The organism is Streptomyces sp. NPDC020422 (genome assembly GCF_044386705.1).
GTDB lineage: Bacteria > Actinomycetota > Actinomycetes > Streptomycetales > Streptomycetaceae > Streptomyces.
In genome coordinates this window covers 225,344-340,686 of the sequence record NZ_JBIRVJ010000006.1, presented here as the reverse complement: position 1 = coordinate 340,686, position 115,343 = coordinate 225,344, and the positions used below count along the sequence as shown (strand labels likewise).

Sequence of the window (115,343 nt, the reverse complement as noted above, 5' to 3'; positions counted from 1 at the left end):
CGCGCACGGTGGGGGACTCCGAGTAGAACGGCTGGCCGGGCTCCGCCTCCGTGACCCGGCAGCGCAGCCAGCCCGCGCGGGTCCCGCCGATCACCGACGCGGTGTGCCCGGCGGGGACGTACACGACGACCTCGCCCGGCCTGTTGAGCCCGCCGGTGCTGTCGGATCCCGTCTCGCAGCGCTGCCAGCGCCCGCCGTCCCACGCCTCCCACACCAGCGGCGGCTGGCGCGGGTCGACACCGACGCCCTGTACCCGGCTGTCCAGGCGCACGGCGACCACACAGCGCGGCACCGCGGTCGGCAGCCCGAACAGCAGGGAGTCACCCGGCTCCGGCACCGCCTGGAAGCACGGGATGTCCCGCCCCTCGGCGAGCGCCGCGGTCCTGTCGGTCTGCCCGCCGCTGCGGGGCGCGCTCACCAGGCGCGTCAACTCGCTGGGCACGATGCGCAGATGGTCGACCGTCGCGAAGACCACCCCCTCGTCGGGGTCGTCGGGCTCCCCGGCCGCGGTCGTCACCTCGGTCCCGGCGGGCAGCGTCACCGTGTCGGGCTGCGGGGCCGAGAGCCAGAAGTCGACCTCCGCGACGGCGGCGGAGGGCGGGAACAGCCGGATGCCCAACAGGTCGAGAAAGGCGAGGTAGTTCTTGTCCGGGACCCGGTTCAGCCGGTAGAGCAGCTGGTCCACGAGATACGCGAAGGTCTCGATCAGAGTGACGCCCGGGTCGGACACGTTGTGGTCGGTCCACTCCGGGGCGCGCTGCTGCACGTACCGCTTCGCCTCGTCGACGAGCTGCTGGAACCGTCGGTCGTCCAGGTTCGGGGAGGGCAGGGCCATCAGTCCGTGACCATTTTCCCGACCCCCTCCTCGGAGGGGATCGTGTAGAAGGGGAAGACCAGATTGCGCCGGTCGTTGGTGGTCCGCACGGTGTAGTGCACGTCGATGTAGAGGGTGCCCGCGTCCACGGAGTCGAAGGCCACGACGACCTCGTCCACCACGATCCGCGGCTCCCACCGTTCCAGCGCCTCGCGCACCTGCTGCGCGACCCGGCCGGCGGTGTCGCCGTCGCCCGGAGCGAACACGTACTCGTGGATGCCGCAGCCGAACTCGGGCCGCATCGGCCGCTCGCCGGGCGCGGTCCCCAGGACCAGCCGGATGGCCTCCTCCAGTTCCCGTTCCCGCTCGACCATGGCGATGCCGCCGGTGGGCCCGACCCGCAGGGGGAAGGCCCAGCCGCGCCCGATGAACCGCTCGCTCATCAGACGCCCCCGATCAGGACGTTCGGGGCGCCGGTGAGGATCATCGCGCCGCAGGTCGTCTGGTCGCGGGCGCGCGCGGCGGGCAGTCCGCCGATGAGAACGGGGCCGGAGACGGCGGCGGCCGGATTGGGCAGCAGCACGTTGCCCGGGCCGAGCGCCGCGTGCGGCGGCACCACGCACACGTGCAGGCTGCCGGTGACGGCGGCGGGCCGGCCGCCGATCAGCACCGTCGCCACGCTCCGGGCGGCGGCGGGCGGCGGCGTGCCGATCGCGCCGCCGTGGTTGGTGGGGTCGCCGATACGGGCGGCGGCTGGCATCAGGAGCTCCTGGAGGTCGGGGCGAGGGAGGCGGCGGGGATGACGGGGGCGGCGGGGATGACGGGGGCGCCGGGGGCGACGGGGGCGACGGGGGCGACGGGGGCGACGGGGAGGCCGGGGGCGACAGAAAGAACATGACCGCGGCCTCAGTTGATCCGGATGAGCCGGGCCTTCAGGACGGCCAGCAGACCGCCGTCGACGGTGACGTCCGCGGTGCCGTTCACGCGGACCGTCCGCCCGCCGACGCTCACCCCCGCCGTACCGTCGATGTCCACCTGGCGGCCCGTCACCTTCACCGTGCCCTTCCCGGCGTCGAGCGTGATGCCGTCGCGGTCGAGCAGGACGGAGCTCAGCGGACGGTTGCGCCCGGCGTACACCGTGAGCTCGATCCGGTCACGACGGTCGTCCATGCGCACCTCCAGGCGCTCGTCCCCGGTCACCAGGCGCAGCCCCGACGGGCCGGGCGCCGGCGCGTCGAGCAGCTCCACGCGATGACCCGAACGCGACACCACCGAACGCCGGTTGACCTTGCCGCTGGTCCGGTCGATCAGCGGCACGTCGTGCGGCGAGGGCTGGTCCACACCGTTGTAGAGACCGCCGATGACGTACGGACTGTCCAGCAGCCCCTGCTCGAAGCCGACGAGCACCTCGTCGTTCACCTCGGGGCTCACCACGCCACCACCGCCCTTGCCGCCCCACTGGACCGTGCGCACCCAGTCGGTCACATAGGTGTCGTCCAGCCACGGGAACCTCAGGCGCACCGCTCCGCGCTGTGAGCCGTCCGGCTCCCGTACGTCCGTGACCACGCCGATCGCGAGGCCGGGGATGCGAGGGCCGCGCCCGGGCGCGTTGGCGCCCGTCACCAGGCCGGTGAGGGAGCGGTCCGGGCTGGCACTGACCCACACCGTGGTCCGGTAGCCGCCGTGCGGCTCCAGGACGTGCTGCACGGCCGACGCCGTGTACCGGCCGGAGAACGCGGGGCCCACATTGCCCAGGGCCACCGCCTTGCCCGCCCGCAACAGCGGATTGCCCTCGGCCACCGCCTCCAGCTCGCCGAAACCGGCACTGATCTGAGCCGCCGTCGCACCCGCCACCGCCGTCGTCTCGGCCTGGGTACGGTACGGCGTGTCGGTGACCGTCACGGTCGCCGCCCCGAACCGCGCGGCGGCCCCCGGGCCCAGTCCCGGGACCACCGTGTCGCTGACCACGGCCGGCCGCTCGGCGACCAGCGGCCGCTTGGTGGTCACGTCCCAGCCGCGCACCCGCACCTTCGCCGCGCCGTCGGCGGCCGACAGCGCCGCCCGCAGGGCCAGCAGGTTGCGCCCGTACTCCAGCACCATCGGGTCCCGGGTCGCCGACGTCGACGGGGCGGGCGCGCCCGACGCCTTCACCGGCCGGACGAACTGGAGGATCCCCTTGTCGTCCACCCGCACCTGCGCGCCGCTCTCAGCGGCGAGGAACTGCAGGAAGTCCCAGTCGGAGACGTTCGCCTGGGACAGCTGCGGGTACGTGACGGGCGCGGCCTCCACCTTTCCGACCGCCAGCCCCGCGCCGGCGGCCACCTTGCGGACGATGGCGGCGGCCGTCATGTTCCGGTACGCCACGACCCGGCGGCCGCGCTGGAGACGGTGGGCCTTGGAGTAGGCGCGTACGACCGTGAACGAACCGGTGCGGTCCCGGTCGATCTCCAGGGCCGTCACCTCGCCGTTGAACAGACGCTCCCGCGCCTGGCCCTTCACCGTGACCACCGACACCCGCAGCGGAGTGCCGATCGTGATGCCGGTGGCACGCAGGAACTCGTGGTCGGGGTCGCGATACGTGAGGACCGCCGTGTCGGGCAGCGCCACGTTCTCGTCGACCACGCAACTCACCAGCTGCGCGGCCCAGACCTGCGGCAGCTCCCCGGGCGCCTCCACGATGGGATCGGCCGCGAAGGACCGGCCCCCGGCATCGGACGTGCTCATCGCTCCTCCTCGTCGTCGGCCGCGTCCCGCAGGCCGGGCACCACGAGCTCGGTGCCGGGGACGAGCGCCATCGGATCGTCGATCCCGTTGGCCTCCGCGATGGCGCGCCAGGCCGTCGCGTCGCCGTACTCGTGCCAGGCCAGCATCGCCAGGCTGTCGCCCGCCACCACGGTGTGCGTGCTGCGTGCCATCCGCCCGCCGGACGTCGGGTTCTGGCCGGGCGGGTCGACGCTCGCCTCCTCGATCGACAGCGCGCAGGTCGCCCGCAGCGGCTTGCCGTCCACGTCGAAGAGCGTGTACGTCACCGACAGGCTGGAGAGCACCCCGTCGAACGACGTCGTCCGCGCGTTGCCCCACTCGAACCGCACCCACGGGCTCGCCGGCTTCTTGCGGCCCAGACTGGCCGGGGTCGGCACACACGCCTTCATCAGCTTCTCCACCGCCTGTTCCACCGAGTTGTCGTGCGTGGCGGTGGCGTCCAGGAAGATCTCCAGGCTCAGCGCGCGCGGGCCGCTGCCCACGAACTCGGGCAGCGCCGACTGCCCGGCCATCCGGGACGGCGAGCGCCGCCACTCCGTCGTCTTGCGCAGCTCCAGGGACGACGGGTTGAACTGGAGGTCGAGGCGGGCGATGGTCCCGCCGGGCTTGGCCCCGACCGAGGCGGGGGGCTCCTTCAGGGTGAGCTGGGCCCTGGCACGGCTGGTGCGGGCGGAGGCGGGCATGCGGCGAACTCCTTTCAGGAGGGCAGGATCCCCGCGTGGGCGATCTCCAGGGACTCCACCGCCGCCTGGGAGTCGGCGGGATCGAACGACGGCCCTTGCCAGCGCACGGGCACGATCCCGAAGACCTGCCAGCTGATGATCCGGCTCAGGTCCGGCCGCAGCGCCACGATCTCGCCGTCCTTGGGCTCGACCCTCCGCAACGTCTCGTCCAGCCACCGCCCGATCTTCGCCGTGTCGGCGGTGACCGGCCGGGTGAGGGTGATGTTCGACCACGTCACGCGGCCCGGCAGCTGCCAGGTGAAGCCGTTGTTGCCGCCCTCGGCGTAGCTCTCCATCTCGACCTCGGCACCCATGCCGGAGCACGTGTGGAACGCGCCCAGGTCGTTGCCGCCGATCGCCAGCCGGAAGAACACGCTGGTCGCGAAGATGCTGTCGGTCATCGGTTTCCGCCGTCTCTCTCTCGCCAGTTCGCCAGTTCGCTCGTTGGCCGGTTCGCTCGTTGGCCCGTTGGCCAGTTGGCCAGTTGGCCCGTTGGCCCGTGTCCTCAACGACGTCCGTCGAAGGGCCTGCCCGCGCGTTCCCGACCGCGCCGCAACTCGGTGCGCAGCAGCCGTGCGACCGGGTCGAGCAGCCGGCGGGCCAGATCGTCCAGCTCGTCGTCGGATCCGTGCGGTGTGGTGTCGCGCGCCCGGGGGGAGCTGCGCGACGGCGTGGCCGCTTGGACCGGTCGGGTGCCGCCGGGTGCGGGGCGTTGCTGGGGCGATGGCGGGCTCGGTGTCGGTGTCGGTGCCGGAGCCGGTGCCCGTGGCGGCTTTGTGGCACCGCGGGCGTTGGGGGCACCGGGGGCGCCGACCGCTGCCGGGGGCATCGCCGCCGGGCCCGGGCGGTCCGGGGCCGACGACTGGACGACGAGGGGCGGTGCCGTGGGACCGGCCACGGGGAGGGGCGTACCGTGCGGGCCGGGCTCCGGCCCCGTCGCCCGCGCGGGCGACGGTCGGTGGCCCGCGGCGGCGCCACCGGCGGAGACCGGCCTGACCGTTGCGCGCTGCACCTCCGGGGCCGCCGGCCAGCGCGCGGGGACCACGGGACGCCGTGCCGCGGCCGGGACTTCCGCCTCCACGACGTCCAGACCCAGGTCCAGCGGGCGGGCCGCCAGGAGCTGGAGGGCGGGGGAGGGGGCGGCCCCGCGGTGAGCCGGGCTGTCGGAGACGGGATCGGGGACGACGAGCGGAACGGGGAGGGAATCGCCGCTCGATGACGTCCCGCCGGCCCGCTGCACGAGCGGGGGACGCGGGGTTCGCGCGACGTTCCCCGCCCCCGACAGCGGTGCCGTGGGCGGCACTTGTACGGGAGCGGGTACGGGAGCGGCAGGGGGCGCGGGAGCGGGGGCACGGTGGACGGAGGCGGGCGACCCGGCACGCGCCGCGCTCGGCGGCAGCGCGGGCAAGGGGGCTCCGAGCCCGCTCCGTGCGCGCGGCCCGGTGGGGGAGTCCGTCGTGGCGGGCGCGGCCCGGTCCTTCCGCCGCGACTCGGACCGCGGGGACTCGGTCCCCCCGGACGTCTCCGGTCCGTCGGCCTGGCGCTGCACCACGGGCATCGACGGGCCGACGGTCACGGCCGCGGGCACCTGGGCGGTGGGCGGCAGCGCCGCCAGCGGAGCGCCGAGCGGTGCCTTCCCCGCCCGTTGCACCGAGGCGGGGGAGGTCGGGCCCGGGGCAGGCTCGCCCTGGCGCGAGGGCACGACGGCCACGTTGCGCCTGGGCATGAGGGGGATCCGCGCGACCGCCTGCGCACGCCCGACGGCACGAGGGCGGACCACGAAGCCCGCCGGTCCCTGCCCGCGGTCAGGGGAGCCGGCGCCGTCGGCAACGGCCCGCTGGGCGGACGGGGGAGAGGCGGGGGACGGACCGGCGCCGCGCCCGGCGGCCGTGCCCCTCGTCGGGGATCCGTCCACGGGGGTCTCGGGGACGACGGCGATACGACGAACCACCGGGAAGTCGGGCAGCACTTGATCGCGGGCCGGAGCGGTGCGGGCGCTCGACTCGGCCCGTTGAAGGGGGGCTCCGGGAGCGCGAGGAGCGAGGGGAGCCAGGAGCCCGCGGCTGCCGGCCTCGATGCCGGACTCGCTGCCGGGTTCGGCGCCGGGTTCGCCGCCGGGTTCGGTGGCCGGCGGGCGTGACGGCGTCGCCCGCACATCGGCGCGCCGCTGGGCGGCTGCGGGGGCGGGGGCCGAGGGCATTCCCTTCCGCCCCGGGGCGCTGCCGGGCTCGACCGCGCCCTCGACCGCACCCCCGCCCGGCCCCTCGCGCGTGCCCTTGACCGACTCGCCGCGCTGCGGGGCAGCTCCGGGGGTGGTGCTCGACCGGCGGCCAGGCCGCTCGGGCGCGGCGCCGGGTTCGCCCGCGCCGTGCGTCGACCCGGCGCGCTGCACGGCGGCAGGCCCGGAGGCGGCTTCCGAGGGGAGCCCCCTGCTGCCTGGGGCGCCGTGGGGCCCGGCGGTGTCACCGGTCGGCCGGGCGCGCTGCAGGGCAGCTCCGGGGGCGGAGCTCGACCGGCGGCCAGGCCGTTCCGGCGCGGCGCCGGAGTCACCCGTGCCGTGCGTCGACCCGGCCCGCGCCGCGGATGCTCCGGGGACCGTGGCCAAGGGGAGCCCTTGGCTGTCCGGGGGCGCGAGGGGCGCCCCGGCCGCGTCGTCGGCCGGCTCGGCACGGTGCGTGCCGGTTCCGAGGGCGGGGGGAGAGAGAAGGCCCCGGGTGTCCGGCGCGGGGCTCGTCGAGCCGGCCCGCTGCGCGGTCGCTTCGGGGACGGGGGGCGAGGGGACTCCGTGCCTTCCCGGCGCGCCGCCGGGATCGGCCGCTCCCCCTTCCGCCTCGGCCCGCTGGACGGCGGCGCCGGCAGCGGGGCGTGCGGAAGGCACCCGGCTCTCGCGCTGGCCCGCTCCCGACCCCCGCGGAGAAGGCCGTTCCGACGGTGTCCTCGCCGCGTCGCCCGCGGTCCGGCGCCTCTGCGTGTCCGGGCCCGCCTGGCCCGCGCCCGGCTCCTCACCCGGCGAGACGGCCCGCGCCACGACCGGGCCCGGAGGACCGTCGGTGCCGGGCGGCACGGCACTGGGCGTGGGTGTGACCGCGCCGGTGTCGCGAACCGGGCCGGGCCCGGGGACCGACACGTCCGCGCCGGACAACGGCGCCTCGGGCGCGGTGGCCGGTCGCCCACCGCCGGGCGCCGCGGGGGCGCGCTGTACGGAGCCGGGCTCCTGCCCCTCCGTCCCGGCGGACGCCTCCGCCTCGTCCAGGCGCATGGCCCGCAGCAGCAAGGGCCCGCCCCCGCCGTACGTCGCGGGCTCGGTGGCGGGGCGGGCCACCCCGCGGACGAGGCCGGGTGGGGCCGAGGGGACCACGGCGTGGGCGAGGCCGGCGTCGAAGGACGGGTTCTGCCAGGCGGCCAGGCCGGAGCGGAAGACGAGGCCGTCGCTGACGCCCAGCGGGGCCCGGGAGACGGTGAGGCGGGGTGCCGTCGTCATGCGCCAGCCGCCGTCCCAGTCCGCGGGCACGCCGAACTCCCCGGTGGCCGCGGCGTCCTGGGGCGCGGACGGCGTGGCCACGGGCGCCGGGGTCACGGGCGCTGCCGGGTCCGACCCCGCGGCGGCCCGTCGGCGCAGCCTGTCGCGCCACGTCATGCTCGACCGCCTTCGTTCACGCGGGTGTTGATACGGGCGATCTCGGCCACCCAGTCCTGGCGTTCGCCATGGGTCAGGTCGAGGATGTCGTCGCGCTGCCAGTGGAAGTGGTAGGCGATGTACGCGATCTCCTCCCGCAGCCGGGGGAGCGCGTACGTCACGATTCCCCCAGGCGCCCACCGGAGAGGTCGACCTCGAAGCCGCCCTCGCAGTGCGGGCAGGTGACGGCCGCGCGGGTGTGGCCCTCGCTGTTGACGCGGCGGTAGAAGTCCTGGAGGAACGCGACGTCGGTCGCGTACATCCGCTCCACGATCCCCGCGTGCACGTCGGTGAGCGTGCCGAGCCTGGTGATCACCTGGCTGAGCAGCACCACGCTCAGGTACGCGGGGTTCTCCTTGACCCGCAGGTCGATCTGGGGCCGCAGCTCGTCCCGCGCCGTGGCGAGCCGCATCGCACCGTGCCGGTGCAGGGTGCCGTCCTCGTCCACGTACCCGCGGGGCAGCTCGAACTCGAAATCGGTGCGCAGCCCGTGCTCCGCCCGCGGCGCCGGTGCGGCGGCGGGGGTGGGCTGCTCGGAGGCCGGGGCGGGCGCCGTGGCCTGGAGGATCTCCTCCAGGCTGCCCGCCGTCACCGTACGACGCCTCATTCGACGATGATCTCCTCGAACACGATGGTCACGGTCTCGGTGGCCCCGGACGACTCCCCGGCCTTCAGCGAGGGGCCCTCCCACTTGGACGCCCACCCCTGCATCAGCTGGATGCGCCGGACGGTCGCTCCCGTGCTGTCCTTGATCTCGATGGTGATGTTCTGCCGAGCGGCGTCGACGGCCCCGTTGTTGAGCGTCTCCTTGATCCACTTGGTGAACTCGCTGCTCTTGTCGAGCCCCCGGGTGATCGTGATCTCGCCGGCCTGCCGCGCGCCGGGCTGCTTGCGGATGATCTGCTTGCCCGTCGAGCTGACCTGGCGGACCTCGACGACCTCCTCCTCGACGCTCAGTCCGCTGATCTCCTGGATCGACTCGACCAGGTAGCCGCCCAGTTGCACGCCGAAGACATGGGTGGAAAGAGCATCGCCCTCTGCCATGACCGTCTACACCTTTCTCGCTGTCTCAGTCCGTCTCAGTCCGTCCGAGCCCGTCGGAGCCCGTCGAGCCCGCGCGCGTTCATCCGAGCCCGCCCGCGTTCATCCGTGTCCGTCCGCGGCTGCTTCGCTCGTCTCGGTCCGTCTCGGTCCGTCTCGGTCCGCCTTGGTCCGTCGCGGTCCGTCGCCGTCCGTCTCGGCCCCGCTCGGTCTCACTCGTCGATGAGGCTGGTGCTGTCCGAGAACTGGGCCAGCCGGAACACCACGAACTCGGCCGGCTTGACGGGCGCCACGCCGATCTCGCAGACCACACGGCCCTGGTCGATCGACTCCTGCGGGTTGTTGTCCCGGTCGCACTTCACGTAGAAGGCGTCCGCCGCCGTCCGGCCGAACAGCGCGCCCCGCCGCCACTCCTCGGTGAGGAACGCGGTGACGTTGCGCCGGATGCTGGACCAGAGCCGGTCGTCGTTCGGCTCGAAGACCACCCACTGGGTGCCCAGGAGAATGGACTCCTCCAGGTAGTTGAAGAGGCGGCGCACATTGAGATAGCGCCAGGCCGGGTCCGAGGAGAGGGTCCGGGCGCCCCAGATCCGGATGCCGCGTCCGGGGAAGGCGCGCACGCAGTTCACGCCGATCGGGTTCAGCAGGTCCTGCTCGCCCTTGCTGAGCCTCAGTTCGAGGTCCACGACGCCGCGGATGACCTCGTTGGCGGGGGCCTTGTGCACGCCGCGTTCGGCGTCGCTGCGCGCCCACACGCCGGCGACGTGGCCGCTCGGCGGGACGGTCGTGTTGCGCCCGGCGGCCGGATCGAAGACCCGCACCCAGGGGTAGTACAGGGTGGCGTAGCGCGAGTCGTAGCCCGCCTCCTCGTTGCGCCACTGGCGTACCTGCTGGGCGGAGAGCCCGGGCGGGGTGTCGAGGACGGCCACGCGGTCGCCCATCTGCTCGCAGTGCGAGATGACCGCGAGTTGCACGGTCCGCACCCCCTCGGCGTCGATGTCGCCGCGCTCGTAGGCGCTCATCAGGTCCGGCACCGCCACCATCGTGATCTCGTCGATCGTCTCCAGGCCGGCGAAGCCGGTGCGGGCGTCCGAGTCGCCGACGTACTCGGCCGGGTCGAGCCGGGTGGTGGCGCCGTGCGGGGCCGGGGTGGCGGCCGGGGCGTCGGGCAGGGCGACGGTCTGGGAGGGGGGCCGGTTCGGGGCGGCCTCGCGCTCGACGACCTCGATGAGCTTCGAGGCGCGGGTCTGGGTGACGAAGTAGCCCTTGACGCTCTTGCGGGTGGACACCTCGTAGGACTCCGCCACCTGGTCGCCCTGGCGGACCAGGACCCTGAAGCGGTCCTCGGGCGGGTTCTCGCCCTCCACGTCGGCGATCTCGACGGACACGCCGCTGACGCCGGGGCGGGCCGAGACCCGGAAGCCGCCGAGCTCGACCGGCTGGGCCGCGGGGAGCGCCTCGGCCCCGGCGGGAGATCCGGCCCCCGCACCGCCCTGTGCGCCCCGGCCCACCCGCACGATGTACGCGGCACCGCCGCCGTTGGCGAAGTAGCCGTAGACCGCCTGAGGCAGGTAGGCGCCCGTGGTGAAGCCGCCGAACAGCTGCGTGTACTGGTCCCAGCTGGTGACCAGGGTCGGCTCGTGGAAGGGCCCGTTCTGGGCGAACCCGAGGAACGCGGCGACGGCGGTGCCGACCCCTTCGATCGGGCGAGCACCGGACTGCACCTCCTCCACGTACACGCCCGGGGTGAGGTACGTCGGCATGCTCGCTCCTTCCTTCGGCCACGTGTGGCGCCACGCGGTGATCACGTACGTCCCAGCCTTTCCGGCGGGCGTCGGCGGCGGCAGGGGCACACGGACCTGGCCGGGGGCAGGCGCGCTGCCCTCCCCGGGCGTCAGACGTGGGCGACCCGGGCCAGGTAGGGACCGAACTCGCCCTCCAGGACCAGGCGGCCCAGCTTGCGGTACTCCTGGGCGACGGCCGTCACCAGCTGGACCATGGTCAGCGGCGTGCCGGACTCGGCGGCGGAATAGGCGGCGGTGACCGCGCAGGCGCGGATCGAACCGCCGGCCAGCTCGAACCGGTCCGCGCAGAAGCGGAGATCGAGGTCCTCGGCGCGGGGCAGCCGCTCGCCCAGACACCGTTCCCACAGGGCAAGACGCTGGGTGGCGTCGGGCACGGGGAAGTCCGCGACCACGTCCAGACGACGGGTGAACGCCTCGTCCAGGTTGGCGCGGAGGTTGGTCGTCAGCACGGCGATGCCGTCGAAGGACTCCATCCGCTGGAGCAGATAGGCCGACTCGATGTTGGCGTGCCGGTCGTGCGCGTCCTTCACCTCCGCTCGCTTGCCGAAGATCGCGTCGGCCTCGTCGAACAGCAGCACCGCGTTGACGGCCGCCGCCTCCGTGAAGATCCGCTCCAGGTTCTTCTCGGTCTCGCCGACGTACTTGTCGACGACCGTGGACAGGTCCACCACGTACAGGTCCATGCCCAGGTCCGCCGCCACGACCTCGGCGGACATGGTCTTGCCCGTACCGGACGGCCCGGCGAACAGCGCGATCACCCCGCGCCCGCGCCCGCCGCCGGGGCGCATCCCCCACCGCCCCAGCACCTGGTCGCGATGGCGCGCCCGCACCGCGAGCTCTCTGAGCTGCCGGTGCGTGGCGTCCGGCAGCACGAGGTCCTCCCATCCCACCGCGGGCTCCACCCGGCGGGCCAGGCGGGCGAGACCGGCACCGTTCTGGGCCCGTACGGCGGCGCGAAGGTCGTCCGGGGACACCGCACGGGCGTCGAGCGCGGCCGTCCGCACCGCGGCGCCGGCGGCGCGGCGGAGCTGCGCGGCGCCGAGACGGTGGGCGGCGACGGACCGGGCGAGGGCGGCGGTGTCGGGGGCGCCCCACCGCCCCGGCCCCTCGCTCTCCAGGGCGTGCCGCCAGCGGGCCGCCTGCCGGTCGGGCGAGGGCGCCGCCACCGCCAGGGTGACGGGAGTGTCGGCGGCCCAGGCGGGTTCCCACCCGCTCGTGCCGTAGGTGAACAGCGGGATGCCGCGCAGCTCCCCGCAGAACGTGCGCAGGACACGCGCCCGTTCGTCGGGTCGGTCGGGCAGTTCCTCCAGCGGGCCGAGCAGCACGCCCGCGCCCGCCAGCCGTGCCTCGCGGGCGACGGCCCGGGCGAGCGTGGTCACCGAACCGGCGTGGTGGCCCAGTGCCGCCGGGTCCAGCGGCAGGGCGTGCAGCCCGCCGGCGCGCAGCGAGGCGGCGGCGAGCCCCTCGGCATCGCCGCCGTTCGCGCGCAGGTGCACATGGCCGTGGCCGGCCGCGGCGACGGCCCGGTCCAGCTCGGCCGGATCGACCGCCGGGTCCTCGGGGGCCCGCCGGAGGACCTCGGTGAGCAGGGGGTCGGGTGAGGAGTCGCCGAGCAGATGCGCGGTGACCCGGTCCGGGACGACCAGGACGCGGGACAGCGGCGGCCGTTCGGGTTCGGTGACTTCGATGAGCCCGCCGGCGACGAGCGGCGCGGCGTGGGTGAGCCGGAACCGGGCAGCCGGCACGCCGGTGAGGCCGCACAGTTCGAGGGCGAGCCCGACGGTGGGCCGACGGCGCGTCAGATCGTCGTTGAGGTAGCCGTAGAGCCGCTCGAAGCGGGCGTCCAGGTCGGGCGCCAGGGCGACCAGGAGCAGGTCCAGGTCCCAGGGGGCCAGCGAGAAGCGGGCGGCCAGGACACCGAGCGGCGAATCGGGCGGCGGGGCCGCCGGGGCGAGCGCGGGAAGAGCCGGGTCGAACGGCGGGTCCAGGACGCGGGCGACCGCCTCGGGCGTGAGGAACTGCCCCCGGTAGGGGTCGTCCGGGTCGGGATCGACGGCGATCCGCAACGCCACGGCCCGCCGCACCCGCTCCTCGACGAGACCCAGACGACTCCACAGGTACGGGGGAGCGGCGGGCGGCTCCGGCGGGGGAGGCGGGCCGGGGGAGGGCGGTGTACCCGTGTCGGCCGGGGCGCTTTCGCCTGGCGCGCCTGCCCCACCTGGTACGGGGGCGCGTTCGGCGGCGAGTGCCCCGCCCGCGACGGCAGCGCGTTCGGCGCCGAGTGCCCCGCCCGCGACGGGAACACGTTCCGCGGCGAGTGCCGCATCCAGCCCGGTGGGGTGTTCCGCGGCGAGTGCCGCGTCCAGGCCGGTGGGGTGTTCCGCGGCGAGTGCCGAATCCGGGACGGGACCCGTACCCCGCGCGGATGCAACGCCCGAAGACGCACCCGGCCCCGAAGCGGGCTCCCTGCCCGGTGCGGGCACGCCCTCCGATGTGGGCCCGCCCCGCGGTGCGGTCACGCCCTGCGATGCGGTCACGCCCTGCGGTGCGGGCCCGCCCTGCGGTGCGGTCGGCGTCTCCGCCGCGGGCGCCGTCTCCACTACGGACACCGTCTCCGCCACGGATCCCGCCTCCGCCGTTCTCGTTGGTGAGGTGCTGCTCACGGTTGCCGTTCCCCCCGCCTCCGGCGGGCCGGAGTGGGGCGACGGTCTCTGGGGCCGCCGAAGCCCTCGTCCGGTCCGGGTTCGCCCACCCCGGTGTAGCGCAGGCGGCGCGCGGCCTCGTCGGCGCCCGGCCCGTCCTCCCCGTCGCGCCGCGGGGCCGACCGCACGACCAGACCCTCGGTCACCGGCGGGGCCGCGACCCGGCTGATGCCCGCCAGTGGCGCGCGGACCCTCAGCCCGATCGACGGCTTCAGCTCGCCGCCGAGTGCCGACCACACGTCGGAGGCCGAAGGGGCGTCGGGGCCGGTGGCTCCCGAGTCCAGGGGGACGAGCAGGCCGAGTTCGGCGAGCGTCCCGCCGAGCAGGCGCGAGGGGAGGTTGTCGACCGCCGCGAGGCAGACGAGCACCTGGGACAGCAGCCGGTGCTCGTCCTCGGGGCGGCCCGCCCACGCCGAGACCAGGTACGTCAGTTCGTACCACCGCGGCGGCGTCCGCCGCGCGACGACGAAGCCCTCCTCGTCGTACACCTCGCCCGCGCCGCTGCCGCGCCGGGTGTGGTCCTCGCGGATGTCGTACAGGAACACGCACACCGTCGGTGTGCTGCGCCGCGCCGCCCAGTCGCGCGTCGGGGCGTCGAAGACGACCTCGACTCCCGCCGCCTCGAGCCCGGACTCCGCGAGCAGTCGGCGCAGCGCCTCGTCCACCTCGTGGATCATCGGCGGGCCACCACGTCCGGCGGCTGGATCGTGCCGCTCACCACGAGGAAGTCGGTCCGCACGGGCGAGAAGCCGGGCCCGCCGGCGGTGATGACCCTCGGTCCGGTCTGGTCCTTGGCGAGGATCAGCAGCTGGCCGATGAAGGAGCCGTCCGCGCCGGGCACGGTCGGCGCCGCCGCCGCCGTGATGCCGGGCCGCCAGGTGAACCGCACGGGCACCCCGGGCGGGAAGTCCTTGCCGCGGACGGACGTGACGAAGCCGGGCTTGCCGATCGGCGGCACCGCGACGATGCGCGGCTGGAGCACCCGGATGCGCTGCCGGGCGGTGTTGTCGCGGAGGTCGGCGTCCGTGCCGCTGGTGGTGAGCCGGCCGGTGACCCGCGCGGTGAAGGCCCGGTCGGGGCTCAGGACGACCTGCAGGACCGTGCGGGCGCCCGGCGCCAGGTCCGGCAGCGCGCAGTTCCAGGCGCCGTCGCAGCCCGGCGGCGGCCCGTTGTGGGGGACGCCCGGGGGCAGCCCGATGCGCAGCCTCAGGCCCGTCGCCAGCGCGTTGCGGCCGTTGCGGACCGTGTACGTCAGGACGACCCGCCCGCCCACGTACCCCGGATTCGGCTGCGCGCTGATCCGCACACCGGGTCCGGCCTGGGGAGAAGGCGGCGCGGGGGGCGACGGCGAGGGGGGAGGCGTGGTCGGCGTCGAAGTGGGGGGCGACGTCGGGCTCGGCGTCGGCGTCGGTGTCGGCTGCACCTCCCGCACCGGCACCACCGTCCTGCCCGAGTTGTCGCTCGGCCGCGGGTCGAGCACCGCGCCCGTCACTGACCAGTCCACCGGCTGGTTCCCGGGGACGCTGCCGGTGAACGTCACGTCCACCGGGACCGTGGCACCGGGCGGCACGACCCCCAGCGCGCAGGTGAGCGCCGCCGCGTCGCACGTGGCGCCGGGCGCGCCGATCCCCGTGACGGTCAGGCCCAACGGCGGCGCGATGGTCAGCCGCGTGCCGGGCGACGCCGCCGGACCGTGGTTGACGACGTCCACGCGTACGGTTCCGGGCTCGCCGACGGTCGACGGCGGCACCGTGCCGGGCGCCACCACCGCCAGGTCGACGGACTGCTGTACGGCGGGCTCCTTCTGACGGCCCGGCAGGCCGGCCGTCAGCGGGGTGCGCGCGCCGGTGGCCACGTCCACCACGTACAGCTTCTCCGGGCTGTTCGCCGCCACTTCGGCACGGGCGCTGAGCACGAGGCTTGCGCCGTCCGGCGTCCACGCCGCGTCGCGGGGCTGGAAGGGCCCGGTGGCCGTGGTGTCGGGGAGCTCTCGGTGGCAGGCCCCGGGGACGTCGCGGGCGGCGTCGGGCAGCAGGACGCGGCAGCCGGCGTCGAACGCGCCGCCGGCCGGGGACGCGAGGAGGAGGCCGTTGCGTTCGTCGACGCGGCCGCCGCCGCTCTTGCGGTTGAAGGCGATGACGGTGCCGTCCGGCGAGAACGCGGGACTGTCGTCGATGACCTCGCAGCCGGCCGGGCACATGTCGGCGCTCAGGTCGTGCTGCCGGTCGAGGTGCTCGACGGGCACGGTCCAGATGTGCTTGTTGCCGCCGTTGCCGTTGATCACGTGGCTGCGGGTGAACGCCAGGGTCGTGCCGTCGGACGACCACGTGGGCTGGGCGTCGCCGCCCCGCGCCTGTCCGGCCGGCGGGACGATCTCCCCGCGCAGCGCCCCGGTCGAGGCGTCCGCGATGAGGATGCGGCCGGGGCCCGAGGCGTCGCCGACACCGCCGGGCGAGGTCCGGGTGAAGGCCAGGAACCTGCCGTCGGGGGAGTAGGTCGGGTCGGTGTCCCAGTCGCGGGGGCCCCGGCCGGCCAGCGGGAGGGCCGCCTCGTTCGTGCCGTCGGCGTCCGCCAGCAGGATCCGTTCGATCCGGCCGTCGGGTGAGTCCTCGAAGCGGGTCACCACGATCCTGCGCCCGTCGGGGGTGTAGTTCTGCCGCTCGGTCCACGGGTCGAAACCGGGAGCGGGGCGGAACAGCGGATCGTTCGCGGGATCGGTGGTGGTGTCGGCGGCCGGGTCCTCCTTGAGGAGGCGAAGCCCGAGGTCGCGGGGGTCGGAGCCGTCCGACCGGATGTCCTGGAGCGTCACCTCGTGCGGCCCCGGCGCCGAGGTCCGCTCGACCACCACGCCACCGCCGTCGAGCGGCCCCAGCCAGGTGGGCGGGCCGATCTCGCGGTCCTCGCTGAGCACGACCGCGGGCGGATCGGCCGAGTGCGCGGTCACCCGGAAGACGTGGTCCCAGTCGCCCTCGCAGTCGCAGGTGCGGTCGGGGCTGAGGAAGAGCAGCCCGTCCCCGTCGGGCAGCCAGGCTGCCCCGTGGGTGCGCCACTGCGCCTGTGTGCCGGAGAGCAGCGGTCCGCCCACGCCCGTACGCCCGTCGGCCCACCGCAGACGCGGCCCGCCGGGTCCGGTGGCGGTGTAGGCGATCACGTCCCGGTTCTCCGCGTCGTCCACCGGGTTCCACACGGGTTCGCCCGCGGTGCCCTGGGTGGGGTCGCTGACCAGGGTCGCGGCGCCGCCGTCCAGCGGGCGTACGTACACCTGCCGCCCGACGACGGGATCGGCGTCGCTCACGTACGCGAGCCGTCCGCCCTCCGGCGACACGGTGGGGTGCACCTCGTCGGCGGGGGTGTCGGTGAGGCGGGTGAGCGCGGACCCGTCCGTGGCCACCCGCCACAGGTCGCGGGGACCGCCGCCGGGCGGGGCGGAGTCGAACACCACCGTGCGCCCGTCGGGGGTCAGCCGCGGGTTCGCCGCGTCGAGGCCGTGGGTCAGCCGAGTCACCGTGCCGTCGGCGGCTCGCAGATAGACCTGGGGGGTCTTCTCGTCGCGGCGGCCGGCGAAGACCATGAGGTCGCCCGACGCGGCGGGCTGGACGTCGAGATGGGCCGGGCCGTCGCCGAACAGCGGGATGGTGGAGGTCTTGTCCGCCACCCTTCCGAGACTGCGGTGTCGCGTCCCGGCGTACGCGATCCGGACGTCGCCGGCGTCGGCGGCACGCGGTCCCGCCTCGGCCTCGTCGGGTGCGGAGGCCGCCGTCACCGCGAGCAGGGGGACGAGCAGCAGCAACGGTGCGCCGACCCTCCCCCAGCGGTGCCGCCGGCCGCCGGAGCCGCCCGTGCTCCTCACGGTCCACCTCACAGTCCGGTGCAGTTTCCTACGATCCGGCCACCCTGCCCGCCGCACGGCGCCGTCCGGCAGGGCCCCCGGGCCGCACCCGGGGGAAGCCACGGGTGCGCTTTGGGGCAGCGCCGGTGTGCCGGGGCGGCCGGGCCGGGCCCCCGGCACGTCAGATGAGGCCGTTGCGCAGGGCGTAGCCGACGGCGTGGGTGCGGTTGCGCAGCTCCAGGCGCGTGATGACCTCGTGCAGCACGTTCTTGACGGTCCGTTCCGAGTACGAGGTCTTGCGCGCGATCTCGGCGGTGTCCAGGCCCTCCGAGACGAGGCGCAGCATGTCCGCCTCGCGCGGGGTCAGCGTGGACAGCGAGGAGGCGTGCGGGTCGAGCGCCGAGCGCTGCAGGCTGCCGACATGGCTCAGCAGCTTGGCGAGCAGGTCGCCGGGAAGCACGCCCTCGCCGTTCGCCATCGCCAGGACCAGCCGCAACAGGCGGTCCTGGTCGGCCTCGGCGCGCCGCAGCACGGCCGTGACGCCGCACTCGATGGCCCGTTGCAGGGCGTCGCCGGAGTCGAAGGTGCCGACCACGAGACCGGTGCGGGTCCGGGGGTTGTGGCGTAATCGGCGGAGCAGCGCGGCGGCCTCGTCGTCCACGCGGTCCACGGTCACGAGCGAGACGTGGGCGTCGGCGGCCCGGTCCTCGTCGACCAGCTCGACCTCGGGGCGTTGCCGCAGCTGGTGGACGACCCCGACGTGCAGGACCGGGTCCGAGGCGTAGACGGCCACGGTGATCCGCCGGTCGGGGACCACGGTGGTTCGCTGGTCGGGGACCACCGTGGGCCGCCGTTCGGGGAGAGGAGAGGAGGTGACGGGTTCGCGGTGCTGGTCTCGGCTCATGGCCCCTGCCTGTTCGGTGTGACTGTGCGGAGAGAACGGGGTGAGCGGGGCGGCGCCGTCGGGAAGCCTGGTGAGGCACCACGGCTGCCCGGGGCGCTGCCCTCGCACACGTGGAGGCCCTCGGGCCTCCGGCATAGCGTCATCGGGGTGACGTCCTCAGCTGCTTCTTCCAGCCCTGGCGCGCCCGGTATCGACATCCCGCGGGTGTCGGTCGTACCCGGCGGCGCGGCGACCACCAGCCTCACCGTCCGCAACGACGGCGACATCGTCGAGGCGTACCGCCTGGAGGTCGTCGGCGACTGTGCCGCCTGGGCGACGGTGGAACCCGAGCGTGTCTCGCTCTATCCCGGCACCGCGGAGACGGTGACGATCCGGCTGGAGCCGCCGCGCTCGCCGCAGGTACGGGCCGGGGACGTGCCGCTCGCCGTGCGGGTGCTGCCCACCGAACACCCGGAGGCGGTACGGGTCCCGGAGACGGTCGTGCACGTCGAGGAGTTCCGGGAGCTGCGGACCGCCCTCGCCCCGCGCCGTCGGCGCGGCTGGCTGCGCGGCCGCTACCGGCTCGCCGTCCGCAACGAGGGCAACGCCCCCGTCCGGGTGGCCTTCTCGGCCGGGCAGGCCGGCGAGGAGCTGAAGTTCGCCTTCCAGCCCACCGCCCAGGAGCTGGAGCCCGGCGAGTCGGCGGAGGCGGGGCTCCGGGTGCGGGCCGGCCGGCCGGTGTGGTTCGGGACGCCCTCGTCCTGGCCCTTCACGGTGGCGGCGACGGAGGCCCGCGACGACGCGGAGGCGCCGGATCCGGCCCTCGTCCGGCCGCCGCTGGAGGGCGAGTTCGTCCAGATCCCGATCTTCCCGAGGTGGCTGCTCGCCGTGCTGGCGGCGCTGCTCGCGCTGCTGATCGCCTGGTTCACCCTGGTGCGCCCGGCCGTGCGCAGCACCGCGAGGGAGGCCGCCGACGAAGTGGTCCAGAAGCGACCGGCGCCCAGCGCGGACCCGAACGTCCGGCCGCCCGGCACCGGGGACGGCACGCGGCCGGGCGGATCGGGCGGCACCACCGCGCCCGGCTCGGGCGGGGACGGCAAGGGGACCGGGGCGGGCGGCGCGGGTGGCGGGCAGCAGGGCTCCGCCACCATCGACCTGGAGACCTCCGGCGGCCGGACGGCGACCGGCACGTACACCGTGCCCCCGGGCAAGGCCTTCGGGATCACGGACATCGTCGTGGCCAACTTCCAGGGCGACGAGGGCGTCATGACCATCGGCTTCGGCGACCGCAAGATCACGACCATCGCACTGGAGACGTTCCGCAACCAGGACTACCACTGGGTCACCCCCATCAGGATCACCGAGAGCCAGACCGTGACCATCCAGGTGACCTGCGCGAAGCCGGGCACCCCGGCCACGGGCCGTCGAGCGCAGAAGTGCCACGAGGTCCTGAACGTGAGCGGGGTGCTCGACGACCTCAGGTGAACCAGGCGGCGCAGCCCCATCCTCGGGTATCCGCGCGCCCGCGCAACGTCGCCTTGTCCGCACTGTCCGGAAAATGCCTTCGCGACGCGGAGGACGCCTGTCCGGTTTGCGGACGTACGTTCGCAGCCCATCACCGTGCAAATCGGCGGACTTCGGTCCGCCGTCCCGCTTTCGGGGCGAAACACAGGAAGGCTGAATATGGAGCGCTCTCAGGAGAGCGCTCTCAGGAGAGCGCTCTCAGGCAGAGGCGGCAAGTCCCGCGGGCCCCACCGAGCCCCCGCGAAACCCGCCTGTCAGGACACGGGGACCGTCACCTGCTGACCCGATGCCAGCACCACCCTGGCCGCGTCGAGGGAGACCGTTCCCGGGAGCATCGCCTGCGGCCGCAGGAGGTCCTTGAGCAGGTACTGCATCAGCCGCTCGCCCGACATCGCCTTCAGCCCCGCCGCGAGCTGGGGATTCACCGCGTCGAGACGCTGGATCTCCACGATCGCCCGCTCCGCCAGACCCGGCACGATGTCCGCGCCCATCAGCGTGTTGGACCGCAGCCGCTCGGGGTGGACGCGGGCTCCGGCGCCGGAGCCGTACGTCATGGCGCTGTGCGGGTCCGCGAGGGCCTGGGTCATCGCGAAGGGGATCTGCCCGCGGCGCTCCGGGTCCGCCTCGGCCATCATCTCCTCCGTCATCTTCGCGTGGTCCATCGAGTCGGCGGCGGCTCCGGCCCCCACGTCGAACTTCCGCACGGGGACCGTGAACTCGGGAGAGAAGCTCTCCTCGCGCGTGCCCAGCCTGCTCTGGGCCTGCGCCGGGTCGTCCGGCCTGGCGCGCAGGGTGGGGTACTCGCGCTGGGCGAAGTCGCTGAGCATGAGCCAGCCCTGGGTCATCAGCGGCGAGGAGAGCAGCGGGATCTCGATGCGGACCGGCTCCGAGCCGCCGAACCGGGTCTCGCGGAAGGGGCTGCCGGGGACCTCCAGGAAGAAGAAGACGAAGCCCTCGTTGGCCAGCACGTGCTTGTCGTACGCCTCCGAGTTGTTCGGCGCGCCGGGGTCCGCCCTGAGCAGCTCGGTCTTGGACTTCATGTGCCCCGCGGCGAGCATCTGCTCGGCCCGCTCCCGCGACGTGTAGTGGCACAGCACGCTCTGCCGGAGCGCCGACGTCAGCCTGGTCCGCACCTCGGCGACCCAGCTCCGGTCGCCCTGCCCGGCGATCTCCTTGCCCATGCCGGCCCGGTTGAGCTCGGACAGCTCGCGGAAGTAGCCGGCGCCCTTCATGTGGAACGCGGCCGCGCTGTCGGCCCAGTCCTCGCGCTGCCAGAGCAGGCCGCCGTCGGTCATCGCCCGGAACGGCTGTCGGGCCTCTTCCGGGAGGCTGTCGTCGCGCGCGATCTGCCGCCGCACCAGGTCGAGTTCGTCCTCCACGGCCTTGCGGGCCGCGGACAGGAAGGGCTTCACGGCCGCGGTCGCGTCCTCCTCCGCGGGAGCGATCTCGAACTGCAGCCTGGTCAGCGCCATGAGGCAGTGCATGGGGTCGCGGTTGGGGTCGGCGTCGTAGGCGGCGATGCTCTCGCGCACGCGCGTCACCAGGCCCGCGGTGGGCTCCGGCTGCGTACGGGTCAGCGCCGCGAACCGTCCCAGCAGGCCGCCGGCGCGCGGGGGATCGGCCGGAAGCGAGGGCCCCAGCTCCTCGGGGCCCTTGCGCTGGACCACCGCCCGCCCGGCGGGCACCGCCGACGGTGCCGTGTCCGGCACCCCGGCGGACCGCTGGACCGGCGCGGACATGACCCGGCGCGCGTTGGCCTCGGCGGCCCGCTCGAAGCGGTCGCCCGGCTCGCTGACCCGCAGCCCGTCCCCGGTGTCCGTCCCGTCGACCGGACCCTGCCGCTGCTGGATGACATGGGTGAGCTCATGGGCGAGGGTGTGCTTGTCCCGCCCGCCGTCCGTGAGCACCACGTGGTTGCCCGAGGTGTACGCCCGGGCCCCGAGCTCGGTCGCGGAGCGCTGCGCGACGGGGTCGGTGTGCACCCGTACGTCGGCGAAGTCGGCACCGAGCCGCTGCTCCATCTCCGTGCGCAGGGCCCCGTCGAGCGGCTGCCCGGCCGACCTGAGCACCTCCCGCGCCGCCGCCCGCCGGTCCGCCGCCCGCCCGTCGCCGTCACCCGCGTCGCGGGCCTGGCCGAGCATCCGCGCCACCGCGGCGTTGCCGACGGCCCGTTGGAGCGCCGACAGCGTTCCCGGTGGCGGGGCAGAGGCGTCGGGCCGCTCGCGCCGGGGCCGGTCGGCCCGGTCCCTCGAAGCGGCGTCGGCGTCCTTGCGGCGGGGCCGGGCGGGGATGGGCATGTGCGGACTGCCTCTCGTCGGACGCGGGCGACTGTCTCCTGCCTACGCCGGGTGCGGGACCGGCACCAGGCCCCGAAGGGCACACCCGGGGGAACCTCGCCCCCTCACCTGTTGCCGGAACCGGTGCCGGTACGGCGCCGACTCGTCGCCCCGGCCCGGGCCCGCTCGTGCTGGTACGCCTCCTCGGCCCACTGGGCGAGGTCCCGCAGCTCGGCCTTCAGGTCGTCCCAGGTCTTCATCATGGCGCCCATCGTGCGGATCTCGAAGGGGACCATCATGGCGCCCTCCTCCTCGTGCGGTGCGATCTGGTTCATGCCGCCGAAGACGCTCTGCTGGTCCACCGGGGGATCGCCCTTGAGCGTCGACATGGCGAAGGAGAGCAGGGACACCTCGTCGCCGTCGATCTGCCGGGTGGCGTTCTCGCGGAACTCCAGCTGCGTTCCCTCCCCGGAGTCCTCCTGGTAGCCGGCGAGCACGTCGAGGACGTCCTCGCGCCGGTCGGAGAGGAAGCGCTGGAACCCGGGGTCGAGGAGAGCGCGCACGTCCGAGAGCCTGGAGCGGGACAGCACGGCCGTCAGGTTCTTGATCTGCCCGCGGTCGGTGTTCTCGGCGAGGTAGTCCGCCACCGCCGCGACCTGCATGAAGAACAGCTGGCAGTAGCCGTCGAGGGCGTCCGTGTCCAGCCGCTTGCGCTTCTTCGCGGCGCCCTGGCCCTGCTCGTACATCTCCACGACGTTCGCGGCGAAGTCCTTGGCCTGCGTGAACCGGAACCGGGCGCGGCGGTTCGGCGCCCCCGGCACGTTGGGCGCGGAGGCCCGCAGGTGGTCGAAGAACAAGGGCATGCCGGCCAGCGGCACGCCGACCGAGTAGTGCACGAAAAGGCCGTCGCCCAGCCCCGGTTGCCCGGCGTGCTCCGCGTATCCGAGGTCCGGGGCGACGCGGGCCCCGGTGCCCTCGGGCAGGATTTCGAGCTCCAGCGCCATGTCCGCGAGGGGCGTCTTGTCGGCCGCCCGGTAGAAGGCGTCGCGGACCGTCCTGATCTCGTCGACGAGCCGGTCGAGCCGCTCCGGTCCCGCCTCGCTCATCGAGCCGACCACCCTGACCGCCCCGGTGACGAACTCCAGGTTCGAGTACCCGCTCCCGTCGATCAGGGCGCGCTTGTCGGAGACGACCTTGAAGTCCTCCGCGGTGCTCTTCGCCAGGTCGGTGTCGCCCTCGTACTTCTCCCCCCGCGCGTCCTCCACGGGCAGGCTGACCTCCGTCTCGAAGCCCAGCATCCGCTGCACGGCCGCGGCCGGCCGCCCCGCAGGCGCTGCCCGCTCCAGGGGCCGGGCGTCGGGCGCCGGGCGGGCCATGACCCGTACGGCGTTGGCCTCGGCCGCCCGCTCGAACGCGTCCGACGGGTCGGAGAGCGACAGTCCGGAACCGTTGTCCGTGCCGGACACGGGGCCGCTCCGCTGCTGGATCACATGCGTCAACTCGTGGGCGAGGGTGTGCTTGTCACCGCCCCCCGCCCCGATCACCACGTCACGGCCTGAGGTGTACGCACGGGCCCCGATCTCGGCGGCGGACCGCTGGGCCGTCGCCCCCGTGTGCACCCGCACATCGGAGAAGTCCGCACCGAGGCGGGCCTCCATCTCCGCACGCAAGGGCTCGGCCAGGGGCCGGCCGGGACGCCGGAGCACGTCGTGGACGAGGGGACGCGCGGGGGAGCGGTCGGCGTCGTGCGGATGGGGCTCCCTTTCACGCTGGACCGCGCGCGCCACGGCGGAGTTCCCGACGGACGCCTGCAACTCCGCCGCCCGAGCGGGCGACATGGCTCCTGGCCGGGTCCCGGCCGAGCGGACGGCGCGGGCCGCGGCCGCGTCCGTACGGTCACCCTCGACGCCCCGACCCTCGGACGCACTGTCCCGTCCCCTGGCTTTCGCGCGCACGAGTCGCCTCCCGATCGACGATGCCGGCCCCTGCCCCGATGCTCCCGCGACCCCTGCCCACCTGCCCAGCCCCGAGAGGGCACACCCCGGCCCCTCGCCCGTGCCCCCGCCGCCCTTCGGGGGCGCCGGGTACGGTGCCCGTCGGCTCACGCCGTCGCCTGGCTGCGAGCGCGCCACGGCCTCGACCCTGACGGGACGCCATCGGCCCGGTGGTGGCCGAGGTTCCGAGCGATCTCCGCCCGCCCCGCGAACGCGATCACGTTCGCGGAGCGGGCGCCTGCGCCGTGGCTTCTAGCACGGGGCGTACACGGAGCTGATCTTGTCGTTCCAGGAACCCGGCGGTATCGGTTGAGGACACGACGCCATGGTCGAGACGGCGGTACGAGCCTGGAAAGCGGGTCTTCGGCCATGCCGGGGCCTCCGCCGGACCCGACGGGCACCGCCCGGTGGGGATCCCGTGGAAGGCGAGGTGCCGGGCCGTGTGGTGCGCTAGCGTCCTGTCCGTCGAACACGGTTACGGACGGGGTCGGTTGGATGTTGGCGGAGGGACTGGCCGCGCTGGCTGCGGCCGGCGGGGCTGCGGTCGTTCAGGCGGCCGGGACCAGCGCGTGGCAGGGGCTGCAGCAGGCGGTCGCGCAGTGGTTCGCCGGGGGTGACGGGGATCGGCGGCGCGTCGAGCTGGAACGGCTCGACCGGAGTGCGGCCGCCCTGGAAGCGGCACCGGACGACGAGCGGAGTGGTGTGCGCAGCAGGCAGCAAGGGGCCTGGCAGGCGCGCTTCGAGCAGGCGCTGGAGAATCTGAGCGACGCCGAGCGCGAGGAGGCCGCCGAGATCCTGCGGGACCTGTTGGCGACGCACGCCCCGACGGACGGAGCTCAGGCGCCCGCCGGCGGCCCGGTCATCCACGGCGACGTGGACGTCCGCGCCGATCACGGCTCCGCGGCAGCGGTGCAGATGGGGAACGTCACCGTCACGACCCCTCCGCAGCCGGGTCCGCAGCAGGGCTGAGCGGGCTCGGAGACGGTCAGGCCCCGCGCGTCACGGCAGACACGGTCATCTCGGCCACCACGGGGGGAATCGCGGTCGGGCACGCCGACCACTTCACGTACTACGCCTCCGGTCACTCCTCCGCGCCGGAGGCGGGGGACGGTCACCTCGCCACCCGAGCGGAGGGACCCGACCCGCGGCTCGGGCCGTATCTGCGAGCCGTCGGGGCGGCGGCGGACCAACTGCCGCACCCCGGGATGGCGCCGGCGCCCGACGCGCCGTCACTGGCCGACGTCTACGTGCCGCGGCGCGCCACCGTCCGGGCCGCGCGAGCCCCCGTGGCCGCCGACCACGTCTTCGCCGGCGGCGATCCGATCCGGGTCCTGCTGGCCGGGCCGGGCCAGGGCAAGTCGACGCTGCTGCGGCACCATCTGCTGTCCGCCTCCCGGCGCCTGCTCGCGGAGGCGGCCGACGGGGACGCCGCGGCCATCGGCTTTCCGGTGCTGATCCGGGCCGGCGAGCTGCTCGGCGCGCCCCTGCTGGCGCCCGCCCTGGCCCACGCGGTGACGGAGGAGTACGGACCGTACGGGCTGAGCGAGGCGTTGACCGAGGACTTCTTCCGCCGTCCCCCGCGTCCCGGCGCCCGGTGGGTGGTCATGGTCGACGGCGTGGACGAGCTGCCCGACCGGACGGCCCGGCTGTCCCTTCTCGACCGCCTCGCCCGCGAAGCCGGCAAGGCGGACACCCCGTACCGGTTCCTCGTCGCGACCCGCCCCCTTCCCGGCGGCGAACTCGACCGGCTGCCCCGCGCCGCCGGCCACTTCACGCTGGAGCCCTTCACGGACGCCGACGTGCGCAGCTACGTACGGAAGCGTCTGCACGCGCTTCCCGACGCCGACCGCCACGTCCGGGCGTTCCTGGACGGCATCCGCCGCACCCGGCTGGAGGAGCTGGCCCGCATCCCCCTGATGACCGCCATGCTGTGCCAGCTGTACGAGGCCGACACCGACCGCCCCCTGCCCGACGGCCGGGCGGGGGTGTTCCGCTCCTTCGTCGAACTGCTCTACGAGGAGAACGTCCACAAGGGCGTCGGCGACCTGCACGACCGTGCCATCCGCACCCTGGTCGACCGCTACCAGATCCCGGAGGACCGCCGCACCGTCGAGACGGCCGCCGAGCGCGCCCGGGGACACCTGCCCGTCCTCATCGACCACCTGGCCCACGAAAGGATCGGCGGGAACCGGGCTCCGGCCACCGCGATCCTCGCCGCGCACCCGGACGCCCGCCGCCCGGACAAGGTCAAAGCACCCCTGTGGGAGGCGCTGCTGGCCTCGCTGCTGCGAGCCAGCGGCCTGCTGGCCGGGCAGGGCGACGACGTCGAGTTCCTGCACCGCACGCTCCTGGAGTACCACGCCGCCCGTCACGCCACCCGCGACCCGCGGGCCCGCGCGCTGCTCTTCGACCGGCTGTTCCCCGGGCGCCGGCTGCGCGACAGACTGCGCCGGGCCGGTCGGCGTACGCCGACCGGCGAGTCCCTTGACCCGCTGGGCCTGGAACCGTCCTACCTGGGCTTCCTGCTCGACGCGCTGCTGTCGGCGGAACGGCCGACGGCAGCGGCCACGCTGCGCGCCCTGGAGGACCTGTTCGGGTCCGCCGACGCCGGCGGATACCACCTGCTCAAGGCCCAGATCCAGCTCGGCAGCAGCCTTCCGCGCGAGAAGGTCGCACGGTGGCTCACCGCATGCGCGAACAGCCCGGCTGTGGGCGACGGAAGCCGGGTGGAGGCCGCCTGGTACCTCGCGGAACTGGAGGGCCACTTCGACGACGGCGCGCGGCTGCTGGCGCGACTCGCCGGTGACCGCGCCCTGCAACCGGACCACCGCACCTGGGCCGCCGAGATCCTGGCCGGTCTCGACGGTCACGAGGGGGACGGGGCCACGCTGCTCCTCCACCTCCTCGAGGATGTGGCACCCGACACGTACCTCGTTCTCGGCGTCGCCCAGGGGCTGGCCCGGCTGGGCAGTCATGGCGACCTCGGGGTGCGGCTGCTCACCGAGTGCGCCATGGACCCGGGGACCCACGACGGCCTCCGCTGCACGGCCGCCCAGCGGCTCACCGAGCTGGACCGGCACCGCGAGTCCGGTGCCGCACTGCTGCTCCACCTCGCTCAGTACGGCTCCGTCACCGCTGCCCGGTACCTCTCCGAGATGGACGGGCGTCACCGGGAGGACGGAGTGGGGCTGCTCACCGCGTTGGCGGGAGCCCGCACCACGCCCCCCGACGACCGGGCGAAGGCTGCCGCGGCCCTCGCAAGGGTGGCCGGCCGGCAGGATCGAGCCGCCCGCTTGCTCAGGGAACTGGCCCGCGAGTCGCTGCCGGGAAGCCACTCCCACCTGACGGCCGCCGAGGTACTGGCCGAGGTGGACGAGGAGGCGGCCGCAGAGCTGGTCCTGCCCGTCGTGACCGGCCGGATCCATCCGAGCAACCGGCTGCGCGCGCTCCTCCTCCTGGCACGCTCCACCGCCCACCATGCCGAGGCCGCCCGTCCACTCGGCGCCTTCGCGGCCGACACCACCATGGAGGCGCACCACCGCATGGCCGCGGCCACGGCCCTGGCCGCGCTGGACGGGCACCGCGAGGACGGCGTCGGCCTGCTTCTGGACATCGCCCAGGACGGCGGAGTCCAGGTGTGGGACCGGGTCACCGCGGCCTGCAGGCTGGCGGAGTACGGCGCAGAAGGCTCGGCTGAACTCCTCTCGGCCTTTGCCGCGGACCCCACGGCCCACCCGGACTCCCGAGTCCTCGCCGCGCGTTCCCTGGCCATGCTGGACGGCCATCGGGCCGCCGGCTTGCGGTTCCTGGCCGCGTGGGGCAACAACCCCGGGGTCGACGAAAGGCTTCGCACGTACGCCGCCGACGCTCTGGGCGGTTTCGATATGAATCGCGTCCGCCGGTGACACGGGCCCGCCACGCGCCGGACCCGAGGAGCCCCGCCGGATCGTCCGACGGGGCCCTTCGCACAGCCGCACGTGCCCGTGCGGATGGGGGTGCGGTTGCTACTGGAGTTTCCACTGCATCGAGTCGAGGCCGTCGGCCGTGGTGCACGAGCCGACGGTCAGGCTCCCCTCGCCGTTCGGGGCGGTGAGGCAGTAGTCGCCCTGCTTGCTCCGGATCGTGAACCAGCCCGGGCGGCCGGGAGTGGCGCGGAAGCGCCAGAGCTGGTTGTCGGAGCCGGTGCCGTTGACCTGGTGGGACCAGGCGGTGCCGTTGGAGAAGTTGTAGTCCAGGACGCGGGCGTTCGCGAGGGTGAGACCGTGGGTCTCCGTGTAGCGGTTCTCGATCAGGAAGTAGCCGTTGCCCTTGTCCCACAGGTGCCACCGCTGGTTCTCGCCACCCGTGGCGTGGTACCCGTACACCGCCGCGCCGTTGGCGGTGTCGTAGCCGTAGAGGTCGGCGAGGTTCGCGTTCGCGTTGGTGAGCGTGGTGATCCGGTCGTGCGCCGGCGCACCGCCGTTGCCCTGGAGGGAGTCGAACACGGAGAAGGCCGCGTCCCGCCAGACCGCCGCCGCGGGGGCCGATCCGAGGCTGCCGGAGTAGTCGCCGATCTGCGTGGGGCCGCCGTCGAAGGTGTCGCCGTCGAGGAGCGGCCCGCCGCTCGCACCGCCGGACAGGTCGTCGGCACCGGTGCAGGGGCCGCCGCTGCCCAGGATCTGCGGCGGGGTGTCCGGGCCCCAGTAGGGCTGCTTCGCACAGGTGTGGAACTGGTTGTCGGCGGCCGGGATGCCCGCGATCACCACCCGGCCGGGCAGGGCGCTGATGCCGAACCGGTAGCCGGAGGAGCCGACGGCGTCCTGGACGTGGACGCCGCCCCGGGGGTTGAGCGCGAGGAACGCCGAGTCGTTGGTCTGCGTGCCGGTCGTGAAGTCGCCGACGACGCCGAGGGAGCGGAGCGTCCACTTGCCGTACGGGGCGTGCTCCGTGCCGTCGGCGTCCTTCCAGTACCCCGGCGTGAACTCGTACTCGGCCTGGGAGTTGATCCTGCCCTGGGCGTCGTGGGGTATGCAGTGCCGCGCGGTGGCGATCACGTCCTTGTTCGCGCTGGTGATGACGTTGCCGGTGCATGCGCTGATCCACCACGTACCCGGGTTGGCGGCGTCGGGCCAGGCGATGCGGATGCGCCCGGTGGTGGCCCGCAGGCGCTCCTCAGCCGGTGAGCCGGCCGCGAGCCGGCCTTCCCCCCGTGCCGTGGGCGCGGTGGGCGGCGCCTGGACCACGCGTCCGGTGCCGCGGGGCGCGGGGCGCTGGGCCTGGGGCTTCCAGTCCGGCAGCGCACCGCGGAACGGACGGAAGGTGCCGTCGTCGTCGTGCCGCTTCCAGAAGGCGCGCTGCTGGGCGTCCCCGGTCCTGGCGTCGGCGTAGGCGCCGCCGGCCCCGCCGGCGGCGCGCGGCTGGACGGAGGCCGGAGCGGTCGGGGGCTCCGCGGCGGATGCCTGCGAGGGCAGCGCGAGGGACAGGCTCACGGCTGCTACCGCGAGCGCGAGGGTGGTCGGGCGTGTTCTCAAGGGAGACTCCTTTTCCCGTTGCGTCCTTGGCCGGCGGTTGCCGGTGCCGGTACGCCCCGGCGGCGTCGCAGCCCGCGCTGCCGCCGCCCGTCGGCGTGCCGTGCGGATGCAGCGTCGCCCGGGGCGGTAGACAGCGGATCAACGCGCCGCGAGGGGCGGGAGCGGGGAACGCCGGTGACCAACCGGCGCACCGGGAAAGGGGGATGGGCAAAGGCGCGTCGATCGCCTGGCCGTCCTCGTCCGTGGGTCTGAAAGAATGATCACCCGTGCCGGGTCGGGGCCATGGGAACCGCCCGCGTGAGCGACGAAGACGACGGATGGCGTGGGGCGGGGGCATCGGTGGCGCGCGACAGGCTGCGGACCCGGTTTCGGTACTGGTTCGACGGGACGATGGACCGGGGAACGCCGGCGCTCATCAGCTGGCTGGCGCTGGCCTCGGTGCTGCTCATCGCGCTCGCCTCGACCCTGGTCGTGCTGTTCACCGACACAGACGCCGAGGACAACGGCGGCTGGTTCGGCGTGGCGTGGATGAGCCTGCTGCGCACGCTCGACGCCGGCACCATGGGCGGCGACACCGGAAGTCCGGTCTTCCTGGGCCTCATGCTGGCGGTGACGGTCGGCGGCATCTTCCTCGTCAGCGCCCTGATCGGTGTCCTGACGACCGGCCTGAACCAGCGGATCCACGAGCTCCGCAAGGGCCGGTCGCAGATCATGGAACGCGGCCACACCGTCGTCCTCGGCTGGTCGGACCAGGTCTTCACGGTCATCGCGGAGCTCGTGGAGGCGAACCAGAGCGAACGGCGCTCGTGCGTGGTGGTCCTCGCGGACCGCGACAAGGTGTCCATGGAGGACGCCATCCGGGCCAGGATCCCGGACACCAAGAGCACTCGCGTCATCTGCCGCTCCGGCAACCCGCTCGTGCGGACCGACCTGGAACTGGTCAGTCCCGACACGGCCAAGTCGATCATGGTGTTGCCGTCGGCCGGCGAGGAGAAGGACGTCGAGGTCATCAAGGTCCTGTTGCTGCTGAACTCCCGGCAGTGGCGGGGCGACCGGCCGGACATCGTCGCCGCCGTGCACGACTCGGACAACATCGCCGCGGCCCGACTGGCCGCGGGCGAGGGCGCGTTGGTCATCGACGCCGAGGACGTCGCCGTACGCCTCATCGCCCAGGCACACCGCCAGACCGGTCTGTCGGGCGTCTTCAACGAGCTGCTGAGCTTCGTCGGCAACGAGTTCTACCTCCGCCAGGAGCCCGCCCTCGTCGGTTCCACGTACGGGACGGCGCTGGGGGCCTACGAGGTCGGCGCCCCGGCCGGACTGCGGCGGGCGGACGGCACCGTACTCGTCAACCCGCCCATGGACACGCTCATCGAGCCGGGCGACGAGCTGCTCGTGATCGCCCAGGACGACCTGCTCATCCGGCTCGCCCGGACCCCTCCCCGGATCGTCGAGTCGGCCATCACCTCGGCGCCGGCCGAGCCGCCACGGCTCGACCGCACCCTCCTCATCGGCGAGAACTCCCGTACGGGCAGGCTCGTCACGCTCCTCGACAGCTTCGTCCGGCCCGGCTCCACCCTCGACGTCGCCGCGCCCCGCCGCCCGGACTCCGCGCTGGAGCAGCCGACGGTGAACCTCACCGTGGGCTACAAGTACTGCGAACCGACCCGCAGGTCCTCGCTGGAGACCCTGGACCTGGGCGCCTACCAGCACATCGTCGTGCTCTCCGACGACACGATCGCGCCCGGCCCGGCCGACGACCGGACGCTCGTGACCCTGCTCCACCTGCGGGACATCGAGGTGCGTCTCGGCGACCCGTACTCGATCGTCACGGAGATGAACGACGACGCCAACCGCGAGGTCGCCCAGGTGACCAAGGCCGACGACTTCATCGTCAGCACCAAGGTGATCAGCCTGCTGCTGACCCAGCTGAGCGAGAACCGGGACCTGTACGAGGTCTTCACCGACCTCTTCAACCCGGAGGGCTCGGAGATCTACCTCAAGCCGGCCTCGGACTACGTCGTCCTCGGCGCACAGGCCGACTTCGCGACCATCGTCGAGGCGGCCCGCCGGGAGGGCGAGACCGCGATCGGCTACCGCCTCGCCCGCCACGGCGAGACCCCGCCCCACTACGGGATCTTCCTCAACCCCTCGAAGACCGCCCCCGTCACCCTCGGGCCCGCGGACGCGATCGTCGTCCTCGCGGAGGGGTAGGGCCGCGAGAGCCGACCGGGGCGGACGTCCCGGATCCGCGCTGATGCGGCAGGCGCGGGACGGGCCGGCGGACCCGTCCTGAGGAAGCCCGTGCGCCCCGCGCGCCTACGATGGCGTCATGTCTCCAAGCGACGCGCCCTCCTCCGCGACCCGTGCGCACCAGCAGACGCCGGGGGCCCGCGAGCTGACGGCGGCGGCGCGGGTCTTCGCCATGCTCGCGGACCCCACGCGGCTGCACCTCGTGTGGTTGCTGTCGCGGGGGGAGGCGGACGTGACCGCCCTGGCGGAGGCGGTCGGCGCCGCCAGGCCCGCCGTGAGCCAGCACCTGGCCAAACTGCGCCTGGGGGGTCTGGTGGAGTCCCGCAAGGAGGGGCGCCGGGTGGTCTACTCCCTGCCGGACGGGCACATGAAGCGCATGGTCGTGGAGGCCATCAGCCACGCCGACCACCAGGTCACGGGGGAGCCCTGGCACGACTGACCGGGGGAGGGGGCGCGCGACAAGTCAATAGGTGCGCAATCATGCACGCGTCGGCTACGGTGAGAGGACCCGCAGCCGACCGAGGGATGCCGTGCATGCTGTCCGTCCTGAGGAACCGCACCTACCGCCACCTCTTCACCGCCCAGGTCGTGGCCCTGGTCGGCACCGGTCTGGCGACCGTGGCGCTGGGCCTGCTCGCCTACGACATCGCGGGCGGCGACGCGTCCGCGGTCCTCGGCACGGCCCTCGCGATCAAGATGGTGGCGTACGTGGGGATCGCACCGCTGATCAGTGCCTTCGCCGACCGCGTACCCAGGCGGGCGCTGCTGGTCTCCACGGACCTGGTCCGCGCCGGCGTCGCGCTGACCCTGCCGTTCGTGACCCAGGTCTGGCAGGTGTACGCGCTGATCCTGCTGCTCCAGGCCGCCTCCGCCGCCTTCACCCCGACCTTCCAGGCGACCGTCCCCGAGGTGCTGCCCCGGGAAGAGGACTACACCAGGGCGCTGTCGCTCTCCCGGCTCGCGTACGACCTGGAGAGCCTCTTCAGCCCCGCGCTCGCCGCGGCGCTCCTGTCCCTGATCTCCTACCGGTGGCTCTTCACCGGCACCGCCGCGGGCTTCGTCGCCTCCGGCGTCCTGGTCGTCTCCGTCCTGCTGCCCAGGCCCCGGCCGGTCGAGCGCACCGGCGGCGTCTACGCCAAGGCCGCCTTCGGCACGCGGCTGTTCCTCGCCACCCCGCGCCTGCGCGCCCTGCTCGCCCTCGACCTCGTCGTGGCCGCCGTGGGCGCCATGGTCCTCGTGAACACGGTGAGCCTCGTCCGCGGCCGCCTCGACGGCTCGGCCGGCGACGTGTCGCTCGCCCTCGGCGCGTACGGGGCCGGCTCCATGCTCGTGGCCCTGCTGCTGCCCCGTGTGCTCGGCCGGGTCGGGGACCGCGCCCTCATGCTGCCGGCCGCCTTCGCCCTGACCGGGGTGCTCGGACTCTTCGCGACCGCCCTGGCGGCCGGCCCCGCGCGGAGCGCCTGGGCGTGGCCCGCGCTCCTCGCGACCTGGCTGCTCATCGGGGCGGCGAGCTCGGCGGTCCTCACCCCCGGGGGCCGGCTGGTGCGCCGCTCGGCCTCGGCACCCGACCTGCCGGCCGCGTTCGCTGCCCGGTTCTCGCTGACCCACGCCTGCTGGCTCCTCACCTACCCGCTGGCCGGCTGGCTCGCCGCCCGGGCCGACCCGGCCGTCGCGGCCGGGGCCCTGACGCTGATCGCACTCGCCGGCACCGCGGTCGCCGTACGCCTGTGGCCCCGCACCGACCCGGCCGAACTGCCCCACGCCCATCCCGAGTTGCCCCGCGACCACCCGCACCTCGCGGGCGCCGGACAGCACCACACCCACGACTTCCACATCGACGTCCTGCACCGCCACTGGCCCGCCGGGGCGACCGCCGCCACCCGGTCCGCCGCCTGAACGAGCGTCCTATCCTGACGTGGTGAACCCGGGGGGAAGGGGCAGTACATGAACTGGGTCTGGTTGATTCTCATCCTGTTCTGGACGGGCGGCTTCGCATGGGCGGCCGACGGCATCCGCACCGCACTGCGGAACCGCCACGAACGCAAGATGGAGATCCTGGAAGCCGCGAAGCAGGAAAGACTGGCACTGGAGGCGTCCCACAAGACCCCCGAGCCGGTGTGCGGCTGCACGCACCACCTGGCCAAGCACGACAAGCAGGGCCGCTGCCACGAGCGGGTCGAGGTCCCGACGGCCTGGGACGAGAACAAGAAGCCCCTGCGGTACGAGCCCGGGCAGTGCAACTGCCAGCAGTACGTGGGCCCGCAACCGCTGTCGCAGGTCTTCGCGGACGAACTGACGGATCTCGCCTGAGCGCCGGGCGCGATCGGCCGGCCCCCGGCGAGGCCCGCCCCTTCGGCGGGGTCAGCGCCCGGCCGCGGCCACCGCGTGGACGAAGTCGCGCAGCCGCTCGACGTACAGGCGCATGTTCTTGTGGGCGATGTCGGTGTCGGGGTGCCGGGTCGCCAGGTGCAGTCCCTCGTGGAGCCGGTTGACCCAGACGCAGACCTCGGTGCCGTACGAGACCCGCACCAGGCCGTACGTCTTCCACTCCGCCCAGTGTTCGGAGCCCGTGATCCCCCGGGCGTCGACGAAGGAGAGGATCGAGTACAGGTCCGGCGAGGTCGCGCGGAAGTCGTCGCCGAGCAGGTCGAGCACACGGGGCAGCGGGACGCGGGCCAGCCGCCGGTTGGCCCGCAGCTGGTCGCGCACGATCCGCAGCGCGCCAGGGAAGTCGGACGCCGAGGTCACCGGCAGTTCGACCGGGGCTCCGCCGACGTACCAGCCCACGGACTGGGACCACTTGGACGTCGCCCGGGTGTGGAAGGGCACGACCGTGCGGTACACGGGCGCCCCGCCGAGCTCGTGGACCACGAGGCCCGTGGCGGCCAGCAGACCCACCAGACTGCCGCCGTAGGGACGGCAGTACGCCTCGAACGCGGCGGCCGGACCCGCGTCGACGAGCATCTCGCTCATCATCACCTGGGGGGTCAGGGCGTGCGGATCCTGCCCGAGCTCCACGGGGAAGCTCGGCAGCCGGCCGCCGCACCGGCGGATGAACTCCCGCCACCGGGCGACGATGTCGTGCTCCTCGTCGACCTGGTCCGCGTTCCCGCGCTCGACCTCGCAGAAGTCGACGTAACTGCCGTAGCTGGGCTCCTCCAGGGTGCGCCGCTCGACACCCGCCGCGTAGAGCTCGTGGACCTCGGCGGACACCCGCTGGAGGGAGTACGAGTCGACGTTGCTGTGGTCGAAGGCCATGTAGACGCTGGTGCCGTCGTCCCGGACGACCGCCGCGTACAGGAAGTTGGGCCAGCCCAGCGAGTCGGCGGCGACGTCGAAGCGGTCCTGGAGGTGCCGCGCCAGGATCGTCCCATCGGGGAAGTCGCCGATCGGCTCGCGGCGCAGGGTCACGTCCCGGGGGGCGAGCGTGAAGCGCCGCATCTCGTCGTCGGCGGTCCAGCGGAACCCGCTGCGCATCGTCTCGTGCCGCAAGGTCCAGCGGCGCAGGGCGTCTTCGAGGACGTCGAGGTCGACGCGCCCGGGGATGTCGAAGGCGACACCGATCCAGGTCGGCACGAACAGGCCGCCCGAACGGACCTTTCTGGACGTCCTCAGGTGGGCTTCCTGGAGGTACGCCGGGGGGCGGGAGTCCTCTGGCAGGCCGGAGGCCTTCTCGACGGTGGACGCCGAGAGCGTCCACTCGACGAGCCGGCCCGGCCGGACCTCACACCGCCGGATGTCTGTGACGCGCACGACGTGGCTCCGATCACGGGAAGGGGAGGCCACCACGTACGGCGCCCGGAGAGACAACGATCACCCCGGCGTCGGGGTCACGCGGGGTGCCCATGCGGGTTACCGTGGCGGGATGACCACCGGGACGGCCTCGGGCCACACACGGATCGGCGACCCGGTGCTCCGCTGAGCACCGCGCGGGCCGGATCGCGCCCACCGTCCGACCGCGGAGTCCGCGCCGCCGCGCGCGCTCCGCCCCTCTCGTGTCGACCACCGACTCCTCGCAGCAGCGACTCATCGACGCATCGACACCACGGAGACACGCATGCACGGCACGATGGTGCAGATCCCCACCCCCGACGGCCTCGCCGACGCCTTCGCCGCCTTCCCCGACGGCGGCGGCCGCCACCCGGCGGTGCTGATGTACCCGGACGCCTTCGGCCTCCGGCCCGTACTGAAGGACATGGCCCGCGAACTGGCCGGGCACGGGTACTGCGTACTCGTCCCCAACCTCTACTACCGGCACGCGCCGGCACCTGCCTTCCCCGTTCCCGAGTTCATCGACGAGGCGAACCGGCCGGCAGTCATCGCCGAGTTGATGCCCCTGCTCAAGGAACAGACCACCGCTGAACGGGTCCTGAGGGACGCCGGCGCCTACCTCGCCTTCCTCGGCGAGCGGCCCGAGGTCCGCGCCGGAGCGGTCGCCGTGACCGGCTACTGCATCGGCTCGCTGCTGGCGCTGCGCACGGCGGCGGCGCACCCGGAGCGGGTGGCCGCGGTCGCCGGGTTCCACCCGGGCTTCGTGGTCACCGACGCCCCCGACAGCCCGCACCGCCTCCTGCCCCGGCTCGCCGCCCAGGTCCATCTCGGCATCGCCGAGGGGGACATGACGCCCGAGATCGCCGAGGCGCTCGACCGGTCGCTCGGCGCCACGGGCCTCCGCGACGCCTGCGAGGTCTACCCTGGCACCGTCCACGGCTTCACCATGGCCGACACCGACGCCTTCAGCCCCACCGGGGCGAAGCTCCACTGGGACCGGCTGCTCGCCCTCCTGGACCGCACCCTGACCGCGGGCTGAGACCGGGCCGCCTCAGCCGCGCGGGTCCCGGGGCTCCACGCGGAAGTCGAAGGCCAGGGTGCCGGGATCCAGGGCCGTCGCTCCCCCGTCGATCGTCAGGGTCGCGCCGTTGACGAAGGAGGCGGCGGGGGAGAGGAGCCAGGCGACTGCCTCGGCGACCTCGCGCGGTTCGGCCGGACGGCCCGCCGGCAGGACGCGGGTGGCCTCCTCGTACGCCGCGTCGACGCCGCCCTCGCCGAGCCCCGCCTCCTCCGCGAAGCGGTTCATCCGCCGGTCCGCCATGTCGGTGCGCACCCAGCTCGGGCAGACCGTGTTGGCCCGCAGGCCGGCCGGGCCGTAGTCCACCGCGAGGGAGCGGCACAGCTGGAGGAGGGCCGCCTTCGAGGTGGCGTAGGCGGCGTTGCCGACGCCGTTGCGCAGGGCGGAGACCGAGGCGACCGCGACCACCGCGCCGCGGGCGTCGAGGAGGTGGGGCAGCGCGGCACGCAGGAGGTGGAAGGGGCCGGTGAGGTTGGTCAGCATGACCGACTCCCAGTCCTCCAGCGTCACCGAGCCCACGCTTCCGCCGCGCCCGACGCCCGCGTTCAGCACCAGCCCGTCCAGGCGGCCGTACGCCGCGACGGCCGTGGCGACCAGATCGCGCACCGCCTCGGGGTCGGCGATGTCGGACGGGACGGGCAGCGCCCCGGACTCCGCCGCCACGAGCCGCAGCGGCTCGGGGCGGCGCCCGGAGACCACCACCTGGTGACCCGCCTCGCGCAGCAGCCGGGCGGTGGCGGCGCCGATGCCCGTCCCGCCCCCGGTCACCAGGTACACCCGCTGCTCCGCCATGGGTCTCGGTCTCCTTCGTACGCGTGCCGCAGAGGCCTCGATCCTATGTGCGGAGCGGCGGGTGACCGCCCGTCAGGCGCCCAGGCCCGCGAGCCGGCGGCGGTCGAGCGGCGAGGCCCGGCGGTCCAGGCGCCGCTCCAGGAGGTCCCGGGCGGTGTCCCGGTGGCCGGCCTCCACCAGGGCGTACAGCAGGGTCTCCTCGACGACCTCGCGCTGCGCCGCGCTGCCGCCCACCCGCCGCAGCGAGGGCAGCAGCGCGCGCAGCCCCTGCGCGGCCGTCGTCCACTCCTCCTCGAGGACGGCCTCCAGCGCGCTGCACAACGGGACGACGACCTCCCGCTGCACCTGGTCCGCGCCCGCCGCGTGGGAGCGCAGCCGGCGCAGCCCGGGCAGGTCGCCGGCGGCGGTCAGGGCGACGGCGCCGTGCAGGGCGGTGAAGGCGGACGCGGGGCGCTCCACCAGTTCGCGGGCGACCGCGTCGAGGACACCGTCGACCGGCACCCGGCCGGTCCAGTTCTGGGACATCCGGGCCCGCCACAGCAGCGAACCGGAGTCCACGAGCGCCCGCACCCCGCTCACCTGCCCCGGAGCGAGCTGCGCGTACCAGCGGCGGCGCACCGCCGCGGCGTCGTCCAGGGCGAGCTCGTGCAGCGCCACGTGCCAGGAGAAGTGCGCCCGGTGCACGGCCCCGCGCCCCTGGGCGCCGATCCAGCCGTCGAGCCAGTCCCGGCCGGTGTGGTGCTCGCCCGACTCGTAGTGGACATGGGCCAGGGCGTGGACGGCGTGGCCGGAGGCCGGCTCCGCGGCCAGGGCCGCGCGGGCCAGCTCGCCCGCCTCGTCGATCCGCCCCTGCTCCTGGCGCACGAAGGAGAGGAGCGAGGTGTGGAACCAGTGCCCGTCGTAGGCGTGGGCGGTGCCCTCGACCAGGCGCCGGGCGAGTGAACCGTCGAGGTCCGCGACCCCGGAGAAGGCGATGGTGGGGACGGCGACGGCCAGGGCGAACGCGTCGCCGGGGAAGCGCTCCAGATGGGCGATGAGGGCCTGGTCACCGGGACTCGTGCCGTCCGCCCGGGACACGGGCGACTCGATCCGGCTCGTGACCATCTCCACGAACGAGCGCTCCCGCTCGTCCCCGCGCTCCCGGGCACTGCGCCGGGCGTCCGCGAGCTCCCGCGCCACGTCGACGTCCGCCCCGCACTCGTGGCCGAGCAGCGCCAGCGCGGCGTGGCCGAGGGCGAAGCCCGGGTCGAGCTCCGTCGCCCGGGCGAACGCCTCCGCCGCCTTCGCCCGTACGGTGATCACCCGGCCGAGTCCGCCCCGGAAGGACGCCGCCGCGGCGGCATGGGTCGACAGCGGGAGCCCGAACTGGTCGGTGGGCCGGCGGCGCGCCCGCCGCGGGCTCCCGGCCGGCGGGGCGAGGACCGCCTCGGCGACCTCCTTGGCCTGGGTGCGGATCTCGGGGATCGCCGTCGTCTCCCACAGCTCGCCCCGCCGGGGCGCGCCCAGCGTGAACAGCGCGCGCGCCGTCCGCCCCTGGGCGTCCAGGAGGCGCCCCCCGTCGGTGGCGACGCCGATGCCGAGCGGTCCCGGCACGGCGAGACCGTCCGCGAGGAGCCCGCTCCACAGCGGGTCGCCGCCGGCGTCGGCCCGCAGCCCGGGCCCCGTACAGTCCACCACCCAGGCCACGCCCAGCTCGCGGCCGTCGGCGAGGCGGACGGTCAGGCCGCCGTCCTCGCGCGCGGCGGCGGAGGCGATCCGGCCGGAGTGGACGCGCAGCCTGCGGGCGGAGCGCGCCCGGCTGATCGTCTCGGCGGTGGAGGGGGCCATCCGGTGCCGGTGCACGTTCCACGGGGTGGCGTCGCGCCCCAGGAACTCCGCCCGCTCGTCGTCCGTGAGGCCCTGCCAGAGCCGGCCGATCCACGGCCGCAGGCCGTCGAAGGCGGGCCGCCAGTCGCCGTGCGTGCGGCGGGTCTCGGCGACGTACCGCAGCACCTCCCTGCGCAGCCGGGGGAACGGGAGCGCGGCGAGCTCCTTCGGCGGCGGCACGGCCCGCAGCGGGGCGAGCGCGTGCGGCTGCGGCAGCAGGCCGGTGCGGGAGACCGCGTGCACGGTGCGGCCGGGCCGGTCGAGGACGAGGGCGAGGTCGACGGCGGTGAGCCCGGTGCCGACGAGGAGGACGTCGTCGGTGTCCGCCACGGCGTCGAGCGCGCCCGGCGCCCACGGGCGGGTGATGAACCGGTCGGAGCCGAGCAGGCCCCGCGGGGCCCACTCCGAGCGGCCCGCCGCCGGGCCGGTGGCGAGGACCACGCTGTCGGCCGCCACCGTCCCGCCGTCGGCGAGCCGGAGCTCCACCCGTCCGCCGGCGAGGTCGGCGCAGCCCGTCGCCCTGGTGCGCAGCCGCCGGACGGAGACCGTGCCGTGCGCGCTGATGATGGCCCGGCCGAGGGTGTCGGCGAGATACGAGCCGTAGCGGTGGCGGGAGGCGAAGTCCGCCGCGGTGACCGTGGACTCGCCGTGGCGGCAGAGCCAGCGGCGGAAGTGGCCGGGGTCGTCCGGATAGCAGCTCATCCCGCCGACCGGCACGTTGAGGCGGTGCTCGGGCACCTCGGTGGAGTACGCCACACCGCGGCCCGCCTCCGCCGCCGGATCGATCAGGACCAGGTCGAGCGGGGTGCGCCGGCGGGCCGCGGTCTCGCACAGCTGGACGGCGACGAGGGCGCCGGCCGCGCCCGCGCCCACGACCGCGACGGTCGGCCGGCTGCGCGCGGACGCGTCGGTCGCGGGGGCTGCGGCGGACTCGGTCGCGGGGGCGGACACCACGGAAACCACGGACTCCACGGACACTTCGGGTACCTCCGGGTCGAGCGGACAGAGCGCGGGCAATGTTCACTATCTCGATGAACAAAGTGGAGTAGCAACGCGCCTTCCGGACAACCGCGCTCCCCGGGCGTGTCGTTGACGGGCCGCCACGGCTCCGCGACCCCGGCGCAGGTCAGGCCCGGGCCGGTCGTGAGACATTGGGGCCGTGAGGATCTCAGCACGAACGGACTACGCCATCCGTGCCATGGCGGAGCTGGCCGGCGCCCCGGACCGGCCGCTCAAGGCGGAGGACATCGCCGGCCGCCAGGACATCCCCGTCCGATTTCTCTTCGTCGTGCTCAGCGAGCTGCGGCAGGCCCGTCTGGTCTCCAGCGTCCGGGGCCCCGACGGCGGCTACACGCTGGCCCGGCCGGCCGCGGAGATCACCGTCGCGGACGTCATCCGGGCCATGGACGGGCCGCTCGTCAGCGTCCGCGACCTGAAGTTGACGGGCCTGGAGTACCAGGGCGCCGCCGCCCCCATGCCGGACGTGTGGCGTGCCGTACGGGCGAGCCTCCGGCACGTCCTGGAGGGCACCACCCTCGCCGATCTGGCCCAGGGGACCCTGCCCCCGCTCGTACGGGAACGGGCGCGGGAGTACAACGACGACGTGCGCAGCTACCCGTAGCGGGCGGCGCGTTCACCTCGTGGCGGGCGGCGGCGCCTGCGCGTCGGACAGCAGGACCCGCGGGGTGCCCGACCCGTCGGCGGGAACCGTCCAGACGTCGTCGACGCCCGTGCGGCCCTCGGCGGGCAGCGCGTAGGCGAGGGTGCGGTCGTCGAGCCAGACCGCCTGGTCGTCGACGCTGCGGCGCTCGGCCAGCGGGGTCGACTTCAGGGTGCGCAGGTCCAGGACGTGCTCGCGCCACAGCGCCGCCTTCCCGAGCACCCGCTTCTTGTACGCGACGCGCGTGCCGTCCGGGGAGAGCGAGGGGCACTCGACGTTCTCCGCCAGGGCGGTGACGCTGCGGGCCGAGAGCGAGCCGCGGACGAGATGCGTCTGCTCACGGGTGCTGAGGGTGGCGTAGAAGGTGTCGTCGTCCTGGGCGAAGGTGACGCCCCAGAAGTTCACGTCGGTGCTGCGGTACGGCCGCCCGTCCAGGGTGATCGCGAACTCCTCCAGGTTCGGGGCGAGTTTCCAGCCGCGGGTGTCGAGGATCGAGGTGCGGGTGGAGAAGAACGAGGTGCCGTACGACTCGCCCTTCACGAACACGGTCCAGGCGGCGAGCCGTCCGCTGGGGGAGACCCGGGCGCGGCTGGGGATGCCCGCGAGGGGATAGTTCCGCACCGTGCGCAACGCGGAGTCGAGGATCTGCGCGCGGTAGGCGGGGCGGCCCAGGGAGGTGGTGGCCTGGAGGCAGACACCGGTGCCCGCGGCGGCGTGGAAGCGCAGACAGGACACGTCGGAGGTGGTGCGGGCGGCACCGGCGGCGGTCCCGGCCGGCACGGACACGAGCCGGTCGCGCTGCGGTCCCGTGGCCATGTTGCGGAAGACGAAGCGACCCGGGTCCGCCAGATCCACCTTCCCGTTCGTGAACGCCGGGCCGCCCGCGCGGGGCTTGTTCTCCTCGGCCGCCCGGTCGGCCGCCGAAAGCACCGACCAGGCGCCGAGGCCGGCGAGCAACAGCACCCCGGTGGCGAGGACCAGCAGGCGGCGCAGCGGGGTGAGGGTCATCGCGGATCTCCCGTCGGGCGCAGCGCGACACCGGCGACGGCCGCGCAGCAGGCGAGGCCGGCGGCGGCCGAGGCGAGCGCGGGGCCGTCGCCCCACGCGGCCCACGCGGCGCCGAAGGCCAGGGAACAGCAGAAGCGGGCCAGCGCCTGCCCGGTGCCGACCAGCGCGATCCCGCTGGCCCGCAGCCGTTCCGGCACCACGGCGGCGACGGCCGCGGGCAGCACCCCGTCGGTGGCGGCGTAGAACGCGCCGTGCAGGGCGAGCACCAGATACGGCAGCGCCGGCGTCGCGGGCGCCCACAGCAGCAGCGCGTACGCCAGGAGCAGTCCGGCGTGCCCGGCGAGGAACACCGTCCGCCGGCCGATCCGGTCCGCGAGCCGTCCGGCCGGGAGCGCGAGCAGCAGGAAGACGGCGGCCGTGCCGAGCGGAAGCAGCGGGAAGAGCTGCTCCGCCACCCCCGTACGCCGTTGCACGAGCAGATAGAGGAACGCGTCGCTCACCGTGGTCAGGCCGAGCAGCACCGCGCAGCCGAACAGCGCCCGCAGCCGCCGCCCCCGCAGCAGCGCGAACGCGGCCCGCAGATCCGCCCGCTCCTCGGGGCCGGGCCGCCGGGGTGCGGGCAGCTGGGGCGCGGGCAGCTGGGGGTTCTTTCCGCTCGGGGCGGAAGCAACCGCGGGGCCACCCGCGGCGCCGCTGGTTCCGCTCGGTACGAAAAGCAGCAGGACCAGCACCCCGAACGCCGCCACGCAGCCGCTGACCGCGAACACCGCGTCGTAACCGCCCGCCGCCACCCCCAGGATCAAGAACGCCGCGATCGGACCGAGCAGCGCCCCCGTGGTGTCCATCGCCCGGTGCAGGCCGAACGCCCGGCCCTGCCGCTCCGGCGGCACGGACAGCGAGATCAGCGCGTCGCGCGGCGCCGTGCGCAGCCCCTTGCCGGTGCGGTCGAGCGCCAGGGACACCCCGAGCGCGCCCATGTGGTGGACCAGGAGCAGCGGCTTCACCAGCGCCGACAGGCCGTAGCCGATCCCGGCGATCAGCTTGTGGTTGCGCACCCGGTCCGCGAGGTGCCCGCCGGTGAGCTGGACCAGGGCGCTCACGCCGTTCTGGACGCCGTCGAGCATGCCGAAGCCGAGCGGGCTCAGGCCGAGCCCCATCACCAGGTACAGCGGCAGCACCGCCGAGACCATCTCGCTGGAGACGTCGGTGACCAGGCTGACCGTGCCCAGCGCCAGGACGGTCGGCGAGGCCGCCCGGACCGTGCCCCGGAGGCGGTCCGGGGCGGAGGTCGGCGTCTGCGGTGTGGAGCGGTCGGCCAGATACACAGTCAAGGACCCCAACTGCCGTGAGCGGGTGATCGCGCGCCCACTGTAACCGCTGCGGGGCCGGGAGTTCGGCGCGATCGGTGCGGCTTAGCGACTGCTTGCGACCAATTCCTCGAAAGGCCTCATCGACACCGTGTTGTAGCCCTATCTTCCCGTTGTACGCTGCGAGTTGAGCACGGCGTTCGCGCCGTGCGCTGGGGGTGTCCGTGGGGGATCTCACCGGCAGGAGGCAGAAGCGGTCACGCTTCGCTGCCGCCTGTCCTCGTCGTCATGTCCGTCATCATCTTCGTCGCGGCTGGGGAGCCGCCGAGTAGAGGTCACACGCGTCGACGCGTCGCCGCGGCACTTCTGAGGAGGGTGCCGCCGATCCGTCGTGCGCGGGTGCCGGTCCGCCCACGCCACCACCGACCGCAGTCCCGCAACAGCTCCGCAAGCGTGCCGACAGCCAGCCGATCCGGATCAGCGTCCTGATCCGAACCGACCCGAGGGGGGTGGGTGTGTCCGATCGTCCTGCCAACACACCCGACATTCCACGCAGTTCACGGATGACCGAGCTCGCCGGAGCGGACCGCCCGCTCCACGACCTCGCCACCCGTCTGCTCGCCGTGGCCGAGCGGGGACTGCCCGCCATGCTCCTGCCCGGGGGCACCGGATTCGTCTTCACCCGCGCCGGCCACCGGGCCGCCGACGGGTCCTACCGACTGGAGCAGCGCGGCACCAGCATCCGCTACGCCGCCATCACCGCGCTCGGCGCCCGCTTCCTGCCCCTCGACCGGCAGCGCACGGTCCTCGGCGGCCACACCGCCGAGGAGTTCGCCGGCGAGCTGATCGAGCGGCTGCCCGGCGTCCGCAACCTCGGCGACGCCGCCCTGATCGCCTGGGCCGCGGCCGAGACCGGCCACCCCAAGCTCTCCGACGCCCTCGACCGGGTCACCGCCCTCGACGAGCCCGGCCGTCCGCAGTACACCGTCGAGGCCGCCTGGGTGCTCTCGGCGTACGCCGCCGCCCGCGGCACCGTCGACGTCGAGGACCGGCTGAAGAGCGCCCGGGACCGGCTGCTGCGCGCCCGGATCGGCGGCAGCCCGCTCTTCCCGCACGCCACCGGACCCGGCCTCAACCCCTGGTACCGCGCCCACATCGGCTGCTTCGCCGACCAGACCTACCCGCTGCAGGCACTGGCCCGCGCCCACGCGAGCGGCGACGACCCGGAGGCGTTGGCCGCCGCCGACGCCTGCGCCACCCGCATCTGCGCCCTCCAGGGCGAAGGCGGCCAGTGGTGGTGGCACTACGACGCCCGCCGCGGCAGCGTCGTCGAGGGCTACCCCGTGTACAGCGTCCACCAGCACGCCATGGCCCCCACCGCCCTCCTGGACCTGGCCGAGGCCGGCGGCACCGACTTCGGCGAGCCCATCCGCAAGGGCCTGCGCTGGATGACCGAGGTGCCCGAACTCGCCGCGGCCGGGGTCTTCGAGCCCATGATCCTGGACGAGCTCGGCGTGACCTGGCGCAAGGTCCACCGCGGCGACCCCAAGAAGGCCGTGCGCGCCGCCCGCGGCCTCACCACCCGGGTCGCCCCCGGCCTCCGGCTCGGCCCGCTCGACGGCGTGTTCCGGCCGACCGCCGTGGACCGCGAGTGCCGCCCGTACGAGTTCGGCTGGATGCTCTTCGCGTGGCTGGGAGGGATCGACAGATGATCCCCACCCCGCGCGCAGCTTCACCGTCGAAGCAGCAATCCCTGTTCGGGATACGGCTCGACGCGCTCACCATGGACGAGACCGTCGCCCGCTGCCTCGCCGCCGTACGCGCCGGCGAACGACTGGAGATCGGCGTGGTGAACGCCGCCAAGCTGGTCAACATGCGGCGCGACCCCGCCCTCGCCCAGGCCGTCTCCGGCTGCGACCTCGTCCTCGCCGACGGCCAGGCCGTCGTGTGGGCGGGCCGGCTGCTGCGCCGCCCGCTGCCCGAACGGGTCGCCGGCATCGACCTGTTCACCCGGCTCCTCGCCGAGGCCGAGGCCGCCGGGCATTCCGTCTACTTCCTCGGCGCCAAGCAGCACGTCCTGGACGAGATGCTGCGCCGCGTCGCGGTCCGCTTCCCCGGACTGCGCGTGGCCGGCAGCCGGCACGGCTACTTCGACGACGCCGACCAGCCGGCCATCGCCGACGCGATCGCCGAGAGCGGCGCCCACATGCTGTTCCTCGGCATGACCTCGCCCAAGAAGGAGATCTTCACCGCCGGTTACGGCGAGCGCAGCAAGGTGGCGCTCGTGCACGGCGTCGGCGGCTCCTTCGACATCCTCGCCGGCGTCACCCGCCGCGCCCCCGAACGCTGGCAGCGGCTCGGCTTCGAGTGGCTCTACCGCGCGCTCCAGGAGCCGCGCCGGCTCGGCCGCCGCTATCTCACCACCAATGTCTCCTTCGCCCTGATGACGGGCCGGGAGATGCTCCGCCGCAGCCCCTCGATCACGCACGTCACACCGGTCAGCACCGCGAGCAGGGAGTCATGATGCGCGTCGTCGTGGTTGGACAGGGCTATGTCGGACTGCCGCTCGCCATCCGGGCCGCCGAGACCGGTCACGAGGTGATCGGCTACGACGTGGACGCCGAGCGGGTCAAGAGCCTCGCCGCCGGCGAGTCCTACGTCGAGGACGTCTCCTCCGAGCGGCTGCGGGCCGCCCTCGACGCCGGCACCTACCGGGCGAGCGACGCCGTGCGCGACTGCGGCGGCTTCGACGTCGCCGTCGTCACCGTGCCGACCCCGCTGCACGAGGGCACCCCCGACCTGCGCTACATCGAGGAGTCGGCCCGCGACCTCGCCCGCTATCTGCGCCCCGGCGCGACCGTCATCCTGGAGTCGACCACCTACCCGGGCACCACCCAGGAGCTGTTCGGACCCCTGCTGGAGGAGGGCTCCGGACTCGTCGCGGGAGCCGACTTCCACCTCGGCTACAGCCCCGAGCGCATCGACCCCGGCAACCCCGTCTGGGGCTTCGAGCAGACCCCCAAGGTCGTCTCCGGCGTCGACAAGGCCTCCCTCAAGGCCGTACGGAAGTTCTACGACGGACTCGTCGACACCACCGTGCCGGTGAGCTCGCCCAAGGAGGCCGAGCTCGCCAAGCTCCTGGAGAACACCTTCCGGCACGTCAACATCGCCCTGGTCAACGAGATAGCGATGTTCGCCCGCCACCTCGACATCGACGTGTGGCAGGCCATCGACGCCGCCTCCAGCAAGCCCTTCGGCTTCATGCGCTTCACCCCCGGACCCGGCGTCGGCGGCCACTGCCTGCCCATCGACCCCTCGTACCTCTCCTGGCGCGTCCAGCGCGAACTCGGCCAGAGCTTCCGCTTCGTCGAGCTCGCCAACGACATCAACAACCACATGCCGGACTACGTGACCCGGCGCCTGGTCAGCGCCTTCAACTCCCGCAAGCGCGCGGTCAACGGCTCCCGGATCCTGCTCCTCGGCCTCGCCTACAAGAAGAACACCGGCGACGCCCGCGAGTCGCCCGCGCTGCGCATCTCCCAGCTCCTGCTCGACATGGGCGCCGAGGTCCGGGCGGCCGACCCGCACGTCGTCGAGGGACACCGGGTCGACAACCGGCTCGTCCGGGTCGACCTCACCAAGGAAGAGCTCGCCGCGGCCGACGCCGTGGTGCTCCTCACCGACCACGACGCCTTCGACTACGGGCTCGTCGAGGCCCACGCCGACTACGTACTCGACTGCCGGCGCCGGCTGAGCGGTCCCAGGATCGAGGTGCTCTAAACCGTATGCGCATCATCTGCGTCGCCGGCGCACGCCCCAACTACATGAAGATCAAACCGGTGATGGACGCCCTGGAGGCCAGGGGCGCCGAGGTGTTCCTGGTCCACACCGGCCAGCACTACGACCCGGCCATGAACGACGTCTTCTTCCGCGACCTCGGCCTGCGCCCGCCCGACCGCTTCCTCGGCGTGGGCTCCGGCAGCCACGCCGTCCAGACCGGGCGGGTGATGGCCGAGTTCGAGCCGCTCGTGGCGGAACTCGCGCCGGACGTCGTCGTCGTGGTCGGCGACGTCAACTCCACCCTGGCCTGCGCCCTGGTCACCGCCAAGGCGGGCCCGCTGCTCGCCCATGTCGAGGCCGGGCTGCGCAGCCGCGACTGGTCGATGCCGGAGGAGGTCAACCGGCTCGCCACCGACCGGATCAGCGACTACCTCCTCGCGCCCTCGGACGACGCGGCCGTGAACCTGCGCGCCGAGGGCTACCACGAGGACCAGATCCACGTCGTCGGCAACGTCATGATCGACACGCTGTTCGCCAACCGGGAGCGGGCCCTCGCGTCCGACGCCCTGGAACGGCACGGCGTCGCCCGCGGCGGGTACGGCCTCGTCACCCTGCACCGCCCCGCCAACGTCGACGACCCGGCGGTCCTCTCCGGACTCCTCAAGGGGCTCGGCGAGGTCGCCGCGCACTGTCCGCTCGTGCTGCCCGTCCATCCCAGGGCCGCCGAGAAGCTGAACGCGCTCGGCGTGCCGGGCGGCATCCGACTCGTCCCACCGGCCGGGTACCTCGACTTCATCGCCCTCCAGGCCGGTGCCCGGATCGTCCTCACCGACTCCGGGGGCGTCCAGGAGGAGACCACCGCCCTCGGGGTGCCCTGTGTGACCCTCCGGGACAACACCGAGCGCCCGATCACGGTCGACGAGGGCACCAACGTCCTCGCGGGCCGCGACCCGGAGCGGATTCAGGCCATCGCCGGGCGCCTCCTGGAGGACCCGCCTCCGCCGCGCCGCCCGGCCCTGTGGGACGGGCGCGCCGGGGACCGGATCGCCCGGGTCCTGCTGGACGGGGGGACCGCGGGTGAACGCCCGCGGCCGACCGACCACCGTTGACCGCAGACGTGGTGATCGCGAAGGGCTCACAACCTGACGCGATCCCACCTATCCTCATCTGCGGTACGGCAGTTGAGCAGCCGCCACACAGGGGGCGCAGGGGGGAACGCCATGGACCTCGCAGAGATCTTCCGGGTCATGTGCCGGCGGTGGTACGTCCTCGTGCCCGGGCTGCTGCTCACGGCCGGGCTCACCGTCGGGGCGTGGCTGTTCGTCCCCACCTCGTACGAGTCGCAGAGCACGGTCGCGCTGCTCAACTCCCGCAAGGGTGCGGCGGCCGACGGCAACCCCTTCCTGAGCATGGAGCCCTCGCTCACGGGCATGGCCGACAGCCTCGCCCGCAACGTCAACTCCGACGCCTCGGTCGCCGACCTCAAGGCCAAGGGGCTGACCGAGAAGTACGAGGCGAAGATCGCCGACAACGCGCAGGGCCCGCTGCTCTGGCTCACCGTGACCGGCGACGACCCGGACGCGGTGCTGCGGGCGAACAAGACGCTCATGGCCTACACCGCCGAGCGCCTCAAGGAGCTGCAGGCGGACCAGAAGGTCGAGCCGGACTCCATGATCCGGCTGACCACGATCGTCCCTCCGCAGGACCCCGAGGCCAAGCTGAAGTCCAAGGTCCAGTACCTGGTCATGGCCGCCGGACTGGGCTTCGTGCTGAGCCTCGTGGCCACCTTCTTCGTGGAGGCGCGCCGCCGTCACGCCGCCCAGGCGAAGCGGGCCGAGCCGGTAGGGGACGTAGAGCCGCCGGCGCCCGTGCAGCCGGCGGTGCCCGCCGAGCCGGCCGAGGCCGCCGAGCCCGCGGTCCAGCCCGCCGCGTACGAGCCCGCGGGGCCGGTCCAGCCCGCCGCGTACGAGCCCGCCCACGCCCAGCCCGTCGACCAGCCCGTCGACCAGCCCACCGTCCAGCTGCCCGTGCAGCCGGCCGACGGGCGCCGCCCCGCCAAGCGGCCACCGTCGTGGGTGAAGTGACCCCTGCCCCGAGGAGCAGTCCGTTGGATGCCACGCCCGCCGCCGGGCCGGCCGAGCCGAGCTCGCTCGGCAGCAAGGTCCGCTCGGCGACCCGGTGGAGCCTCGTCAACACGATGGTGATGCGGCTCGGCAACTTCGCCACCGGCATCGTCCTCGTGCGCTACGTCCTCGACCCGGCCGCCTGGGGCGTGTACGGCGTCGCCCAGACCGTCCTGATGGTCCTGCTCTCCGCCAACGAACTCGGCGTCTCGCTGGCCATCGTGCGCTGGGAGGGCGACGTACGCCGGTTCGCGCCGACCGTCCTCACCCTCAGCGCCGTCTCCAGCGGACTGCTCTACCTGAGCCTGTTCGCCGCCGCCCCCGCCATCGCCGCGCTGCTCGGCTCCACCGAGGCCACCGCGGTCCTGCGGGTGATGTGCGTCTGTCTCGTCCTCGACGGGCTCTCGCAGATCCCCGCGGGCGTGCTCACCCGAGAGTTCGCCCAGGGCCGGCGGATGGTCATCGACGCGCTCAACTTCGTCGTCAGCACCTCGGTGACCCTGGCCCTCGCCCTGCACGGCTGGGGCGCCATGAGCTTCGCCTGCGGGGCCGTCGCCGGGAACGTCGTGGCCCTCGCGGGCTGCGCGCTCGCCGCCCCCGGCATGCTGCGCTTCGGCTGGGACGCGGCCCAGGCACGGGCCCTGCTCCGCTTCGGCCTGCCGCTCGCCGGGGCGAGCATGCTGGCGCTCGCCGTGGTCAACGCCGACGCCATGATCGTCGGCGCGGTCCTCGGCAACGTCTCGCTCGGCTTCTACATGCTCGCCTTCAACATGGCCGGCTGGCCCGTGCGGGTCATCTCCGAGACCGCCCGCCGGGTCTCCTTCGCCGGGTTCTCCCGCCTCGCCGACGACCCCAAGGCCCTCTCCCGCGGCTTCGGCAGCGCGCTCGGTCTGCTGATGACCTGCACGGTCCCGGCCTGCGTCCTGCTCGGCGCGCTCGCCGGACCCGCCGTGGAGCTCGTCTACGGGGCGAAGTGGCTGCCCGCGGCGGAGGCGCTGCCCTGGCTGATGGCCCTCGGCCTCGCCCGGATCGCCGCCGAGCTCACGTACGACTGCCTCGTCGCGATCGGCCGCCGCCGCTCGCTCCTGCTCATCCAGGGGCTCTGGCTGGTCACCCTGGTCCCCGTCCTCGTGCTCGCCGCCCGCGCCGGCGGCATCGAGACGGTCGCCGCCGGCCATGTCCTGGTCGCGGGCGCGGTCGTGCTGCCCGCGTTCCTGGTGGCCCTGCGCCGCGGCGGGATCGCCACCCGCACCCTCGCACGGGTCTGCGCGCGCCCGGTCCTCGGCGGCGCCCTGATGGCCGCCGTGCTGCTGGTGCTGCGCCGGGAACTGGGGGAGGGACTCGGAGCCCTGTCCGCCACGAGTGTCATCGGGCTCGTGTGCTACGCGCTGTGCGTGCTGCCCGGGCGCAGACTGGTCCGCGGCGCGCTCGCGCGGTTCGGCCGCGGACCGGCGGAGCCGCCGCAGGACGACGCCCCCGTCGTTCCTGCCGACCCCACCGACCCTGCCGTACCCGCCGTTCCCGCGCAGAAGCAGCCGGCCGCCCCGGCACACGAGCGATGAGGTGAGTCCCCTGGCCCGAACCGGCCGCCGCAAGCTCCTCGGAGCGGTGCTGCTGACCGCCGTCCTGCTGTTCTCCCTGATCACCTTCACCGGATTCGGCGGCACCGCCGTCTGCCTGGGCGGTGCGGCGCTGTGCGACTCCCGCGCCATCACCGCCCCCGGCGCCGGGAGCCCCTCGGGGACCGCCGGCCCCTCCGACGCCAAGCCGCCCGTGCGCCGGGGCTGCGCGGGCCCGAAGGCCTGCGGCTACCCCGACGCGAGCACCACCGGGCCGCGGATCGCGACGCTGACCCCGCAGAGCACGGGGAACGCGAGCATCCGCACCGACGGCACGGTCATCAGCGGCTGGGACATCACCGGCTCGCTCGACATCTACGCCGACAACGTCACCGTGGTCGACAGCCGCATCACCTCCACCAACTGGTGGGGGATCAATCTGCGGCCCGGCTACTCCGGCCTGCGCATCCTGCACACCACCATCACCGCCGTCCCCGGCAAGGGGCCGAACAACGGCGGCTCGGACTACGCGGTGTCCAACATGAGCACGAGCTCGGTGGAGGTCGGCCACTGCGACATCTCGGTCTTCGGCGACGCCCTCTCCATGGGCCAGGGAAACCTGCACGACAACTACGTGCACGACATCGTCCCGTTCAAGAACCTCGACGGCGAGTGGCAGCACACCAACGCGGTCATCAGCAACGGCGGCGGCAAGGGCAAGCTGATCATCCGGCACAACACCCTGATCAACCCCACCCCCGTGGACAAGGGCGCCTCGGCCGCGATCGGTCTCTTCGCCGACAGCGCCCCGGTCACCCACACCGTCGTCGACAGGAACTGGCTGGCGGGCGGGGCCTACGCCCTGTACGCGGGCGGCAAGGACTCCAGCGGCATCGAGGTCACCGACAACGTCTTCTCGCCCGAGTTCTTTCCTTCCGGAGGGAAATACGGGGCCGTCGCCTACTGGAACGCCGCCGGCAAGGGCAACGTCTGGAGCGGCAACCGGATGGCGGACGGGACACCCGTCGTCCCCGAGCAGCAGCCCTGACCAAGGTCAGGAGATCGGCTGATAAATACCCACTCTCCGCCTAGAGTTGGGCGCGACCCCACCCCCTTCCGAACCCAGGTGGTTGATCCGATGTCGCGCACCCGTGCCCTCCGCAACCGATTCGTCGACGCGCCCGACTCCCTCGGCGAACGATTCCGCGCGGCCCGCTGGGAGCGATTCCGGAAGTGCTTCCCGCGCATCGAGGACATGCGGGTGGTGGACCTGGGCGGCACCGCGGAGAACTGGCAGCGCTCCCCGCTCCGCCCCAAGCACGTCCACCTGGTGAACCTGGAGGCGCACCCCGCCGAGCTGCCCGACTGGATCAGCGCCGAGATCGCCGACGTCACCGATCCCGGAATCCCCGCCAAACTGGGCGAGTTCGACCTGGTCGTCTCCAACTCCACGATCGAGCACGTCGGCGGCCCCAGCCAGCGCCGCCGCTTCGTCGCCGCCATCGAGCAACTCGCCCCGCTGCACTGGGTGCAGACCCCCTACCGCTACTTCCCGGTGGAGCCGCACTTCCTCGCCCCCGGCTTCCAGTTCCTGCCGCTGGCCGCCCAGGCCAAGCTCGTACGGCACTGGCCGCTCACCCACAGCCGCCCCGCCACGCCCGAGGAGGGCATGGACGCGGTCATCAACATCGAGCTGCTCACCCGGGCCGAGATGACCTACCTCTTCCCCCGCTCCGTGATCCTCAGCGAGCGGGTCGCCGGGCTCACCAAGTCGCTGACGGCCGTCCGCACCCGGGTCTGATGCGCCGCGTCCTCAGGGGGCCGTGGGAGCTGCTCAAGCGACGCTTCGGGTGGCTGGTCCTGTACGAGCTCCGCAACAAGGTCCTCCTCGCTCCCACCGCCCTGCGGCTGCGCCGCTTCGAGGACGCCGAGACCGCCCGGCTCGCCCGGACCCTGAACCGCCGGCCCACCGCCCGGGTCGCCACCGTCATCGCCACCCACCGGCGCCCCGAGGCGCTGCTGCGGGCGGTGCGCTCGGCCCTGGAGCAGACCGTGCGGGACCAGGTGGTGATCGTGGTGGACGACGGGGCCGGACTGCCCGAACTCCCCGCCGACCCGCGCCTCTTCGCCGTCTCGCTCCGCCGGAACACGGGCGTGGCCGGTGTCGTGCGCAATGTGGGGATCCGGCTGACCGCCTCGCGTTACGTCGCCTTCCTCGACGACGACAACCTCTGGGAGCCCGAACACCTGCAGGAGGCGCTCGCCGCCCTCGCCGCCCCGGGCGGCCCCGACGGCGTCTACACGGCGCTGCGCAGGGTACGGCCCGACGGCACCGACATGGACGTCCTGTCCGTGTCCTTCGACCGGCGCAGGGCCGCCCACGAGGCCTTCCTCGACACCAACGCGTTCGTCGCCCGGCGGACCCGGGCCCTGCGCTTCAGCAGACTGCGGCGCACCCCCGAGGTGCTGCCCCGCGAGGACTGGGAGCTGATCCGCCGCTACAGCCGCGGGCGCCGGGTGGCCCACCTCGCCCGGCCCACCGTGCGGTACCTGGTGAACCCGGGCAGCTTCTACACCTCCTGGTGAGGGGAGCGGGGCGCGCCCAGCAGGGCGCGCACCGCGGCCCGGGCCGGCTCCCGGCCCAGGGCGGCCCGCGACAGCTCCCGCAGCAGCACAGCGGAGCGGAACGCCACCGTGGCCGGCAGGCCGTGACGGCGCCGGTAGAGCCGCACCCGGTTCACCACGAGCAGCGACCACAGCCGGGGGGAGACCCGCGAGTCCCCGCCGAGGTGCACGGCGCGCGCCGCGGGCTCCAGGCAGGTGCGCAGGCCGAGGTCCCGGGCCCGCAGGCAGTACTCCGTCTCCTCCGAGTAGAGGAAGAAGGACTCGTCCCACGGGCCGCAGGCGTCCACGCACTCCCGGGACAGCGCCAGGAGCGCCCCGGTCGCCCAGTCGGCCACGGTCCGCCCGGCGTACGCGGACGGCGCCGTGACCAGCTCGCTCCAGCGGGGGAAGCGGCCGGCCCTGCGGTTGCCGAGGACGGCCTCGCCGAGCGCCCGGGTGACGCTGGACTCGCGGCGCAGCGAGTGGACGAGGCGGCCGTCCTCCTCGTACAGCAGGGGCACCGCGACGCCGACCCGGCCGCCGTCCGGCAGGGCGGCGCCCAGCCCCGCGAGCAGCCTCGCGGCGCAGCCCTCGTCCATCCGGACGTCCGGGTTGCAGATCAGCACCGCCCCGAAGCCGCCCTCCCAGGCGGACGCGGCACGCAGGGCCGCGTTGATCCCGAAGGCGTAGCCGCCGTTGCGGCCCGTCTCGACGACGGTGGCCTCCGGGGCGTGCTTGCGGACCACGGCGACGGTGTCGTCGGCGGAGTCGTTGTCGGCGACGACCAGGCGCCAGTCCAGGCCCGCCATGCCCGCCGGGAGCGAGTCGAGGAAGCCGGGCAGCACATCGGCGCTGTTCCAGGTGACGACCACGACGGCGACGGGGCCGGACGACGGCTGCTGGTCGGACATCAGATCTCCACGAGGTGCGAGGGGTCGGGGGTGCGCTGCCGCGGCACCCGGTCCGTGGACCGGGCCTCGGCGGCCTCGCGCCGGACGAATCCGAGGCAGCTGCCGCCCGCGCCGAGCAGCAGGAAGAAGACGCCGGCGAACATGGGGAAGCTGAGCGTGTCGAAGGTCGCGCTGATCACCAGGGCGACCAGGGCCGAGGCGAAGAAGGCCTGGCCGAGCTCCCGGTCCGGCTCGTGCCGGGCGAGGCGCCGGATCGCGCCTCCGTTGTGCACCCCGGTGAGACCCAGGACGAGCAGCACGGCGACACCGAGCGCGCCCAGCTCGGCCAGGGTCAGCAGGTACTGGTTGTCGGTGAAGAAGTAGCGCTCCGGGGTGAAGGTGCCGAAGCCGCGGCCGAAGACCGGGTCCTGCTGGAAGTACTCCGCGATCTTCGGGTACTTGATGGTGCGGGCCTGGGTGCTGCTGTCGGCGTTGTTCAGGCTGCCCGAGAAGAGCGTGGTGATGGTGCCGATCAGGCCCGGCACCAGGACCTTGAACACCGCGACGGCGCCGAACAGGATGCCGATCGCGGTCCAGCGCCGCTGCGGCTTCCAGCGGGGCACCATGATCAGGACGACCACCAGAAGGCCGATGATCGAGGTCCGGGACACCGTGAGGGGCAGCCCGCCACCGAGCAGCACCACCGGCGCCCAGCGCTTCCAGGCGCTCAGGCGCGCCCGTACCGGGTCGAAGGCCTGGGCGATGGCGAACGGGAGCAGGATGGCCAGCATCCCGCTGAACTCCAGCGGATGGGCGGTGAGCGAGCGCGGCCGGGTGAACGAGCCCCGGTCGAGGACGGCGACGTTCGCCACGCTGGAGTTGAGGCCCGGGATGCGCAGCGCGTCGGCGATGTTGGTGCCGGTGAAGAAGTCGTACAGGCCGAGCAGGGCGACGATCGAGCCCATCACGACCAGGCGTCGCAGCAGCACGTCGAGCCGCTCGCGGTCCTGGATCCCGGCCGTGGTCAGCACCACCAGGGACACCCAGACGAGCAGCACGATCAGCCCGCGGTCGGCCGCCAGGATCTCCTTCTGGGAGCTGATCCGGTCCTGGTTCGCGACGTACGACATCAGCACGGCGACGGACAGCAGCAGGACCACCGTCCGCATGGTCCGGGTCCCCGGCGCGGGCGCGATCCGGCCGCCGCACCAGGTCGCCAGGTACCAGAACAGGCCCAGCAGCGCGAAGACGTTCGCCGGTGTGCCCGCGCCGCCGAGCGCGGGCAGCGCCAGGTTCGACGGAAGGAACAAGGCCAGCGCCAGATAGCCGGTGAGCACGGCCGTGGCGTCCAGCGGCCGGGTCAGCAGGGTGCGCAGCCGTCCCGCGCCGGGGCGCGGCGCCGGGGGAGCGGGGCGGGCCTCCGGCAGCCCGCGGGTGCGGCGCCGGGCGGCCGCCCAGGTCTCGATCACGAAGGAGAGCAGGAAGGCCGCCGTGATGCCGAAGACGACGACGGCCGCGACCTTCTGATAGCGGGACTTGGGCTGCGAGACCGGCTTCTGCGGCGGCACGATCCGCGCGGACCGGACGTAGTAGCCGTCCGGCACCCGGGCCTCCTCCTGGAGGACCAGGAGCTGCTCGGCGGCGTAGTCGGTGATCTTCCGGGTCTCGTCCAGGACCTTGGCCCGGTCCTCGCCCTTGACCGTCAGGGTGAGCAGCGGCCCCTCCGCCTGGGCGGCGAAGTCGACGGCGTACTCGTCGGTGATCCCGCGGCCCTGCAGTAAACGGGCCGTCTCCGGGGACTGCAGCGCGCGGATCAGCACATCGGCCGTGCCGATCAGCGAACCGCTCGCGTACGCCAGCGGATTGCCGTAGCTCGGCGCCGGCTTGGCCACCCGGCTGGAGTTGAGCAGCGCCAGCTGGCTCTGCGACTCGTAGGTCACGGGGACGGTCGTGTACAGATAGCCGCCCGCGACCAGACTCAGCAGGGTCAGCGGCACCATCACGTACCAGCGCCCGGCCAGGACGCGGAAGATCTCGGCGATGCTCACGAACCCTCCCCCGGTTCCTCTTCGTGCTGCCAGTATCGATGCTGATGGAAAGAGACGTGCTGACTCCCGAGGGACTGGCCCGCGTGCTGCTGCGCCGCTGGTACGTCCTGCTCCTCGCCGTGCTCGTCACCGGCGCCGCCTGCTACCCGGCGCTGCGGCCCGCACCGCGCTACCAGAGCTCGGCGGTGCTGGTGGTGAAGCCGCCGCGCACCGACAACCAGCCCAACCAGCTGACCAACCTCCAGCCCTCGCTGGCGATGGTGTCGTACGCGGTCGTCCAGCAGCTCCAGTCGCCCGCCGGACGGGCCGAGTTGCGGGCGGCCGGGGTGCACGGCACCTACCGGCTCACCCCCCGCAACAGCGGCACGAGCGCCACCCCGTACTACTCGATCCCCACCCTGCAGATCGAGTCGGAGCAGACCCGGCCCGAAGAGGCGGACCGCCAGGTCCAGTTGATCATCGGGGTGTACGGACGGCACCTGAGCGCCCTGCAGGCCGCGCAGCGCGTGCCGGCCTCCACCCTGCTCACCGTCGACCTGGTGAACCGCCCCGGGACCGTCGCCCTGCCCCCGAACCGCACCCGCGCCGTCGCCGGCGTGGGCGCGCTCGGCACCCTCACCGGAGTGATGTCGGCGCTGTGGATCGAGCGGCTGGCGGCGGCGCGTCGCGGCCGGCGGGGACAGCGGCTCAGTGGGGCGCACCGTACTCCGTGAGCCGCCCGTCCCGCTCCTCGTAGCGCTCGCCCGTCTCCGGGCACACCCACACCCCCGGCCGGCCGTCCTCCTCGGCGAGCCGGACGCCCGCCTTCCCGACCCAGCCGGTCTGCCGGGCCGGGACCCCCATCACCAGGGCGAAGTCGGGGACGTCCGCGGTCACCACCGAACCGGCCGCGACCAGAGCCCAGCGTCCGATGCGCACCGGCGCCACGCACACCGAACGGGCGCCGACCGCGGCGCCGTCGCCGACCACGACGGCGACGGGATCCCAGTCGCCGCCCCGCTTGAGCGTGCCGTCGGGGGCGACGGCACGCGGGTTGTGGTCGTTGGTGAGGACCACCGCCGGTCCGATGAAGACGCCGTCGCCGAGCACGGCCGGCTCGTAGACCAGGGCGTGGTTCTGCAGCTTGCAGTTGTCGCCGATGGTCACGCCGGGGCCGACGTACGCGCCGCGCCCCACCACGCAGTTCTCGCCGAGGCGGGCGTCCTCGCGGATCTGGGCGAGCTCCCACACACTGCTGCCCGCGCCGACGACGGCCTTCTCGTCGACCTGGGCGGTGGGCTGGACCCGGTAGTTCACGAAGGGTGCCTTTCTGTCGTCTCTGTCGGAGCGGAAGCGGAGAGGAAGCGGAGAGGACGTGGAGAGGAATCGGTGGGGAGCCGGGTGGGAACGGAGGGGAGTCAGATCCCGCGGCGCTTCCACGACCGCCACCACAACCACTCACGCCCCCGGTCCACCACGGCCGACAGCACCAGCGGCTGGAGGTACGGCATGACCCGCGGCCCGATCCGCCGCCGCAGGCGCAGTGCCCGGAACTCCGGCAGCGTCTCGGCGTCCGGGCGCCACTGCCGCGCCAGCGCCACCAGCTCCTCGACCGGGACCACGTCGGTGCGCCCCCGGTCGTAGGCCCGGTAGGCCCGCCGCAGCGCCTGGCGGGCGAGCCGGGTGTCCACCAGGCCGGCGAGCCGCTCGGCCTGCGGGAGCAGGTCGGCGCACTTCTCCAGGACCGCGCTGAACGCGGCCCGGCGCTGCCGCAGGTCGTCCAGCTGGCCGCCGAAGTCGGTGGTGGACATGTTGTTGCCGTGGACCCGGTAGTACGCCTGGTCCGCCCCGCGGACGTACCCGACGTCCGCGTGCGCGGCCAGCCGCATCCACATCTCGATGTCCCCCGCGTGCGGCAGCGCCGGGTCGTAGCCGCCCACCTTCCGCTGGAGGCTGGTGCGGACCACGACCTCGGGCGAGGTGATGCACCCGGTGCCCTCGCGGAAGCGCCGCTCCAGCCACCAGTGGCCGGGGTAGACCACCGAACCGGTGGAACGGGTGCGGGCCGCCGGCAGCGGCCCGCCGTGCCGGAAGCGGAGCGGCCTGCCGTAGCAGAAGCCCGCCTCCGGGTGGGCGTCGAGCAGGGCCACGGCCCGCACCAGCGCCCCGGGGACCAGCCGGTCGTCGGCGGACAGCAGCACGACGTAGTCGCCGTCCGCCCACTCCAGCAGGCCCTCGTTGTAGGTGGCGATGTGCCCCTTGTTGGTCTCGTGGACCCGTACCTCGATCCTCGGGTCGGAGGCGGCCAGCTTGCGGGCCGCCTCCGCCGAGTCGTCCGGCGAGGCGTCGTCGATGATGAGCACCCGTACGTCGAGGCCGGGCTGTTCGTCGAGCACGCTGCGTACGCAGTCGGCCAGGAAGTGCCCGTACTTGTAGCACGGGATGACGACGCTGACTGAACTCATGCTGGTGCGGTCCCCGGTCTCAGTTCGTGCCGGTGGTGAACACCGGTCCGACCCAGTAGTTCGTCGAGTTGTACGAGCTGTTCGGGAAGGCGCTCGAAGCGCCGTACCGGTACAGCCCGTTCGGCTTGCCGCCGCTGTCCGCGGGCGCGGACAGCGGGTGGTTCAGATAGGTGCCGGCGAAGTAGCCGCCGTCCGAGGCGTAGTTGCCGTTGGGGGCGTGGTACGAGGCGACGTAGCCGGTGCCGGCGGTGATGGCGACCGGGGTGGCGAAGGTGAGCTGCTGCCAGCCGGAGGCCGTCTCACCGGTGAAGGTCCCGGTGGCCAGCAGGGTGCCGTCCTCGGACCACAGGCTTCCGGTGTGGGTGCCGGTGTTGCCGGCGCCCTTGTAGAAGGTGATGCCGGTGACCTTCCCGTCCAGCGAGGACGTGAAGCGGGTGCCCAGCTCCAGGGAGTTGGAGTCGCCGGTCTCCGAGGCCCGGGCGGGCACGGCGTCCGGCCCCCACAGGGTGCACGGGCAGGCGGCCGGCGGCGGGGTGGCTCCGGTCGTGAACGTCCAGGTGACCGGTGTGCCCATCGCGTTCCCCCACAGGTCGGCGGCCTGCACGGACGCCGTGTACGAGGTGCTGAGCGCGAGCTGGCTGGAGAGCGTGTACGCGGCCGTCTTGCCGTCGCTGCTCAGCGTGGCCCGGCCCGGGACGGTGGCGCCGCCGGGGCCCTTCAGGGTGAACAGCAGGCTGCTGCTGTCGACCGCCTGGTCGAAGGTGGCGGACAGCGGGGCGGTGATCGCCACGCCGGTCGCCCCGTTCGCGGGGGTGGTGGCGGTGACCTGCGGCGGTGCGGTGCTCGCCGAGCCGGTCTCCAGGACGGCGTCCACCCAGTAGTTGCTGCCCGAGGAGGCCTGGGACGGGAAGCCGCTCGAAGAGCCGTAGCGGTAGACGCCGTTGCCGCCGTCGGTGCCGTTGCGCAGCGCCGTCAGCGGGGCGAGGCCCGCGCCCTTGTCGCTGAAGAACCCGGCGTCGAAGGCGTAGCCGCCGTTCGGGGCGAAGTAGGAGGCGATGTAGGTGGTGTCCGCCTTCACCGGGACCGGCGAGGCGAAGTTCAGCTGCTGCCAGCCGGACGCGGTCTCACCCGTGAAGGTGCCGGTGGCCAGGAGCTGGCCGGAGGCCGACCACAGGCTGCCCTTGTGGGTGCCGGTGTTGGCGCTCGACTTGTAGAAGCGGACGCCGGTGATGGTGCCCGGCACCGAGCTGCGGACCTTCACGCCGAGCTCCACGGAGCTGCCGTCGCCGCCGTTGGCCTTGCCCGGGACGGCCGAGGACGGCCACACGGTGCACGGGCACTCCTGGGGGACGACGGTGAGCGGGACGGAGGTGACGGAGCCGATGTTGACGCTGTCGTCGACCGCGCGCACCTTCAGGCTCGCCGCGCCCTGGGTCATCGGGGTCCAGGTGTAGCTCCAGGACCCGGTGCCCTCGGCCGCGTGCCAGGTGGTCCCGCCGTCGGTGGAGACCTCCACCCGGGCGACCACGCCGCCGCCCGAGTCGGCGGCCGTACCGGTGACGGTGATCTGCCGCTGCGCGGGGACGGAGCTGTTCGCGGCCGGGCTCGTCACGGTGACGGACGGTCCCGTCAGGTCCGTGGAGGCGGTGGCCGCGACCAGGCCGGACTGCAGGGTCTTCGGCTGGAGCCCCATGTCGGCGAGGATGTTCACGGTCGCCTGCTGCATCCGCTTGTCCTCGGTCACCACACCGCCGCCCGGGTCCGCCGTCGGCACGTTCGTCAGACCCCAGGACCACTGCACGGTGCCGGTGCCGAACACCAGCGCCTTGGAGGTCTGGTCACGGAAGGCGACCAGGCTGTGCGTCGCGGTGCCGTTGCCGTAGTTGTTGCCCCAGTCCTGCAGGTACTTGCCGTCCTGGACGTCGACGGTGGTCTGGGAGAGGCGGATCTGGCCGGCCGGACGGGAGGCGTTCTCCACGTCGCTGTCCCACTCGTAGCCGAGGGTGCCGGTGGGGAAGGTGGCGACCTGGTTGCCGGTCAGGCCGGCCACGGAGGTGTTGCGCCACAGGCGCATCTTCGCGAAGGCCGCGGGCACCGTGATCGCGTCGCTGCGGTAGCCGTTCACCTGGAAGAGCGAGCCCGTCAGGATGTTCTGCGGCTGGTAGGCCGCGCCCTCCTTGGTGCTGTCCGGGTCCATCCAGGTCCCGGTCCACTCGGTGCTGGGGTCCGGCACCCCGTTGGGGGTCGGGAACTTCAGCTTGGTCTCCTTGTAGCTGACCAGCGTCCGGTCCGGGCCGTGGCCGGCGTCGATGCCCGGCTCGAGGCGGGTCTTCCAGAAGATCTCGTTGCCCGCGAAGTACGTCTGGTGCTGGCCCGCCTTGCGGGCGTTGAGCACGTTGGTGAACTGCTCCTGGGTCCAGTACTCGTCGTGGCCCTGGGACATGTACATCTTGTGCTTCGGCAGGATCGAGGCGCCGCGCGAGGCGATGTCCACGCCCGAGGCGTAGCTGACGTCGTAGCCGTTGCGCTCCAGCCAGGCGATCATCTCGAACTCGGAGCCGTACACCCCGTTGTCGCCGGAGATGTCCATCGGCCGGTTGTAACTGACCTTGTACGCACGCCCGTCGGGCGCGGGCCCGTTCCCGTCGTAGAGGTTGGTCCCGCCCCAGTCGTTGTACGCCTGCCAGGTCTGGTCCGAGGTCTGCACGAGGATGTCGGACGTGCTGGAGTCGTTGCGCACCACGAACGGGTACGGCATGAGGCCGTTGCCGTCCGCCTGGTCGAAGTTGGCGATGTAGAGACCGGAGACGGCGTCGCTCGGGACCGTCCAGGTCGCCGTGGTGGGCCAGTTGCCGCAGTCGAGTAGACCGGTCGACGCCTGCGAGAGGCAGTCGGCCCGCTTGAGCAGGTAGTTCGCGGGATAGGTCTGCTCCGACTGCGCCGGGGTGGACATCAGCCGGGCGCCGTCACCCCCGTACCAGCCGAGTCGGTAGATCCGGACGTGGTAGGCGGCCGGCGACTGCACCTTGAACTGGACCGTCTCGCCCGGCTGGACGCTCATCTTGGTGGTGAATCCCGCGATGTCGCCGTAGTTGTTGCCCGAGAACCACTCGGACATCGGCGTGCCCGGCTTGGAGTTCTCGCACACGACCGGGTTGCTGCCCGCGCCACACGGGTCGGCCAGCGCGCTGGCGCTCTCGACCGGTGGCAGGACGATCGATATCAACGCCGCGGCCAGGGCGAACACGGCGCCTCTGGCCCGACGGATGTGGTTGTGCATCGCTGTACCTTTCACGGGCAGTGCAGTCCAGGCCTACCGGCCGGGCATGGGGGAGAGGTGCCCTGCTAGGGCAGGGCGTTCACCAGCGCGTCCACGACCTGCTGCTGCTGGTCGGGGGAGATCTGCGGGAAGAGCGGCAGCGAGAGGATCTCGCCGGCGGCCCGCTCGGCGACGGGGAAGTCCCCGCGGCGGTGCCCGAGGTGGGCGTAGGCGGGCGTCAGGTGGACCGGGTCCGGGTAGTGCACCCCGGCCCCGACGCCGCCCGCGTTGAGCTTGCCGACCACGGCGTCGCGGTCCGCCCCGGGCACCCGCACCACATAGAGGTGCCACACGTGCGTGTTGCCCTCGGCCGTCACCGGGAGCACCAGGCGCCCGGCCGCGGCGAGCGGGGCGAGCAGCTCGTCGTAGCGGGCCGCGGCCGCCCGCCGGGCCGCGTTGCCGGCGGCCAGCCGGCGCAGCTTGGCCCGCAGGACCACGGCCTGCAGACCGTCGAGCCGGCTGTTGAAGCCGGGCACGTCGTGCCGGTACTTCTCGACCCCGCCGTGGTTGGCGATGGCCCGCACCAGCGCCGCGGCCTCGGGGTCGTCGGTGAGCACCGCCCCGGCGTCGCCGTAGGCGCCGAGGTTCTTGCCCGGGTAGAAGCTGGTGGCGGCGATGCCCCCGCTTCCCGGTGTACGGCCGTTCCGGACGGCGCCCTGGCTCTGGGCGGCGTCCTCGACGATCCGTACGCGCTCCGGCAGGGCCGCGGCGAGCGCCGCCACGTCCGCGCTCTGCCCGTACAGGTGGACCGGCACCACGGCCCGGGTGCCGGCGCCGACCGCGGCCACCGCTGCCGCCGGGTCGATGAGCAGGGTCTCCGGCTCGCAGTCCACCAGGACCGGCCGGGCCCCGGCCCGGGTGACCGCGCCCGCCGTGGCGATGAAGGTGTTCGCGGGCAGCACCACCTCGTCGCCGGGCCCGACGCCGCTCGCCCGCAGCGCCAGCTCCAGGGCGTCCGTGCCGTTGGCGACGCCCACGACGTGGGCGACCCCGCCGAACGCGGCGTACTCCCGCTCGAACTCCCGGACCTCCTCGCCGCCGATGAAGGCGGTGCCGGCCAGGACCCGGTCGAAGCCGGCGCGTATCTCCTCGGCGACCTCGGCGTGCGCCGCCTTCAGGTCGACCAGGGGAATCTGGGTCATCTGCCGTTCACTCCTCGTGCCGGGACCAGCGGGTCCCCCTGGGTGGTGTCGTGGTCGAGCTGTTCGAGGGCCGGGGGCGCCGCCGCGCGCAGCCGGCGGGCCGGGGAGCCCGCCCACACCTCGCCCGCGGGGACGTCGGCCAGGACCGTGCTGCCCATGCCGACCAGCGACCAGGCGCCGATCGCCGTGTCCTCGCGGACCAGCGCGCCCGCGCCGACGTAGGCGCCGCGGCCGATCCGGGCGGTGCCGCCGAGCCGTACGCCGGAGGCGAGGGTGGCGAAGTCGCCCACCTCGTCGTCGTGGGTGAGGACGGTGCCCGGCATCACCGCGACGTGCCGGCCGACCCGCACCGCGGCCGTCAGGACCGTGTGGGCGAGCAGCACCGTGCCGGGGCCGAGCACCGAGGTGGCCGAGACCGCCGCCGTCGGGTGCGCCACCGTGGTGTAGCGGTGCTCCGGCAGGCCGAGGCGACGGACGATCCGGGCCCGGGAGCCGTAGTCGCGGGGGCTGCCCACGCACACCACGAACGAGGCGTCCGTCAGCTCGGGCACCCGCTCGGTGCCGCCGAGGACGGGCACGCCGTCGACCGCGCGGCCGTGCAGAGCCGGGTCGTCGTCCAGATGGCCCGCGAGCGGCAGGCCGGCGGCGCGGGCGGCCTGCGCGGTCTCCCGCGCGAACCCGCCCGCACCGATGATCACGAGCCGTTCCGTCACCGACGCGCCGCCGCTTCCCGCAGGACGGCGACGACGCGGTCCTGCTGTTGCTCGGTCATGGTGTGGAACAGCGGCAGGATCAGCGAGTCGCGGCTGATCCGCTCGGTCACCGGCAGCGCCGCCGCCGGATGGCCCGCGTACGCCGGCTCCAGGTGGCTCGCCATGATGCCCCGGCGGGCCGAGATCCCCGCCTCGGCGAGCAGCGCGAGCAGCTCGTCGCGGCCCACCGGGAACTCCCCGTCGAGCAGCACCCAGTACGACTGGAAGTTGCCCTCGCCGTGCTCCGGGTCCCGCACCGGGACGAGCCCCGGCACGTCGGCGAGCAACCGCGTGTAGCGCGCGCCGAGTTCGCGGCGCCGGGCGACCAGGGCGTCGAGCCTGGCCAGCTGGGCGAGTCCGACCGCCGCCTGGATGTCGGTCATCCGGTAGTTGAACCCGGTCTCCAGATAGCTCTCCAGGACCGGCTTGCCGCTCGCGTGCCGCTCGGCGGCCGAGACGTTCATCCCGTGCTCGCGCAGCCGGCGCAGCCGCGCCGCCCACTCGGCGTCGTCGGTGGTGACCATCCCGCCCTCGCCGGTGGTGAGCAGCTTGCGCGGGTGGAAGGACCAGGCGGCGAGGAGAGCGCCCCGCCCGACGGACGCGCCGTCGACGGTGGATCCGATCGCGCAGGCCGCGTCCTCGACCAGCGGCAGCCCCCAGCCCTCGCAGGCGGCCCGCAGGGCGGCCACGTCGGCGGGGACCCCGGCCTGGTGGACGACGAGCACCGCCTTGGTGCGACCGGTGCGGACCGCGTCGACGGTGGCGGCGGTGAGGTTGCCGGTGGCGAGGTCGACGTCGGCGAAGACCGGCTCGGCGCCCACGTACCGTACGGCGTTGGCGGTGGCGATGAACGACAGCGAGGGGACGACCACCTCGTCGCCCGGGCCCAGGCCCAGCGCGACGAGGGCCAGGTGCAGCGCGGTGGTGCAGGAGCTGACGGCCACGGCGTGCGCGGCGCCGACCCGCTCCGCGAAGGCCTGCTCGAAGGCGGCGACCCGCGGCCCCTGGGCCACCCAGCCGGAGCGTACGGCGTCGGCCGCGGCCGCCGCCTCCTCCTCGCCGAGCCACGGCACCATGACCGGGATCCTCGTGACGGCCCGGTCGGCGTCCGTCGCGGTCGCCCCCTTCTCGGCACGCCACCAGTCGACCAGGTCCCGCAGTCCCGTCCGCAGGTCGATCTCGGCCTTGAAGCCGAGCCGCTCCTCGGCGAGCGAGGTGTCCGCGAGGCGCCTGGTCACCCCGTTGACCGCGCGGGCCGGGCCGTGCACCGGCTCCAGGTCCGAGCCCATGACGTCGAGGAGGCCGTCGGCGAGCTCGCGCAGCGAGGTCTCGGTGGCGCTCGCCACGTTGAACACCTCGTCGGTGAGGCCCTCGCGCGCCGCCAGGATGTTGGCGCGGGCGATGTCGCGGACGTCGACGAAGTCCATCGTCTGCGTGCCGTCGCCGAGGATCAGCGGCGGCTCGCCCGCCTCGATCCGCTCCATCCAGCGGATCAGCACCTCGGTGTACAGGCCGTGGATGTCCATCCGGGGCCCGTACACGTTGAAGTAGCGCAGGGCCACGTAGTCCAGGCCGTACATGGCGTGGAAGCTGCGCAGCATGCCCTCGTTGAAGGCCTTGGCGGCGCCGTAGAACGTGTCGTTGTTGTACGGGTGGTGGCGCTCGGTGGTCGGGAAGGACTCCGCCAGGCCGTAGACCGAGGCCGAGGAGGAGGCGATCACCTTGCCCACGCCGGCGGCCGCGGCGGCCTCCAGGACGTTGAACGTGCCGTTGACCATGACCTCGTTGGCGAGCCGGGGCTCCTCCGCGCACTGGGTGATGCGGATCGCCGCCAGGTGGTAGACGAGGTCGGCGCCCTCGGTCACCCGGTGGACGGTCGCCGCGTCGCGGATGTCGCCCTCGACGAGCTCGACCCGGCCGCTCGCCAGGGCCCGGGCGAGGTTCGCCCGCCGGCCGCGCACGAAGTTGTCCAGGACGACGACCTGGCTCGCACCGCCCTCCACCAGGAGGTCGGTCACATGGGAGCCGATCGTCCCGGCGCCGCCGGTGACCAGGATCCGCTTGCCCGCGATGTCGCTCAACGCCGTTCTCCCCGCACGTCGGTTCCGTTCTTGAGGGACCGGTCGGAACCGGTCCGCAGCCCGACGACCGCACCGCGGAACTGCAGGCTCCGCGACGCCGCCTCCAGGATGTCGAGCACCCGCAGCCCCGCCCGGCCGTCGGTCAGCGCCGGCCGGCCCTCGGTGATCGCCGCCGCGAACTCGTCGACCATGCTGCGCAGCGCCTCCTTCTCACCGATCGCCGGCGCCACCATGTCGCCGCTGCGGTACGAGATCAGGGCCTCCCGCCGTTCGTCGGCGCCCAGGTCCTGCGGCGTCGCCAGGTCCACCCCGCGGTCGAAGAGCGCGATGCGCTGCGCCGGGTTCAGGTCGTCCCAGACGAGGGTGCGCTTGGCGCCGCCGACCATCGTGGTGCGGACCTTGGTGGGGGAGAGCCAGTTGACGTGCACGTGGGCGATCGCGCCGGTGTTGAGCTGGAGGGTCAGATACGTGATGCAGTCCTGGCCCGCGCCGATCGGGTCGGCGCCGTGGGCGGCGACCGCGACCGGCTCCACGTGCTCGGGCAGGATGAAGTCGAGGATGGACAGGTCGTGCGGGGCGAGGTCCCACAGCACGTCGATGTCCTTCTGGACCAGGCCCAGGTTGATCCGCACCGAGTCCACGTAGTGGATGTCGCCGAGCGCGCCCTCGTGCACGAGCTCGCGGATCTTCGCCACGGCCGGGGTGTAGCAGTAGGTGTGGTCGCACATCAGCGTCAGGCCGCGTTCCTCGGCCTCGGCGACGAGCAGCGCCCCGTCGGCGTACGTGGTGGCCAGCGGCTTCTCGACCAGCACGTGCTTGCCGGCGCGCAGCGCCGCCAGCGCCACGTCCAGATGGGTGCCGGCCGGGGTGGCGACGGCGACGGCGCCCACCTCCGGGTCGGCGAGCACCGCCGCGTAGTCGTCGGTGGCCTGCACCGTGGAGTAGCCGCCGAGGACCCGCTGGGCGCGCGCGACGTCGAGGTCGCACAGCCAGCGCAGCCGGAAGCGGTCGCTGGCCTGGAAGTTGCGCACCAGGTTCGGGCCCCAGTAGCCGGCGCCGATGACGGCCACCCCGAGCCGCTCGTCCGGCCGGTCGGCGTCCTTCACGGAGCTCACGCCAGTCACGTCGTTTCCCTTCATCGTCAGTAGGCCCCCGTTCCGCGCAGGACGGCGGGGCCGGTGCGCAGCAGGATCACCGCGTCCAGGCCGAGCGACCAGTTGTCCACGTAGGCCAGGTCGAGGCGGACCGCCTCGTCCCACGGCAGGTCGGAGCGACCGCTGACCTGCCACAGCCCGGTCAGCCCCGGTTTCACCAGGAGCCGGCGCCGGACCTCGTGGCTGTAGCCGGCGACCTCCTCGGGCAGCGGAGGGCGCGGCCCGATGAGCGACATCCGCCCGTTCAGCACGTTCAGCAGCTGCGGCAGTTCGTCGATCGAGTAGCGGCGCAGGGTGGCGCCCACCCGGGTGACGCGCGGGTCGTCGCGGACCTTGAACAGCAGCCCGTCGCTGTTGTGGTTGGCGTGCGCGAGCTCCGCCCTGACCGCCTCGGCGTCGGGCCGCATCGTCCGGAACTTCAGCATCGTGAACTGCTTGCCGTGCAGGCCCACCCGGACCTGCCGGAACAGGGCGGGGCCGCGGCTGCCGAGCCGCACCGCGAGGGCGACGGCGCACATCAGCGGGGCGAGGACGAGGAGCAGCACCGCGGCGATCAGGCGCTCGGCCACCTCCTTGGGCAGCCGGGCCCAGCGGGACAGCCGGGGCGCCCGCAGATGGATCAGCGGGACCCCGCCGACCGGCCGGACCTCCAGGCGGGACGCGGACACGTCGCCGAGGGCGGGGGCGATCAGGAAGTCGCCGCCGGCGGCGGCCGTGCTCCAGGAGAGCGCGCGCAGCAGCGGCGCGTCGATCTCCGGGGAGGGCAGCACCACCACGGTGATGGAGCCGGCGAACCCCCTGATGGCGCCGGGTACTTCGTCGACGCCGCCGAGCACGGGCACGCCCAGCTTGTCGAGCACCGCGCGGCCCCGCGCGTTGTCCGGGTCGGTCAGGCACACCCCGGCGATGTCCAGGCCCTGGATCCCGGCCCCGGAGGCGGCGCGGTCCGGGCCGCCGTTCCACAGCGCCGAGAGGAGCTCGGCGACGCGCGCCGAGGGGCCGACCAGGATCGCGTGCGTCCGGTTCCGCCCCAGCGCCCAGTTGCGGCGCAGCCAGCGGCGCATCAGGAAGCGGGCGGCGAGACCGAGGGCGGCCGTGGCCGGGGTCGCCAGGATCATCTCGTGCAGCAGGTCGAGGTCGCCGAAGAGCCCCCAGCCGAGGACCGCGGCGAGTGCCGGCAGCACCAGGGCGCCGCGCAGCACCCGGCGGTATATCTCGCCTCCGCCGCCCAACGCGGCGCGCTCATAGGCGCGGTGGGCGTGCATCAGCGCGATCCAGACCGGCGGCAGGCCGAGCACGACGGGCCAGTGGCCCACCGTCCCGAGCACGCTCACCGCGGCGACGGCCGCCGCCGTGGTGTCCGCGGCCAGCAGGACTGTCTGGTGTCTCCTCCGCCACCAGAGGCGGTGGACGTCGAAATGTGTGGATTCGACTCGATGCCGCTCATGCGTGACCGGCAGGACGGTCATCCATTCCCCCCAAGGGCGCTTCCCGCGCACCCCGTCGAACCCCCGCACGCCGTCCCCGGGACCACCCGCGAGAGCGGCTCGCGGGCACGGGAAAGGCAGCGGTGATGGGACGAGGGTGCGCGGCTCTTCCGCCTGACTGAACGGTGCGGACCGCGGTCGCAAGTCTCCCCAGCCACGGCCGGTGTCCGCACATGACGCAGAATCCGCCCAGGACGAGTCGTGTTCGTGCCCCAGCGGATCCGGCAGCGCTCAATCTAGACCAACTAGGGCAGGCCAGCCAGGAGTTGTGTGAAACTCCTACCGATAGTTGAAGGAACTGTAAGAGTGGGACTCCTTGGTCATACTGTCCCCGTGCCCAGCATCGTGATCCCCGCCCACAACGAGGAACGCACGCTCGGACGCCTCCTGGACGCCCTCCTGGACGGCGCCCGCGACGAGGAGTTCGACATCGTCGTCGTGTGCAACGGCTGTACGGACGCCACCGCCCGCGTCGCCGCGGAACACGGACCGCGCGTCCGGGTCGTCGAGACCCCCGTCCCCTCCAAACACGAGGCCCTGCGCCTCGGCGACGCGCACGCCCGCGGCTTCCCCCGGATCTACGTCGACGCCGACGTCGTGCTCGGCTCCGGCGACGTCCGGGCCCTGACCGACGCGCTCTCCGGCCCCGGCGACCGCGGCGGCGAGGTGCTCGCCGCGGCGCCCGAGCGGGAGCTGCCGATGACCGGCTGCTCCTGGCGGGTACGCGCCTACTACCGCGTGTGGCAGCGCCTCCCCGCCGTCCGGGAGGGCCTGTTCGGGCGGGGCGTCATCGCCATGTCGGGCGAGGGCCACGCCCGGATCGCCGCGCTGCCCCCGCTGATGGCCGACGACCTGGCCGCCTCGCTCGCCTTCGCCCCGGCCGAGCGCCGTGTGGTCCGGGCCGCCCGGGTGGTCGTCCGGCCCCCGCGCACCTGGCGGGACCTGATCCGGCGCCGGGTACGGGCCGCCACCTCCACCGCCCAACTGGAGGACCACCAGGCCCGATCGGCGCCGGCCGCCGCCCCTTCGGCCCGCACCGGCATCGGCGACCTGCGGGCCCTGCTCCGCGCCGACCCCACCCTGCTGCCCGCCGTCCTCGTCTTCCTCTCGGCGGCGCTCGCGGCGCGCAGGGGCGCACGCAAGGCCATCCGGGCGGGCGACTTCGACACCTGGCTCAGGGACGAGAGCAGCCGACAGGACTGAACGGGTCCCGTGCGCCCCGGCGAGCCGCCGAACGAAAGGTTTCGGCCCGCCGGAAGATCACCGCGGCCTACGCTGCGAGTGATCGCACCACGGGAAGGGCCCCTCATGAAGTTCCGGATCCCCGGCAGACGTTGTCTCGCACTGGCAGCCGCACTCACGGCCTGCACCGCCTGGACCGGCGTCGCCTCGGCGGCCTCGGCTGCACCGGCGGCACCGGCTGCCGCGGCCGTCTCGGCGGCACCGGCAGTCACGGTGGCCCAGGGGGCCCGGGCGGCCTTGGGGGCTCCGGGCACCTCGGTCGCCGCGGCTACCCCGATCACCCCCGTCGCCCCGGTCGCCCCCGTCGCCTCGGCCACCTCGGGCGTCCCCATCGTCCCCGTCGCCTCGGCCACCTCGGGCGTCCCCATCGTCCCCGTCGCCTCGGCCACCTCGGGCGTCCCCATCGTCCCCGTGGTCCGGGCGGCCTCGGCGGCCCTGGTGGGCCCGGCCACCCCGGGAGCCCCGGCTGCCACAGGCGTCTCGGCGCCGACGGCGGACGTCCCACCCGCCCCGGGGCCGCTCACCACCGCCACCCGCTTCTACGTCGACCCCGACAACGCCGCCGCGCGCCAGGCCGTCGTCGACGCGGCGGCCGGTGACGCGGCCGAGGCCGAGAACATGCGGCGGCTCGCGGCGTTGCCGCAGGCCGCCTGGTTCACCGGCGGCACCCCCGCGCAGGCGCGCGCCTCCGCGAGCGCCCTGCTCGACCGGGCGCGCTCCGCCCACCAGGTCCCGGTGCTCGTCGCGTACGACATCCCCGGCCGCGACTGCGGCCTCTACTCCAGCGGCGGCGCCGCCTCCTCCGCCGCCTACCGCGAGTGGATCACGGCGCTCGCCGAGGGAGTCGGCCAAGGGCCCGCCGTGGTGCTCCTCGAACCCGACGGCCTGGCCAACCTGCCCAAGGACTGCGCGGGAGGCATCGACCCGACCGGCGAGCTCACCGCCGCCCGGCTCGCCGACCTCGACTTCGCCGTGACCACGCTCAAGCGGAGTCCCGGCACCGCCGTCTACCTCGACGCGGGCAACAGCCAGTGGAAGGCCGTCGGCGACATCGCCCGGCGGCTGATCGACGCCGGTGTCCGCAAAGCCGACGGCTTCGCCCTGAACGTCTCCAACTTCCAGCCGACCGACCAGCTCACCCGCTACGGCACCTGGGTCGCCAAGTGCGTCTGGTTCGCGGCCCAGGGCCCCGACTGGGCCCGCGGCCACACCGACTGGTGCGCGAGCCAGTACTACTCCGCGGCCGCCCCCAACGACGGTGCCCCCGGCAACGCGGTCTCCGCCGCCGACCCCTCCACCTGGCACTGGACGGACGCCTGGTACGACCGGTCCGTCGGCACCCCGCCCGCCGCCGAGCTGCTGCACTTCGTCGTCGACACCAGCCGCAACGGCCGCGGCCCCTGGACCCCCGCCCCCGGCACGTACGGCGATCCCGAGACCTGGTGCAACCCGCCCGGCCGCGGCATCGGCCCCCGCCCCACCGCCGACACCGGGGTGCCGCTGGCCGACGCCTATCTGTACGTGAAGACCATCGGCGAGTCCGACGGCAGCTGCACCCGCGGCACCACGGGCACCCTCGACCCCGAGTACGGCGTCGTCGACCCGCCCGCCGGAGCCTGGTGGCCGCGGCTCGCCCACGAGCTCGCCCGGAACGCGCAGCCCGCCCTCACGCCCTGACGACCCGGCGCTACGAAAACATTCCGCCCCGGGACGCCCGTGGCCGGAAACCCTCGACGCGGACCCCGTCTCTGCGCGATGATCACGCCCGCACCACGCCACCCCCCTCTTCACACATCCCCCAACGGGAGGACGTTGATGGCACGCCGCACAACCCGCGGCCTGATAGCCGCGGCCACCGCGACCCTGGCGCTGGTCGCCCCGGTCACGACGGCCACGGCCGCCGCGCCGGCGCCCGCCGCGGCCGGACCGCAGGCCCGCATCTTCATGGTCAACCCCGTGCAGTCCTCGGGCGACCAGACCCTCGTCGACGCCAAGGACGCCGCCGACGCGGTGCCCGCCTCGGCCTACGCCACCGCCGCGCTGCGCAACCTCGACGGCAGCGGCGGCCTCAGCGGGCGCTGGGCGTACGTCAGGTCCGACACGGGCAGCTCCGCGAAGACCGCCGACGCCGGCGCGTACAACCGGCACGACGACCAGTTCGAGCAGGTCATGGCGTACTTCTGGGTCAACGAGGCCCAGGAGTACCTGCAGGGCCTCGGCTTCGGCAGCGAACTGCCCGGCGCCAACGACCGCGCGCAGCCCGTGCGGATCAACCAGTGGGGCTCGGACAACTCCTTCTTCACCGACAAGAAGGACGAGATCCGCTTCGGCAAGGGCGGCGTCGACGACGCCGAGGACGCCGAGGTGATCGTGCACGAGTACGGGCACGCCGTGCACGAGGCCCAGGTCCACGGCTTCGGCTCCTCCCCGGAGGCCGGTGCCATCGGCGAGGCCTTCGGCGACTACCTGGCCGTCGAGGTCGGCGCGCACGCCGCCGGCCGCTACGGCTGGCCGGTCAGGACGGACCTGGCCTGCGTCGGCGACTGGGACTCCGTCTCCTACAGCACGGCCCCGCACTGCCTGCGCCGGGTCGACGGCACCAAGACCTACCAGGACCGGGTCGGCGAGGTGCACGCGGACGGCGAGATCTGGTCCCGCGCCCTGTGGGACATCCGCGGCGCGCTCGGTGCCCGGACCGCCGACCGGATCATCGTGAATGCCCAGTTCGGCTTCGCGCCCGACACCTCCTTCGCGGACGCGGCGACGAAGACGATCGCGACCGCCCAGAAGATGTACGGCACGGACGCGGCGAACGCCGTCCGCGCCGCGTTCCGGGCCCGCGCCATCCCCGGCGTCTGACACCCGTAGATCGGAAAGAAGAGGGGGCCGTGCCGGTCGGCACGGCCCCCTCACCGCATCGCCGCATCACGGCGCCACGGCATCACGGCGCCACGGCGTCAGGACGTCAGGGCGTCACGGTCAACGGCGGGCATGCCGGGTCGAGCCGCAGCCGCGCCAGCTCGCGGCCCACCAGCCCCCACGCCTTCCAGCCGGTCGGCTCGAAGGCGAGCTGGGGGTCGGTGTACCAGTCGTCACCGAGGCCGGTGGCGACCAGCTGGGGATCGGCGAGGCCGGGGCCGAGCAGATGCACGTTCCCGCCGCCGAAGTACGTCGAGGCGAACACCTTGCCCTCGTGCACCTCGATCTCTCCGTAGCCCGGCAGCGCGCCCTTGTCGAGGACCCGCCGGGTCGCCAGGTCCATGGTGAACCAGCCGGCGTTCCGCTTGAGGACGCCGTACAGGATCCCGTCGTGGACCCTGACGTCCTGGATGGTCTCGTTGCCGGCCACCGGGTCGAGCTCCCACTTCACCGTCCGGGTGGCCAGGTCGAAGGCGGCGACGCTCGCCGCGCTGTTCCAGGTCGCCGGGTCGCCTCCGCCGCCGCCGCGGACGTCACCGCCCAGATAGACGATGCCGTCCGGGCCGAGGCTGAGGCTCATCACGCTCTCGTTCGGGATGACGTTCACGTACACCTGCTTGTCGCCGGTGACGGGATCGACGACGGACAGCGACCCCCGGGTGCTGGTGCCGAGCGGCGCGCCGGCGATCAGCAGCCGGTCGGTGACCGGGTCGTACTCCATGTCCCACGGGCGGGCCTGGCCGTTGCCCACGTAGCCGAGGGAGCGCAGCGGCGCCCGCGGGTCCGCCAGGTCGAGCTCGATGACCTCGCTGCTCGGGTAGATCGCCGCGTACAGCTTGTCCCCGCGGCGGGCCAGGGCCTTGGGCTCGCCGGGCACCCAGATGTTGGTCCGCGCGCCGGTGGCGGGGTGGTGGACGGTGAAGGCGAAGTGGCCGCCGACCCAGACGTTGCCGCGGTCCGCGTCCAGCAGGATCGACTGGGGGCGCTCCGCGCCGCCGGTGAGCCCGGCCTCCAGCAGGTCGACGTAGTCGGACCGCTTGGTGGTGACGTCCAGGGTCCAGACGCCGCCGCTGCCGGAGAAGCCGGTCAGCGTCGTGCCGTCGAGGAACACCCCGCGGGTCTCCTCCTTGGCGCGCGGGACGCCGAGCGACTCCAGGGGCTCGGCGGTGCGGTAGCGGAAGACCTCGCCGTTCGGGCGGGTCGAGAGGTACGCCGTGTAGTCGGGCCCGAGGCCGATCGAGTCGATGGAGGCGCCGATGTCGACGGTGCGCAGGTCGGTGCCGTCGGTCTTCACGTCGTACAGGGTGTTGCCCGCGCCCGCGCGCACCCGGGTGCGGCCGACGGAGACGGTGGAGAAGCCGGCCGCGCTGGTCGCCAGGGTCTTGACGGCACCGGTGGACCGGTTGACCGAGACCAGCTTCTTGGTGTCCGACAGGGCCGCGTAGACGTGGGTGGAGTCGACGGCCACGCCCCGCGCGTACCGCTCGTTGGCGGAGAGCTGGCCGAAGCCGCGCTTGGCGCCGGTCGCCGGGTCGTACTCCCACACCGCGCCGTCGGGGTACGTGCCCGCGTAGACCTTGCCGTCGGGTGCGGTGGCGAGGCTCCAGATGAAGCCGCCGCTCTTGCCGAGCGAGGCCACCCTGGTGATCGCCCCGGTGGCGGGGTCGAATCGGTACAGGTCCGGCACTGGATAGGTGCCGACGTAGATCTTGCCGCCGGAGACGGTGGTGGCCCACGCGCCCTCCGGCTCGCCGGTCTCGGGGCCGTCGGGTATCGGGGTCTCGCGGACGACCTCGCGCGTGGCGAGGTCGTACTCGGCGAGCACCGGCGGCTTGAAGCCGCGGGTGACGACATAGGCACGGCCCTGGTGCACCGTGGCGCCGACGATCGCGCCGGTCAGCGAGGCGGAGCCGAAGCGCTCCACACCCGCGCCGCCGCAGTCGGCGGTGTCGGCGCGCGCGGGCGCCACGGGCGAGACGAGGGTCAGCAGAAGGGTGAACACCGCGGCGATCAGGGGCGCGAAACCCCTTGTGCGGCGCGGGAAGTGAGACATGGTCAGGTCCCGTCGTGATCGGCCCGATCGGCGTGATCGGCGTAAGCGAAACGGATACTGGGGGGACGATACCGATCATGGACGGACGGACGGACGGACGGACGGACGGACGGGCGGACGGGCGGACGGGTGGACGGGTGGACGGGTGGACGGGCGGACGGGCGGACGGACTCAGCTGTCGAAGCCGAGGCCGAAGCGGTCAAGGGTCCGCAGCCACAGGTTGCGGCGGCCCTCGTGCGCGTCGGCGCGGGCGAGGGCCCACTGGGTGATGCCGATGCCCACCGAGCGCACCGGCTCGGGCGGGAAGGGCAGCGGCTTGCGCCGTACGAGGTCGAGGGAGGTGCGCTCGGTGCGCTCCCCGGCCAGGAGGTCGAGCAGGACGTCCGCGCCGAAGCGGCTGGCGCCCACGCCCAGGCCCGTGTAGCCGGCGGCGTAGGCGACCTTGCCGCGGTGGCTGGTGTCGAAGAAGACGCAGAAGCGCGTGCTGGTGTCGATGGCGCCGCCCCACGCATGGCTGAAGCGCACCCCGGCGAGCTGCGGGAAGGTCTCGAAGAAGTGCCGGGCGAGGGTCGCGAAGGTCTCGTGCCGCTGGTCGCGTTCGGCCTGTACCCCGCCGCGGAAGCGGTGCACGGCGTCGAAGCCGCCCCACAGGATCCGGTTGTCGGCCGACAGGCGCACATAGTGGAAGCGGTTGGCGCAGTCGGCCCAGCCCTGGCGGTTCCGCCAGCCCACGGAGGCGAGTTGGGCGTCGGTCAGGGGCTCGGTCATCAGCGCGTAGTCGTAGACGGGGACGGTGTACGGGCGGTGCCGGCGCAGCAGGGAGGGGAAGGCGTTGGTGGCGAGCGCGACCCGGCGGGCGCGCACCCGGCCGTACGGGGTGGTGACGGCGACCCGGGGGCCGTCCTCGGCGAGTCGGGTGCCGGGGGTGTGCTCGTACACGCGGACGTCCAGCTCCTGGCACGCCCGCTTCAGTCCCCAGGCGAGCCGGGCGGGGTCGACCATGGCGACGCCGTCCCGGTTCCACAGGCCGCCGAGGAAGGTGGCGGAGTCGATCTCGGCACGGACGGCCGTCTCGTCGAGGAGGGTGACCCGGGCACCGTGACGGGTGGCGGCCTCGGCCTCCTCCTCGAGGCCGGCGAGCTGGTAGGGCTCGGTGGCCACGGCGAGTGAGCCGGTGCGTTCCCAGGCGCAGTCGATCCCGTAGCGCTCGATGGTGTCCTCGATGCCCTGCAGGTTCTCCCGGCCGAGGCGCTCCAGGCGCCCGATCTCGTGCGGCCAGCGCGCGATGCCGTTGCCCAGGCCGTGGGTGAGGCTCGACTCGACGAATCCGCCGTTGCGCCCGGACGCGGCTCCGCCGGCCTGGCCGGCCTCGATCACCACGACGTCGGCGGACGGGTCGCGCTCCTTGGCCAGGAGCGCGGTCCACAGGCCGGTGTAGCCGCCGCCCACGACGAGGAGGTCGCAGTCGGTGGCGCCGACCAGGGCCGGGGCGGCCTGCGGCCGGTTCGGGTCGTCCAGCCAGAACGGGACGGGAGCGGCGTCGCGGAGCGAGTGCACGGGGTCCATGGGGCGGAGCTCCTTCGGATCGCGGAGGTACGGGCCTCCGAAGTGCCGCCATGAGACCCGGCCGGCCGAAGTTGCGTCAATGGTGTTGTCGTAAGCGCCCGGGGCTCCTCGTGGGGGCGTCCCGCCCGCCGGATCCGCCGCCGCTACCCCTTGCCGAGCCTGGCGAGGCGTGCCCCCACCGCGTCCAGCATCAGTTCCAGCGCGAACGGGTGCCCGCTGTCCCGCATGTCCGCCGCCAGCAGCGGGTACGTCGCCGCGATGTGCGGGTGGGTGGCGGCGGAGAGCTTCCCGTAGGCCGCGTGCCAGACCTGCTCGTCGGCCTCACGGGCCCGCTCGGGCAGCGCCTGGGCGGCCGCGTCCAGGGCGGCGAAGGCGAGCGCCTGGTCGACGAAGGCGTGGTAGATCCGCACCGCCTCCGCGTCCGGGAAGCCCGCCCCGCGCAGCACCCCGAGGATCGACTCCACCGCCCGGGTCTCGTGCTCGCGCCCCGTCGTGCGGTGCGCGGCGAGCGCCGCCACCTGCGGGTTGGCGAGATACGCGGCGTGGATGCGCAGGGCGATCTCCCGCAGGTCGGCCCGCCAGTCACCGGTGGCCCGGAAGCCTCCCTGCGCCCTGCCGATCATCTCGTCGGCGAGGGCCAGGAGCAGGTCGTCGGTATTGCGGAAGTACCGGTAGAGCGCGCTCGGGTCGGCGCCCAGGGCGGCGCCGAGCCGCCGTACCGAGAGCGCCTCCGCGCCGTGCTGGGCGACCAGCCGCAGCGCGGTCTCGACGATGATCCGCTCGGAAAGGACGGTGCCCTGTTTGGTGGGGCGCCTGCGCTGTCGCCGGTTCTCCGGCACCACTCGTTCGGCCATGGCGCCGGACCTTATGACAACACCCTTGACGTGTAAACCACCGTACGGGTTGCATGACGCCCCTCGCACCGGCCCCCGCCTCGGGGCCGGTCCGGCGCCCGGGGCAGGCAGACCCCGGTCCCCTCACCTCCAGGAGTACGTACATGAGCACGGCCGACCTGGTCTTCACCGGTGGCCCCGTCTTCACCGGCGACCCCGCCCGCACCCGGGCCACCTCCCTCGCCGTGGTCGGCGAGCGGATCACCGCCGTCGGCCACGACGAGGTGCGCGAGCTCATCGGTCCGAAGACCGAAGTCGTCGACCTCACGGGCAAGTTGCTGATCCCCGGCTTCCACGACGCCCATATCCACGCCGTGTCCGGCGGGCGCGAGATGGCCGAGTGCGACCTCAGCGGCACCACGGGCGTCGACGACTACCTGCGCATCATCGGCGCGTTCGCGGCCGCCCACCCGGACCGCCCCTGGATCACCGGCGGTGGCTGGTCCATGGAGAGCTTCGAGGGCGGGCTGCCCTCCCGGCGGCTGCTCGACGGCGTGGTCGCCGACCGCCCCGTCATCCTGGTCAACCGCGACCACCACGGTGCCTGGGCCAACTCCCGCGCCCTGGAGCTCGCCGGGATCACCGCCGAGACGCCCGACCCGGCCGACGGCCGCATCGAGCGCGAGGCCGACGGGACCCCGAGCGGGGTGCTCCAGGAGGGCGCGGTCGCCCTGGTCCAGCGGCTGGTGCCGCCGAGCACCGCCGCCGACCGGCGTGCCGGACTGCTGCGCGCCCAGGAGCTGCTGCACTCGCTCGGCATCACCGGCTGGCAGGACGCCCTGCTCGGCGCCTTCAGCGGAATGCCGGACCCCACCGACGCCTATCTCGCCGCCGCCCAGGACGGCACCCTCACCGCCCGCGTCAGCGGTGCGCTGTGGTGGGACCGGGAGCGCGGGGCGGAGCAGATCCCCGAACTCGTCGAGCGGCGCGCGAAGTCGAGCCACGGGCGCTTCCGGGCCGGCTCGGTCAAGATCATGCAGGACGGCGTCGCCGAGAACTTCACCGCCGCCATGACCAGCCCCTACCTCGACGGCTGCGGCTGCGCCACGGCCAACACCGGGCTGAGCTTCGTCGACCCCGAGGCGCTGTGCGGTTACGTCACCGAGCTGGACGCCCTCGACTTCCAGGTGCACTTCCACGCACTCGGCGACCGCGCCGTGCGCGAGGCGCTGAACGCCGTCGAGGCCGCGATCCGGGCCAACGGCCGCCGCGGCAACCGCCACCACCTGGCCCACCTCCAGGTCGTGCACCCCGACGACATCGCCCGCTTCGCCCGGCTCGGAGCGCTCGCCAACATCCAGCCCCTGTGGGCCGCGCACGAGCCGCAGATGGACGAGCTGACCATCCCCTTCCTCGGCCCCGAACGCGCCGCGTGGCAGTACCCGTTCGGCGACCTGGTCCGGGCCGGCGCCACCCTGGTCGCCGGCAGCGACTGGCCGGTCAGCAGCCCCGACCCGCTCGCCGGGCTGCACGTCGCCGTCAACCGGGCCGAGCCGGAGGCCACCGACGGCCGGGTCTTCCTGCCCGAGCAGCGCCTCGACCTGACCACCGCCCTCGGCGCCTACACGGCGGGCTCCGCGCACGTCGGCGGTCACGACGAGGCCGGCAGCCTGCGCGCCGGATACCTCGCCGACCTCGTCGTCCTCGACCGGGACATCCTCACCGCGCCGGCCGAGGAGATCGCCGCGGCCCGCGTGGAACAGACCTTCGTCGGCGGCAGCCGCGTGTACGCGGGCTAGGAGGACGTCGTGTCGGTCAGGCCGGACCAGCGAGCGGCGCCGCGCGGGGTCGCGGGGCGCCGTCAGCCCGGCACGACCGCCGGGACCCCGGCCGGCGAAGGGGCCGGGCCGCCGGGACCGGGGGCGGTGTCCCGGCCCGGTTCCGCTCCCGGGTCGCCGGACCCCGCCGGACGGGGAGACCGGTCGGACCGCGCCGGACCGGCGACCCGGTCGGGCCGCGCCCGGCCGGGAGCCCCGTCACGACGAGGCCCGCACCTGAAGCCGGGCGGAGAGCAGCACGCCGGGGGGAGTGCTGTCTCCGCCCTCCAGGGCGGAGACCAGCAGCTTGATGCCCTCCTCCGCGACGTCCTCGGGGCGCAGGCTCAGCGTGGTGACCGCGGGATCGGCGTGTGCGGCGGTGCTGTCCTCGCTGACGCACACCACCCGTACGTCCCCCGGCACCGCGAGGCCCAGCCGCCGCGCGGCGTCCAGGACCAGCGGGGGGCTGGCCTCGGCCACGACGAACAGCGCGTCGGGCCGGGGCTCGGCACCCAGGGTCTCCTCGACCGCCCTGACCACCGGTCCGTTGCCGGGCTCGGGGACCAGGGTGACCAGCTTCTCGGCACCGTGCCGCGCGCACCACGCGCGGTACGCGGCGAGGACGTGGCGGTGGAAGCGGGTCGTGCTGTCGGGCAGGACGAGCGCGGTCCGCCGGGCTCCCCGCTCCCGCAGATGGTCGAGGGAGTCCGCCACCGCCGCCTCCGTGTCCAGGTCCACCCAGTACGCGCCGCTCCGGTCCGCCACCGACGCGTCGCTGAACACCGGGATCCGGGCGGCGAGGAAGTCCTCCACGAGAGGGTCGTCCTCGACGGGGTCGGCGACGATCACCGCCTCCAGGGGCAGATCGGCCCACTCCCGCTGCAGCGTCCCCGCGGGCAGCATCACCAGCGCGTAGCCGTGCCTCAGGGCCGCGGCCGCGGTCGCGCTCGTCAGCCGGGCGAAGTACGGCGAGTCCAGATACGCCCAGGGCTCGCCGGCGAACTCGCCGACTACGTAGCCGATCAGCCGGGCCCGCCCGGCGCGCAGCTGCCGGGCGGTGGCGTTGGGTCGGTAGCCCATGCGCCGCGCGGTCTCGCGCGCCCTCTCCCGCACCGCGGGGGAGAGCCGCCCGGTGCCGTTCAGCGCGGCGGAGACCGTCGTCTTCGACAGCCCCGCCTCGCGGGCCACGTCGACGAGCCTGACCCGCGGTCCGGGCGCTCGCGCGCCACGTCCGCCAGGCCTGTCCTCGGCATGCCCTCCGGTGTGTTCACGTGTGGTCACGGTCCGATGCTGCCACCTTCCTGACCTTTGCAAAACCGTTCCCGCAGAGGCTTGTGCGGGAACGTTCCCGCATCAATACTCGCTCCATCCCCCACCATCCCCAGTGCACCTCTACACCCGTAAAGGGGTGGGTCTCCTTGCGCACCTCCAGACTCCTCACCGCCGCCGTCTGTACCGCGGCCCTCGCCGCCACGGTGACCGGCTGCGCCGGCGCCAAGCAGCCGGGCGCCGGCTCCGCCGCGTACACCGTCACGCCGAACTCGCCCGCGGCGAAGGGCCCCCTGCCCTCCTTCACCTGGTCGCTGTACGCCGAGCCGTACACGCTCGACTACGCCCAGGCCTTCGACTACCCGCCGAACACCGTCCTCGCCAACGTCTGCGAGCAGCTCCTGCGGGTCACCCCCGACCTGAAGATCGAGCCCGGCCTCGCCGTCAAGTGGGAGAACCCCGACCCCCTGGTGTGGGTCTACACGCTGCGCTCCGGGGTGAAGTTCCACGACGGCAGCACCATGACCGCCGACGACGTCGTCGCCTCCCTCAAGCGCCAGATGGACCCGGCCACCGGCTCCCCCTGGGGATCCGCCTTCAAGAACGTCAAGACGATCGAGAAGACCGGCCCCCTCCAGGTCACCCTCCGGCTCACCAAGCCCGACGTCCTGCTCAACGAGCTCATGGCCGCCTCGCCCGGCACCATCGAGAGCGCCGCCTTCCTCGCCAAGGCCGGCAAGGAGTACGGAGTCCCCGGCGGCAAGGTCAACTGCACCGGCCCCTACGCCCTGGACACGTGGCAGCAGGGCGAGTCGATCACCCTCAGGAAGTACGCCGGGTACTGGGACAAGAAGCTCACGGCGAAGACCGACACGGTCCGCTTCACCTTCGTCGAGGACCCCTCCGCCCGCACGAACACCTTCCTCTCCGGCACCGCCGACGGCGGCTACATGGTCCCCTCCTCCTCCCTCGCCCAGCTGCGCGCCTCCAGCAAGGGCAAGGTGTACTTCGGCCCCAACACCGCCGCCGCCGACCTCGCCGTCCTCGACTTCAAGGGCACCCTCGGCGACCTGAAGGTCCGCCAGGCCCTGTCCATGGCCCTGGACCGGAAGAACATCATCAAGGCCGCCGCCGGCGGCATCGGGATCCCCGCCAAGGCCCCCACGGCCCGCAGCGCCTGGTCCCTCACCCCGGAGCGCACCGAGGGCTACTTCAAGGACCTGCCCGAGCCCGTCTACGACGTGGCCGGCGCCAAGGAGCTCGTGGACCAGGCCGGCGCCACCGGCAAGAAGGTCACCCTCGTGACCAGCACCCTCGCGCCCGAGATCAGCGTCGTCGCCAACGCCGTGCAGGCCGCCGGCCGCCAGATCGGCCTCGACGTCCAGCTCAAGTCCGTCTCGCCCGAGGCGTACAGCAGCATCTTCGTCGACCCCAACGCCCGCAAGGGACTCGACCTGGTCATCACCAACGGGTACGACAACACCCCCGACCCGCTGGAGTTCTACCAGTACCTGCGCACGGGCGACTTCGCGAACTACGGCAACTGGTCCGACCCGGTCTACGACGCCGCCTTCGACCGCGCCAACGCCGCCGCCGACCCCGGCGCCCGCTCCGACCTCACCGCCGAACTCCAGAGGATCGCGGTGCGCGAACTGCCCGTCATCCCGGTCTACGAGGCCCCGTACACCGTCTTCCTCGGCAACCGCATCACCGGCGCCCCCACCGGAATCTCCCAGCTCTACTACCCCTGGGCCGCGACGATCGGTGCCTCCTCCTGATGAACGGCATGCTCCGCTACCTGCTCGGTCGACTCGCGGGACTCCTCGGCGTCCTGTTCGTCACCTCCTTCGTGGTCTTCGCCGGCGTCCACCTCGCCCCCGGCGACCCGGTCTCCTTCCTGCTCCACGGCCGCCCGGCCACCCCCGAGACCGTCGCCGCGCTGCGCGCCGAGTACCACCTCGACGACCCGCTGGCCGTCCAGTACGCCAAGTGGCTCGGCGGCGTGCTCCACGGCGACTTCGGGCGCTCCGCCCAGTACCACCAGGACGTCTCCACGCTGCTCGGCTCCCGCCTCCCCGGCACCGCGCTGCTCGTCGGCTACTCCGCCGTCCTCGTCGCCGTCGGCGGCGTGACGGCGGGCATCCTCGCCGCCCTGCGCCCCGGCTTCCTCGACCGGGCCGTCCTCATCGCCACCGGCGTCGCCACCGCCACCCCCTCGTTCGTCAGCGCCATCGGTCTGGTCTCGCTCTTCTCCGTGAACCTCGGCTGGTTCCCCGGCCCCGGCGGCACCCCCGAGGGCCTCGGCGACCGCCTCTACCACCTCACGCTGCCGGCCTTCGCACTCGCCACCACCTTCGCCGGACTCCTGGCCCGGGTGACCCGATCCGCGATGCTCGACGAACTCGGCCGCGAACACGTGGACGTCTCCCGCGCCCGCGGCGTCGCCGGCCGCACCGTCGTCCGCCGGCACGTGCTGCGCAACAGCCTCGGACCCGTGGTCACCGTCGGCGGCACAATGCTCGCCGGTCTCCTCGTCACCACCTCCGTCGTCGAGACCGCCTTCGACGTCCCCGGACTCGGCTCCCTCCTCGTGCAGTCCGTCAGCGCCAAGGACTTCGCCGTCGTCCAGGCCGTCACCCTGCTCAGCGTCGCGGCCTTCGTCCTCGTCAACCTGGTCGTCGACCTCTGCGCCCCTCTCATCGACCCCCGGCTCACCCTCCACGGGGAAGGCACCTCATGACCCTCACCGCAAGCCCCGGGGCGGCCGAGCCCGCGGACGCGCTGCGTCGCCGCCCCGGCCTCCGCCGGCTCCGGGCACTCGGCCAGGGCCCGATGTTCAACGCCGCCGTGCTCCTCCTCACGGCCCTCGTGCTCGTCGCCGCCCTGGCCCCCGTCCTCGCCCCCTACGACCCCGAGGCGATGGACCTGACGTCGAGCCTCGTCGGCACCTCCGGCGACCACCTCCTCGGCACCGACCAGTCCGGCCGCGACATCCTGTCCCGGCTGATGTACGGCGCCCGCACCGGTCTCCTCGGCCCGCTCCTCGTCGTCGCCGTCTCCACCCTGCTCGGGACCGCCCTCGGTGTCGTCGCCGGCTGGCGCGGCGGCTGGGCGGACGCCTTCCTCTCCCGCTCCATGGACCTGGTCTTCGCCATCCCCGGCCTGCTCCTCGCGATCATGCTGGTGGCGATCGTCGGCTCCGGCATGACCGCCCCCGTCATCGCCATGTCCGTCGCCTACACCCCGTACGTCGGACGCCTGGTCCGCGGCATCGCCCGCCAGGAGAAGGCCCGCCCGTACATCGAGTCCTACCGCGTCCAGGGCTGGTCCGGCTGGACCATCAGCCTGCGCCACCTGCTCCCCAACATCACCCCCACCCTCCTCGCCCAGTCGGCGATGAACTTCGGCTACGCCCTGATGGACCTCGCCGCGCTTTCCTTCCTCGGCTTCGGCGTCCAGCCGCCGACCGCCGACTGGGGCGCCATGATCAACGAAGGCCAGTCGGCCCTCCAGCAGGGGGCGATGCTCCCCGCGCTCGCACCCTCCGTGTGCATCGTCCTCGCCGTCGTGGCGTTCGGCATCGTCGGCGAGGGCATCGCCGACCGGATCGCGAAGCGGGAGCGGTGACCCCCATGAGCAACCTTCCCCAGCAGACCCGGCCCGTCCTCGAGATCGACCGGCTCACCCTGCGCCTCCCCGAAGGCCAGGCCGCCCGCCCCCTCCTCGACGGCGTCTCCCTCACCGTCGCCCCCGGCGAGACCATCGGCCTCGTCGGCGAATCCGGCTCCGGAAAGTCCGTCGCCTGCCGCAGCGTCCTCGGCCTGCTGCCCCAGCACGCCCACACCACGGGCGAGGTCCGGGTCGGCGGCCGCGACGTGCTCACCCTGGACCGGGCCGGACTCGCCGCCGTGCGCGCCCGCGAGGTCGCCATGGTCTTCCAGGACCCCCGCGCCTCGGTCAACCCGCTGCGCCGCGTCGGCGACTTCGTCACCGAGGGCCTGCGCGCCGCCGGCACCCCCGCCGTCCAGGCCACCGCCCGCGCGGAGGAGCTCCTCGACGCCGTCGGCATCCGCGACCCGCGCGGCGCCCTGCGCCGCCGCCCCCACGAGTTCTCCGGCGGCATGCTCCAGCGCGTCGTCATCGCCGCCGCCCTCGCCGGCGACCCGGCGCTCATCGTCGCCGACGAGCCGACCACCGCCCTCGACGTCACCACCCAGGCCGAGATCATCGCGATCCTCACCCGCCTCCAGGCCGAACGCGGCACCGGACTGCTCTTCGTCACCCACGACCTCGAACTGGCCTCCGCCATCTGCGACCGCGTGTACGTGATGTACGCCGGCCGCATCGTCGAGACCCGTACCGCGGGCGAACTCTTCGACCGGCCCCGCCACCCGTACACCGCGGGCCTGCTCTCCTGCACCCCGCGCATCGACCCCGACGCCCCCGCCCCCCGGCCCATCGAGGGCCGCCCGGTCTCCGTGGCCGAAGCCCCGCCCGGCTGCGCCTTCGCCGCCCGCTGCGCCCACGCCCTGCCCCGCTGCGAGGAAGAGGCACCCGCGCTGACCGCCCACGGCGAGGGGCTCGCCGCCTGCCACCGCGCCGACGAAGGGATCCTGCTGTGACCACCACCGTGAAGGGAGAGGGCCTGGTCGTCACGGGGCTCCGCAAGGAGTACGGCGACCACACCGCCGTCGACGACGTGTCCTTCACCCTCGCCCCCGGCTCCTCCCTCGGCATCGTGGGCGAGTCCGGCAGCGGCAAGACCACGACCGTCCGCATGCTCGTCGGCCTCGAACGCGCCGACGCCGGCACCGTCACCCTCGACGGCCGCGACCGCTCCGCCCGCCCCCGCGGCCGGGCCGAACGACTGGCCAGGGCACGCGAGATCCAGATGGTCTTCCAGGACCCCTATCTCTCCCTCGACCCCCGGATCACCGCCGGCGGCTGTGTCGACGAGGTGCTCCGGCTGCACTTCCGGCTCGACCCGGCGGCGCGCCGCGCCCGAGTCGCCGAACTCCTGGACCAGGTCGGCCTCGGCCCCCGCGAGGCCGACGCCCTGCCCCGCCGCCTCTCCGGCGGCCAGCGCCAGCGCGTGGCCATCGCCCGTGCCCTGGCCGCCGAGCCGAGGGTCCTCGTCCTCGACGAGGCCGTGGCCGCGCTGGACGTCTCCATCCAGGCCCAGATCCTCGAACTCCTCGCCAGGATCAGGCGCGAGGCGGGTGTCGGCTTCCTCTTCGTCACCCACGACCTCGCGGTCGTGCGGCACATCACCGACGAACTGGTGGTGCTCCGCTCGGGCCGGATCGTGGAGTCGGGCCCCACCGCCCGCGTCCTCGCCGAACCGGAACACCCCTACACCCGACTCCTCCTGGACTCGGTCCCCCGGCGCGGCTGGGACCCGGCCCGTATCGCCGGGGCCCGCGCGGCGGTCGGCTGAGTCCGCGGGCCCCGGGGGAGGGGAGCAGCGGGCCCACGGACGTCAGTCGCCGAGCGCGGCGGTGACGATCGCCTGGATGTACGGGAGCGGCGAGCCGTTCCCCGTCGGGTTCAGCGAGTACACCACGCGGTGCCTGAGGTCCCTGGTGGCGAAGAACCCGCTGTCCCAGCCGGGACGCGAGCCCGTCTTGCCCCACACGTACGTGTGGTTCGGCAGCTCGTAGCGCATGAGTCCGCCGACGCTGAAACAGGCTTCCGGCCCGACGCAGTTGGTGTTGGTGGTGGCGCTGCTCACCTCGGGTATGTCGAACACGAGCCTCTGCTGGGCGGGCGGGAGCAGGCGTCCCCGGAACAGCGCCGTGAGGAAGCGGTCCAGGTCGGCTGCGGTGGAGATGACGCCGCCCTCGGCCCACGGGTACGGACTCTGCTCCGTCACGTCCTGCCCGTCGACGTACACCTGGGCGTGCGGCGCGGGTATGGCCGGGTCGTCGGCCGCGGGCAGGCTCGTGTGGCGCAGCTGCAGCGGCCGTATGATCCGCCGCTCCAGCTCATGGCCGAAGGAGTGGCCGGTGACCCGCTCGACCAGCAGTCCCAGGACCAGGGAGTTGAGCCCGTTGTACTGCTGCACCGAGCCCGGAGCGGGCGTAGTCCCCGCGGCCTGCTCGAACGAGGCGCGCAGGGCCTCCCTCGGCGTCACGGACCTGAGCCACCAGCCCGGCCCGTCGGCCGGGCCGGGGGCGGCCGCGGGCCGCGGGAGACCGCTCGTGTGGTCCAGGAGCCGACGCACCGTCACGCCCTCGTACGCTGCGGGCAGCAGGTCGGGGACGTAGCGCCGGGCCGGTGCGTCGAGGTCGAGGCGGTGCTCGGCGACGAGCTGGAGCACCACGGTGTTGGTGAACACCTTGGTGGCACTGCCGATCCGGAAGTACGCATCGGCGCTGACCGGGCCGACGGCGGCTCCCACGCCGTCCCGTCTCACCAGTGCGCCGGCCACGGTGCCGTTGGGGAGACGGCTGAGGACGTCCTGGACGGTGGGGGTCGCCGGGGCCGAGACGGACGTCGAGGCCGAAGCCGCCGTGGAATCCGCGGCACTCGCCGGCATGGTCGCGCCGGTGGTGACGACGGCGACGGCGGTGGCCAGAGCGAGGGCGGAGGCGGTGTTGCGGAGGCGCATCGGGGTTCCTTCGAGCGGTGTCGACGAGTCGTGCTGACAAGGTCAACTCTGCTGGAAGCGGACGCCGTTGCCCATCGGTGATCACCCGGATCAGAACCCTGGGCCGTCCCTGAGGTCTACCCCCGAGGCGCCCCCGAGGCGCCCCCGAGGCGCCCCCGAGGCGCCCCAGGGCACGTTCGCGGCGATCTCCGAGGCGACCTGCGAGGCGACCTGCGCGGCGATCTCCGCGGCGACCTCCGAAGCGATCTCCGAGGCGATCCAGGTGGCCTCCGGAGCGCTCCGCCTCGGTTCGGCCTGACGTCCGATCAGCCCGCCGCCGTCACCGGAAGCAGCGACGGCCGCTTGGCCGTTCGCCCGTCCCCCGACGAGCGGCCGCGGAGGCGGCGGGTGAGCCAGGGGGCCAGGAAGGACGCGGCCCAGGCCAGTTCGGCTACGGCGGCCCGCGGGCCGGTGGCCGGGCGGGCCTCGGGCCGGGGGAGCGGGTGGGACCAGGAACCGTCGCTGCCGGGCAGGTCGAGTGCCTCGGCCACGGCGGCGGCGATCCGGGCATGGCCGAGCGGTGCCGCGTGGAGCCGGTCGGGGCTCCACAGCCGCGGGTCGGTGACGACCGGGTGGTGGCCGGTCTCGACGACGGTGACGCCGTGGGTGCGGGCGACCTCGCGGATGCGCGCGTTGACGGCGGCGATGCGGGGCGCGACCGGGCGGGCCAGCGGGATCATCCGTGTGAGGTCGGGGAAGGTCAGGGTGGCCACCCTGGCTCCCTGGGCGGTGAGCGCGGCGAACATCGCCTCCAGGTGCCCCGCGACCTCGTCGGCGTCGAAGCGCGGCCGCAGCAGGTCGTTCACGCCGGCCACGACCGTCGCCAGGTCCGGGCGCAGTGCGAGGGCCGGGGCGAGTTGCTCCGCCCGCACCTGGCCGGAGAGACGTCCGCGTACGGCCAGGTTGGCGTACCGGAGTTCCGGGCTGTCCCGTGCGACCAGCTCCGCGAGCCGGTCGGCCCAGCCCCGCAGGCCCCGGGTGTCGTCGCCGTCCCCGACGCCTTCCGTCTGGCTGTCGCCGAGGGCGACGTACCGCAGGTAGCGGGTACCGGGGGGAACCGTCATGCGACCGACCGCCTTCATGTACTCAAGCGCCCAACTATTCGAGTAGTCGTATACTGGGCTACTCGTATTGTTGAGTATATGAGGTGTCCTGAGCGGCTCGGCCTCAGCCCACGTGGACGCGCGGCCGGTGTTCGCGGTCAGGCTCCGCCTCGCGCAGGATCTCCCGGGTGACCGGGGCGATCTCGCCCTGGCCGAAGAGGAAGAAGCGGAGGAAGTTGGCGAAGGGGTTGCCCTCGGTCCACTCGAAGTAGACGTGCGGGCGGACGCCGGTGAGGTCGCGGGCGTGGAGCAGCAGGGCCGCGAGCGCGTTGGGGACGGAGGAGCTCTCCACGGTCAGGACCCGGAAGCGCTCGTGCAGGACCTCGCCCTTCACCGTCAGGCCGGCCTCGAACTCGGACGGGTCGGTCACCGTCACCTCGACGAAGACGAAGTCCTCGGTGCCGGGGAGGTCGTTGTCCGCGCGGATCTGGTCCTTCTTGGACCGGTACTCCTCCGCGTCGCGGTTGTCCGGCTCGTTCGCGATGAAGCGGGGCGTGCGCTTCGAGATGTCGCGGATGAACCGCTCGGCCATGTCGTCGAGCTCGACATGGGTGACCCGGAGCTCGAAGGCGCGGCCGAGCCGGGAGAGGAGCGAGATCAGGATGATGCCGGCGATGAAGCAGGCGCCGATCTTCACACCGTCGGGCCGCTCGATGACGTTCACGACGGTCGTGTAGAGGAACACGGCCGAGATCACCGCGAAACCGATCGCCCAGCCGCGCTGGCCGGCCTTGCGCGCCGCGATCGTCACGGCGATGGCCGCCGAGCAGATCAGGACGAGGACACCGGTCGCGTACGCGCCGCCCTGCGCGTCGACGTCCGCGTCGAAGATCCACGTCACGAGGAAGGCGACCAGCGTGAAGACGATCACCATGGGACGCACGGCGCGGGCCCAGTGCGGCGCCATGCCGTAGCGGGGCAGATAGCGGGGCATCAGGTTGAGCAGGCCGGCCATCGCCGACGCGCCGGCGAACCAGAGGATCGCGATCGTGGAGACGTCGTAGACCGTGCCGAAGGTGTTGCCCAGGTACTCGTGCGCGAGATAGGCGAGGGCGCGGCCGTTGGCCTGGCCGCCCGACTCGAACTCCTTCTGCGGGATGAGGACCGTCGTGATGAAGCTGGTCGCGATCAGGAACACGCTCATGATCAGCGCGGCGGTCGTCAGCAGCTTCTTCGTGCCCCGGATCCGGCCGGTCGGCTTCTCCTCGGTGTCGTCCGGGTCGCCCTTGACGTGCGGCATGACCGCGACACCGGTCTCGAAGCCGGACAGGCCGAGCGCCAGCTTCGGGAAGACCAGGAGAGCCACGCCGACCATCGCGAAGACGTTGCCGTGTTCCGCCGTCAGGGCCGCCGACCAGTCGGTCACCACGTGCCCCTCGGTCAGCACGTGCCACAGGCCGGTGACGACGACCACCACGTTCAGGCCCAGGTAGACGCCGACGAGCGCGACCGCGACGCCGATCGCCTCCAGGAAGCCCTTGAGGAACACCGCGCCGAGCAGCGCGACGAGCACCAGCGTGATCACCATCTGCTTGTCGTGCAGGGTCTCGGCCAGATGGGGGTTCTCGACCAGGTGGGTCGAGGCGTCGGCGGCGGAGAGGGTGATGGTGATGAGGAAGTCGGTCGCCGCGAAGCCGAGCAGCGTCAGGACGAACAGCTTGCCCTTCCAGAAGGAGAGCAAACGTTCCAGCATGGCGATCGAACCCTCGCCGTGCGGGCTCTCCTCGGCCACCCGCCGGTAGACCGGCAGGGCGCCCGCGAGCGTCACGACGACGAGCACGACGGTGGCCACCGGGGAGAGCAGTCCGGCCGCGAGGGCGGCGATGCCCGGCTGGTAGCCGAGGGTCGAAAAGTAGTCGACACCGGTCAGACACATGACGCGCCACCAGGGCTGCCCCTTGTGCTCCAGCTTGGACGCGGGCGCTTCCGCCTCCGGCGGCGCCGGGGTGGCGGTCCGCCCCTTGCCCATGTCGGACAGGCCTTCCAGCATCCAGGCGCGCAGCCGACTGGTACGAGTGGTGGGCGACGTGGTGGCCATCGAAGGCTCCTGCTGTCCGGTGCGGTGTGCTGGTCGGTTTTCGGCCATCGCTCGGACGGCAGCCGAGTCAGCGTACGCATGGGATCCGTAGGGAAGACGGCGGTGGACGTCAGGAATGCGTCAAGATCCCTCCCGCGGGCGTTGCGCCTGTCACACACGACGCAGCCTGGAAGGCGTGGGCCGGGGCCGCAACTCGGCGGAGCCGGTCCCGTCGGGGACGGCTGTCGGGAGGGCGGTCGGGAGGGCGGTCGGGACGGCGGGCGGGAGGGTGGTCGGGACGGCGGTCGGGACGGCGGTCGTGACCACGCTCGCCGGCAGCCTGAGGCCCGCGGGGTAGCCTGGCGCCGATATCGGACAGGGGGAGCCGCGCGGTGGACGACGATCACGAGCCGGTCTTCCGGCGGAGCCGGTACGGCTGGCGCTACGAGTACAACCCGCGCAACCCCGTGGGGATGTTCCTCGTCATCGCCTCGCTCGTCGTCGTCGGCGTGATGATGGCCCTCATGGCCAACCGCGCGGGCCCCTTCGCGCCGCCCGCCGAACCGACCTGGAGCCCGCCGGCCGAGGACTGGCCGCAGTCCGCGTGGCCGTCGCCCGCCACCACGGCCGCGCCGACGCCGACCTCGACGCCCACGCCGTCACCGACCCCGACGCCCACGCCGTCACCGACGACTACGCCGTAGCGCGGCGGGGCGGCACCGCCGGAACCGTCACCGTCGGCCCCTCCGGCTCGTGGAACACCCAGTCCGGGGCGTAACGCGCCGTCACGAGCGGCCGCACCCCGGCCGCAGCGCCGGCAGGCGTTCGAGCGGCACCGCCAGACCCGCCTCCGCCCGGGCGAGCGCGGCGCCCACGCAGTAGTGGATGCCCAGGCCGAACCCGCGGTGGCGCGCGGAGTCCCTGCGCACGTCGAGCCGCTCGGGATCCGGGCCCGGGCGGTGGCCCAGGGGCCCGTCGGCGCGCGCGTTGCCCTGCACGACCTGCATGCCGGTCCCGCGCCGCCCCTCGAAGGCGATCCCGAGCCGGTCGCGGACCACACTCGCCGTGCCTTCGCCGTGCCTTCGCAGCCGACGATCCAGGAGGCGGTGGCGGACTCCGCGGAGGCGTCGGGGAGCCGGAGGGTGAACTCCGCACGGTCGTCGTGGTCCTTGACGTCCGTGACCTCCGTGTCCCACTCGACCTCGGTGCCGAGTCCGGCCGGCTGCTCGTACAACAGGCGCTCGATGTCGTGCTGTTCGATGTTGAGCGGGCGGCGGTGGGCGGAGCGGTGCCAGCCCGTGACCAGTTCGCCGGGCGGCCGGCCGCGCCCGTGGATGGTCACCTCCCCGAGCTCCACCGCCTGGCGGCCGAGCGGGCCCAGCACCCCGAGGGCCTCCGCCGCGCGCGGCCACACCACCAGGGCGCGCGCCTCGCGCTTGGCGGCCGGGGCGCGGTCCACCACCCGTACGCCGAGGCCGGGTCTGCGCAGGGCGATCGCCAGTGTCAGGCCGACCGGGCCCGCCCCCCGACCACGCACACGTCCGCACCCGGCATACGGCCCTCCCCGTCGATCCGCGCCGCCCGCCGGAACCAGCTGCTCCGGCATGTTCTTCAGGGTGCGCGCGGATGATCACCCCTCGCCAGGGCGCGCGAGACGGCGCGAGAAGCACTCGACCTGCCTATATGACTCCCTGTGCATCATCTCGCCGGTTTGGGTGACGAACGGTGCGGAAGTCTTGAAGATCATTTGGGTCGCCGTCGCCTTGTCCGCCCCCAGGACGGCGCCCTACGGTGCGAAAACCACACTGACCAGGCCATTCACCCAGGGGGAACCATGTCCGCACCACAGCCGCGTCCCGGCCCGCCCGCCCGCTCGGGCGCCGCCACCGCCATCGGCTGGACGCTCACCGTCGGGCTCAACATCATCGCGCCCATCCTCACCTACGGAGCGCTCACCGACCGCGGCTGGAGCGAGTTCACCGCCCTCCTGCTCAGTGGCGTCTGGCCGGTCCTCGACACCGTCGTCCATCTCGTCTGGCACCGCAAAATGGACGAGTTCGCCGTCGTCACCCTCTTCTTCCTCGCCCTCACCGCGGTCGTCTCGCTCGTCGGCGCCCACTCCACGCGCGCCCTGCTCGTCAAGGACTCGGTCGTGACGGGCCTGTTCGGCGCGCTCTGCCTGGCGACGCTGCTCGCCCCCAAGCCGCTGATGTTCTACTTCGGCCGCCGCTTCTCCACCGACGGCACCGCCGAGAGCCACGCCTGGTGGAACGGCCTCTGGCAGTTCGAGGGCTTCCGCAGCGTGATGCGCCGCATGACGGTCGTCTGGGGCCTCGCCTACCTCGTCGAGGCCACCGCCCGCGTCGCCCTCTCGTACACGCTGTCCGTCGACGCCATGGTCGTCGTCAACCCCTTCCTCATCTACGGGACCCTCGGCCTCCTCGTCCTGTGGACCATCCGCACCGCCAAGCGCGGCCGCGCCGAAGGAGCGGCCAGGGCCGAGGCCGCCGCCCTCGCGGCCGGTGCACAGGGCTGATCCGCGCAATCCCACGGCGCCGATCGGCAGTCCCGGCTCGGGGACCCTGCGGGGAGCATCGCCGCCCCCAGCGCCAGCGCGCCGGCCACCGCCACGAGGGATCCCCGCAGGGGGGCGGTTCGAGGCGATCCCCGCAGGGGGGCGGTTCGAGGCGATCCCCGCAGAGGGGGCGGTTCGACGTCTCGGCGCGTCGAACCGCCCCTGTCGCCCCTGTAACCCCCGCGCTCAGCCCCCGCCCGCCCCGCTGCGGGCCGCGCAGTCCAGGAGCGTCGGCAGCGCCGCCGCCAGGGCGTCGACCCCGTGCGCGTACGGCAGCCGAAGCCGGTCGCGGAAGCCGTCCACCGGCGAGAACGCCGAACCCGGCACCACCGAGACGCCCCGCCGCCGCGCCAGTTGGGCCGTCGCCTCCGTATCGGCACCCGGCACCCGCACCCACAGCGCGGGGCCGCCCGCCGGCCGCGCCCACTCCCACCGCGGCGCCTCCACCCGCAACAGCGCCTCCGCCGCCGCGAGACGCTCCCGCAGCAGCGCGCGCCGCCGCGCCCGCGCCCGCGGCAGCTCCGCGAGCAGCCGGACGGCCACCAGCTGGTCCACCACCGAACACGACAGGTCGACCGAGGTCTTGATCTTCGCCAGCCGGGCCACCACCTGCGGCGAGGACCGCACCCACCCCACCCGCAGCCCGCCCCAGAACAGCTTCGACAAGGTGCCCACGGTCACCGTCGACCCGCTCGGCAGCCCCGCCACGAGCGGCACCACCGCCTCGTCCCCGTCCAGCGTCAGCTCCGCGCACGCCGTGTCCTCCACCGCGAACAGCCCCAGCGCGCCGAGGACCTCGCGCCACTCCCGGCGCGCCGGGCCGTCCAGGCTCCGCCCCGTGGGGTTGTGCGCCGTCGGCTGCAGATAGACGAGCCGCGGCCGGACCGACCCGCACAGCCGTCGCAGCTCCGCCGCACCGGAACAGTCCGCCCCGGCGCCGCCCACCGGCACGAGCCGCGCCCCGCGCGCCCGCAGCGCCTCCAGGGCGCCCCGGTACGTCGGGTCCTCCACCACCACCGTGTCGCCCGGGTCCACCAGCGCCTGCGCCACCAGCCACACCGCCTGCTGGGAGCCCGCCGTCACCAGGATCTCCTCCGCGTCCGTCGGCACACCGGCCGCCCGGTAGTACGCGGCGACGCCCTCCCGCAGCTCCGGCAGGCCGTACGGGTGGTAGCCGTCCGCCCCGAGCAGCGGCGCCAACTCCCCGGCCGTGAGCGCGCCCACCGCCTCCGCCACGTCGGCGAGCCCCGGCAGCGCTCCGCTCGACAGATCCGCCGTCCCGGCGCGGGCGTCGAAACTCGCCAACCGCCCCTCCATCGGATGCCGGTCGAGCACCCCCGCGCCCCGCAGCCGCGAACCGCTGCCGCGCACGCTCTCCAGCCGCCCCTCGCCCTCCAGCAGGCCGTACGCCGCCGTCACCGTGGACCGGCTCACGCCCAGGACCAGCGCCAGCTCCCGCTGCGAGGGCAGCACCGAGCCCGCCGGCACGTCGCCCCGCTCCGCCAGCTCCCGCAGGGCGTCGGCGAGCCGCCGCGGCAACGGTCCCGGCCCCTCCGACGCCCAGCCGGTCAGCAGTCGGGACAAACGCGTCGAAGCAATCCTGGCCATGCGCCCCATCTTCGCCACGACCCGTCCGCGCAGGCCAATCGGGCCCGACTGGTCGTTGCCGCCACCGGACCCCCGACCGAGGATCGGTGACACCGCCACAGAAAGGGAGCGTGAGGGCATTGGCCACGGTGGTGCTGGTCGGGACACTCGACACCAAGGGGGAGGAGTACGCCTGGCTGCGCGAGCGGCTCCGCGAGTACGGGGCCGAGGTCCTGCTCGTCGACACCGGGGTGCTGCCCGCGCCCGCCCACACCCCCGTCCCCGACGTCCCCGCCGAGCTCGTCGCCCGCGCCGGCGGCCACGAACTGGCCGCCCTGCGCGCCGCGGGCGACCGGGGCGCCGCGGTCACCGCCATGGCCGACGGCCTCACCCGCGTCGTCCTCGACCTGCACCGCAAGGGCCGTGCCGACGCGGTGCTCGCCGCGGCCGGCAGCGGCGGCTCCTCCATCGCCGCCCAGGCGATGCGCGCCCTGCCCATCGGCGTACCCAAGATCCTGGTCAGCACCATGGCGGGCGGCGACGTCTCCCCCTACGTGGACAGCAGCGACCTCACGATGATGTACAGCGTCGTCGACATCGCCGGCCTCAACTCCGTCTCCCGACAGGTCCTCGGCAACGCCGCCGCGGCCGCCGCCGGCATGGCCCGCCGCCACGAACGCAACCAGGACACGGCCGCCGGCCGCGGCCGGGGGGTCGTCGCCGCCACCATGTTCGGCGTCACCACCCCCGCCGTGGACACCGCCCGCGCCCGGCTCGCCGAACACGGCTACGAGGTCCTCGTCTTCCACGCCACCGGCGCCGGTGGCCGCGCCGTCGAGAAGCTGGCCCGCGACGGCCTGCTCGACGGGGTCCTCGACCTCACCACCACCGAACTCGCCGACGAGCTCGTCGGCGGGGTGCTCAGCGCCGGACCCCGCCGCCTCACGGCCGCGGGCGCCGCGGGAATCCCGCAGGTCGTCGCGCCCGGCGCGCTCGACATGGTCAACTTCGGCCCCGAGGCGAGCGTCCCCGACCGCTTCGCGGGACGCAGGCTCCTCGTCCACAACGCGAACGTCACCCTCATGCGGACCACCGCGGAGGAGATGGCCGAACTCGGCGCCGGGATCGGCCGCAAGCTGCTCGCCGCCCGCGGCCCCGCCGAGGTGTTCTGGCCGCGCCGCGGAGTGTCCGCCGTCGACGTCGCCGGCGGCCCCTTCGCCGACCCGGACGCCGACGCAGCCGCACTCCACGCCCTGCGCGGCGCCGTCACCGGCAGCGCCGTACGCATCCACGAGCTCGACGCGCACGTCAACGACGCCTCCTTCGCCGTGGCCATGGCCGACCGCCTGCACCAGCTGATCAGCGAGCACGCCCGGCGCGCCGCCCCCGCCCACCGCCCGTGACCCGGAGGAACCCCATGAACCGTCAGGACGTACTCGCCCGGCTGCGCGCCCAGATCGCCCAGGGCCGCGCCCTCGTGGGCGCCGGCGCGGGCACCGGGCTCTCCGCCAAGTGCGCCGAGGCCGGCGGCGTCGACCTGCTCATCATCTACAACTCCGGCCGCTACCGGATGGCCGGGCGCGGCTCGCTCGCCGGTCTGCTGCCGTACGGGGACGCCAACGCCATCGTCAAGGACATGGCCCGCGAGGTCCTGCCCCTCGTCCGCGACACCCCCGTCCTCGCCGGGGTGTGCGGCACCGACCCCTTCCGCCGCATGGACCTCTTCCTCGACGAGCTCAAGGCCATGGGCTTCGCCGGCGTCCAGAACTTCCCCACCGTCGGCCTCTACGACGGCACCTTCCGGATCAACCTGGAAGAGACCGGCATGGGTTACGGCCTGGAGGTCGACATGGTCCGCGCGGCGCGCGAACGCGAGCTGCTCACCGCGCCGTACGTCTTCGACCCGGAGCAGGCCGCGGACATGGCCCGGGCCGGCGCGGACATCCTCGTCCCGCACGTGGGCCTCACCACCAAGGGCGCCATCGGCGCCGGCACCGCCCTCACCCTGGAGCGGGCGGCGGCCGTCGTGCAGGAGATGCACGACGCCGCGAAGCGGGTGAACCCCGATGTCCTGGTGCTCTGTCACGGCGGCCCCATCGCCGAACCCGAGGACGCCGCGTACGTCCTGGCGCACACCACCGGCGTCGTCGGCTTCTTCGGCGCCTCCTCCGTCGAGCGGCTGCCCACCGAGCGGGCGATCACCGAGCAGACCCGGGCCTTCAAGGCGCTCTCGCCCGGCCGTTGACGCGGGGCGACGGCGCGGCTGTCAGTGCGGTGCCGTACAACGGGTCGGGGAACGAGGTCCGTGGGGGACTGGTCATGAACACAATCACGAGGGAAGGGTGCGTCGACCGCGCACCCTTCGCCGGACGGCAGGCCGAGCTCGCCCGCCTGGAGGAGCTCCTGGACCTGTCGCGCCACGGCCGGTCGGAGGGCCCGCGGGCCGTCGACATCACCGGCGAGCCAGGCATGGGGAAGAGCCGCCTCCTGACCGAACTCGCCGCCAGGGCCCGCCGCGCCGGCGTCACCGTCCTGCACGGCCGGGCGTCGACCGGGGAACGGCCCGCACCCTTCGCGATGTTCGCGGACGCCTTCGCGGACCTCGGAGTGCCGGGACACACGACGCCCCCGACGGCCCCGCCGTGCGACCGCGTCCGACCGGCACCCCGCAGGGTGCGCAAGGGACGGGCGCCCTGGACCGTGCCCGACTTCACGCGCGGGGCCGCCGCTGCGGACTACGGCTTCTCGCCCTGGTCCGGCGCCACGACCGGCGCCGACTTCGCACCCGGGGCCGAGCCCGGGGCGGTGGAGGACGACGGGGCCGTGCCCTACCCGCCGTTCGCGGCGGCGGACGACGCCCCGCCGTACCCGGCGGAGCCCCCCGTCGGCGGTTCCGGCCGGGGTGCCTGGCCCGGGCCGCGGGTGTGGGGAGGGCCACCGCAGGTGTGGCCCGAACCGTACGGGATCTTCCGGCGGTGGGCGGAGGCCCTCGCGCGGGTCGCCGCGCCGGCCCTGCTGCTCGTCCTCGACGACGTGCACCGGGCCGACCGCGCCTCGCTCGACCTGCTGGACCATCTGCTGCGCCACCCCGTCGCCGCGCCCGTCCTGCTGGTGACCGCACGCCGCGAGCACGGCACCCCGCCGGCCCTCGCCACCGCCCTCGCGCGGGGGACAGAGAGCGGGACCCTCTGCCGGATGGTCCTCGGGCCGCTCGACCGGGAGGACTGCGCCGCCGAGCTCGTGCCGGGCCTCGCGCCCGACCGGGCGGCCGAACTGCACGCGGCCAGCGGCGGGAACCCGGCCTACTTCCTGGCGCTCGCCGGAGGCCGTGGCAGCGGCGGCGCCCTCGCGGTCCTCTTCGACGAGCTCGCCCCCCTCGGCGGCGTCGCGCGCGCGGTCGTCGACGCCGTGGCCCTGCTCGGCGAGGAGGCCCGCACGGACCTGCTGCCCGCCGTGACCGGCGCGGAGCGGGCCGAACTCGTCGAGGCCGTACGCGAGGTGGTAAGGCTCGGACTCGTCCGCTCACGTGCCGACGGACGCACCCTGGAGCTGCGGCACCCGGCGCTGGCCCGACTCGTGCAGCGGGCGATGGACCCGCTGCGGCGGCGGGAGTACCACCGCCGCGCGGCCGAGGGGCTCGCCGGCGCCGGTGCCCCCGAGACGGCGCGCGCGGAGCACATCGAGCGCTATCTGACCCGGTGGGAGCCCTCGGCGGCCGCCGCCCTGGTACGGGCCGCCGAGCTGACCGAGGCCACCGACCCGGCGCTCGCCGCCCGACGCCTCGGGGCCGTCCTCGACGTGCTGCCCGACACCCCCGAACACGCCCAGGCCCGGGTGGAGCTGAAGCTGCGCCGGGCCCGCGCACTCGGCGCCGCCGGCCGGGTCGAGGAAGGCCGCGACCTGCTGCACCGGGTGATCGGCCTGTGCCGCGAGGACGCCCAGCCCCGCCCCGGGGCCCGCTGCGAGGGGGCGGCGGGCGAACAGGAGCCGCGCACCGCGGCGGTGCTGCTGTGCGCCTTCATGGAGCGCCACCTCGGCCGCTACCGGGAGGCCGACGCGCTCGTCCGCCGCGAACTCCGGCGCGGCCCGGGCCCCCGGCCCCCGCTCCGCCTGCGGCTCGTCGTCGAATGGGGCTGCCGCGCCCTCTTCGAGGCCCGCTTCCCCGAAGTGCGCGCGGAACTCGCCGCCGTGCTCGCCGACGCCCGCGCCCGCGGCGACGAGGCCGGCATCGTGGAGGCGCTCACCCTCGGGGCGCTCGGGGAGGCGTACGAGGGGGAGACCGCCACCGCCCGGGCCCACGCCGAGGAGGCCGCGGCCCTCGTCGACGCGATGACCGACGGCGAGCTCATGGCGTGCTGCGAGCCCCTGGTCCGGCTCGGCTGGAGCGAGCTCTTCCTCGACGACCCCGTCGCGGCCGAACGCCACACCACCCGCGGCATCGCCCTCGCCCGCCGCACGGGCCGCCCCTTCGCCCTCTCCCAACTGCTGCTGTGCGCCGCGTACGTGCAGTCGCTCACCGGCCGTGTCGACACCTCGCTCCGGCTCGCCGAGGAGGCGCTGGAGCTCGCCGTCACCCTCGGCGGCAGCGAGGTCCTCGGCTTCACCCGGGCCATACGGGCCACCATCCTGCTCCAGGCCCGGCCCCTGGGCGACCCTGAGGCACTCGCCGCCGCGGAGGAGGCCGCCGCCACCGTCGGCACGGCGGGCGGCTGGTGGGGAACGCTCGCCCGGGCCCTGCTCGCCCACGCGATACCGGTGACCACCGACCCGTACCGGGTGCGAGACGTCCTGGTCACCGCGGGCGGCGGCCCCGCGCTGCCCCGGATCCAGCCCTCCGTGCGCCCCGGCTTCCTCGAACTGCTCGTCACGGCCTCGCTCGCCACCGGCGACGTCTCCGGCGCCCGCCGGGCGGCGTCCCTCGCGGCGACCGAGGCCGAGCGCCTGGACCTCCCCGCCCAGCGTGCCGCCGCCGCCCGCGCCCTCGGCCGGCTGCGGCTCCACGCGGGCGAACAGGCCGCTGCGGCCGTGCTGTTCGCGGACTCCGCGCACGAGTACGCCCGCGCGGGCCTCTGTCTCCGCGAGGCCCACACCCTGCTCCTCGGCGCCCCCGCGGCCCGGGCCTGCGGAGACCCGGCCGAGGCCGCCGCGATGTGGCGCCGCGCCCGGAGCCTGGCCACCGCGGGCGGCGCCCGCCTCCTCACCGACCTGGCCGACCGCACCCGCGCGGCCGCCCTGGGCCCCGAGCCCTCCGAACCCGCGACGGACGCGGACGGCCCGCTCGCCGCGCTCACTCCGCGCGAACGCGAGATCTCCGTCCTCGTGGCCGAGGGCCTCACCAACCAGGCCGTCGCCGACCGCCTGTCCCTCAGCCCCCGCACGGTCGAGAGCCACGTGGCCAGCGTCTACCGCAAGACGGGCGTCATGACCCGCGCGGGCCTCGCCTCCCTGGTGGCGAGGACGACGGGATAGACCACGCCAGGCACGAAGCCCTTCCCGACCCACACTGGCCCCGGCGCCCCGGCGCCCCGGCGCCCCGGCGCCCCGGCGCCCCGGCGCCCCGGCGCCCCGGCGCCCCGGCGTGTACGGCGTCCGGAGCCCGGCGCTCTGCGTCTGGCACTGCGCGCCTTGGGCTCGCGTCCGGCACACTGCGCGCCTTGGGCCCGCGTCCGGCACCTGGCGTTCGGCGCCCTGCGTCCGGCACCGCGCGCCTCGCGCCCGGCATTCCGGTGCCCGGCACCCCACGCCCTGCGTCCGGCGCATCGCTTCCGGTGCCCGGTGCCCGGCACCCGCGTCCGGAGCCCCGCACCGGCGCCCCGCACCCCTCACCCGCGCCCGCACCGGCGCCCCGCATCCCTCGCCCGCGCCCGCAGCTTCGCACCCGCGTCCCCGCGCCCCCGGCCCGTCAATACGCATCGGCCTCGCCGAGCAGCGCCGCGCACTCCGCGGCGATGTCGGCCAGGGTGCCGTCGGGGTCGGGCAGGTCCTGGACGCCGTCGTGGACCCGCCGGGCCCGCGCGGAGGCCGACTCCACCCGGCCGAGGGCGAACTCCAGGCGCACGGCCAGGAGTTCGCAGAGCCACAGGTCGGGGCGGTCCGGCTCGCCGCAGTCCCGCAGGGCCGCGATGGCCCGTCCGGCGTGGTCGAGCGCGCGGTCGAAGCCGCCCGCGAGCTCCGCGTACCGCTCGGCGGAGTCCTCCTCCCAGGGCATCGCGTCCGCCGCCTCCACCAGCAGGTGCGCGAACTGCTGGTGGGTGTGGCCGAGTTCGGCGGTGCGGCCGGCCCGCTCCTCGGCCGACCCGGCCGCGGCCAGCGCCCGCTCGTTCTCGCGCAGCGCCTCCTCCATGACCACCTCGGCCTCGGCCGGCCCCCACGCCCTCAGCGCCTCCCACGCGCGGCCGCGCAGAGCCCGCACCACCTCGGAGCGGTCGCCGAGCGCCCGCCACAGATCGGCGGCCCGCTCGTACGCCCGGGCCGACTCCTCCGGTAGCCCGGCCGCGGCCAGCGCCTCCGCCGTCTGCCGGGTGAGCAGCGCGTGCCGGCCCCGGTCCGGCCAGTCCCGGGTCCCGGCCGCCGCCAGCGCGTACTGCTCGGCGGCCTTCCCGGCCTCACCGAGCCCCGCCAGGGCATGGGCCAGCCACACCCGTGCCTGCACCACGTCCGCCGGGTCGTGCCCGCTGCGCAGCTCCGGCAGGACGGCCTCCAGGAGGGTGGCGGCCTCGTGGAAGCGCCCGAGCGCGCAGTAGTGCCCGCCCAGCCGCAGCCGCGCCAGCGCGCCGAGTCCGTCGGCCTCGGCGGCGGCCGCGGCGAACCGGTCGGCGTCCACCAGAAGCGTCTCCACCTCCGCCGCGGGCCCGTCCAGAGCGGTCACCGTCTCGGCGAGCGCCAGCGAGAACCGTGCCCGGTCGCCAGGCCCCAGCAGGCCCACCCGCTCGGCGTCCCCCAGCACGCCCCTGGCCACCGCGGCCGCCCGCTCGTGCTCCTGGACCTCCGACAGCAGGCTCACGAGCAGGAGCTCGGCGGGCGTGGCGAGCCAGGGCCGCCCGGCCTCGTGATGGTCGCCCACCGCGGCCGTCGCGAGGCGCACGGCGGCCCGCGGGTCCTCGGCCGCGGTGATCCGCGCCAACAGCTCCACGGCGGAGGCGATCCGGCTCAGCAACGCCGGATCCTCGCGCCGGTCCCGCCCCTCCCGCGCCTCCTCGGCGAAGGCCAGCAGCCGATGGACCTCCTCGCGCGCCCGAGCAGTGCCCGTGGGATCCGCACGGACTACGTCCCTGCCCTTATCCCCGTCCCTATCTCCGGCCACAGCCCCATCCCCGTCCCTATCTCCAGCCCTATCCCCAGCCTCATCCCCATCCCGGTCCCCGTTCCCCAGCCCCGCCACCAGCGCCCGGCACCGCAGCAGCAGCACCGTGGCCGTCTCCGCGGTCGTCGCCCGGCCGTCCGCATGCAGGGTCGTGGCCCGTGCGCACAGCTCGGCGAGTTCCGGCGCCGCCGCCCCCGGCTCCGCTGCGACGAGCACCGCCCGCGCCCGGGACACCAGGGCCCGCCCGTCCCGCCCCGCGCGCTCGTGCAGTTCCGCCGCGCGTGCGAAGAGGGCGGCCGCCTCGCCCGAGGCCGGGCCTCCGCCGCGGGTGCGCTGGAGGGCGAGGGCCTCGGCGTCGAGGGCGTCGGCGGTGTCGGCGGGCGTCAGGGAGGAGCCGCCGGCCTCGACGGCGGTGCGGGCGCGCCCCCAGGCGGCGGTGGCCGACGGGTGACCGGCCGCGGTCAACGACCGGGCACGGGCGAGCAGTTCCTCCGCCGACGTACCGCGCACGTCAGCGACGTGCGGCGGTCCGAGAGGCGCGCCGGGTGCGAACCCGGTCGTCTCGCCGCGCCCCAGGCCCAGCGGCAGTGCGGTGAGCAGGGGCTCGGCCGCCATGCGGGCCCGCAGCAGGGTGGATATGCGGTCGTTGCGGTTGCGCGCGTCGAAGCGGGCCGCCTGGGCGAGGGCCTCCTCCGTCGCGTACGCGTGGAGCCTGGCCGCGGTCCAAGGCCCGGGCCCCTGTGTGCCGGCGGGGCCGGGCACCGGTCGGTCGCCCTGGCCCAGGGCGACCAGGCGGCCCATCAGGAGGGCCGCGCAGGCCAGCCACTCCATGTACGGTCCGACGTCCCCGCGCAGGCCCCAGCGGGCCGACTGCTCGGCGAGGATCTCCACTCCGCGCGGCTCGTTCCCGGTCAGCGCGCAGAACTCCACGTGTGCGGCGACGGCGACGGTGAGTCCTTCCTCGGAGCGGGCCATGCGGTAGCCGCGCAGGTGGTGGGCACGGGCCTCGTCGAGGCGGCCGAGCCGGACGAGGGGGAGCAGCGAGAGCGCGAGGACGGCGTGCGGCTCGTGCATACAGGCCTCGTGCCCTTCGAGCACGGGCCGCCACACGGCGAGGGCGCGGGCGTCCTGGCCGCGCTCGGTCTCCCAGCGGCCCCGCTCGTGCAGCTCGCAGGCGTGGCAGTCGGCCATCTCGTCCCGCTCGGCGGCGAGCATCGCCGCCAGCGCGCGCTCGGCCCGCGGCAGGTCGCCCAGATGCCGGGCCACCTCGAACTCGCGTGAGTGCACGGCCCGCTCGGAGTGTCCGGCGAGCCGGTAGCGGCGCCGCATCTCCGTCAGCCACTGCTCGATGGAGTCGAGCGGGATGCCCGGCTGGTCGAGTGCGCTGCCGCTGACCCACTTGAACATCCAGAACAGTTCGTGGGTGTCGTCCTCGTCGAAGTCGGCCGGGTTCTGGTCCCACATCCGCAGCAGCCGCGAGAAGGGCACGAACATCTTGTCGCATTCGGCGCTGGACGTGTACGCGACCGTGAGCCCGGTCAGGGCCTCGACGAGCAGCGGGCGGTCACCGGTCGCCTCCGCCTCGGCGACCAGCCGCTCGGCGCGGGCGTTGCGGGCGGAGCCGTACGGCTCCGTGCCGTTGCGGTACACGTCGATGCGGATCTCGTCGCGCGAGCGGGTGCTCATCGGTCTTCTCCGAAGGGGCGGTCGGGCGCGGGTTCCGCCGGGGAGCCCGCCGGCCGCACGCTCCGGTCGAGGAGGCCGGGGAAGGCGCGGTCGAGGAGGGCGTTGCCGGCGGGGCGCAGCGGGCGTTGGGCCATGGGGAGGGCCTGTCCGTAGAGGGCTTCGACGGCGGTCGCGGCGAGCCGGCGGGCGTCGAGACCGGCGATGCGGCGGACCGGCGGGCCGTGGCGGTCGAGGACGAGGCGGGCGCGGGGCGCGCTGCCGGGCGGGGAGCCGTGTATCCCGGCCCGCGGGTCGTCGGCCCGCCGCCGCGCCACCGTCCGCGTCGGCTCCCGAGACCCCTGGCGGGCCGTGCCGGGCAGCACCGCGGGCAGCCGCTCCATCGGCACGCAGGCGTGGGCGTGGCCGCCGTTGACGACGCCGGTGCCCCGGGCGGCGGCGAGGGCGGCGACCTGGGGGAACTCCTCGGAGCGGCGGCCGGTGAGCGCGTCCACGGCGCTCTGCGGCAGCTCGCGCCGGCAGCCCCGGCGGCTGGAGAGGAGGTGGTCGGAGTGCGGATCCACCAGGCCAGGCGGACCGGCCTGGAACGTGGGGGAGTGGTGCGGGGCGATCTCGGTTTCCTCGGGGTTCCATGGATGCGCTGACATCGTTGCCGTTTCCGCGCAGACTCTTCCAGAGGGGCCCGCGTTCGTACATCCGTGGAACTACGGAACCGGGTTCCCCTGGGGGGTATCTTCTCCTGGGCTTACGTCGTCGCTCGGTGAAACTGCGCAGCGCCTGTGCGGAATGTCTCGGATAGGGTGATTCGGTAGAGATTGCGCCCCACGGGGCCCGGGCTGATGCGTAGGTAGATGCGTTGCACACTCACCAGTCGCCGAGCAGGGTTCCGCAGCCGCCCCGTGCGGCCGTCGGATACGCGGGCGTGCTCAACGACCTGCTGCCCATCGCGCTCTGGCGGGAGGACGCCAGGGGGCGCATCGTCGAGTGGTCCCTCGCCGCCCAGGACCTGCTCGGGCACCGCCCCGAGGACGTGCTCGGGCGCCTCGCCACCCCGCTGCTGGTCCCCGACACCAACCGTGAGCTCGCCGACCGGCTGACCCGCAAGGTCCAGGCCGGCGAGACCGTCGTCGGCACCCTGCCCGTACGCCACCGCGACGGCCACCAGGTCGTCATGGAGATGTGGATCGTGCCCGCCGTCGACCCCCAGGGCCACCCCGGGGCGATGCTGATCGCCTTCGAGACCTCGCAGGTCCTGCGGATGCGGGAGTCGCTCGCCACCCTGGAATCCCTCTTCACCCAGTCGCCCATCGGCCTCGCCACCCTCGGCCCGGACCTGCGCTTCCTGCGCGTCAACGACGCCCTCGCCCGGATGAACGGCGTGCCGCCCGCCGCCCACCTGGGCCGTCGGCTTACCGAGGTCGTCCCGGGCGTGAACGCCGGCGCGCTGGAGGCCCTGATGAGCCAGGTGCTCGACAGCGGCACCGCCGTCGTCGACGCCCGCCGGGTAGGCCGGACCCCCGCCGACCCCGACCACGACCACATCTGGTCCTGCTCCTACGCCCCGCTCCTCGACACCACCGGCCGGCCCCTCGGCGTCATCGCCTCCCTGATCGACATCACCGACAGCCAGCAGGCGCACATCGAGGTCGAACGCGCCCGGCACCGCTTCGCCCTGCTGGCCGAGGCGGGCGCCCGGATCGGCACCACCCTGGACCTGCGGCAGACCGCGGAGGAGGTCGTCTCCTTCCTCGTGCCGCAGCTCGCCGACTCCGCCGACGTCCAGCTCCTGGAGTCGGTCCTGGAGCCCGACGAGTCCACGGCGGCCACCCGGGGAGTGCTGCGCCGCCTGGCCGCCGCCTTCCCGGATCCGACCGCCCCGACCGCACTCCTCGGCGTCGGACGCACCTTCCAGATACCGCTCGACTCCGTGTACGAGTCGGTCATCACCGACGCGCGCGCCATGGACCTGTACGTCGGCGACATCCCGGCCCTCATCCGGGACCCCCGGATGGAGGCCCTGCGCAGCTATCTCGCCACCCGCATCGGCTCGGCCCGGCTGGTCCCCCTGGTCGCCCGCGGCAAGGTGCTCGGCACGGTCTCGGTCACCCGGCTGCGCAACCGGGAGCCCTTCGACGACGAGGACCGGGTCCTCATCGACGAGGTCGCCGCCCGCGCCGCGCTCAACATCGACAACGCCCGCCTCTACACCACGCAGCGGCAGGCGGCCCTGACCCTCCAGCGCAGCCTCACCAACAAGGCGCTGCCGGACGTCACGGGCCTCGAGCTCACCGGCCGCTACCTCCCGGCGAGCGAACACGACGTCGGCGGCGACTGGTTCGACGTCGTCGCGCTGCCCGGCGGGCGCACCGGCCTGGTCATCGGGGACGTCATGGGCCACGGCATCCACGCGGCCGCCGTCATGGGGCAGCTGCGCACCGCGGTGCGCACCCTGGCCCGCCACGACATCCCGCCCGCGCAGATGCTCAGCTCCCTCGACGCCGTCGTCGCCGACCTGGGCGAGGACGAGATGGCCACCTGTGTGTACGCCGTCCACGACCCCGCCACCCATGTCTGGACCATCGCCCGGGCCGGCCATCCGCCGCCGGCCGTGGTCACCCCGCAGGGGGGCGTCACCTTTCTCGACGGCCCGCCCGGCACTCCGCTGGGCACGGGTGCCCACGACTTCGGCACCGAGGAGGTCGCGCTGCCCGCGGGCGGCCTGCTGGTCCTCTACACGGACGGCCTGATCGAGGCCCGCGACCGCGACCTCGACCAGGGCATGGCCCAGCTCGCCGGGGCCCTGCGCGAGGTCGACCGTCCCCTCGACGAGCTGTGCGACGACGCCCTCGCCGGGCTGCTCGACGGCCAGGCGCAGGACGATGTCGCCATGCTGCTGGCCCGTACGACGAACTGAGCGGCGTACGACGCGCGGCTCCGGGTGTTCGGCTCCGGGGAGCTCCCGTGGCGGGCCCGAGCCGTCGGGCCGATGGCCGGCTCGTGGGGCCGGCCTGTCTGACCGGCTGACCCGGGTCGGCTCAGCTCATCGGCGCGCCGCGCTCCAGGATCTCCTTCAGGTGCTGCTCGTCCCGGGGCATCTCCTTGCGGACGGAAGGCTTGACGACCAGCGGGACGAGTGCCCGTCCTATGCCGTGGCCCTCGAAGTCGACGTCGAAGGTCACCCGCGAACGGGTCCCGTTGTCGAGGGGTTCGATGGTGCCCCGCACATCCGGGCGGACGGGCCCGTCGATGCCGTGGACGTGCCAACTCCGCGGTCGGTCCGTCGCGGTGAGCTCGACGTTGGTGTCGATGTCGCGGCGTCCCATGTGCCGCGTCACCCTGACCTGCTGGCCGCCGCCCGCGGTGGCGCCGATCCGGCTCGCCTTGACCGCGCTCTCCTGCCATTCCGGCAGGTGGGAGGGGTCGGTGACGTAGTCGTAGACGTCCTCGGGACGTCGGTCGATGTCGACGGAGGCCTTGATCCTGGACATGGTGCCTCCTTGCCTGCGCGAGGATGGATCTCTCCCCATCGTCCCACGCGAGGCCCCCTCCCGGCAGGCTCAGCGGCCCGCGAACCGGGCCCGGTACAGGTCCCTGAGCAGGGCGATCTCGGCGCCGTGGTGGAGGAGTTCCTGGTTCATCCACCAGATGACCTCCAGGAGGGGGTCCTCGGGGTCGCTGCCGTGCGGATAGGAGCTGTACCCGATCTTGTCGAGCACGCCGTCGTCGAGGGAGAGCAGCATCGTGTGCCAGGCCGCCGAGGCCGCGTCGAAGTCGGCGACCGCGGAAGAGGCCTCCCCGTGGCTGCGGAAGTCGTCGCGGGTCAGACGGTGGCTGCCGCAGATGTGGTCGGCGCGCAGGGTGAACATCTCGGCGAGATGGCTCAGCCGCCAGGCGATCGTGGTGAACGGTGCCGGCTCGGGGTGCGGGTAAGGGGCGGCGTCCCGGCCCCAGGGGCCGATCCCGGTCAGGAACGTGGCCCGCGGCCCGGGCCCGTCCTCGCGGCGGCGCACCGACCAGCAGTCCGGCACCGGCTCCCACAGCAGTTCGGCGTCGGTGATCGGGCCGACCGGCACCCCCGTACCGTCGCCGCTGTCCATCACCGGACCGTTGAGCCGGTCCACGAGCCGCTCACGGGCGAACTCGAACTGGTCGAGCAGGGGGGCGAGGCGGGGCGGGATCGCCATGGACGCTCCAGGTCTCTCGGGCCGCCCGGTCACCGGTCGACCGGATCACGGGCGGGTGGGGGCGTGCCGAACCCTGCCACAGAACTCCCGCCCCCGACCACGTGATTTCAGGCGCGGTCGATGTGCACGCTGGTCGACTTCACCCGGGCCGTGGCCTGCATGCCGACCTCCAGACCGAGCTCCTCGACCGCCTCCCGGGTGAGGAGCGAGACCAGGCGGTGCGGGCCCGCCTGGATTTCGACCTGGGCGGCGACGTCGCCGAGCTTGACGGCGGTCACGATCCCGGGGAACGCGTTGCGGGCCGAGGTGTACGTCTCGTCCTCGTCGCCCTGTCCGCTCTGCGCGACCTCGATCGAGAACGCGGCGAGGTCGGGGCCCTCGATGAGACGCCGGCCGCTCTCGTCGCGGTGGGTGGCGACCCGGCCGGCGTCGGCCCAGCGGCGCGCGGTGTCGGGGCTCACGCCGAGGAGGCGGGCCGCCTGCCCGATGGTGTACGTCTGCATGGGCGCAGCTTAGGCCGCTTCAGCTCCTATCTGCAAGCCTATATGCGCTGTGTGCCTCGCATGTGCCAGGCATGCCGAGGCTCTGGCGCCATTCGTCCAGCCAGGCCAGCGCGGCCCGCGCCGTGAACTCCCGCTGGCCGCCCGGGAAGACCAGATCGGCCGTGGCGAAGGCCGGATCGTCCGCCGTCCCCGGCACGTAGGGCAGCGCGAGGCAGCGCATCCCCGCCGCGTGCGCGGCGGCCGCGCCGGGCGCCGCGTCCTCCAGCACCAGGCAGTGTTCCGGGCGGGCGCCGAGCCGGCGGGCCGCTTCCAGGAAGACGTCCGGCGCCGGCTTGCCCCGGTCCACCTCCTCGGCCGAGACCAGCGGCGTCAGATACGCGTCGAGGCCGGTTCCCGCGAGTACGGCCCCGATCGCCGCCGGCGAGGAACCCGAGGCCACCGCCATGGGCACCCCCTGTCCGTACAGCCGCTCCACGAAGGCGCGCATCTCCGGGAAGACGGGGGTGCCGGCCCGCGCGAGCTCCAGGTAGTGCCGGTTGGTCGCGTCGAGCAGCGTCTCCACCGGTGCCGTGACGCCGTACTCGGCGGCCAGCGCCTGGAGCGACTCCAGGGTGCCGATCCCGATGAACTCGGTGTGACGCCGCCAGTCGAAGGCCGTCACGCCGTGGGCGGCGAGGGTGCGGCGGGTCGCCTCGAAGTAGTTCGGCTCGCTGTCCACCAGCGTGCCGTCGAGGTCGAAGATGACCGAAACGCGCGGGATGCTCATACGGCCAGCCTCGCAGAGCGGACCGCCCGCCCCGGAGGGTCTTTGGTCCCGGCCTGCCCGACGACCCCGCCGCCTCCCCGCCGGCCCCGGTCTCCCGCCGGTCCCCCGCCTCCCCGACGGCGCTGGCCTCCCGGCTGGTCCCCCCGCCTCCCCGACGGCTCCGGTCTCCCGGCCGGCCCGGGTTTCCCCGACGGCCCTAACCGCCCGGCCGTTCCCGCTTTCCCGGCCGGGCCCGCCGCCTCCCCGACGGCTCCGGTCTCCCGGCCGGTCCCGGAGCGCTCGACGGCCCGAACCGCCCGGCCGGTCCCGGACCGCCCGACGGCCCGAACCGCCCGGCCGGTCCCGGACCGCCCGACGGCCCCGACCGCCCGGGCGGTGGGACCCCGCGCGTGCCCCTGCCCCTACGCCCCTCGGCCGGCCCCGCGTCCCACCGCCTCCACCAGCGGCAGCAGCCGGTGCGGGACCCGCTCGCGCAGCGCGATCTCGGTGCGGGTGCGGACCACGCCGGGCAGCTGGATCAGCCGCTGGATCACGTCCTCCAGGTGTCCGGCGTCCCGGGCGACCACCCGGGTGAGCAGATCGCCGCCGCCGGTGATCGAGAAGGCCTCCACGATCTCCGGCACGGTCGCCAGCGCGTCGCCGACCTCGTCGAGGTGCCCCTGCGTCACCTCGATGTGCACGAACGCGAGCACCGGGTGCCCGAGTGCCGCCGGGGAGAGCACCGGGCCCGTCGCCGTGATCACCCCGTCCCGTTCGAGCCGGTCGATCCGGGCCTGCACCGTGCCTCGCGCCACCCCGAGGATCCGCGCGTACTCGCGCACGCTGGTCCGCGGCTGCTCGATGAGGAGCCGCAGGATGCGGGTGTCGAGTTCGTCCACCGCCATGGTCCGTTGGCCTCCCTCTGGCCGATGCTCCGATGCTTCGACTGTACCAATGGCCCACTCATATGCCCGCCGGTTGAGCCAGTGGGCGGAGGGGTGTTTTCCTTTTGTGAGAGTTGGACAGATGGCGCCGCGCACGCGCCGGACCGGCGAGGTGGCCGGCCCCGGACCCGCGGCGCCATCGCCATGTCCGAAGACCTCACGAGACATCTCGAACATTCACGAGCGCGACGACGAAGAGGGTGTGTGTACGGCAGCGGGGGCGGGACGACCGTCGTGAAGAAGGGCCTGGCGGCCGGGGGCCGGCTGTTCAGGCAGGTGTGCGTGGCGCCCGATCCGGGCAAGGTGCGGCTGCGGGTAGCCTCGCGGGCCGTGCTCGGCGTCGGCCTCTCCGTCGCCGTGGCCGAACTGGCCGGACTCTCCCTGACCGCCTCGATCACCGCCGGGCTCGCCGCGCTCCTGGCGCTCTTCACCGTGGGCGACCCCACCGTGCGCCGCCAGGCCGTCACCACGGCCCTGCTGCCGCTGGCCGGATTCCCGGTCCTCGCGCTGGCGACGGCGCTGCACGGGCTGCCCCTGCTGCGCGACTCCGCCTGGCTGCTGGTCGTCTTCGCCGGCGTGTACGCGCGCCGCTGGGGGCCGCGCGGGCACGCGCTCGGCATCTTCGCCTTCATGCAGTTCTTCGTGACGCAGTTCCTGCACGCCGTACCCGGGCAGCTGCCGGAGCTGTACGCCGCCGTGCTGCTCGCGCTCGGCACGGCGAGCGGCGTCCGCTTCGTCGCCTGGTGCATCGAGCGGCGGGTCCCGCCGCCCGCCGCGCCCGCCCCGCTGCCCGGTACCGGCCTCGCCCGGCCCACCACCCGGCAGGCCTTCCAGGCCACCGCCGCCTGCGCCGTCGCCCTCGCGGCGGGGCAGCTCCTGTCCCAGGAGCGCTGGTACTGGGCCGTCGGCACCGCCTGGTGGATCTTCGTCAACACCGCCTCGCGCGGCGAGACCCTCGTCCGCGGCTTCCGCCGGGTCGTGGGCACCGTCACCGGCATCGCGGCCGGACTGCTCATCGCCCTGCCGCTGGGCGGCGCCCCCGCGCCGACGGCCGCGCTGGTCGCCGTGTGCGTCTTCGGGATCTTCTACACGGCGCCCCTCTCGTACAGCTGGATGATGTTCTTCGTCACCGTCATGGCCGGCCTCCTGTACGGGCTCATGGGCGTGCTGCACCCCGGGCTGCTGCTGCTCCGCTTCGAGGAGACCGCGGTCGGCGCCCTCGGCGCCGCCGTCGGCGTCGCACTGCTGCCCGTCACCACGCACGCCGCCACCAACGCCTGGATCCAGCGGGCCGTGAGCGCCGTCCACGCCTGCACCACGGCCGCCGCCCGGCGCCTCGCGGGCGACCCCGAGGCCGACCCCGCCCCGCACGCCGCCGAGCTCGACCTGCTGCTCGGCCGCGCCCGCCTCACCCTGGCCCCCCTCGTCCATCCGCTGAGCCCGCTGCGCGCCCGCAAGGCCCGTGCCCGCCGGGTCCTGGCGCTGCTCGACGACTGCGCCCGGGAGTCCCGCGGGCTCGCCGCCGTCGCGGCCGACCCCGACGCCTCGCACGACGCCCGCCTCGTCGCCGCCGCCTGGCGCGTCGAGGCCGCCGTCCACGCCCTCGTCCCGTCCGCCGACGCGACGCGCCCCCGCCGGGCCACCGTGGCGGCCGCGCCGCCCCACCACCCCGGCGCCGAGGCGGCCCTCCACCACCTCCACGGCCTGGAGCGCGCCCTCGTCGACCTGGCGGCTCCCCTGAGCACCTCGCCCCGCGCCCCCCTGGTCCCGGCCGCCTGACCGGCCGGCGACCCGCGACTGACCCCGCTTGGTCTAGACCGCCTGCTAACGTCGGCCGGACGAAGGCCGGTCTGCCGTGACCGGCCGGCGAACAGCGGACAGGGGAGGCGCCGTGGGCGACACACGCGGGACGCGGGCGTACATCGGATCGTTCACCTCGGCCGGCGGCCGGGGCGTGCTCGTCGCGGAGGTGGACGCGGACACCGGCGCGCTGAGCCCGGTCGGAGCGAGCGAGGACGTCGCCGACCCGTCGTTCCTCGCCCTCGGCCCCGGCGGCCGGGTGCTGTACGCGGTCTCCGAGACCGCCGAGGGCGCCGCGGCGGCCTTCGACGTCACCGAGCCCACGCCCCGCCCGCTCGGCGCCGCCGTGCCGGTCCAGGCCTCCGGGCCCACCCATCTCGCCGTCGTCGCCGGACACGTCCTCACCGCGAACTACGGCTCCGGCAGCCTCACCTCCCTGCCCCTGGCCGCCGACGGAAGCCTGAAGCCCCCGGCGGACCAGGCGCGCCACGAGGGCTCGGGTCCCGTCGCCGGACGCCAGGACGGCCCGCACGCCCACCAGGTGCTGCCCGACCCGAGCGGCCGCTGGGTGCTCGCCGTGGACCTCGGCACCGACTCCGTCACGATCAGCGCCCTCGACCCCGCCACCGGCGCGCTGCGCCCGCACGGCACGACCGCGCTGCGCCCCGGCACCGGCCCCCGCCACCTCGCGTTCCACCCGGCCGGCGGCCACGCCTACGTGCTGAACGAGCTGGAGCCCACGCTCACCGTCTGCCGCTGGGACGCCGACGCCGGAGCCCTCGAACCGCTCGGCGAGACCCCCGTCGTCCCCGACGGGGCCGCGGGGCCCTGCTACCCCTCCGAGGTCGTGGTCGCCCCCGACGGGCGCTTCCTGTGGGCCGCCGTACGCGGCCACGACACCCTCGCGGTCCTCGCCCTCGACCGGTCGGGCGAGAGCACCCGCCTGGCCGCCTCCGTGCCCTGCGGCGGCCACTGGCCCCGCGACCTGGCCCTCGGCCCCTCCGGCCGCCACCTCTACGCGGCGAACGAGCGCTCCGGCGACGTCACCTGGTTCACCGTCGACCCGGAGACCGGCCTGCCGTCCCGTACGGGATCGGTGCCGGCCCCCGCGGCCTCCTGCGTCGTCTTCGGCTGAACCGCCGCACCGCCACGCACGGGAAGGGCCCGCACCGGAGATGTCCGGTGCGGGCCCTTCCCGTCACGGTCGTCCGTCCGAACCGGACCTCAGTGGACCGGCGAACCCTGCTGCGCGCTGATCCCCAGCGCCGACGCGTACTGCGACAGCACGAGCTTGCCGATCGCCGGGTAGGCGCCCAGCGCCTCCGCCGTCGCGCAGCCCGCCTCCTTGGCGGCCGCCTCCAGCAGACCCTCGGCCAGTTCCGGGCCGATCAGGTACGGGGCGAGCGCGAGCTGCTCCGAGCCGGCGCCGCGCAGCTGCTCGGCGATCGCGGCGATGGAGCCCTCCTCGTCGAGCGCGGCCGCCATCACGGGGACGGCGAGGCGCGCCGCGAGCAGCATGCCGGTGATCCCGGCGGCCTGGACCGCCTCCTCGCCGCCGACCGTCGCCAGGATGATGCCGTCGGCCGCCGTGGCGACCGTGAAGAGCCGGGCACGGTCGGCACGGGCCAGACCGGCCTCGGAGAGGCGTACGTGCAGGGCCTCGGCGAGCAGCGGGTGCGGACCGAGCACATCGGTCAGCTTCGCCGTGTTGCCGCCGTCCATCACGGCCTGGCGGATCTGCCGGAGCAGGGCGCTGTCCGGGCCGGCGAGCAGCGGGACCACGACCGCGGCCGGGCCCTCGGGGGCGGCGACCTCGCGGCCGGCCGCCACGGCCAGCTCGTACCGCTCGGTGCGCACCGCCTCGGCCCGCGCGAGGACCGAGGCCAGGGTCGGGAACTCGGTGGCGTCGTCGCCGTCCAGGTAGCCGATCACGGCCTCCAGGCCGGGCAGCTCCGAGCGCGCGATGCTCACGACCTCCTCGGCCAGCGAGCGTATGGCGGCCGACGGGACGCCGGGAACGGCGAGAACGAGCGCGGGCGCACCCTCGGGCGCCACCACGGGTTCGGGGCGCCGGTGCCGTCCGGGCTGGCGGGGACGCGGCATTCGTACAGGCAGGCCGGGAGTGGGCCCAGTGGGGGAGCTCATGGCGCCGCATGCTACTGGTTTTGCCTGCCGCGCAGTTCGGTGAGGTGCGGCTGGGCGACTTCTGCCCCTGTATGTCCGAACCGCCGGGAACCGCCGTTTACCTGGTGACTTCGAGCAGGCGTGGATCCTCGGGCAGCCGGAGCGTCCCGGTGGCCAGCGCGGCGGCGATCGTCACCGCGCCCGCGAGGGGATCGCCCGTGGCGGGCACCTCGCGCGCCCGCGGGAGCAGCGCGCCCAGCGCGCCGCGCAGCGGACCGAGCAGCGGCTCGCCCATCTTGAACAGCCCGCCCGTGAGGGCCACTTCGACCTCGTCCTCGGGCGGGCAGACGGCGGCCGCCGCCTCCGCGATGTGCGTCGCGGCCCGCTCCAGGATCGCCGCCGCGACCGGGTCGCCCGCGGCGGCGCGGTCGGCCACCGCCGGTGCGAAGGAGGCGAGGACGGCGGGCCGGTCGCTGCGCGGGTACAGCGAGCCCGGCAACCCGGCCACCGGACCGAAGAGTTCCGTGGCGCGGGCGAGGAGCTCGTCAGAGCCCCCGTGCCGCCCGTCGTACGCCCGCATCGCCGCTTCGAGCCCGGCGCGGCCGATCCAGGCGCCGCTGCCGCAGTCGCCGAGCAGATGCCCCCAGCCGTCCGCCCGCCGCCACCCCGTCAGGTCCGTGCCCATCGCGATCAGTCCGGTGCCGCCCGCGACGACGGCGCCCGGCCGCTGGCCGAGCGCGCCCGCGTACGCGGTGACGGCATCGGCCGCGAGCGCGAGCCGCCGCACGCCCCAGGCGCGCGCGAAGGCGCCCGGCAGCTCGGCCCGCAGGACGTCCCCGAGGGTCGCCATCCCGGCCGCCCCGACGGCGACCGCGACGACCCGCGCGGACCCGGCCGCGGCGGCCCTGGCCGTCATCGCCTCCACCGCGGGCAGCACCTGGGCGAGGAGATGGTCCGCGTCGATCCCGGCCCCGCCGGTGCGCACCGGCTCCCGGGACGCGACCGTGTCGAGGACCCGGCCGCCGTCGGCGCGGGCGAGCGCGATCCGCAGACCGGAGCCGCCCGAGTCGACGCCGACGACCAGCTCCTGCTCCGCGGCGCCGGTCACGGCAGCTGCCAGTCCACGGGCTGGGCGCCCTGGCGGAGCAGTAGTTCGTTGGTGCGGCTGAAGGGCCGCGAGCCGAAGAAGCCGCGGTCCGCCGACATCGGCGAGGGGTGCGAGGACTCGATCGCGGGCAGGTCGCCGAGGAGCGGGCGCAGATTGCGGGCGTCCCGGCCCCACAGCACCGACACCAGCGGCTTGCCGCGCGCGGCGAGCGCCCGGATGGCCTGTTCGGTGACGGCCTCCCAGCCCTTGTCCCGGTGCGCGCCCGGCTTGCGCGGGGCCGTGGTGAGCGCCCTGTTGAGGAGCAGCACGCCCTGCCGGGTCCACGGGGTCAGATCGCCGTTCGAGGGGCGCGGGTGCCCGAGGTCGTGGTGCATCTCGCGGAAGATGTTGTCCAGGCTCGGCGGCACCGGACGCACGTCCGGCGCCACGGAGAAGCTCAGGCCCACCGCGTGCCCCGGCGTCGGGTAGGGGTCCTGGCCGACGATGAGGACCCGCACCTCGTCGAAGGGCTGCTGGAAGGCTCTGAGGACATTGGCTCCGGACGGCAGGTAGGTGCGCCCCGCGGCGACCTCCTGGCGGAGGAAGTCGCCCATCGCGGCGATGCGTTCGGCCACCGGTGCGAGCGCCTGCGCCCACCCGGCCTCGACGATTTCGTTCAACGG

88 protein-coding genes and 1 pseudogene (2 of these 89 running past the window's edge) are annotated in these 115,343 nt (G+C 74.3%); 36 read left to right on the top strand and 53 right to left on the bottom strand.

Translation table 11 applies throughout. The features are described from left to right. The 15 genes from ACH414_RS18525 to ACH414_RS18455 all read right to left on the bottom strand — a co-directional run. A protein-coding gene (locus ACH414_RS18525; protein WP_382533713.1) for a putative baseplate assembly protein crosses the window boundary here: on the bottom strand, positions 1-835 show its 5' end (the start). 1,139 nt of this gene lie to the left of the window's left edge; 835 of the gene's 1,974 nt are visible here — the first part of the coding sequence; it begins with the start codon at positions 833-835; its stop codon lies off the left edge, out of view. Then, the gene (locus ACH414_RS18520; RefSeq protein WP_382533715.1) at positions 835-1,257 is read right to left on the bottom strand and encodes a GPW/gp25 family protein; all 423 of its coding nucleotides are present in this window, start codon (positions 1,255-1,257) and stop codon (positions 835-837) included. Before ACH414_RS18520 ends, ACH414_RS18525 begins: the two co-directional genes overlap by 1 nt. Next, on the bottom strand, positions 1,257-1,574 hold the full coding sequence (locus ACH414_RS18515) for a PAAR domain-containing protein (RefSeq protein ID WP_382533716.1): 318 nt from the start codon (positions 1,572-1,574) through the stop codon (positions 1,257-1,259). The genes ACH414_RS18520 and ACH414_RS18515 overlap by 1 nt, the downstream gene beginning before the upstream one ends. Positions 1,575-1,720: 146 nt before the next feature. Further along, positions 1,721-3,538 carry a VgrG-related protein gene (locus ACH414_RS18510; RefSeq protein ID WP_391768906.1) on the bottom strand — a complete coding sequence of 606 codons (1,818 nt, stop codon included), beginning with the start codon at positions 3,536-3,538 and terminating at the stop codon, positions 1,721-1,723. Next, on the bottom strand, positions 3,535-4,260 hold the full coding sequence (locus ACH414_RS18505; RefSeq protein WP_386566688.1) for a LysM peptidoglycan-binding domain-containing protein: 726 nt from the start codon (positions 4,258-4,260) through the stop codon (positions 3,535-3,537). Before ACH414_RS18505 ends, ACH414_RS18510 begins: the two co-directional genes overlap by 4 nt. Positions 4,261-4,274: 14 nt before the next feature. Beyond that, positions 4,275-4,700: a phage tail protein gene (locus ACH414_RS18500; protein ID WP_386566690.1), complete on the bottom strand. Its 426-nt coding sequence runs from the start codon at positions 4,698-4,700 to the stop codon at positions 4,275-4,277. Positions 4,701-4,804: 104 nt separating this feature from the next. Next, positions 4,805-7,936 (bottom strand): hypothetical protein, encoded by a 3,132-nt coding sequence (locus ACH414_RS18495; RefSeq protein ID WP_398942476.1) that lies wholly within the window; start codon positions 7,934-7,936, stop codon positions 4,805-4,807. Further along, positions 7,933-8,097: a DUF6760 family protein gene (locus ACH414_RS18490; protein ID WP_382533725.1), complete on the bottom strand. Its 165-nt coding sequence runs from the start codon at positions 8,095-8,097 to the stop codon at positions 7,933-7,935. Before ACH414_RS18490 ends, ACH414_RS18495 begins: the two co-directional genes overlap by 4 nt. Continuing rightward, entirely contained in the window at positions 8,094-8,582 is a 489-nt protein-coding gene (locus tag ACH414_RS18485; protein ID WP_382533727.1) for a hypothetical protein, read from the bottom strand. Before ACH414_RS18485 ends, ACH414_RS18490 begins: the two co-directional genes overlap by 4 nt. Further along, positions 8,579-9,019, bottom strand: coding sequence for a phage tail protein (locus ACH414_RS18480; protein WP_382533729.1), 441 nt, complete (start codon positions 9,017-9,019; stop codon positions 8,579-8,581). The genes ACH414_RS18485 and ACH414_RS18480 overlap by 4 nt, the downstream gene beginning before the upstream one ends. 209 nt (positions 9,020-9,228) lie before the next feature. Next, on the bottom strand, positions 9,229-10,779 hold the full coding sequence (locus ACH414_RS18475) for a phage tail sheath family protein (protein WP_398942473.1): 1,551 nt from the start codon (positions 10,777-10,779) through the stop codon (positions 9,229-9,231). Positions 10,780-10,910: 131 nt separating this feature from the next. Then, entirely contained in the window at positions 10,911-12,905 is a 1,995-nt protein-coding gene (locus tag ACH414_RS18470) for an AAA family ATPase (protein ID WP_398942471.1), read from the bottom strand. 575 nt (positions 12,906-13,480) lie between these two features. Continuing rightward, complete coding sequence (locus ACH414_RS18465; RefSeq protein WP_382533735.1) at positions 13,481-14,200, bottom strand: DUF4255 domain-containing protein; 720 nt, start codon at positions 14,198-14,200, stop codon at positions 13,481-13,483. Then, a complete protein-coding gene (locus ACH414_RS18460; protein ID WP_398942468.1) occupies positions 14,197-17,373 on the bottom strand; it encodes a hypothetical protein in 3,177 nt (1,058 codons plus the stop codon). Before ACH414_RS18460 ends, ACH414_RS18465 begins: the two co-directional genes overlap by 4 nt. 160 nt (positions 17,374-17,533) lie before the next feature. Next, the gene (locus tag ACH414_RS18455) at positions 17,534-18,256 is read right to left on the bottom strand and encodes a response regulator transcription factor (protein WP_398942467.1); all 723 of its coding nucleotides are present in this window, start codon (positions 18,254-18,256) and stop codon (positions 17,534-17,536) included. A 204-nt stretch (positions 18,257-18,460) separates the two neighbouring features. Between ACH414_RS18455 and ACH414_RS18450 the strand changes: the two genes are divergently transcribed. Next, a complete protein-coding gene (locus ACH414_RS18450; RefSeq protein ID WP_382533740.1) occupies positions 18,461-19,720 on the top strand; it encodes a hydrolytic protein in 1,260 nt (419 codons plus the stop codon). Between the two features lie 293 nt (positions 19,721-20,013). On the opposite strand, the gene ACH414_RS18445 is transcribed toward ACH414_RS18450, so the two are convergent. Further along, complete coding sequence (locus ACH414_RS18445) at positions 20,014-22,056, bottom strand: DUF4157 domain-containing protein (protein ID WP_391768902.1); 2,043 nt, start codon at positions 22,054-22,056, stop codon at positions 20,014-20,016. Positions 22,057-22,160: 104 nt separating this feature from the next. Further along, a complete protein-coding gene (locus tag ACH414_RS18440; RefSeq protein WP_398942464.1) occupies positions 22,161-23,873 on the bottom strand; it encodes a DUF4157 domain-containing protein in 1,713 nt (570 codons plus the stop codon). Between the two features lie 651 nt (positions 23,874-24,524). Between ACH414_RS18440 and ACH414_RS18435 the strand changes: the two genes are divergently transcribed. Beyond that, positions 24,525-24,998 carry a hypothetical protein gene (locus tag ACH414_RS18435; RefSeq protein ID WP_382533745.1) on the top strand — a complete coding sequence of 158 codons (474 nt, stop codon included), beginning with the start codon at positions 24,525-24,527 and terminating at the stop codon, positions 24,996-24,998. 236 nt (positions 24,999-25,234) lie between these two features. After that, complete coding sequence (locus ACH414_RS18430) at positions 25,235-27,934, top strand: NACHT domain-containing protein (RefSeq protein WP_398942463.1); 2,700 nt, start codon at positions 25,235-25,237, stop codon at positions 27,932-27,934. 99 nt (positions 27,935-28,033) lie between these two features. Here ACH414_RS18430 and ACH414_RS18425 read toward each other — a convergent pair whose 3' ends face one another. Continuing rightward, entirely contained in the window at positions 28,034-29,539 is a 1,506-nt protein-coding gene (locus tag ACH414_RS18425; protein WP_398942461.1) for an RICIN domain-containing protein, read from the bottom strand. Between the two features lie 297 nt (positions 29,540-29,836). Between ACH414_RS18425 and ACH414_RS18420 the strand changes: the two genes are divergently transcribed. The 4 genes from ACH414_RS18420 (at position 29,837) to ACH414_RS18405 (ending at position 34,102) form a co-directional block, all read left to right on the top strand. Then, complete coding sequence (locus ACH414_RS18420; protein WP_398942459.1) at positions 29,837-31,753, top strand: potassium transporter TrkA; 1,917 nt, start codon at positions 29,837-29,839, stop codon at positions 31,751-31,753. Positions 31,754-31,871: 118 nt separating this feature from the next. Further along, a complete protein-coding gene (locus tag ACH414_RS18415; RefSeq protein ID WP_382533752.1) occupies positions 31,872-32,231 on the top strand; it encodes an ArsR/SmtB family transcription factor in 360 nt (119 codons plus the stop codon). A 95-nt stretch (positions 32,232-32,326) separates the two neighbouring features. Continuing rightward, complete coding sequence (locus ACH414_RS18410; RefSeq protein ID WP_398942458.1) at positions 32,327-33,688, top strand: MFS transporter; 1,362 nt, start codon at positions 32,327-32,329, stop codon at positions 33,686-33,688. A gap of 48 nt (positions 33,689-33,736) precedes the next feature. Continuing rightward, on the top strand, positions 33,737-34,102 hold the full coding sequence (locus tag ACH414_RS18405) for a hypothetical protein (protein WP_382533756.1): 366 nt from the start codon (positions 33,737-33,739) through the stop codon (positions 34,100-34,102). 51 nt (positions 34,103-34,153) lie between these two features. Here the strand turns inward: ACH414_RS18405 and ACH414_RS18400 are convergent, their stop codons facing one another. Further along, positions 34,154-35,545 (bottom strand): condensation domain-containing protein, encoded by a 1,392-nt coding sequence (locus ACH414_RS18400; protein WP_398942456.1) that lies wholly within the window; start codon positions 35,543-35,545, stop codon positions 34,154-34,156. Positions 35,546-35,849: 304 nt separating this feature from the next. On the opposite strand from ACH414_RS18400, the gene ACH414_RS18395 reads away from it, so the two are divergent. After that, complete coding sequence (locus ACH414_RS18395; protein ID WP_386566721.1) at positions 35,850-36,602, top strand: dienelactone hydrolase family protein; 753 nt, start codon at positions 35,850-35,852, stop codon at positions 36,600-36,602. 12 nt (positions 36,603-36,614) lie between these two features. On the opposite strand, the gene ACH414_RS18390 is transcribed toward ACH414_RS18395, so the two are convergent. Both ACH414_RS18390 and ACH414_RS18385 read right to left on the bottom strand, forming a co-directional pair. Beyond that, positions 36,615-37,433, bottom strand: a complete 819-nt coding sequence (locus ACH414_RS18390) for an SDR family NAD(P)-dependent oxidoreductase (protein WP_398942454.1) — start codon at positions 37,431-37,433, stop codon at positions 36,615-36,617. A gap of 72 nt (positions 37,434-37,505) precedes the next feature. Beyond that, a complete protein-coding gene (locus ACH414_RS18385) occupies positions 37,506-40,172 on the bottom strand; it encodes an FAD/NAD(P)-binding protein (protein ID WP_398942629.1) in 2,667 nt (888 codons plus the stop codon). A 286-nt stretch (positions 40,173-40,458) separates the two neighbouring features. Between ACH414_RS18385 and ACH414_RS18380 the strand changes: the two genes are divergently transcribed. Further along, the gene (locus ACH414_RS18380; RefSeq protein WP_382533764.1) at positions 40,459-40,920 is read left to right on the top strand and encodes an RrF2 family transcriptional regulator; all 462 of its coding nucleotides are present in this window, start codon (positions 40,459-40,461) and stop codon (positions 40,918-40,920) included. A 12-nt stretch (positions 40,921-40,932) separates the two neighbouring features. Here the strand turns inward: ACH414_RS18380 and ACH414_RS18375 are convergent, their stop codons facing one another. Then, positions 40,933-41,967, bottom strand: coding sequence for a TolB-like translocation protein (locus tag ACH414_RS18375; protein ID WP_382533766.1), 1,035 nt, complete (start codon positions 41,965-41,967; stop codon positions 40,933-40,935). Further along, positions 41,964-43,292, bottom strand: coding sequence for an MFS transporter (locus ACH414_RS18370; protein ID WP_398942628.1), 1,329 nt, complete (start codon positions 43,290-43,292; stop codon positions 41,964-41,966). Before ACH414_RS18370 ends, ACH414_RS18375 begins: the two co-directional genes overlap by 4 nt. Positions 43,293-43,837: 545 nt before the next feature. On the opposite strand from ACH414_RS18370, the gene ACH414_RS18365 reads away from it, so the two are divergent. The 9 genes from ACH414_RS18365 to ACH414_RS18325 all read left to right on the top strand — a co-directional run bounded on the left by ACH414_RS18365 (position 43,838) and on the right by ACH414_RS18325 (position 53,322). After that, the gene (locus ACH414_RS18365; protein WP_382533768.1) at positions 43,838-44,986 is read left to right on the top strand and encodes a hypothetical protein; all 1,149 of its coding nucleotides are present in this window, start codon (positions 43,838-43,840) and stop codon (positions 44,984-44,986) included. Beyond that, positions 44,983-45,798: a WecB/TagA/CpsF family glycosyltransferase gene (locus tag ACH414_RS18360; RefSeq protein WP_382533769.1), complete on the top strand. Its 816-nt coding sequence runs from the start codon at positions 44,983-44,985 to the stop codon at positions 45,796-45,798. Before ACH414_RS18365 ends, ACH414_RS18360 begins: the two co-directional genes overlap by 4 nt. Continuing rightward, the gene (locus tag ACH414_RS18355) at positions 45,798-47,054 is read left to right on the top strand and encodes a nucleotide sugar dehydrogenase (protein WP_382534231.1); all 1,257 of its coding nucleotides are present in this window, start codon (positions 45,798-45,800) and stop codon (positions 47,052-47,054) included. The genes ACH414_RS18360 and ACH414_RS18355 overlap by 1 nt, the downstream gene beginning before the upstream one ends. Before the next feature lie 5 nt (positions 47,055-47,059). Further along, complete coding sequence (gene wecB, locus ACH414_RS18350; protein ID WP_382533771.1) at positions 47,060-48,163, top strand: non-hydrolyzing UDP-N-acetylglucosamine 2-epimerase; 1,104 nt, start codon at positions 47,060-47,062, stop codon at positions 48,161-48,163. Positions 48,164-48,274: 111 nt separating this feature from the next. After that, on the top strand, positions 48,275-49,138 hold the full coding sequence (locus ACH414_RS18345; RefSeq protein ID WP_398942452.1) for a chain length determinant protein: 864 nt from the start codon (positions 48,275-48,277) through the stop codon (positions 49,136-49,138). 23 nt (positions 49,139-49,161) lie between these two features. Continuing rightward, positions 49,162-50,739, top strand: a complete 1,578-nt coding sequence (locus ACH414_RS18340) for an oligosaccharide flippase family protein (protein ID WP_398942450.1) — start codon at positions 49,162-49,164, stop codon at positions 50,737-50,739. 1 nt (position 50,740) lies between these two features. After that, positions 50,741-51,784 carry a hypothetical protein gene (locus ACH414_RS18335; RefSeq protein WP_398942448.1) on the top strand — a complete coding sequence of 348 codons (1,044 nt, stop codon included), beginning with the start codon at positions 50,741-50,743 and terminating at the stop codon, positions 51,782-51,784. Between the two features lie 90 nt (positions 51,785-51,874). Continuing rightward, positions 51,875-52,537 (top strand): class I SAM-dependent methyltransferase, encoded by a 663-nt coding sequence (locus tag ACH414_RS18330; protein ID WP_382533779.1) that lies wholly within the window; start codon positions 51,875-51,877, stop codon positions 52,535-52,537. Then, on the top strand, positions 52,537-53,322 hold the full coding sequence (locus tag ACH414_RS18325; protein ID WP_391768891.1) for a glycosyltransferase family 2 protein: 786 nt from the start codon (positions 52,537-52,539) through the stop codon (positions 53,320-53,322). The genes ACH414_RS18330 and ACH414_RS18325 overlap by 1 nt, the downstream gene beginning before the upstream one ends. On the opposite strand, the gene ACH414_RS18320 is transcribed toward ACH414_RS18325, so the two are convergent. Next, positions 53,307-54,251, bottom strand: a complete 945-nt coding sequence (locus ACH414_RS18320; RefSeq protein ID WP_398942446.1) for a glycosyltransferase family 2 protein — start codon at positions 54,249-54,251, stop codon at positions 53,307-53,309. The two genes, ACH414_RS18325 and ACH414_RS18320, sit on opposite strands and share 16 nt — an antisense overlap. After that, positions 54,251-56,278, bottom strand: a complete 2,028-nt coding sequence (locus ACH414_RS18315; RefSeq protein WP_386566736.1) for an O-antigen ligase family protein — start codon at positions 56,276-56,278, stop codon at positions 54,251-54,253. The genes ACH414_RS18320 and ACH414_RS18315 overlap by 1 nt, the downstream gene beginning before the upstream one ends. Before the next feature lie 56 nt (positions 56,279-56,334). On the opposite strand from ACH414_RS18315, the gene ACH414_RS18310 reads away from it, so the two are divergent. After that, entirely contained in the window at positions 56,335-56,991 is a 657-nt protein-coding gene (locus ACH414_RS18310; protein WP_386566738.1) for a hypothetical protein, read from the top strand. Here ACH414_RS18310 and ACH414_RS18305 read toward each other — a convergent pair. The 8 genes from ACH414_RS18305 to ACH414_RS18270 all read right to left on the bottom strand — a co-directional run bounded on the left by ACH414_RS18305 (position 56,966) and on the right by ACH414_RS18270 (position 68,639). Then, positions 56,966-57,574 (bottom strand): acyltransferase, encoded by a 609-nt coding sequence (locus ACH414_RS18305; RefSeq protein ID WP_382533788.1) that lies wholly within the window; start codon positions 57,572-57,574, stop codon positions 56,966-56,968. The two genes, ACH414_RS18310 and ACH414_RS18305, sit on opposite strands and share 26 nt — an antisense overlap. A gap of 101 nt (positions 57,575-57,675) precedes the next feature. Beyond that, positions 57,676-58,722: a glycosyltransferase family 2 protein gene (locus tag ACH414_RS18300; protein ID WP_398942444.1), complete on the bottom strand. Its 1,047-nt coding sequence runs from the start codon at positions 58,720-58,722 to the stop codon at positions 57,676-57,678. Positions 58,723-58,741: 19 nt separating this feature from the next. Beyond that, entirely contained in the window at positions 58,742-62,002 is a 3,261-nt protein-coding gene (locus ACH414_RS18295) for a DUF4082 domain-containing protein (RefSeq protein WP_398942442.1), read from the bottom strand. A 65-nt stretch (positions 62,003-62,067) separates the two neighbouring features. Further along, the gene (locus tag ACH414_RS18290) at positions 62,068-63,183 is read right to left on the bottom strand and encodes a DegT/DnrJ/EryC1/StrS family aminotransferase (protein WP_382533793.1); all 1,116 of its coding nucleotides are present in this window, start codon (positions 63,181-63,183) and stop codon (positions 62,068-62,070) included. Beyond that, positions 63,180-63,881, bottom strand: a complete 702-nt coding sequence (locus tag ACH414_RS18285) for an acetyltransferase (protein ID WP_398942440.1) — start codon at positions 63,879-63,881, stop codon at positions 63,180-63,182. Before ACH414_RS18285 ends, ACH414_RS18290 begins: the two co-directional genes overlap by 4 nt. Before the next feature lie 11 nt (positions 63,882-63,892). After that, positions 63,893-66,016 (bottom strand): aminotransferase class I/II-fold pyridoxal phosphate-dependent enzyme, encoded by a 2,124-nt coding sequence (locus ACH414_RS18280; RefSeq protein WP_398942438.1) that lies wholly within the window; start codon positions 66,014-66,016, stop codon positions 63,893-63,895. Then, on the bottom strand, positions 66,013-67,140 hold the full coding sequence (locus ACH414_RS18275; RefSeq protein ID WP_382533799.1) for a Gfo/Idh/MocA family protein: 1,128 nt from the start codon (positions 67,138-67,140) through the stop codon (positions 66,013-66,015). Before ACH414_RS18275 ends, ACH414_RS18280 begins: the two co-directional genes overlap by 4 nt. A gap of 17 nt (positions 67,141-67,157) precedes the next feature. Then, positions 67,158-68,639 carry a sugar transferase gene (locus ACH414_RS18270; RefSeq protein WP_382533801.1) on the bottom strand — a complete coding sequence of 494 codons (1,482 nt, stop codon included), beginning with the start codon at positions 68,637-68,639 and terminating at the stop codon, positions 67,158-67,160. Positions 68,640-68,990: 351 nt separating this feature from the next. On the opposite strand from ACH414_RS18270, the gene ACH414_RS18265 reads away from it, so the two are divergent. The 3 genes from ACH414_RS18265 (at position 68,991) to ACH414_RS18255 (ending at position 72,758) form a co-directional block, all read left to right on the top strand. Next, positions 68,991-69,860: a glycosyltransferase family 2 protein gene (locus ACH414_RS18265; protein ID WP_386566753.1), complete on the top strand. Its 870-nt coding sequence runs from the start codon at positions 68,991-68,993 to the stop codon at positions 69,858-69,860. 276 nt (positions 69,861-70,136) lie between these two features. Further along, positions 70,137-71,576: a glycoside hydrolase family 6 protein gene (locus tag ACH414_RS18260; protein ID WP_398942435.1), complete on the top strand. Its 1,440-nt coding sequence runs from the start codon at positions 70,137-70,139 to the stop codon at positions 71,574-71,576. 138 nt (positions 71,577-71,714) lie between these two features. Beyond that, positions 71,715-72,758, top strand: a complete 1,044-nt coding sequence (locus ACH414_RS18255; RefSeq protein ID WP_382533806.1) for a M4 family metallopeptidase — start codon at positions 71,715-71,717, stop codon at positions 72,756-72,758. A 106-nt stretch (positions 72,759-72,864) separates the two neighbouring features. Here ACH414_RS18255 and ACH414_RS18250 read toward each other — a convergent pair whose 3' ends face one another. The 3 genes from ACH414_RS18250 to ACH414_RS18240 form a co-directional block, all read right to left on the bottom strand. Continuing rightward, positions 72,865-74,820, bottom strand: coding sequence for a hypothetical protein (locus tag ACH414_RS18250; RefSeq protein WP_398942432.1), 1,956 nt, complete (start codon positions 74,818-74,820; stop codon positions 72,865-72,867). 222 nt (positions 74,821-75,042) lie between these two features. Beyond that, positions 75,043-76,437, bottom strand: a complete 1,395-nt coding sequence (locus tag ACH414_RS18245; protein WP_382533809.1) for an NAD(P)/FAD-dependent oxidoreductase — start codon at positions 76,435-76,437, stop codon at positions 75,043-75,045. A 143-nt stretch (positions 76,438-76,580) separates the two neighbouring features. After that, positions 76,581-77,291, bottom strand: a complete 711-nt coding sequence (locus tag ACH414_RS18240) for a TetR/AcrR family transcriptional regulator (protein WP_382533811.1) — start codon at positions 77,289-77,291, stop codon at positions 76,581-76,583. 143 nt (positions 77,292-77,434) lie between these two features. Between ACH414_RS18240 and ACH414_RS18235 the strand changes: the two genes are divergently transcribed. Further along, positions 77,435-79,069 (top strand): amidohydrolase, encoded by a 1,635-nt coding sequence (locus ACH414_RS18235; RefSeq protein ID WP_386566763.1) that lies wholly within the window; start codon positions 77,435-77,437, stop codon positions 79,067-79,069. A gap of 237 nt (positions 79,070-79,306) precedes the next feature. Here the strand turns inward: ACH414_RS18235 and ACH414_RS18230 are convergent, their stop codons facing one another. Next, positions 79,307-80,275 carry a LacI family DNA-binding transcriptional regulator gene (locus tag ACH414_RS18230; protein WP_398942430.1) on the bottom strand — a complete coding sequence of 323 codons (969 nt, stop codon included), beginning with the start codon at positions 80,273-80,275 and terminating at the stop codon, positions 79,307-79,309. A 230-nt stretch (positions 80,276-80,505) separates the two neighbouring features. Here ACH414_RS18230 and ACH414_RS18225 point away from each other — a divergent pair, with 230 nt between their 5' ends. The 5 genes from ACH414_RS18225 to ACH414_RS18205 are packed head-to-tail and all read left to right on the top strand — an operon-like array spanning position 80,506 to position 85,793. Next, positions 80,506-82,134, top strand: coding sequence for an ABC transporter substrate-binding protein (locus tag ACH414_RS18225; RefSeq protein WP_398942428.1), 1,629 nt, complete (start codon positions 80,506-80,508; stop codon positions 82,132-82,134). An 8-nt stretch (positions 82,135-82,142) separates the two neighbouring features. Beyond that, positions 82,143-83,096, top strand: a complete 954-nt coding sequence (locus tag ACH414_RS18220) for an ABC transporter permease (RefSeq protein ID WP_398942627.1) — start codon at positions 82,143-82,145, stop codon at positions 83,094-83,096. Then, complete coding sequence (locus tag ACH414_RS18215; protein WP_386566767.1) at positions 83,093-83,983, top strand: ABC transporter permease; 891 nt, start codon at positions 83,093-83,095, stop codon at positions 83,981-83,983. Before ACH414_RS18220 ends, ACH414_RS18215 begins: the two co-directional genes overlap by 4 nt. A gap of 5 nt (positions 83,984-83,988) precedes the next feature. Beyond that, entirely contained in the window at positions 83,989-84,978 is a 990-nt protein-coding gene (locus tag ACH414_RS18210; protein WP_386566769.1) for an ABC transporter ATP-binding protein, read from the top strand. Next, a complete protein-coding gene (locus ACH414_RS18205; RefSeq protein WP_382533822.1) occupies positions 84,975-85,793 on the top strand; it encodes an ABC transporter ATP-binding protein in 819 nt (272 codons plus the stop codon). The genes ACH414_RS18210 and ACH414_RS18205 overlap by 4 nt, the downstream gene beginning before the upstream one ends. 42 nt (positions 85,794-85,835) lie before the next feature. On the opposite strand, the gene ACH414_RS18200 is transcribed toward ACH414_RS18205, so the two are convergent. The 3 genes from ACH414_RS18200 to ACH414_RS18190 form a co-directional block, all read right to left on the bottom strand. Continuing rightward, a complete protein-coding gene (locus tag ACH414_RS18200) occupies positions 85,836-86,966 on the bottom strand; it encodes a serine hydrolase domain-containing protein (protein ID WP_382533824.1) in 1,131 nt (376 codons plus the stop codon). A 305-nt stretch (positions 86,967-87,271) separates the two neighbouring features. Continuing rightward, entirely contained in the window at positions 87,272-88,069 is a 798-nt protein-coding gene (locus ACH414_RS18195) for an SGNH/GDSL hydrolase family protein (protein WP_382533826.1), read from the bottom strand. 103 nt (positions 88,070-88,172) lie between these two features. After that, positions 88,173-90,146, bottom strand: a complete 1,974-nt coding sequence (locus ACH414_RS18190; RefSeq protein ID WP_386566775.1) for an amino acid transporter — start codon at positions 90,144-90,146, stop codon at positions 88,173-88,175. A gap of 371 nt (positions 90,147-90,517) precedes the next feature. Here ACH414_RS18190 and ACH414_RS18185 point away from each other — a divergent pair, with 371 nt between their 5' ends. Beyond that, positions 90,518-90,829, top strand: a complete 312-nt coding sequence (locus ACH414_RS18185; RefSeq protein ID WP_386566858.1) for a hypothetical protein — start codon at positions 90,518-90,520, stop codon at positions 90,827-90,829. Between the two features lie 81 nt (positions 90,830-90,910). Here the strand turns inward: ACH414_RS18185 and ACH414_RS18180 are convergent, their stop codons facing one another. Next, positions 90,911-91,183 carry a hypothetical protein gene (locus tag ACH414_RS18180; RefSeq protein ID WP_398942637.1) on the bottom strand — a complete coding sequence of 91 codons (273 nt, stop codon included), beginning with the start codon at positions 91,181-91,183 and terminating at the stop codon, positions 90,911-90,913. A gap of 29 nt (positions 91,184-91,212) precedes the next feature. Beyond that, positions 91,213-91,731 (bottom strand): annotated as a pseudogene (locus ACH414_RS18175) (FAD-dependent oxidoreductase); the annotation flags it as partial. A 228-nt stretch (positions 91,732-91,959) separates the two neighbouring features. Here ACH414_RS18175 and ACH414_RS18170 point away from each other — a divergent pair. Further along, positions 91,960-92,661, top strand: a complete 702-nt coding sequence (locus tag ACH414_RS18170) for a VC0807 family protein (RefSeq protein ID WP_382533832.1) — start codon at positions 91,960-91,962, stop codon at positions 92,659-92,661. A 225-nt stretch (positions 92,662-92,886) separates the two neighbouring features. Here ACH414_RS18170 and ACH414_RS18165 read toward each other — a convergent pair whose 3' ends face one another. After that, positions 92,887-94,308 (bottom strand): PLP-dependent aminotransferase family protein, encoded by a 1,422-nt coding sequence (locus ACH414_RS18165; RefSeq protein WP_391768877.1) that lies wholly within the window; start codon positions 94,306-94,308, stop codon positions 92,887-92,889. A gap of 110 nt (positions 94,309-94,418) precedes the next feature. On the opposite strand from ACH414_RS18165, the gene ACH414_RS18160 reads away from it, so the two are divergent. The 3 genes from ACH414_RS18160 to ACH414_RS18150 all read left to right on the top strand — a co-directional run bounded on the left by ACH414_RS18160 (position 94,419) and on the right by ACH414_RS18150 (position 99,756). Beyond that, positions 94,419-95,690: a Tm-1-like ATP-binding domain-containing protein gene (locus tag ACH414_RS18160; RefSeq protein WP_391768876.1), complete on the top strand. Its 1,272-nt coding sequence runs from the start codon at positions 94,419-94,421 to the stop codon at positions 95,688-95,690. A 14-nt stretch (positions 95,691-95,704) separates the two neighbouring features. Next, on the top strand, positions 95,705-96,532 hold the full coding sequence (locus ACH414_RS18155) for a phosphoenolpyruvate hydrolase family protein (RefSeq protein WP_382533837.1): 828 nt from the start codon (positions 95,705-95,707) through the stop codon (positions 96,530-96,532). Between the two features lie 74 nt (positions 96,533-96,606). Then, positions 96,607-99,756: an AAA family ATPase gene (locus ACH414_RS18150; protein ID WP_398942423.1), complete on the top strand. Its 3,150-nt coding sequence runs from the start codon at positions 96,607-96,609 to the stop codon at positions 99,754-99,756. A gap of 433 nt (positions 99,757-100,189) precedes the next feature. Here the strand turns inward: ACH414_RS18150 and ACH414_RS18145 are convergent, their stop codons facing one another. Then, complete coding sequence (locus ACH414_RS18145) at positions 100,190-103,276, bottom strand: tetratricopeptide repeat protein (protein WP_398942421.1); 3,087 nt, start codon at positions 103,274-103,276, stop codon at positions 100,190-100,192. Further along, entirely contained in the window at positions 103,273-103,920 is a 648-nt protein-coding gene (locus tag ACH414_RS18140) for a hypothetical protein (RefSeq protein ID WP_398942419.1), read from the bottom strand. Before ACH414_RS18140 ends, ACH414_RS18145 begins: the two co-directional genes overlap by 4 nt. 209 nt (positions 103,921-104,129) lie before the next feature. On the opposite strand from ACH414_RS18140, the gene ACH414_RS18135 reads away from it, so the two are divergent. Next, positions 104,130-106,187 carry a SpoIIE family protein phosphatase gene (locus tag ACH414_RS18135; protein ID WP_382533843.1) on the top strand — a complete coding sequence of 686 codons (2,058 nt, stop codon included), beginning with the start codon at positions 104,130-104,132 and terminating at the stop codon, positions 106,185-106,187. Between the two features lie 121 nt (positions 106,188-106,308). Here ACH414_RS18135 and ACH414_RS18130 read toward each other — a convergent pair whose 3' ends face one another. The 5 genes from ACH414_RS18130 to ACH414_RS18110 all read right to left on the bottom strand — a co-directional run bounded on the left by ACH414_RS18130 (position 106,309) and on the right by ACH414_RS18110 (position 109,610). Then, positions 106,309-106,761, bottom strand: coding sequence for an SRPBCC family protein (locus ACH414_RS18130; protein ID WP_398942417.1), 453 nt, complete (start codon positions 106,759-106,761; stop codon positions 106,309-106,311). A gap of 69 nt (positions 106,762-106,830) precedes the next feature. Further along, positions 106,831-107,457, bottom strand: coding sequence for a DinB family protein (locus ACH414_RS18125; protein ID WP_386566789.1), 627 nt, complete (start codon positions 107,455-107,457; stop codon positions 106,831-106,833). Positions 107,458-107,564: 107 nt separating this feature from the next. Beyond that, positions 107,565-107,960, bottom strand: coding sequence for a molybdopterin-binding protein (locus tag ACH414_RS18120; RefSeq protein WP_382533849.1), 396 nt, complete (start codon positions 107,958-107,960; stop codon positions 107,565-107,567). Positions 107,961-107,979: 19 nt separating this feature from the next. After that, positions 107,980-108,726: an HAD family hydrolase gene (locus ACH414_RS18115; protein ID WP_398942414.1), complete on the bottom strand. Its 747-nt coding sequence runs from the start codon at positions 108,724-108,726 to the stop codon at positions 107,980-107,982. A 401-nt stretch (positions 108,727-109,127) separates the two neighbouring features. Continuing rightward, positions 109,128-109,610, bottom strand: coding sequence for an Lrp/AsnC family transcriptional regulator (locus tag ACH414_RS18110; protein WP_382533853.1), 483 nt, complete (start codon positions 109,608-109,610; stop codon positions 109,128-109,130). Positions 109,611-109,925: 315 nt separating this feature from the next. Between ACH414_RS18110 and ACH414_RS18105 the strand changes: the two genes are divergently transcribed. Next, a complete protein-coding gene (locus ACH414_RS18105; RefSeq protein ID WP_398942625.1) occupies positions 109,926-111,428 on the top strand; it encodes an FUSC family protein in 1,503 nt (500 codons plus the stop codon). A 112-nt stretch (positions 111,429-111,540) separates the two neighbouring features. Next, positions 111,541-112,584, top strand: a complete 1,044-nt coding sequence (locus ACH414_RS18100; RefSeq protein ID WP_382533854.1) for a lactonase family protein — start codon at positions 111,541-111,543, stop codon at positions 112,582-112,584. A gap of 89 nt (positions 112,585-112,673) precedes the next feature. Here ACH414_RS18100 and ACH414_RS18095 read toward each other — a convergent pair whose 3' ends face one another. From ACH414_RS18095 to ACH414_RS18085, 3 genes are all read right to left on the bottom strand, one after another. Beyond that, the gene (locus ACH414_RS18095; RefSeq protein WP_382533856.1) at positions 112,674-113,594 is read right to left on the bottom strand and encodes a sirohydrochlorin chelatase; all 921 of its coding nucleotides are present in this window, start codon (positions 113,592-113,594) and stop codon (positions 112,674-112,676) included. A gap of 97 nt (positions 113,595-113,691) precedes the next feature. Further along, positions 113,692-114,681, bottom strand: coding sequence for a BadF/BadG/BcrA/BcrD ATPase family protein (locus tag ACH414_RS18090; RefSeq protein WP_398942411.1), 990 nt, complete (start codon positions 114,679-114,681; stop codon positions 113,692-113,694). After that, positions 114,678-115,343 carry the 3' portion of a uracil-DNA glycosylase gene (locus ACH414_RS18085; RefSeq protein ID WP_382533860.1) on the bottom strand. The gene runs 12 nt beyond the window's last position, so 666 of the gene's 678 nt are visible here — the last part of the coding sequence; the start codon falls outside the window, past its right edge; the stop codon is at positions 114,678-114,680. The genes ACH414_RS18090 and ACH414_RS18085 overlap by 4 nt, the downstream gene beginning before the upstream one ends.

Excerpts from the sequence above, each read along its gene's own strand:
- ACH414_RS18520 (WP_382533715.1), bottom strand. The coding sequence starts at position 1,257 with ATGAGCGAGCGGTTCATCGGGCGCGGCTGGGCCTTCCCCCTGCGGGTC.
- ACH414_RS18515 (WP_382533716.1), bottom strand. The coding sequence starts at position 1,574 with ATGCCAGCCGCCGCCCGTATCGGCGACCCCACCAACCACGGCGGCGCG.
- ACH414_RS18510 (WP_391768906.1), bottom strand. The coding sequence starts at position 3,538 with ATGAGCACGTCCGATGCCGGGGGCCGGTCCTTCGCGGCCGATCCCATC.
- ACH414_RS18505 (WP_386566688.1), bottom strand. The coding sequence starts at position 4,260 with ATGCCCGCCTCCGCCCGCACCAGCCGTGCCAGGGCCCAGCTCACCCTG.
- ACH414_RS18500 (WP_386566690.1), bottom strand. The coding sequence starts at position 4,700 with ATGACCGACAGCATCTTCGCGACCAGCGTGTTCTTCCGGCTGGCGATC.
- ACH414_RS18495 (WP_398942476.1), bottom strand. The coding sequence starts at position 7,936 with ATGACGTGGCGCGACAGGCTGCGCCGACGGGCCGCCGCGGGGTCGGAC.
- ACH414_RS18485 (WP_382533727.1), bottom strand. The coding sequence starts at position 8,582 with ATGAGGCGTCGTACGGTGACGGCGGGCAGCCTGGAGGAGATCCTCCAG.
- ACH414_RS18480 (WP_382533729.1), bottom strand. The coding sequence starts at position 9,019 with ATGGCAGAGGGCGATGCTCTTTCCACCCATGTCTTCGGCGTGCAACTG.
- ACH414_RS18475 (WP_398942473.1), bottom strand. The coding sequence starts at position 10,779 with ATGCCGACGTACCTCACCCCGGGCGTGTACGTGGAGGAGGTGCAGTCC.
- ACH414_RS18465 (WP_382533735.1), bottom strand. The coding sequence starts at position 14,200 with ATGATCCACGAGGTGGACGAGGCGCTGCGCCGACTGCTCGCGGAGTCC.
- ACH414_RS18455 (WP_398942467.1), bottom strand. The coding sequence starts at position 18,256 with ATGAGCCGAGACCAGCACCGCGAACCCGTCACCTCCTCTCCTCTCCCC.
- ACH414_RS18445 (WP_391768902.1), bottom strand. The coding sequence starts at position 22,056 with ATGCCCATCCCCGCCCGGCCCCGCCGCAAGGACGCCGACGCCGCTTCG.
- ACH414_RS18440 (WP_398942464.1), bottom strand. The coding sequence starts at position 23,873 with ATGTCGCCCGCTCGGGCGGCGGAGTTGCAGGCGTCCGTCGGGAACTCC.
- ACH414_RS18435 (WP_382533745.1), top strand. The coding sequence starts at position 24,525 with ATGTTGGCGGAGGGACTGGCCGCGCTGGCTGCGGCCGGCGGGGCTGCG.
- ACH414_RS18430 (WP_398942463.1), top strand. The coding sequence starts at position 25,235 with ATGGCGCCGGCGCCCGACGCGCCGTCACTGGCCGACGTCTACGTGCCG.
- ACH414_RS18415 (WP_382533752.1), top strand. The coding sequence starts at position 31,872 with ATGTCTCCAAGCGACGCGCCCTCCTCCGCGACCCGTGCGCACCAGCAG.
- ACH414_RS18410 (WP_398942458.1), top strand. The coding sequence starts at position 32,327 with ATGCTGTCCGTCCTGAGGAACCGCACCTACCGCCACCTCTTCACCGCC.
- ACH414_RS18405 (WP_382533756.1), top strand. The coding sequence starts at position 33,737 with ATGAACTGGGTCTGGTTGATTCTCATCCTGTTCTGGACGGGCGGCTTC.
- ACH414_RS18395 (WP_386566721.1), top strand. The coding sequence starts at position 35,850 with ATGCACGGCACGATGGTGCAGATCCCCACCCCCGACGGCCTCGCCGAC.
- ACH414_RS18390 (WP_398942454.1), bottom strand. The coding sequence starts at position 37,433 with ATGGCGGAGCAGCGGGTGTACCTGGTGACCGGGGGCGGGACGGGCATC.
- ACH414_RS18375 (WP_382533766.1), bottom strand. The coding sequence starts at position 41,967 with ATGACCCTCACCCCGCTGCGCCGCCTGCTGGTCCTCGCCACCGGGGTG.
- ACH414_RS18365 (WP_382533768.1), top strand. The coding sequence starts at position 43,838 with ATGACCGAGCTCGCCGGAGCGGACCGCCCGCTCCACGACCTCGCCACC.
- ACH414_RS18360 (WP_382533769.1), top strand. The coding sequence starts at position 44,983 with ATGATCCCCACCCCGCGCGCAGCTTCACCGTCGAAGCAGCAATCCCTG.
- ACH414_RS18355 (WP_382534231.1), top strand. The coding sequence starts at position 45,798 with ATGCGCGTCGTCGTGGTTGGACAGGGCTATGTCGGACTGCCGCTCGCC.
- wecB (WP_382533771.1), top strand. The coding sequence starts at position 47,060 with ATGCGCATCATCTGCGTCGCCGGCGCACGCCCCAACTACATGAAGATC.
- ACH414_RS18345 (WP_398942452.1), top strand. The coding sequence starts at position 48,275 with ATGGACCTCGCAGAGATCTTCCGGGTCATGTGCCGGCGGTGGTACGTC.
- ACH414_RS18330 (WP_382533779.1), top strand. The coding sequence starts at position 51,875 with ATGTCGCGCACCCGTGCCCTCCGCAACCGATTCGTCGACGCGCCCGAC.
- ACH414_RS18325 (WP_391768891.1), top strand. The coding sequence starts at position 52,537 with ATGCGCCGCGTCCTCAGGGGGCCGTGGGAGCTGCTCAAGCGACGCTTC.
- ACH414_RS18320 (WP_398942446.1), bottom strand. The coding sequence starts at position 54,251 with ATGTCCGACCAGCAGCCGTCGTCCGGCCCCGTCGCCGTCGTGGTCGTC.
- ACH414_RS18300 (WP_398942444.1), bottom strand. The coding sequence starts at position 58,722 with ATGAGTTCAGTCAGCGTCGTCATCCCGTGCTACAAGTACGGGCACTTC.
- ACH414_RS18295 (WP_398942442.1), bottom strand. The coding sequence starts at position 62,002 with ATGCACAACCACATCCGTCGGGCCAGAGGCGCCGTGTTCGCCCTGGCC.
- ACH414_RS18290 (WP_382533793.1), bottom strand. The coding sequence starts at position 63,183 with ATGACCCAGATTCCCCTGGTCGACCTGAAGGCGGCGCACGCCGAGGTC.
- ACH414_RS18270 (WP_382533801.1), bottom strand. The coding sequence starts at position 68,639 with ATGACCGTCCTGCCGGTCACGCATGAGCGGCATCGAGTCGAATCCACA.
- ACH414_RS18255 (WP_382533806.1), top strand. The coding sequence starts at position 71,715 with ATGGCACGCCGCACAACCCGCGGCCTGATAGCCGCGGCCACCGCGACC.
- ACH414_RS18245 (WP_382533809.1), bottom strand. The coding sequence starts at position 76,437 with ATGGACCCCGTGCACTCGCTCCGCGACGCCGCTCCCGTCCCGTTCTGG.
- ACH414_RS18240 (WP_382533811.1), bottom strand. The coding sequence starts at position 77,291 with ATGGCCGAACGAGTGGTGCCGGAGAACCGGCGACAGCGCAGGCGCCCC.
- ACH414_RS18235 (WP_386566763.1), top strand. The coding sequence starts at position 77,435 with ATGAGCACGGCCGACCTGGTCTTCACCGGTGGCCCCGTCTTCACCGGC.
- ACH414_RS18220 (WP_398942627.1), top strand. The coding sequence starts at position 82,143 with ATGCTCCGCTACCTGCTCGGTCGACTCGCGGGACTCCTCGGCGTCCTG.
- ACH414_RS18215 (WP_386566767.1), top strand. The coding sequence starts at position 83,093 with ATGACCCTCACCGCAAGCCCCGGGGCGGCCGAGCCCGCGGACGCGCTG.
- ACH414_RS18210 (WP_386566769.1), top strand. The coding sequence starts at position 83,989 with ATGAGCAACCTTCCCCAGCAGACCCGGCCCGTCCTCGAGATCGACCGG.
- ACH414_RS18200 (WP_382533824.1), bottom strand. The coding sequence starts at position 86,966 with ATGCGCCTCCGCAACACCGCCTCCGCCCTCGCTCTGGCCACCGCCGTC.
- ACH414_RS18195 (WP_382533826.1), bottom strand. The coding sequence starts at position 88,069 with ATGACGGTTCCCCCCGGTACCCGCTACCTGCGGTACGTCGCCCTCGGC.
- ACH414_RS18190 (WP_386566775.1), bottom strand. The coding sequence starts at position 90,146 with ATGGCCACCACGTCGCCCACCACTCGTACCAGTCGGCTGCGCGCCTGG.
- ACH414_RS18170 (WP_382533832.1), top strand. The coding sequence starts at position 91,960 with ATGTCCGCACCACAGCCGCGTCCCGGCCCGCCCGCCCGCTCGGGCGCC.
- ACH414_RS18165 (WP_391768877.1), bottom strand. The coding sequence starts at position 94,308 with ATGGCCAGGATTGCTTCGACGCGTTTGTCCCGACTGCTGACCGGCTGG.
- ACH414_RS18155 (WP_382533837.1), top strand. The coding sequence starts at position 95,705 with ATGAACCGTCAGGACGTACTCGCCCGGCTGCGCGCCCAGATCGCCCAG.
- ACH414_RS18150 (WP_398942423.1), top strand. The coding sequence starts at position 96,607 with ATGAACACAATCACGAGGGAAGGGTGCGTCGACCGCGCACCCTTCGCC.
- ACH414_RS18145 (WP_398942421.1), bottom strand. The coding sequence starts at position 103,276 with ATGAGCACCCGCTCGCGCGACGAGATCCGCATCGACGTGTACCGCAAC.
- ACH414_RS18140 (WP_398942419.1), bottom strand. The coding sequence starts at position 103,920 with ATGTCAGCGCATCCATGGAACCCCGAGGAAACCGAGATCGCCCCGCAC.
- ACH414_RS18130 (WP_398942417.1), bottom strand. The coding sequence starts at position 106,761 with ATGTCCAGGATCAAGGCCTCCGTCGACATCGACCGACGTCCCGAGGAC.
- ACH414_RS18125 (WP_386566789.1), bottom strand. The coding sequence starts at position 107,457 with ATGGCGATCCCGCCCCGCCTCGCCCCCCTGCTCGACCAGTTCGAGTTC.
- ACH414_RS18120 (WP_382533849.1), bottom strand. The coding sequence starts at position 107,960 with ATGCAGACGTACACCATCGGGCAGGCGGCCCGCCTCCTCGGCGTGAGC.
- ACH414_RS18115 (WP_398942414.1), bottom strand. The coding sequence starts at position 108,726 with ATGAGCATCCCGCGCGTTTCGGTCATCTTCGACCTCGACGGCACGCTG.
- ACH414_RS18110 (WP_382533853.1), bottom strand. The coding sequence starts at position 109,610 with ATGGCGGTGGACGAACTCGACACCCGCATCCTGCGGCTCCTCATCGAG.
- ACH414_RS18095 (WP_382533856.1), bottom strand. The coding sequence starts at position 113,594 with ATGAGCTCCCCCACTGGGCCCACTCCCGGCCTGCCTGTACGAATGCCG.